Below are 113,546 nucleotides of genomic sequence, written 5' to 3'. Positions count from 1 at the left end.
CAAGATCAAAAAGGACAGCGTCTAATGTTTGGAGTGGCGGCAACTTCAATCCATACTATGAGAAAGGTGGGGGACATCGGCTAAAACTGGATAGGATCGAATCCGGAGCGTCCTCGGGCTGAGTGATTTTCTGCTTGGTGGTCCCAACGGGGTTCGAACCCGTGTCTCCGGCGTGAGAGGCCAGCGTCCTGGGCCACTAGACGATGGGACCATCGGTTAACAGAATGGCCATTATAGAGTGAAATACCCAATGAGGCAATCCCCCTGTGATGGGGAGATTTCCGATCACGATAACCTGAATCCGAATGACTCAAAAACAAAGGATATCTCATGAATGAAAAGATCGTTGATCGTTCAGTCGGGCTCTCCGGAGCCTTTATCAAAAATCTGCTCTCGGAGTTGTTTTTGGAGAAACAGGCACTTTTGTCGGTGCGCTCACCGGGAGCGGTCGCGGAACTTTTTCCGGGGGAAGCCAAAACTTTTGAGCTGGGAGACTCCTATCTCACGATTGAGCGTTCCGACTGGCATCTTCATATAGAATTTTCAAAGATTGTGTCTGTTCGCTTCAAGATGGAGCGTTCTCCAAGGGGAAGGCTTGTGCGGGCGGTTATTTTTGAAGACGAAGCCGGAGTGACTGTTGTCAGGGGGGCGTTCCGGACCGGTTATCCCCCGGGACTTTCTGATCCTGAGCAGATCATGGAGGATTTCCGGAGATGGGCAAGGGGCTTTATCGACACCCCTTTTGTCCATCTGGATTTTCTCGTCTAGTCAGCCATCCCATCGCCGGAATCAGTGAATGATATCCTCGAGAACCGTGTGGACCGCCACTTTCTTTTCTCCTTCAAGGAAAATGATCGTGGGTTCACCGGTTTCCTTCATCCGCTGCTGTCGTGAGTTCCTGTAGTTTTCCAGGATTGTTTTCAGGATCTGTCCCTTGATCCTTTTGGGAAGAGTCGCCCATTCACTGTCAACTGTTGCCTGGAAGACTTGTCCTTCATAGCGGACCTCGTGAGAGACGAAGAGATCCCTCGGGAGGTGGTCCTGGTCCTTCAGTGTCATGTTGAGTGCATGGATTTTCTCGCCCATTCTGGTGTCCAGGCTTTTCTCGGCCTTTTGAAGGGTCCCCCCTTCAAGTTTTCCTTTTGGAGAGGATGCCTGAAACTCAAGTGCCAGAACTGTTCCCAAAAAAATGAGACCGACGGAGAGAAATAAAATCTTTAGCTTTTTGCTGAGCGGTGGCGACATGAGGGTGTCCTTTCCGGTGTGTGAAGGCATTCCTGTCATTCTAAGCCCTGAAGGGATCGTTTGCCAATTTTCCTGAATGATTTTGAGGGGAGATTGACATTTCACCATAAAAAGGCTTGAGATAGAGAGAGTTTATGTTCAGGGAGACTCCTGTTTTTCATCGGGGAGGGAGGATGTCTGAAATTTCTTTTGACGGAATTCTTGAGTCATGTGTCCGGCTGTCGGGAGGGTAAAAAAGTGAAAACAGGTTTTGTGAAGATCGTCAGGAAGTTCCCGGGACGTGCTGTGTTGGCCATTCTGATGGGTGCGGTCCCTTTCCTGTGTTTTTCCCAAGTGTCCTGGGGGGGATCCCGGGAGCATCTTTTCTACCCGTCCTCATCTCCTCAATATGCTTCCCAGCTGGATATCGAATCCGTTGCGATGTCTTTCTGGGGGAATAACCTGCTCTTGTCCGATACACGCCACGAAGTGGTTTTCCTCAATATATCCGGAGAAAACATGACGGTTCCCGTTTCCGGCGGGAAAGATCTGGTGAATCAGGTGGTTCTGCCCGGACAAGCTGTCGTGGTCGCCGGCAACGGGCATTCCGCGCCGCTTCCGGAGATACGGCCCGGAAAAGCCTTTCACTTTGGAATCCTTCCGCTGGGAATGGCGGTCGACAAGGATATTGTCTTCATCGCCGATGGCAACGGAACGATTGACGCTTTGAACATTTCGATGGATCCCCGACATATTTATGTGATTCCGCCCATTGGCAATACGGGCGCGATCAGGGGGCATGTGACCCGCATGATCCAGCGGACAGGCTTGAATAATCGGATCCTGGGCGAAGCGGCACCCCTGACCCTTTTGTCCGGAAGGATCTCTGTCATCGCCGGCGGTGGAGACAAAAGGCCCGGATTAAAACCGATCGATGCCTTTTCCTGCCGGATTTCTCCTGTCGCGATTGCCAATGATGGTCACCGGATCTACGTGGTCGGGCAGACAGGGAGGGTCTACTTTTTGAATGAAGCCCGCCATGTGGTGGATATTCCGGTGAAGGAAAACGGGCAGACCAGATGGGTCCATGTTCCGACGGGGATGATCGTTCTGGTGGCCGGGGGCGGAACCAAAAATACGGATGTCGACCTTGTCCCGCTTTCAGCGGTTGAGTCTGAGATCGCCCCGACTTCCATAGCGGTCCACCACCACCACATTCTTCTTGGGGATTCGGGAGACGGTGTTCTGGAGGTCAATGTGGCCGGGGACCATCAGCAGATTCTCAAGTCAGATTCTGCTGCGAACATCCATCCGCTTGAGCCGGGAGAGATTGTGTCTGTGACCGGTTCGGGGAACCAGATGGCCGATACGAAGCCCATGGAGGCAAGCCTTGTGGATATTCATCCAAAAAGTCTTGTGGAGAGCGCTTCGGGGATCCTCTACCTTGCGGAAATGGATGAGGCATCTGACTCTGGTAAAGTGGAGGCCCTGAATGTTGGCTCTGCCGATGCTTCTGTTCCACAGGGAGGGGCTCCTCATGGTTTGACCAGACTCCCCCATGGTCAAGTGATGGTTCTTGTGGGGAACGGTTCCAAGACGCCTGTTCCGGGAATTCATCCGGACATTCCCACCCACGTCGGAATTGTTCCGGTCAATGTGGCTTTCCATAATGGACTTCTTGCGATTGCAGACCTGAATGGAAGCATCGATGTGGTCAATATCGGTGGAGTCAACAGACTTGTCCATCCCATGGGGCAGGGCAGTGCCGTTGTTCTCCCGAGGGGCAGGATCATTTCACTGATGGGGGCCCGGTCCGGGAATCGGTCAAAGGGGGAGCTTGTTCCGGAGGTTCACTCGGGACAGTAGCTTTTGGTGTATTGATCACTCGACCGTCCGGAATGGCTCTTCAAGAAGCGTGATCCGGGGGGCGGCCTTCCTGAGGGCCGAAAGGGATACCCTGACGCCCAGGGGCCATGTGGCCAGTGGTGTTCCATGTCCCGAAAGGGAACATGTCATGATCGGCACGTCCGGTATTGCTTCCCGGACAAGTTCTTCCACGGATTCCCTTGGATCATCCGGCCTCGGGGATCTTCCCAAGAAGGGTCCGAGGACCACTCCCCTGACTCCTTTCAGATACCCGGCATGAATCAGTGACCGGATCGCCCTGTCGATGGCATACATCGGTTCATCGATGTCTTCCAGAAAGAGGATCCATCCATCGTCGGAACACGTGGGCAGCCATGGAGAACCGCACAGATGCGCCAGTGTTTCCAGATTGCCGCCCATGAGAATTCCCTCTGATTGTCCTTCCCTGACGATGGCCGTATCTCCCGCGGGGAGATCCATTCCCATCCCGATCTTGCCGGAGACCATTTCCCAGAAAAGCTCAAATGTTTTGGGGTCGGACAATCCCCTCAGATGGGGGCCGTGAAAGGAGACCGCCCGATGGGTCTCATAAAGCCAGGAGTGAATGTTCGTGATATCGGATAGCCCCAGTACAAGGGGAAGGTGTCTTGTCGTCCTGGTTTTTTTAAGCCAGGGAAGAATCCTTGCCGCCCCGTAGCCGCCCCGTGCAAAAAAAATCGCATCCACATCTTCTGATTCAAGCGCATTCTGAAAAGAAAGCGCCCTGGTTTTGTCGGATGCGACAAAGGGAGAGAATCCCTCCTCCCGGATATCTTGAAAATGGATCGACAGCCCGACCGACCTCAGATTCTCGATTGCCTTGGGATGGCTGTTGGGGTCTGCCTGGAGACAGGGAGAAACGATGGCAACAGACATTCCAGGGGAAAGGGGACGGGGCATACTCCGTTCGATCATACCCCGGATTGGTCCATCTTCAGAAAATCAGACAGCTTGGTAACGAGAGCAGCCTTTGCGATGGCAAAAAGTTCCGCCCCGATCTCCCCGGTTGAAAGGGCTGGGTTGGATCCCATCCGGCCATCGGGATAAAGCATCCTGAAGCGTTCGGGACCCACTGGCCACTCTGTTTTGGGATCGGGGGCGACCCCAGGGGCGATGGGTGTTTGAGCCTGTGGGAATAGGTACCATGTGACGGCCACCTCGCCGCAGGTGGCATGAAATCCGTTTTCCGAGCCAAAAACCTCTTTTTCCCTGGCGGTGACTTCAGGCAAAAGCCACCAGGAAGCCAGCTGGATCCTGAGATTTGGGCTGTCGGTCAGAATCTGGGAGAACGCAGCACTCATGGAGCTGACATTTCCGCCGTGGCCATTGACGAAGAAAAAACGGGAAAATCCGTTTCGGGCAAATGATGAGATGATGTCGGTGGTCATCATGATGAGTGTTTCGGGGCGCAGGGAAGCTGTTCCGGGAAAAGCCAGATGATGATGGCTCATGCCATAGGCCATTGTGGGAGCGACAAGAATCCCTGTTTCATCTCCAAGGGCTTTTGCGAGTGCCCCGGCGATCAGGTGGTCCGTGCCGATGAGTCCATTGGGACCATGTTGCTCTGTGCTGCCAACGGGAATGATGATGGTTTTTTGAGAGATTCTTTTTTCGACAGCAGGCCAGGAAAGAGTGGCCAGTTCATTGTTCATCGGAATGGATCCCCTGTTTTGATATTCACCGGCTGTTTCTCCGGGAAAATGTTTGGAAGTTGGCCCGGAGGCCGATTTTTCTGATACTTGAATCCTTGCCTCCATTCTAGTCGCTTGATATCAGCGACTTCAACGAGGGTTGGACACTTTTTAAGAGTGCGGGATCCTGAAACGAGCTTCTTTTCAGATTTTCCGGTCGGTAGAATGGTAGCCCTATGGCTCTTTTTGCCTGAAAGAGTCCGCCCGGATTTGATTTTTGACCCTCCCATGGTAGCATCTTGGGGATTCTATACCGTGTGACAATCCTTTTTTCACCGATTTTGCCGGAGCTTTTACCCCCTTGGGACAGACCAAATCCTTTTCCATCAGACGATACGAAAAAGCACAATCTGCTCTTTCCAGGAGCAACTTCAGGATCGGATACCGGTTTCTGAAGGATCAATCCCGAAAAGATCTTGAAACCCTCTACGTCTTTTTCCGTGTTGTGGATGATTTTGTTGACGAGCCTTTTCCGGGAGAGGATCCCACAGGAGAACTTGCCGCCTGGACAGAGGACCTTTCCGGGGGAGCAAGATTCGACCATCCTCTCTCTGCGAGGCTTCATGACCTGATGGATCGTCGCGGGGTTCCTTCCGGGGTTCTTCTCGATGTTGTCAGGGGAATGTCGATGGATCTTGACCGGGTCCGGATTGCGGGGATGGCTGAGCTCAGGGAGTACTGCTATCTTGCAGCCGGCGCCGTCGGTCGGGCCTGCATTCCCGTCTTCGGTGGTGATCTTGTCCGACTTGCTCCTTATGCCGATGCATTGGGAGAGGCCTTCCAGCTCACGAATATCCTTCGGGATATCAAAGAGGATGCTGCCCGGGACAGGATCTATCTTCCTGCAGACCGTATGCGCCACTTCAATGTTTCGGAGACGGATGTCCTTTCAGGAGTTTGGTCGGAAGGGTTTCAAAAACTTCTGGAAGAGTTGTGGGAACTTTCCGAGCAGGACTATCAGAAGGCGCAGGGGCTTCTTGTGACTTCGGAAGACCGGAGGATCATGCGGCCGGCGCGGGCAATGGAAGCCTATTATCATGAAATCCACCGGGAGATCCGACGGAGAAACTTCGATGTGTTTTCAAGACCGGTCTCCCTTTCGAAGTTCAAGAAAGCCTCCCTTCTGCTTTTTTTTCTGACGGTCGGTCAATGGGCGAAACAACCCAAAACCGCTCGAATTCCGGGTGACACCGGCGGGAGTGCGGATTGACTGTTCCCACGGTCTATATCGTCGGCGCCGGTCTTTCCGGGATGGCCCTGGCTGAATCCCTTTCCCGCCCGGAACGGGGGAAGCCCGTCCGGATCGTACTTCTGGAGGGAAGACCGTCTCCCGGAGGAAGAGTCTCTTCCTACCGGGAGAGCCATACGGGGCAGTGGGCCGATAATGGCCAGCACCTGTTCATGGATGTCTATTCTTCCATGCTTTCCTTTCTGGACAGGCTTGGCACCAGAAATCGTGTTGTCTTTCCAACCCCATTTTCGATTGAACTTCTGGATGAGAAAAACCAATCCCATCGCTTTAGCCTTGATCCCAAACTTGGAAAGATTGGCGGTCTTTTGGGTGTTCTCTCCTTTTCCGGCCTTTCTCTTGGGTCACGGATATCCATGCTGAAGGCAGGGGCCAGAATGTCTTCCGGGGGGCTCAAAGAGGAGTCCGTCGACCATCTCGACGCAAGAACCTTCCTTCTCCAGTGCGGTGCAACGAAAGAGTCGATCGACCGCTTTTGGGAACTTCTGGTGGTCTCCGCAACGAACCTTCCTTCTTCTGATGTCAGTGCGGCGCTTCTTTTGCGGATTCTTAGGGAAACGCTACTGGGATCTGGCGGTCCGTCCCTGATCGGCTGGAGTATTGTGAGCCACAGGGATCTTGTGATCGATCCGGCACTTGCCCTCTTTGAAAGGAGGGGAGTTGACGTGAGGTTGAAAAGTGCTGTTGGCAGGATCTGTCTCGAGGGCAATCAGGTCACGTCGATTGTTGCGGGGGAGAACAAACTGGAATTGTCCCCGAATGATCATCTGGTGTTGGCCATGCCTCCATGGTCTCTCGAGAAGGTTTTCCCCATCGAGATGATGCAAGGGGAGCTTTGCCAAAACATCATGCGCCTTTCCTTTTCTTCGGGAATTGTTTCCATTCACCTCTGGTTTTCACGTCCTCTTGCCCTTCCGGCCATTGGAGGCTTTATGAACGGACCTGTTCATTGGGTTTTCAACAAGGACCTCATGGCCCGTCCGGAAAGATCGACGGAGATCTCTCCGGACGGAGCAAGTTATCTGGATATTTCCTATGAAGATGGCAGAAATCGGCTGGAGGGAACCTTTTTGTCCCTGACCATTTCAGGGGTGGACGCCAAAGACGAGAGATCCGAAGAGGAGTGGCTTCAATCCGCACTCGAGGCCGTCCGTCGCTTCTCCGGGCAGCCTGTCCTGCCTGACCTGCTGCACCACCGTGTCATTCGGGAGCGAATGTCCACTCCGATCCTCGGTCCCGGCCAATCTCTTTATCGACCGTCCAACCAGACAGGGGTGTCCAATATGTGGCTCTGTGGCGATGCAACGGACACAGGGCTTCCTGCAACGATGGAAGGCGCTGTCCGATCTGCCCATCTTCTCGGGGACCTCCTGTTCCCGAAGCTTTCCCGTGGAGAAGTCCGGTCATGATTTCCCTGACGGATTCGTTTTCCTATTGCAAACAGATGGCCGAGAGCCATTACGAAAATTTTCCTGTTGCCTCGTCTCTCCTTCCCAAGTCGACGAGACTACCGATCGCTGTCATCTATGCCTTTGCCAGGACGGCAGATGATTTTGCAGATGAGATTCCCGATACTCGCGAAGCCATGGAGAAACTGTCCAATTGGAGGGAGCTTCTTTTTCAGGCGGCTTCAGGCCCTGTGGATCATCCCGTTTTTCGGGCCCTTTCCGATGTGATCCGGGAGTTTTCCCTTCCTGTCGAATGGCTGGATCATCTGATTCGGGCCTTCGAACGGGATCGTGTGGTAACGAGACATCAATCCTTCGAAGACCTTCTGGGGTATTCGAGACTGTCCGCCAATCCGGTGGGAAGGCTCCTTTTATGGGTTCATGGGTATCGCGATGAAGCTCTCTTCAAATCTTCCGATGCGATTTGTACGGCTCTCCAGTTGGCCAACTTCTGGCAGGATATCGATGTTGACCGAAAAAAGGACCGTATCTATGTTCCCAAGGATGAGCTTGCTGCCTGTCATCTGTCCGAGAGAGAGCTCTTTGAACTCTCCGATGAACGTCACCTCATGCTTCTGAAAAGGCTTGACGGATTTACGGGAGGTCTTTTTTATCGGGGAAGGGATTTGCCCTCCAAAGTCGGATTCCGTCTCTCCCTCGAACTGCGTCTGGTTCTCTTGGGGGGTCTCGGCATTCTCAAGATGGGCTGCAATCCCGACCGGAAGATCCGGGAGAGGCCCGTTCTCCGGAAATCGGACTGGATCGGGATCTTTGGGGGAAGCCTTTTGGGGGTGGATCCATTTGGGCGATTCGACAGGATGGATCCTCTTTTTCAGAACGGAGCGGGTTACGATCCGGATCATATTCCCCTCCTCGAAGCGATCGGAAAGATCTAGTCGAAGCCGCATTCCATGACGGCGTCGTGGATTCTTGGTCGCCAGATCTTTAACAGATTTTGTGTTCTGGAAGGATGGACCCGGTTGGTCAGAAGGATGATGATCCGTCCGTTTCCGGGCTCCATCCAGATCGAAGTTCCTGTATAGCCCAGATGTCCTATGGCCTTTTCAGAGAACAGATGTCCGGACTGGGAGTCGCCTGTCGGGGTGTCCCAGCCGCAGGTCCATGAAATCTCTGGCTGTTTTCTTCTGAAATCGGCAAGGATGGCCGGATCAAAAAAAGTCCCCTTTCCCATCCATGGCAAGACAAGATTCCAGACCGACAAGGCGCTTCCAAACAGTCCGGCGTGTCCGGAAACCCCTCCCATGTATCGGGCATGCTCATCATGGACAATTCCCGTAAACGGAATCCCGGCCCCTTCGATCATTTCGGTGGATGCGATCGACTGCATCCTCAAAGGGCTTGCCTCTCCAGTTTCGATGAACCCGGTGTTGAGGATCTGAAGAGGTTCGGTGACTTTTTCCTTGAATAAACTGGCAAGACTCCTGTTTCCGTAAATCCTTTCGATGATTCTTCCCGCCAGGATATATCCGAAGTCCGAATATCTGGCCGTTGTCCCCGGAGTGTAGTCGGGGGGGAGATCCAGGATCTTCTGTTCGAGAATCTCCCTGAAGAGAGCGGGATTGTCTGGAGGGATCTCCCTATAAAGAGGGGCCCAGGAGAGAAGGCCCGATGAGTGGGAGAGAAGCCGGGAGAAAGGCTGTCTTGCGAGAAAATGTCTGCCTGGCAGGGACATCAGTTCTTCCAGTGGAGTGGAAGGGGATATGAGCCCCTCTTGTGTCGCCAGAAGGGATAGTGTGGCTGTGACCAATGGTTTGGTCAGTGAAGCCAGGTCAAAGAGCGTTTTTTCGGTAACGGGAGCTCCGGGAATATCTTTTCTCAGGACACCCGAGCAGAGGAAGGAGTATTGACCGGATGCCACTCCCCAGAGGAGGACCGCTCCCGGAAAGGCTCCGTTCTGTCGGGCCCCTTCGAGGAGGACCCTGATCCTCTCCGAAGATGGTTGATCATGGTCGGAAATGTCTGTCATTCCGGGCTCCTCCTTGATCCAGGGAACGGCGTCCCTATATAGTGGAGAGACATGTGTTTTCGGGGGCCGGCGGAATTGGACCGATCCAAGACCCTGTCCGGTCTGTTTTTTGGGGAATTTATGTTCTTGAAGTCGCTACCATTGTGCATTTGGGGGGCAAAGATGTCCATATCGAAAGGTTCCAACATGGGAAGTCAGGAATCAGGACGAGACCTGGCAGGATTTTTTGAACACCGCTTTGGGGCGTCGCCGGACGTTTTGGACTCGGTGATGAATCTGGCAGCGGGAAGCCATATCGATTTTGCCGATCTGTACTTCGAACATACTGTTTCGGAAACGATGAGCCTTGAGGAAGGAATTGTTAAAAAGGCGGGGAGCCATATTTCCCAGGGAGCGGGTGCGAGGATCATCTCAGGAGAGAAAACAGGATTTGCCCTGACGGAGGAAATCGATCCCAAGATGCTTCATCTGACGATGGCGACAGCCCGGGAGATTGCCCTTCATGGAGGGGAGGGTGCTGCAAGGTCTCCTGTCGGGAAAATGGTTCGGACACATGAGCTTTACCCGGTCACCAAAGAAGGGCTTGTTCTGCCAACGGATGTGAGGAGAGAGCTCCTCTCTGAAGCGGATCGTACCGCCAGGGCCTATGACCATCGTGTGAAACAGGTCATGGTGTCTTTGGCGACCGAAGTGAAGTCTGTCCTCACCGTCCGTGAAGATGGCCAGCTTTCAACGGATCTGAGGCCTCTTTACCGCTTCAACATTACGGTGATCGCTCAAAGTGAAAAAAATCGCCAGACCGGTTCCTACGGTTTTGGCGGCAGGGTTCCTTTTTCCGATATCCCGGACATTGAACGCATCAGGCTGGGGGCACGGGAAGCGGCCCGTCAGGCGATCGTGAATCTGGATGCCCGTGATTGTCCGTCCGGGACGATGCCGGTTGTCCTTGGACCGGGATGGCCGGGGATCCTTCTTCATGAAGCGGTTGGGCATGGACTTGAAGGAGATTTCAATCGGAAGGGAACATCGGCCTTTTCCGGAAGGATAGGTGAAAAGGTCGCATCCTCTCTCTGCACGGTGATCGACGATGGGACGATTCCGGGGAGAAGGGGATCCCTGAATGTCGATGACGAGGGAACCCCGACCTCAAGAACCGTTTTGATCGAAAAGGGGATCCTTCGGGGGTATCTGCAGGACCGTCATAATGCCCGTCTGATGGGGATGAAGGTCACGGGGAATGGCCGCAGGGAATCCTACGCCCACGTTCCGATGCCAAGAATGACGAATACCAGCATGCTCGGGGGGGATTCCGATCCGAAAGAAATCCTCGAGAGTCTCGATCGCGGGATCTATGCAGTCAATTTCGGTGGAGGACAGGTTGACATCACCTCCGGAAAGTTCGTCTTTTCGACATCAGAAGCTTATTACGTCGAGAAGGGTCGGATCCTTTATCCTGTCCGGGGGGCAACACTGATCGGCAGCGGTCCTGAAGTGTTGACGAAGGTTTCGATGGTGGGATCGGATATGTCTCTCGATTCCGGGGTGGGGACATGCGGTAAAGACGGACAGTCCGTTCCGGTCGGAGTGGGTCTGCCGACCATTATGGTGGAAGAATTGACAGTAGGAGGCACAGCATGAGCGACGATGCCGTCGAAAAAGTCGCACAGGGAGAAGATATCCTTTCATTTGTGCTGTCGGAAGCCAAAAAACTTGGCGCAACCGATGCGGATGCGCTCTATGTGACAAGCGACGATTACTCCATTTCCGTCCGGAAGGGTGATGTGGAGAAGGTCCACCGAAGCATGAGCAGGGGGATGGGAATTCGAGTCTTTCGTGGGCAATCCCAGGCGATTGTCTCCACTTCCGATCTGAACAGGGACTCCCTTTCGGATCTGGTGAGGGAAGCGGTGCGTCTCGCGGGGGAAACCGCTCCAGATGCCCATTCCGGTCTTCCCGATCCTGAGGATCTTGAATTTCGCAGGCCTTTTCCGGATCTTCTGCTTGAAGATGATGGTCGGGATGCCCCCTCAGCGAAGCTTCGGCTGGATCTGGCCCTTTCCTGCGAGAAGGCGGCCCTTTCCTACGACAGCCGAATCTCGTCTTCGGAAGGTGCGGAATTCCAGTCCAGCCGAATGACCCGACAGATGGGAAACACGAGGGGATTTCTCGGTGGAACAAGCCGGACGAACTATGCTCTGTCAGTGACCTCCATCGCAAAAGAAGGCGACTCGATGGAACGGGACTATTGGTATGACCAGCGCCCCTTTTTCAGGGACCTTGATTCTCCCGGAGCGATTGGGGCCGAGTCTTCAAGACGTGCCATTTCGAGACTGAACCCCAAAAGGCCAAAGACCGGAAATGCCCGGATCCTCTTTGATCCGGAAAATGCCCGTTCGCTCATTGGCCATTTACTGTCGGCAATATCGGGGCACGCTCTTTACAGGGACGCCACTTACCTGAAAGGTCGTGAAGGATCGAAGGTCGCTTCTTCCCTTTTGACCCTCACGGAGGACCCCTTCCTTCCGGGAGGCTTCGGGAGCCGTCCGTTTGACGGAGAGGGCGTTCGTGTCGCAAAAAAGGAAATCCTTTCCGGTGGTATTTTGAACGGGTTCCTTTTCGATAGTTATTCCGCCCGGAAAACCGGCCATAAAACAACAGGAAATGCCGTTCGTTCCCTGGGGGACGCTCCCGTCGTCGGAACCTCGAATGTCATCGTGACTCCCGGAACGGAAGATCGCTCCGGGCTTTTAAAACAGATGGGCGACGGAATCATGGTAACGGAGCTGATCGGTTTCGGAGTCAATACGGTTACCGGAGATTATTCGAGAGGGGCGTTCGGTTACGAAGTCCGGGGTGGAGAGATTCTGGGACCTCTCTCGGAGTTTACGATAGCCGGAACGCTGGACGCTCTGTTTTCGGGGATCATGGGAATCGGATCGGATGTTTCCAGTAGAAGTTCCATTGTGTGCCCGTCGATTCTTGTGGACGGACTTCGTGTTTCAGGAATCTGAGGTCATTGCCGAGATCTCTGCGGCGATGGAGTTTTTCAAGACACTTCCCGACAGACCGAAAATAACGGTTTTTGCCTCATCTTCTCTTGACCGTTCGGATTCGGCCTGGGAGATGGCAAAAGAGCTTGGAAGAGAGATTGCCGGTGCGGGGTTTATGGCTCTGACCGGGGGCCGTGAAGGTCTGATGGGAGCGGTCCTGGCCGGTTCGAATTCGGTGAGCTCCGGGAGCGGCGTGTCTCTTTATTGTCGCCCTGGATCTCCACCCGGCCGTACACTGGATGGGGATTTTTGTTTTGGGCAGTTTTTTCTCAGAAAGCAGTTTTTTTTGACACAGTCGGAAGGCTTTGTTGTCTTGCCTGGTGGGTTTGGAACACTTGACGAGCTTTTCGGCTGGCTGGCCTTTTCAAGGATCGATGGTTCATATCAGGTTCCGGCGGTTCTCCTCGACGACCGCTCCCATCCTTTCTGGACTCCTTTGTGGCAACCACTTCTGGAAAAGCTGTTCACAAGGAAGGTTGCGGCTGACACTCCTCCTTGTCCGGTCATTTCTTTTTCCGTAAGGGAGACGATTGCCTGTCTGGGGATCGATCGGCTAAAAGATGGTCGTATATCCAACCTTGACAGGGATCAGGGTAAAAGCAGAGCTTGAGAGTCCTCCCCCGGAAAAAGGGCCTCCCTGTGTTTCGTAATCGATCTCAAAATAGATACCCTGATGGCGGTTGACTCCAAAGGGAATCAGGACCCCAGGTCCAACCCGGAATCCGAACGCCATGGCGCCAACGCCTGTACCTGCGGAATCGGTTGAAACATTGAAGACGGGACCCATTGCGGCCTCAATATAGGGCACAAGCGTCAGTTTCTGGTTCCCCATGATCATGGGGAACCCTCCACCATTGTCAAAGTAATACTGTACCCCCAGAAGGACCGGTATATTGGTATCATTTGAAAATGCGTGGATGGAGATTCCCAGAGTGGCCACAAGGTTCGGGAGAATCGTATACCCGGCCTCGAGATCCACAAGGAATCCGACTCCTGTCTGGGCGTTTCCTGTTGCGCCGGAAACGGTTGGACCGACACTTGGGACAAATCCGAGTGCGGCATCGAAAAGGATCTGATTGGGCTGGGCCAGGGGATTGACGGTTGTTCCCACTCCAATGTCAGGAGTATTGGTAAATTCCGGAGAGTTGTCAGATCCTGAACCCGGGTCGGAAAAATTCGGGGTATCTTCTCCGTCTGCGGCAAGAAGGGTAGCCGGTCGTATTCCAGCGGCCAGAATGAATAGTCCCAGGAAAAGAGTGGCGAAGAGGAAGGGAGCCATGAAAAGCGATGCGATCGCTGGCTTTTCATGGTGGACTGATTCGGTTTTGCGGGGCTTGGTCCTGTTCTTTTTCCCGATCAAGAGATTCTCCATAAGGTGGATCACAGGGATGCCGAGTCCCCGATTGGGTTCGATTTCTGAAAAACATAACACAACAATGGATTCCTTCATAGGGGGCCAATTCGGCCGTATGAATGGCGGAAAGGGAAAATGAGCCGAAAAGATCAAGCGTCTTTCGTTTGTCCAGCGTGCGGATATCGATCTCCCCGGTGGATGGGATTTTGCCCAAATTGTCACGAAGCCCCGGATGGTCTGGTCGAATGGGTCGCTCCTGCAACTCGTCTTGAGGCAATTATCCAGAATGAAAAGAATGATCAGGCGCCCCGTTCTGTTCCGATCTCTGAAGTGGGTAGCCGGACGATTGAACGGATTGCGACAGGGTTTTCCGAGGTTGACCGGGTGTTGGGGGGAGGTCTTGTTCCCGGCTCGTTCGTTCTCTTGGGAGGGGACCCGGGAGTGGGGAAGTCCACACTCATCCTGCAGGCATTGTCCCGAATTGCTCGTTCCAGAAAAGTGTTGATCGCTGCCGGGGAAGAATCTCCGGAGCAGATACGGATGCGTTATGACCGTCTGGGGGAGCCATCAGGAGCGCTTCACCTGATGGCGGAGACAGACCTTGAGGCTGTTTTGGCTGAAGTTGTTCGTCTTTCTCCTGAAATCCTTGTCGTGGATTCGATCCAGACGATTACGATGCCCCAGATGGGACTTGTTTCAGGCTCCGTGGCGCTTTTAAGGGAATCGGCCACACTTCTTCTGGAGGTTGCCAAAAAATCCGGTGTAACGGTTCTTGTCATTGGCCATGTGACAAAAGATGGGCAGATTGCGGGACCCAGAGTTCTTGAACATCTGGTGGACACGGTCCTGTATCTTGAAGGGGAAAGGCATCACCCCCTGCGGATGCTCCGGTCGGTTAAAAACCGTTTCGGACCAACGGGAGAACTGGGGATTTTCGAGATGGTTCCGGAAGGGCTTCGGGAGGTCGAAAACCCCTCCTCCTTTTTCCTGGAGGGCAGGCGCCCCAATTTGTCCGGATCCATCATTGTTCCTGGAATGGAGGGATCCAGACCGATTCTGGTCGAGTTGCAGACTCTTGTGAATCCGACAGTCTTCCCGAACCCCAGGCGTGTCGCCCAAGGGGTCAGCCTCCAGAGACTTTCGCTCATGACTGCGGTATTGTCGAGGCGAACGGGGCTTGAACTTGGCGGGATGGATCTCTTTGTCAATATTGTGGGAGGTGTCGACGTGGACGAGCCGGCGATCGATCTTCCCGTTGCGTTATCCCTTGCGGGCTCCTTCAGGAACCTGGCTCTTCCTTCCGACTGGGTTGTCATGGGGGAGATCGGTCTTGGCGGAGAGGTCCGGCGTATCCCGCATCTTGCCGAACGCTTGAAAGAAGCGGAAAGACATGGATTCCGGCATGCCATCCTGCCCGGCGGGTCTGCGGATTCTTCCAAAACCAAAAAGGACCCCCTTCGTGCCGGAAAGATGGGTGGGCTCAGTTTTCATCCGGTGACGGAGCTCCGGGAGGCGATTGATTTGCTGAAAGATGTCGGGAGAAAAGGATGATCCATCTGTCTGTTGAGTGTTCCACTGGAGTTTTGGGGCTGGCCCTTCTGGATGATCAGAAATGTTTGGGAAAGGTGTCTTTGTCGGCCTCCGGGGCGGCGAGCGAAATTCTTCCCCAGTCGGTCGCTCTCCTCCTGGAGTCTTCAAAGAAAAAATCAACGGATATCCGAATGATTTCTGTTTCGAAAGGGCCTGGGAACTATAGCTCCCTTCGTGTTGCTCATTCTTTCGGAAGCGGGCTTGCGATCTCTCTGGGAGTTCCGCTGGTGAGTGTCTCTCCCTTTGATACGCTGGCTCTCCAGTGGCGTCTGGTCGATTCCGATGCTCTTCTTTTGGTCATTGATGCCAGACAGTCGGAGGTTTTGGGGGAACGAAGGGTCAGAGACCCCATCACGGGAGACTGGATCTGTGATCCGGATTGGTCTCCCATGGAAACACCTGTGGAGATTGGCGAGCTCCTTCAGCAGGTTCGGAATGTGACCGTTATTGGCCCTGGAGTGATTTATTTACCAGCTGAACCAGAACTTTTATGGCCCAGTCTTTCCTTCCCCAGAGGAACGGATCTCCCTCCTGATCCGATTTATCAGGGACGAGCTGCTGTTTTGTTTGGTGGTGACCGTTCCATTGTCTATGGTCGAAATGCGGTTTGACCATTCGGAGGAGCGAGGATTCTGATGGATTTTTCTGAACAATCCGGTTCCGGTGAAGAGGTTCACAATCGGAGAGTCGGGCCAGCTGAACTAAAGGATCCCCGTTTTGTCGATCTGTCGACGGGGCTTTGGCCTGAACTCCTTTCACGGTTCATTTCGGGCCTTCCGTCCATTGAATCCCGGATCAATGCTCTTGGACCATCTCTTGTCAGGGAGGTCACGGAACCGACACACTCTTTTCACGCCGGAATCGTTTCCCCACAAGCTGGGGGGCTTCTGGGACTGATTGGAGGATATTGCGTTCTTGACGAGGTGGAAATCCACACGTTTTTCCTTCACCCTGACTGGAGAAACAAGGGCATCGGCTCGTCTATGTTCCGGCGATTCTTGTCAGGGTGTCATCTGTCGGGGATCTCGTCTGTTTACCTTGAGGTTCGTTCAAGAAGTCCCGCAAAACAGCTGTACTTCCGTCTGGGATTCCGGCAGTCAGGGATCAGGAAGGGATACTATGGCCCCGAGTGGTCAGTGGATGAACAGTCGGATGATGCGATTGTGATGGTGTATACTACCGGGGAAATGAACGATCGGCCGAACATGGGAGAAAGGCTTATGGAGCTTTTGACGGTTGGGTTGGCCGGTCTTTAGCGGTTCGGATTGTATCTGGGAGATTCTGTTGCGGGGGTGTCTGGGTGTTTGGGATCGGGTGGCCTGACCTTATCTTCATCTTTCTTTTGATCATGCTGGTGGTCAAGCCGTCCGAATGGCCGTCCCTTGCGACCAAGACCGGGCGTTTCATCCGGCTTGCACGAACGAGGCTTGCTCCAATCCTTCTTGAGGTCAAGGATATTTCCCGGTCTATCATGGAAGAGGGCAGACCGGCGGAACCCGATGACTGGACGCCTCTTCCCCAGCCCTATCAGAAAGGTGGAGAGTTTCCCATGATTCAAAACATCAGGCTAGAAAAGGAGTAACGTCTGTCTGATGGACCGCTTGCCGTTTCTTTCCCATCTTTCAGAGCTCAGGTCCCGGGTGTTGAGAGGGGTTTTGTGGATCTCGGGATCCATGATTGTCTGTTTCCCGTTCTCGAACAGGGTTCTGGCTTGGCTTGGCTCCAAGTCAGGGACCAAGCTTGTCTTTACAACCCCCACTGAAGCGTTCTGGATCACACTGAAGGTTGCCCTGACGATGGGGCTTTTGATCTCCTACCCGCTGGTGTTGTGGGAGATTTGGAGATTTGTTGCGCCAGGGCTTTACCGGGAGGAAAAAAAACGGGTTTTTAAATGGTTATTTGGGCTGACTGTCTTTTTTTTCCTTGGGGTTGTGTTTTCGGATCTTCTTGCCCTTCCCCAGGCGCTTCATTTTTTGGTGGGCTTTGGACAGTCCGAGGGACTGTCTCCCTTCCTCTCGGTTGACCGAACCATCTCTTTTGAACTTCGGTTCCTTTTTGTTTTCGGACTGATCTTTGAGCTTCCTCTTCTCATGGCTCTCCTCACATCCATTGGCTGGGTGACGCCGGAATCTTTCCGGAAGGGACGACGGTGGGCGTTGGTCGGAAATGCCGTTGTGGCTTCGGTCCTTTCTCCCACACAGGACTTTTTCAATATGATGATCATGTATCTCCCGATGGTGTTTTTATATGAACTCGGCATTTTGTTATCGGCCATAACGATGCGACAGAAAAAACGGGGAGATCTTCAAAGACAGATGGCAGAAAGTGGCTGATGGGTCTTTTGATGTGGTGAAATCACAGACCTCCCGGAGACTTTTCTGAGCTTCGGCTCTTGTCTTTCAGGCTGTTTCATTCCATACTTCAGGAAATGGCGTTTGACCGGGGTCATTGGTGAATGGATCCTCCTGGCTCCTTTCCCTGACCTTCGACAGGCAAAAAACGACTTCTGCTCAACCCTCCGGAAAGAATGACTTTGATCGATTTAGAATCACTTGCCCGTTCCCTCGGTGTTCCATCTGACCGATTTCACCGCTTCGGGCCAGGCAGGGGAAAAATTGACCCCCGTTACTTGCCCTCTCCATCTCTGGGGCTTTCTCCTGATGACTCAAAAGTTTCTTCCGCACTTTATGTCCTTGTGACGGGAATGACTCCCACTCCGCTTGGAGAAGGAAAAACCACCACTTCCATCGGCCTCTCGATGGCCTTGAACCGTCTTGGCTTAAGGACAGTTGTCACGATTCGACAGCCTTCAATGGGGCCTGTTTTTGGAATCAAGGGGGGTGGTGCAGGAGGAGGAAGGTCGACCATTGAACCGATGGATGTCCTGAACCTCCACCTGACAGGGGATATTCATGCCGTTTCATCGGCACACAATCTTCTGGCATCGGCCATCGACAATGAATTCTCCCACAGCAATCCCCTTCGGATTGACCCTCTCTCCATCAACTACCCCCGGGTAGTGGATCTGAATGATCGTCCTCTCCGGAAGGTGGTGATCGGCCTGGGGGGACGTGCGAACGGGATTCCCCGGGAAACGGAATTTTCGATTGCGGTGAGTTCGGAAGTGATGGCGATTCTGGCTTTGGCAAAAGACTATTCCGACCTTTCGGGGAGACTATCTAAAATTACGGTTGGAGCGAATGTCGATGGCACCCCTGTTACGGCAAGGGATCTGGGTGTCGACGGGGCGATGGCGGCACTTCTTCGTGAGGCCTTCTGGCCGAATCTTATGGCGACTTGCGAGGGCACGCCTGCGATTGTTCACGGATCGCCTTTTGCGAATATTGCCCATGGAAACTCTTCCGTCATCGGAGACTGGGTTGCCCTTTCAGGGGCCCAATGTGTTGTGACGGAGGCCGGTTTCGGGGCTGATCTTGGCGGGGAGAAATTTTTTGACATAAAATCCCCCATTCTCGGAAGGGGGCCGAATGTGGCCGTTCTGGTCGCTACGGCAAAGAGCCTCCGGATGCACGGGGGGCTTGCGGAGACCACGGCGGGCAAACCTATTCCGGAAATTCTGGATTCGCCCCATCCAGAGTCGGTTGACAGGGGATGCGCGAATCTTCGTCGCCAAATCGAAAATATCCGCTCTTTCGGAGTTCCGGTCGTTGTGGCGATCAACTCCCATCCCCAGGATTCACAAGAAGAGTGGGACATTATTCGCCGGCACGCAATCGATGCAGGTGCTTCCGATGCGGTGGTCTGTTCACATTTCAGGGACGGTAGCGAAGGAGCGCTTGCCCTTGCGCGGGTCGTCATGGAAACGGCTAAACACCATAATGGTCAGGTGACTCCCCTTTATCGCCGGGAAGATTCCCTGGAAGATAAAGTGACTCGCATTGTGACAACCATGTATGGTGCAAAAATGGCTTCGTGGTCGGACAGGGCCAGAAAAAGTCTGGTTGTCGCCAAATCTCTCGGGGCAGAGACGATGCCGGTCTGCATTGCCAAGACATGGGCTTCGCTTTCACATGATCCGGCTTTGAAAGGGGATCCCCGTGGCTATGTTTTTCCAGTGACGGATGTCAGGGCGTTTACAGGGGCCGGTTTTGTCACTGTTTATGCAGGGGATGTCCAGACGATGCCCGGCTTGCCTTCAAGACCTGCTTTCCGGAAGATTGATCTCTCTCCGGATGGAATAACCAGAGGCATGACATGATGGCATTCTTGAGGGGATTTTGTTGTTTTTCGTTAATCTCCTTTTTCCTTCTTGCGGACGTTTCCTTCTGCGGACCTCTGCTCCCCAACGCTGTTGCCGCCTCTCCGTCGAGCACTCCCCTGGACGCTCCACTGGTCAGGACCAGGGATGTTGTCAGGGTCCTGTCCTCCTATTTTCCTGAGGTTTATGGAAATATCACTTCCGTTGACGGTTCGACCGTTTCCCTGGACAAGGGCGCCTCTTCCGGAATCACCGAGGGGATGGTTTTGACCGTTGTGAGGAGGGGGCAACCTTTCAGGGATCCCTATACGGATGAAGTGATCGGTTTCCGGGAGGAAAAGCTTGGGCGCCTTTCAGTGGAGTCGGTCGCAGACCAGACCAGCTCGGGTTTCTTTTCGAGGGATACATCCGGAGAAAGCCCTGCCGTTGGAGATCGTGTACGACTTTCCGGGGCACCCATACCGTTGGCGGTGATTCCCCAATCGAACTATGCAGACATCAGGGTCATGGCTCATCTTGAGCAGCGCCTTGACCACTCGGAGCGATTCCGGGTTCTCGACCCATTCAAGGTGGAAGCAACTCTTGGAAGCCTTGGCAGGGTTTCCAGGGAGGACCCTGCGGTTCTGAAAAGGCTTTCCATTCTTCTCGGTGTGGACTACCTCTTTTTGGTGGATACAACGATTGTCGGCCAGAGGGCCCTGATGACGATTTCCATAGTGTCAGGCGCGACCGGACAGCCGATGGCTCATATTTCCGCAATGATGAAGGGCATTTCTCCCCTCATGGCCGAGGTCGGAAAAGGAGAGCACCGCGTTGGGGGATTCATCACCACGAGCTTGCCGCCGCTTTCAAAGCCGTCGTCCGTGCTTTCGGTCTCCTTTATTCCCAAATTCATAGTGCCCATCGGGAAAAGTATCAGCGGTCGTCCTCTGTTTGCTTTTTCCGACGGGAAGAAGGTTCTCCTGGGAGAGTTTTCCCCCGACGGGTTCAGGGTGAGGTATTCTGAATCCAATCCCGGAGTGATCAGAAATCTCCACATATTCGTTTCTGCAGGACATCTTATGGATGACCACCCTGCATCCGACAAGGATCCATCCGGCTGGAAAAGCCATTACCAGATCGCTGTCAGCAGTATTGTCGAAGGAACACCCGACTCCTATGTTCTTGATGTTTCAGGAGGAAAGCTCCGGCGCATCTGGAAGCATGTTCGTCTCTATCTGAGGATTGTCCATCTTCCGGGAGGACATGATCGGCTTCTGGCTCAAAAAATGGGTGTGAACAGGCCATTTCTGGGAAAGATCTACCAGATGGACTGGGTGCGTGATCACTTCGAAAAGGGACGGACGCTTGATTGGCCCGCAAGAGTCAGACTGTTCGGATCGCTGCCGATCACGATTTCCGGTAAGACCCGCTTCCTTCAGCTCTCGAAGGACAACCATCTGACCTATCTTGGTGCGAATGGGGATCTTCGCTTCAAAAGTCCTTTCTTTCTCGGCGGGTATGATGATCATTACGTTTTTGGCCGTCCCCATGCGCTTCTCCCCGTCAGGACAAGAATGGTCCATTTGAAAGGACGTATCCTGACCATTTCTTCGACCAAAGGACAGAATCGTCCTATCGTGATTGTCTATAAAAATGTTCCGGTCTCTTCTCCCGTGGCGAGATTTCAGGGCTACCAGTATGGACAGGTGTATTTTTACCGTTGGACTGGAGTCAACTGGACTTTATTGGGTCGCTTGACCCGGGTCAGGGATTTTATTACCGATATCGCGATCGGAACGGATCCTGCCACTTTGAAACCGAGGCTTCTTGTGGCTACGGAGCCGGTTTTCAATTTCATGAATATCCAGAACCTCTATGAAAATGAAGGGAAAATCCAGATATTCCCATTGCCGGGAAAGGTTCTGAAGGCTCTCGGTCAGGGTGGATCTCCACCATCTCTCATCAACCGTCCATCCTCGGGATCCCATCCATGAAGCACACCATCAACGCCGAGTCTCCGGACAGCGAAAAAGTCGACCTTTCCTGGCTCTCGAATCCTCCCCGTCATGTCGCGGTCATTATGGACGGAAATGGCAGGTGGGCGACGAAAAGGCATCTGCCAAGGGTGATGGGCCATCGCGCAGGTGCCGAGAGCGTCAGGCGGGTTGTGACAGCCTCAAGGCAATGGAATATCCCGTATTTGACCCTCTATGCATTTTCGTGGGAAAATTGGACCAGACCACGTCTTGAAGTCAACGCATTGATGGCTCTCCTGGAGGAGTTTATTGATCAGGAGATACAGACAATGCTGAACAATTCCATCCGTTTTTCGGTTGTTGGAGCACGCGAGCGGCTCCCTGAGTCGGTTTTTAAAAAAATACGGATGGCGGAAGATCGTACTTCGGCCTGTGATCGTATGGTGTTAACGCTTGCGTTGTCTTATTCCGGGAGAGAAGAGATCGTAAAAGCGGCGACTGCATTTGCGAGGGATGTCCAGAAGGGGATTCTCTCTCCAGAAGATCTGTCAGCGGAACGTTTTTCAGATTATCTGGATTCCAGGGATCTCCCCCCGCCGGATCTTCTGATTCGGACGAGCGGTGAGGTCCGGGTCAGCAACTTCCTTTTGTGGCAGATCGCTTATACGGAACTGCATTTTACCAGGACCTTGTGGCCGGATTTCTCGGAAGAAGATTACCGTCGGGCATTGATGGATTATCAGGAAAGGGTTCGCCGTTTTGGCAGGACCGGGGCAACGCCTGATGAAGGCGCCATTTGAAGAACCTTTTTCAGCGGGTTGCTGTTGGATTGGTTCTTGTTCCGCTCCTTGTCCTTCTATTGCTGAAGGGCTCCAGCTGGGCGCTGCTTGTCCTGATCCTCCTCGTCATGTTCCTGGCTTTTTCCGAGTATTTGTCGATGATGTTGCCGCGTGGAGTCTCCCCTGTCCTCCCTTGGGTGGCCCGCATCTGCGGAATTTTTCTGATCCTCGATTTTTACCTCTCCTCCCAGGGAGCGGCTTCGGAGATTTCCCCTGGGGATCTTCTGGCGCTTTTGTTTCTGGCGATTCTGATGGTGTCGATTTCCGGGCGTTCCCGACGGGAAGGTGACCTTCTTCCTGATGTTCCGGCAATGCTCCCCATTCTTGCCGGACTGGTCTACATCCCGTATCTTCTGGGGTATGTCCTCCTTCTCAGGGCCCTTCCGGAGGGAGGGAAGCTTGTCCTGTTCGTTCTGGGATTCACTTGGGCGGTGGACATCTTTGCCTATGCTGTCGGAAAAACCATGGGAAAGGTCAAATTGTCGCCTGCCTTGTCTCCTTCTAAAACGAAGGAAGGGGCGGTGGGTGGTCTTGCCGGAGGTGTCATCTGGACCCTTCTTTTTCATCGGATGCTCATTCCGGGGGTTGCTTTGGGAGATCTGTTGGCGATCTCGCTTCTCATGGGTGGTGTCGGTCAGCTGGGGGATCTTTGCGAGTCGGCATTCAAACGATACGCCGGAGTGAAGGATTCCGGGGGGCTGATTCCCGGACATGGCGGTTTTCTGGACAAGATTGACAGTCTTCTCTTCAATGCGCCGGTTTTTTATTTGTTTTTGGTGTATTGGGAGGGGTTTTCGTTAAAAATCTGGACGTGATTCCCCGTTTTCTTCGGGGCTCCCCATATCGTTTTTTTATGAGGTCTTGATAATGAGTAGAACCAGCCTGTCCGTTCTGGGCTCAACCGGCTCGATCGGCCGTTCGGCTCTTGATATCGTATTGAAGCATCCGGATCGTTTTAAGGTCCTTGGAATGGCTGCCGGAAAGAATCTTGAAGTGACTCTTGAGCAGGCCCGTCTCTTTGAACCCGAGATTCTCTCTGTGGCCGAAGAGGTGTATTCCTCCTGCAAGGAGTCTCTTTTTGGTTCAGGAATCAAGGTTTTGTCCGGTGAGGAGGGAGCCGTTGCTGTTGCAGCCTATCCTGGTGCCGAAGTTCTCCTGTCGGCAATCGTTGGTGACGCGGGTCTCCCCCCCACATGGGAGGGGATTCTCCCCGGAAGGACCATTGCCCTGGCCAACAAGGAAACCCTTGTTGCCGGCGGAAGTGCCGTTATGGGGCGTATTCGGGAGAAAGGAGCCAGACTGGTTCCTGTCGATTCGGAACACAGTGCGATCTACCAGGCAATGAAGGGGCATGACTGGAAAAGTGTCAGACGGGTTATTCTCACCGCTTCCGGTGGACCAATGTTCGGGAAAACAAAAGAAGAAATGGCCCATGTGACTGTCGAGGAGGCGCTGAACCATCCGACATGGAGGATGGGACCCAAAATCACCATCGATTCGGCGACCCTGATGAACAAGGGGCTAGAGGTGATTGAAGCGCGCTGGCTTTTCGATCTTCCCTCCGAGAAGATAGAGGTTGTTGTCCACAGGCAAAGCATCATCCATTCGCTTGTCGAGCTGGTGGATGGTTCGGTCCTTGCCCAGATGGGTGTTCCCGACATGAGGGGACCGATAAGCTATGCGATATCCGGGGATGAGCGGCTGGTTCTTGATGTCAAGAGTCTTGACCTGGTCTTGTTGGGGCAGATGACTTTCCATCACCCTGACCATGAGGCTTTTCCCTCGATTCGGCACGCATACAGGGCCCTTGAGCGTGGAGGACAATCCTGTCTCTGGCTGAATGCGGCCAATGAAGTGGCTGTGGCTCATTTTCTGGAAGGAAAGATTCCCTTCAGTCTGATCGCCCGGATTCAGGGAGAAGTTCTTGAGCAGGCCCCGGTTTTTGAGGCTCGAACCCTTGATGAGATACGAAAATCAGGGAAAGCTGCCCGTAACAAAGCACAGGAACTTGCTGAGAAATATGCCGGAACGGAAGAGATTCCGGGCAATCCCAATCATAATGGCCAGATGGCGGCACCTGTTCCAGGTGGCGCCAGGAGGAATTAAATGGAAGCTCTCCTGTCTTTTATCCTGGTCGTGGGTGTCCTGATCGTCATCCACGAGTCGGGGCACTTTCTGGTGGCCAAGCGTTTTGGAGTCAAGATTGAAAAGTTCTCCATCGGTTTTGGCCCAAAGATTTTTTCCAAAACCGTTGGAGAAACTGAATACAGGCTTGCATGGATTCCACTCGGCGGATACGTAAAGATGCTCGGGGAAACGGATCCCGAGTCCGTAAGCCCGGAAGACCAGGCCCGATCGTTTGGAGCTCTTCCGGTCTGGAAACGGATCTCGATCGCCGCGGCCGGCCCGGTTGCCAACTTCATTCTCGCTTTTTTTCTGTTCACCGTGGTGTTCTGGGCGGGAATTCCTGCCCTTTTGCCGGTTGTGGGGAAGGTCATGGCCGGTTCACCGGCAGCAAAGGTCGGACTCCTTCCCGGAGACCGGATCCTGTCAGTAGATGGCCATTCGCTCTCCACATGGGACGACCTTCGAGGACTTGTGGAAAACCGTATCGGAAAGCCCATCACTCTCGTTGTCGGGAGAAATGGGAAGGACCTTTCCATTTCTCTGTCTCCTGAAAGCATGATGGGTCAGAACATATACGGGCAACGCGTTCCTCAGGGAAAGATCGGTGTGGCTCCGGGGGGTGAGACAACAACTTTGCGATATGGTTTGTTCGCCGGGTTGGGGCGAGGTTTTCTCAAGACCGTCCATGTCACCAAGATCACCGTTATTTCACTCGGGAAGATTGTAACAGGGGAGATTTCTTCAAAAAATCTGGGGGGGCCGATCCTGATCGCCCAGATGTCTGCCAGAGCGGCCCAGTCCGGCATTGTGAACCTTCTGGTTTTTATGGGGTTCATCAGTGTAACTCTTGGTGTGATGAACCTGGTTCCTGTTCCCGTTCTTGATGGCGGGCATATCCTTTTTCTGGCTGCGGAGGGACTTCTCCGGAGGCCCCTGTCAGTCAGGGTTAGGGAGATATCGATGCAGGTGGGTTTTGTTCTTTTGCTTTCGATCATGGTTTTTGCTTTTTACAATGACTTGATGAGGGTTTTTGGTTCCCATTGATATGAGCCGCTTTCCGGTTTGAATGTTCTGAAACTTAATTGGAAGAAAAAGGACGAAAATATGAAAATCAATCGTAAAAAAACACGCAGGATCAATGTTGGTTCCGTTCCGATCGGGGATGGTGCACCGGTCGCAATCCAGTCCATGACAACGACCGATACGAGAGACATCGAGGCCACCGTTTCCCAAATCGAATCCCTGGCCACGGTCGGATGTGAAATTATCCGCCTTGCCGTCGTCGACATGGAGGCTGCCGAGGCGGTCGGCAAGATTCGTCTCAGGTCCCCGATTCCGATCGTTGCCGATATTCATTTTGACTATCACCTTGCGCTCAAGGTTCTCGACGGAGCGATTGATGCCGTCCGGATCAACCCTGGAAACATCGGCAATCAGAACAAGGTCCGTGCCATTGTTGACAGATGCCGTGACCGGGGAATCCCCATCCGAATCGGAGTCAACGCCGGAAGTCTCGAGAATGATCTCCTTGAACGATACGGTCATCCAACACCAGAGGCCATGGTTGAGTCGGCTCTTGGACATGTCCATTTGCTGGAAAAGGAAAACTTTCACGATATCAAGATTTCCCTGAAAGCGTCGAATGTTCCCGATACCATTGATGCGTATACCCTGATGTCAGAGCGCTGTGATTATCCTCTTCATATCGGTGTGTCAGAGGCGGGCCCCCTGCTTTCGGGGACGGTCAAGTCATCTGTCGGACTGGGATACCTTCTTGCGAACGGCATTGGCGATACCATCAGGGTCTCTCTTGCGGCCGATCCTGCTGAAGAGGTCAAAGTCGCCTGGGGGATTCTCAAATCACTTGGTCTCCGTTCCAGAGGAGTCAATATCATTGCCTGTCCAACCTGCGGCCGCCTTGAAATCGATGTAGTCGGGATTGCCCAGCGTGTTGAGGAGAGATTGGCTCATATTTCGGAAACGATGGATGTCTCCATCCTTGGCTGTGTGGTCAACGGTATCGGCGAAGGGAAGGAAGCGGATCTCGGAATCGCCGGTGGGCAGGGAGTGGGCATCTATTTTGAAAATGGAGAGGTCGTCAAGAAAATCAAGGACGTCGAGATCGAGGAGTTTATTATTGCCAAGGTCGAAGAAAGGGTCGAGAAGATGCGGAAAGAGGGTATCGATCCCAATGCGAATCCGCTGAAAAACGGTTTGCCAATGCATCCTGCCATGGGAGGGGCCCGTTGAGATCCCTCTCGGATCCTTTTTTGACGTTGCATGAAGACCCGTCGGATGCAGAGGTCGCAAGTCACAAGCTGATGCTTCGTGCGGGCTTCATTCACAAGCTGGCGGGGGGAATCTATACATACCTGCCTTCGGCTGTGCGAGTCCTTCGAAAGATCGAGTCCATTGTCAGGAAGGAGATGAACCGGGCAGGGGGGCTTGAGATCCTGATGCCATCTCTGCAGCCTGCCGATCTCTGGGAGTCAACAGGTCGTTGGGAAAAGTATGGAAAAGAGCTTTTTCGCCTTTCGGATCGCCATGAACGCTCTTTTGCCCTGGGTCCGACACATGAGGAGGTTGTTACCAGCCTGATTGGAGGGCTAGTTGGCTCCTATCGTCAACTTCCTGTTCTTGTCTATCAGATCCAGACAAAATTCAGGGATGAGATCCGCCCTCGCTTTGGCCTTTTGCGTGGTCGGGAATTTATCATGAAGGATGCCTATTCCTTTTCAACAAGCGAAGAAGATGCGAAGGCCATTTACCAAAAAATGCAGGAGGCCTACAAGGAAATTTTCCGCAAACTTGGTCTTCGTGCCCGAATGGTCGAAGCCGACTCCGGTCTGATAGGAGGCAATCTCTCCCATGAGTTCATGATCATGGCTCCGTCAGGTGAAGATACCGTTATTTCCTGTTCCAGCTGTGACTGGGCCGCCAACATTGAAAAAGCGGAAGGAATCACCACCTGCCCTGTTTGTCAGGCTGATGTTTCCCGGGTAACGGCTATTGAAGTTGGCCACGTCTTCTACCTTGGTCACAAATACAGTTTGCCCATGAACGGCCTTTTTTCGGACCAGGATGGGCAGGAAAAGCCCTTCGTCATGGGATGTTATGGAATCGGAATGTCACGTCTTCTGGCGTGTGCTATCGAGCAATCCCATGATGAAAAAGGAATCATCTGGCCCGTTTCCATGGCCCCTTTTCAGATATCAGTCCTTCCTCTGGGCCCGGTGGCGAGCGAGAATCCGTCGGTGATCTCGATGATCGAAGATCTCGAAAGCCGATTTCCGGACGAGGTCTATATTGATGACAGGGATCTTCGTGCAGGGGTGAAATTTGGTGATGCGGACCTAAAGGGATTTCCGGTGCAGGTGATTTGCGGAGAGAAGAATCTGGCTGCCGGGAAAGTGGAGATCAAGGTGCGCAAAACAGGAGAGCGTGAAATCCTTGGCTTTGCGGATGTCCCTACCCGGATTTCAGAGATTTTGAAAACCCTTGCCGGCTGAAGACGGGATCTTTTGAAACACATTGCAAATGTCCAACCTTTGACCATTCAGAAAAGAAGGCTTGACACATGTCTGATCGGCCGATAGAATCCGATGTTCCTCTTTACCGGGCACATCTTGACCAAATTCCTGATGAGCGTAAAGGTGGAGAGCTAACCCTATCGGGTGAAATCCTTGCGTCGAAGCTCTGGGGCGAAGAGTTTTCCGGATCCGAAGTGTTTTTCTCCGCAGGCCTTTTTAGACAAGGAACGGATGTTCTAGTCAGGTCGGAGATTCGCTACAAGGTCAACATTGAGTGTGTCCGTTGCCTTGCGATCTTTCCCGTGTCGGGAGAATTGACCGAGCGGAGCCTTTTTATCCATAGAAAAAAAGGTGGTCCAACCTATCCGGAAAACGAGCAGTATGAGAATGATGGGTGGATCGATCTTTTTCCATGGATTCGTGAGTTGATCCTGGTCAGTCTGCCGGAATACCCGCTATGCAGAGAAGATTGCCTCGGATTGTGTGAGGTCTGCCGAAAAAGTCTGAACGACGGAGGTTGTATCTGTCCCTCATAGGGAGAGGCTACCCTTCAGGAATTTTCATCGGCGCATTGATTGGCCGCAAATGACGAAATCTGCCAGTTTCCCTATTCTGGTTGATTCCGAGGGAATGGATGTTCCCGCCAAATTGAAAGAAGAATTCGCTTTTTTCTTTTTGTTCGATTAATGATAGACAGATGACAAGGAGTTTTTGACCATGGCACATCCAAAAACCAAAATCTCGAGAACCCGCAGGGACAAGAGAAGAACACATAAAAAACTGACCATCGGAGCCCATGTGCTCTGTCCGTCCTGTGGTATGACAAAACGCCCCCACTATGTTTGTCTCGCCTGCGGGACTTACAAGAACAGGGCTGTTATCCGGGTCAAGAACGGCTAAATCATCCCCTTGATGAAGATTGCCATTGATGCGATGGGAGGGGATCTTGGCCCTCCGCCCCTGGTTTCGGGAGCCGCAATGGCATACCGGAGTTTAGGGGTTTTGCCTGTTTTGGTCGGCAATCGTCCGGACCTTGAGAAGACTATCGCTACTCTGGGATTGAAAGATATTCCCTTTACCATTGCTGACGCCTCCGATACGATCCTGATGTCTGATGGTGCCACAGATGTTCGAAGGCGAAAGGAATCTTCCATCTGGGTTGCGACTTCGCTTTTGAAGGACGGAGCTGTGGAGGCGGTCATTTCTGCAGGCCATTCCGGAGCATCGATGGCGACGGCGCTTTTTGTTCTGGGAAGAATCAAGGGCATAGACCGTCCTGCCATTGCAACGATCCTTCCTCACCGCAAGGGAGCATTTGTTCTCCTTGATGCGGGTGCCAATGTTGACTGCAAGCCCCATCACCTTCTTCAGTTCGCAAGAATGGGCCATGAGTACGCCCGGATGGCCCTCAACATTGACAAGCCGAGGGTTGCCCTTTTGTCAAACGGAGAAGAGGATGGCAAGGGAAATGAGCTTGTGCGGGAAACCGCCGAGCTGATGCGGACAACAGGCTTTCCGTTTGCGGGAAATATCGAGGGGCGGGAACTCTTTGAAGGTGGGGCGGATGTGGTTGTGACCGACGGATTTGTCGGGAATGTTGTCCTCAAGACCGCGGAAGGACTGGCGGATAGTCTGATGACCATGGTTCGTGAGGCGGTCCTCTCCTCTCCCCTGGCACGTGTCGGAGGACTTCTGATTCGCCCGGCCCTTTCCCGTATGAAGAAGAGAATTGACTATGCAGAATACGGCGGTGCTCCTCTACTCGGTGTGAACGGTCCCTTTTTCATCTGTCACGGAAAGTCTTCGGATCTGGCGATCTTTAACGCATTTCGGGTTGCGAAATCGGTGGCTTCGGGGGATCTTGTCTCCCGCCTTTCGAAAATTCAGGAAAGTCTGTGATGGATCCTCTGGTATCGATTGTTTCAGGAACAGGATCCTATGCTCCTGACCGGATCATGACGAATTTTGATCTTGAGTCGATTGTCGAGACATCCGATTCCTGGATCAGGGAGCGAACCGGCATCGGTGAAAGGCGAATTGCGGCACCTGGCCAGGCTACATCTGATCTGGCGGTTCTTGCCGGAAAAAAGGCTTTGGAAATGGCGGGAATTTCCGGGGCGGATCTTGACGGAATCATTGTTGCGACGACGACTCCGGACATGCCCTTTCCTTCCACCGCATGTCTTGTCCAGAGGGATCTCGGCGCGGGGAAGGCCTTTGCTTTCGACCTGAATGCCGTGTGTTCCGGTTTTGTCTATGCCCTTAAAGTTGCCGACTCAATGATCAAAAGCGGTTCTGCCCAAAAAATCCTTGTGATTGGTGCAGAGGTGATGTCCCGATATCTGGACTGGGAGGACCGGACAACGTGTGTGCTTTTTGGTGATGGGGCCGGAGCATTGGTGTTGTCCGCATCATCAGATCCCCGATCCCGTGGAGTGGGCAAAATGGCTCTTCACGCCGACGGGGCAGGATGGGAGATGATCTATGTTCCAGGTGGTGGATCCCGATTGCCAGCTTCCAGCGAGGTGGTCGCCCAGAATCTGACCAAGATACGGATGAAAGGGGCTGAAACCTTCAAGATGGCGGTTCGGACGATCGAATCTTCCATCAGGGAGGTGCTGGCACTGGAAGGACTCACTCCTTCGGATATTGACTGGGTGATCCCCCATCAGGCAAACGGAAGGATTCTGGGTGCAGTGGGTCAACGTCTTGGAATTTCGGAAGACCGTTTCTGCCTGAATATCGAACGTTATGGAAATACTTCAGCCGCCTCTATTCCGGTTGCCCTTGATGAAGCCGTCAGAAGCGGACGGATTGCAAAAGGAGATCGGGTTGTGGTAACGGCATTCGGTGCGGGTGTGACATGGGGATCCGGGTTGTTGACATGGGAGATGGATCGTTTTTCTCCGGAGGACAGCAAGTGAAAGCATGGATATTCCCGGGACAGGGTTCCCAGTACGTCAACATGGCGGCCTCTTTTGACCGGCCTGCCGAACGGGATCTGATCCGTCGGTCAGGGGAGTTGCTGAATGTTGACATGGAGGCGATTCTCTCCGGAAAGGACAACCTTCTTGATCAGACCCAATGGACCCAACCGGCACTTCTGCTCCTCTCAACACTGTATTCCGGCCGGGTGAGCGAGACACTGAAGGTCTTTCCGGATCTTGTCCTTGGACATTCTTTGGGGGAATATTCTGCTTTGGTTCTGGCCGGGGCGTTGTCCTTTGAGGAGACACTCATTGCCGTTCACAAGCGTGGTTCTTTTATGCAGGAGGCCGTTCCACAAGGTGAAGGTCTGATGGCGGCGGTTCTTGGAATGGAACGATCCGCACTCGTGGATATTCTGGAGGAGATCCGAAAGGCCTCTTCTCCTTCGGCCGGCTTTATCGGAGCGGCCAACTTCAACAGTCCTGGCCAGATTGTGATTGCCGGAACCCGGTCTCTGGTCGAAGACTCCTTTGAGACATTAAGAAAGGCAGGCGCCAGAAAAATCGTTCCCTTGTCGGTTTCGGTCCCTTCCCATACTCCGCTTATGGATGGTGCAGCCAAAAAAATGGAAGAGGTTTTGGACCGGATGACATGGAAGGCTCCCCGATGTCCCGTGATTTCAAACCAGACGGCAACGGCCTCTTCTGATCCGTCCGAGCTGAAGATCCGCCTGGTCGAACAGATTCGAAAACCGGTACTTTGGGAGGACTGCGTCAGGGAGGCCATAAGACTTGGTGCGACATCCTTCCTTGAGGTTGGCCCTGGATCCGTTTTAACAGGACTTGGAAAAAAGATCGCGAAAGAGGCCGAGTGGCTTTCGTCAGATCGACCGGGGTCCTTATGAGGAGTCCCTTTGATCTGAGCGGTAAGGTTTCACTGGTGACCGGAGCTGCCCGGGGAATCGGTCTCTCAACGGCATTGGCCCTTCATGCCGCCGGGGCTCATGTCTATTTCGGTGTTCGCTCCGAAAACGTTGAGCTTGCGGAAATGATAAAAGGTCTTTCCGGAAGGGGAGAGCAACTGCTTATGGATGTATCGGATCCCGATTCGATCAGCCATGGAGTTGAGACTCTCTTGAATCGTTCCGGGCGCATTGATATTCTTGTGAACAATGCCGGGATCGTCAGGGATGGTCTGATGGTCCGGATGAAAGACGAGGATTTCCTTTCCGTGATCGAGACCAACCTCGTCGGCCCTTTCCGGTTGATGAGGCAGGTTCTTCGCCCCATGATGAAGGAGAGATTCGGACGGATCATCTCCATTTCTTCCGTTGTTGGAACGACAGGCAATCCGGGACAGGCCAATTATGCCGCGTCTAAGGGCGGGCTTGTGGCCATGTCGAAAAGTGTCGCTCTGGAGGTTGCATCTCGTGGAATTACGGTGAATGTGGTGGCACCGGGGTTTACCGAGACGGACATGACCAGGGAACTCCCGGACAAGGTTCGTGAGGGTGCTCTCTCGCGGATTCCCGCAGGGAGATTTGGATTGTCATCGGAAGTGGCTGCTGCCGTTGTGTATCTCGCCAGCGCGGAAGCCGGTTATGTGACAGGACAGACGATTCATGTCAATGGCGGAATCGCTCTCGTCTGATCGCCGGGATGCGGCCCTACCGGCACCCCTTTGGGGTCGCAGGGCCGAGGAAACAGTTTGAATTGTTGGCGAAAGGATCGCCCTAAAGGAGTGTTTAGGTATGGCTATTGATGAGCGCGTAAAAAAAATTATCTCGGAGCAACTTGGTGTCGAGATGAGTGAAGTTCAGCCGGAATCCCATTTTGTCGAGGATCTGGGTGCCGATTCCCTCGATACTGTTGAGTTGGTCATGGCTCTTGAGGAAGAGTTCGGAATTGAAATTCCTGATGAGGATGCGGAAAAGATTGCAACTGTCCAGAGTGCAGTCGACTATATCAGCGAGCGGGTTTGATGTCAGGCTCCGGGCACCGGCGGGTCGTTGTCACCGGGATGGGAATGCTGTCTCCTCTGGGCAATTCTGTTTCCGAGACATGGAAAAACCTTCTGGCCGGGCGCTCGGGGATCGGTCCGATCACCCGGTTTGACAGCACCGGTTTTCCGGTGACCTTTGCCGGGGAGGTTCGGGGCTTTGAACCATCGGACTGGACCGATCGAAAAGAAGTCAAGAAAATGGATCTCTTTATTCTCTATGCCCTTGCTGCCGCAAAGATGGCCTTTAACGATTCCGGTCTTGTGGTTACAGATCAAAATCGGGATCGGATGGGTGTCTATGTTGGTTCCGGCATCGGAGGTCTTTCGGGTATCGAGCATTATCACTCGGCTCTTCTGGAAGGTGGTCCAAGGAAAGTCTCTCCATTTTTTATTCCCATGGTCATTATCAATCTGGCCTCGGGCCAGATCGGTATCCATTTGAATCTTGCTGGTCCGAATTCCTGTGCGGTCAGCGCCTGTGCAACCGGAACGCATTGCATTGGCGACGCGATGCATATTATCCGCAGGGGAGATGCCGATGTCATGCTGGCAGGCGGGACCGAATCAGCGATATGTGATTTGACGATTGCAGGATTTGCCTCATCAAAAGCCCTTTCCACCCGAAATGATGATCCTGCGACCGCTTCCAGGCCTTTTGACAGGGACAGGGACGGATTTGTTCTCTCTGAAGGGGCCGGTGTGGTGGTCCTTGAGGAGTACGAGCATGCCCGCAAGAGGGGTGCCCGTATTTACGGTGAAATTCTGGGCTACGGTCTGACCGGAGATGCCTACCATATCACCTCACCGCCGGAAGATGCCAATGGAGCTGTCCGTTGTATGGAGATGGCCCTCAATATGGCAGGGATACCCAAAGATCAGGTGACCCACATCAATGCCCATGCAACATCCACCTTCGCCGACAAACTGGAAACTTTTGCCATCAAGAAAGTTTTTGGGGACCATAGCAGGAAGCTGACAGTCAGCGCCACAAAGTCGATGACTGGCCATCTTTTGGGGGGTGCCGGCGGGATCGAGAGCATTTTTTGTCTGATGGCGATCAATGAAAAAGTTGTTCCCCCCACTATGAACATTGTGAACCAGGATCCGGATTGCGATCTGGATTATGTCGCCAATGAAGCCAGACAGATGCCAGTCCGTTATGCATTGAAAAACTCTTTTGGGTTTGGCGGGACAAATGCGGCGCTGGTTTTTGGCAGTGTCGATTCATAGGAGGTCACCTCTCCGGAAGGGTAAAGCCTTTGACTCCCCGATACTCAACCCAGAGAAGTCTCAATGAGCTTGAGTCCGCACTCAACTATCGTTTCGGGAAGATTGATCTTCTGCAGGATGCTCTTACCCACAAGTCGTATATGGCGGATCCACGCCAGGGTCGTCAATCCAATAACGAACGTCTCGAGTTTTTAGGGGATACTGTCCTCGGGTTGGTCATAGCGGAACATCTCATGTCCACCCACCCGGACTATCCTGAGGGAACCCTTTCAAAGTTCAAGGGCCGCATCGTCTCGGAACCGTCACTGGCGGAGATTTCCCGTACTCTGGATATCGGATCCTACCTGCGTGTCGGAAAAGGGGAGGAACTGACTCAGGGGCGAGAAAAAAGCTCGATTCTTGCCGATGCACTGGAAGCCGTTATTGCCGCAATCTATCTCGACGGGGGACTGGCTGCGGCAAGGGCATTTATCCTGACCCACTTCAAGAAGGCGATCGAGACGACGGTATCAGTTGCCTCCATTCTGGATTACAAGACGGACCTTCAGGAGTATTGCCAAAGGGAGCTTGAAATCCTTCCCCAATACGAGATCGTCGCCCAGCGTGGTCCCGACCATCAGAAGGAGTTTGATGTGCAGGTCCTGATTCGGGGCAGGTCTTATGGGGAGGGAAGCGGCAGGTCCAAAAAGGAGGCTGAGCAAAAAGCGGCTCAGGCGGCCTTGGCCCGTCTTGCTCGAACTACCCGGGACCTTTAGTCCTTCTCAGAGTTTTCCGGTTCATCCTTCGACCTTCTTACTTATCTTCCCTCGCTGTTCTGGAAAACCCCCTTTCGGAAAATCCGCATTGCGGAGCGGAACCACCCGTTTCGAATGTAGAACTTTTTTGCTCCGAGGTTCCGGTCATCTGCAGAAAGTTGCATCCTGAGGGCTCCGTGTTCGATGGCCCAGGCTTGGCATTGTGCAAGTAGCTCAGTTCCAATCCCCATTCTTCTGGAATCAGGAAGAACCACGACATCTTCGATCTGGGCCGACAGCCCGCCTTCAGAGGTCGATATCAGAAGTTGAACCGTTGCCATTGCGAGAATCCGGTTGATCTTCTCTTCCCGGCAAAGAAAAACCACCGAATGGTCCGAATCGATCAGGAGGTGCAGTCCTGCCGCTTGTCTTTCGGGATCGTATCGGAACTCATTTTCAATTTCAAAGAGGATCTTGAGAAGCTCCAAGAGGTCAGGAATGTCGCTTTTTGCGGCTTGTTCGAACGAAAGTGACTGTTTCATTTTTGATCTTTCCGATGGGCCAAATGTGGATTGGATTCCGATTCCATCAGGTGAGGGTGGGAGGGGTGTAAAATCCTTGGGTGAACCGGACAGGAACTCTCTGACTCACCCAAGGTTCGAATGGTTGTTCAAAAACGTTTTGATCTGTTACATCCAGCCAAAGGCCACCTGAAGCGAAATTATATGATCTGGGCTCTGTCCCGGAACGACTCCGGCCTCTTCGGTGTAGTAGGTGGCATTGACCTCTACGGCCCAGAGGTCGACTCCGACTCCCACGGTGGGATATCCCTGGTACATTCCGGCGGAAAGAGTGAGAATCTCGGGAAACTGGTACTGGATTCCCATATGGGTATGAAGCCAGAGGGAGTCTCCTGTGTAGTAAAGATAGTTTCCCACATCATCATAGTCGATGTCGAAGAGAAGCCTTCCGAATCCGATATCAGGATCGAGGCCGACTCCGGCATTGATGATTTCGGGGATGTTTCCTCCGGCTCCGAAATCCGCCGATCCGATGTTCTGGATGGTTGCGCCGATGGTCGGATTCAGGGGAAGGTCGAAGTGATAGATCGCTCCGAGATTGGCATCAAGTCCAAATCCGTTGGTCATGTTTTTGGTCAGGATGCTGCTGCCGCTGGAAGAGGCCTGGGCGGCTGAAAGCTCGGGAATGTCCAGGAAGTACTGCTCAAGTCCCATGAGCGTTCCACCAATCTGGAGATGATGGTCCATGAATCCATAGGCTCCGGAGACGACCACTCCTGTGTCGGAAAGGGTTGCGATCGAGGCCAGGTTGTTTGTCGTGACGACAGGGTTGGCACTTGCCATGACCTGGTTGTTCGTGAGAAGGCCGATGGAAAAATCATGGGTTGTATAGTTTGAGTAGTCTCCCACACGGGCATAGAGAGATTGGCCGGCATAGGTGTTGAACGTGTTGATGAATGCCGCGGTCTGTGCTGTTCCGGAGAGGTTCGTATCACTTTTAAAGGAATTGTACATATTCAGAAAATCGGGATAGGTCATGTCAGCGGTTATGTTGATCAGCTTGAAAGAGGATGTCTGGATATTGTCGAGGCCGGCCGGGTTATAGAAAACGGCATTTTCATCATCGGCGACGGCCGTGAATGCTCCGCCCATTCCGAGCGGGATCGTTCCCTGGTAGAGGAAGGGGTTTTGCTCGAACAGTGCGGTTCCCGCAAGACCGCTGGGTGCCGCCCAAGCGGAAGTGACCCCGAAGGCTCCCAGCATGAACGCTCCGATGATTCCGGGAAGCGAGAGGAGCCATTTTTTTGGGCTGATAAGAGTGTTTTTCATTGTTCCATCCTGTCTTGTTGGGTCTTTTCGATTGTCCCCGAGAAAACTGTTGATAGTTCTTTTGTCGGTCGAATGTCTCATATGGGTGAGATTTCCTTTAAATCTGGGCCATGTAGTTTGAAACGATTGCTAAAATATTGGAAGAAGATGGAGCCGTTGTGGGGGCTGTTTCCTGGGTGCTGGATGGGCAGCTACCTCCGACTGTCCAGGAACAACTGAGAAGCGTGTTTAAAAACTCATAGGCGGAATTGGTGACTGTTTGCCCTGCGGATGTTGCACCTAGGGAGCTTAGAATCGTTGGAAGAACTTCGACAAGACCCGGAGGGGCGATCGTGGTGTAGGAGGCTGAAATCGATCCGGAGAGTGTTCCGCATGGATCTGTGATGGAGGATGTTGCTCCATTATAAAGAAGATTGCAGATATCATCGACGATCGCGGGATTATTTACGAGATCGGTGTTTAATGTGGATGCCGAAAGATTTTGTGTACAGCTTGCTGTTCCGGCTGTTCCGGACTGGAGTGTGGCGTTGGCGGTGCACAGCTCGAAGACCGGAGTGGGCAGTGCTGTGTTGTAGGTCAGTCCGCTCTGGTACGAGATGGCGGTCATGATATAGGCAGAGACATCGATCATGTACATGGAAGCCAGTCCGGCATCACAGGTTGAGGAAGCTCCCGACTGGCAGTTCGCCTCGGTGAGACCCGCGTTGACGAGAAGTTCGATCGCGGCCTGGAGGTTTTTTACCCCATCCATGGTACAAGTGTTGTTTGTGGCGCAGGATATCGCCTGGGAGATGGATGTGAGTGTCTGGTTGGCGGTGGGGTTGCCTGTGGCATCGGCGATCAGTGTTGCCAGAATCTGATTCGAGTCTTCTCCCGAAAGGCTGGCTGAAGCGATCTGGTTCAGCCCGGTCTGGGTGGTCGACGATGTCTGGACCGCCGCTACGGTCGTGACGTTGGATGATGTTCCTGTTGCAAGGTAGGCGTCTGAAAGAATGATTGTGGATGTCGTGTCGGGACAGGTGTTCTGCGGGCAATAAGGCTGAAGCGCAGAAATGGCGGCGGAGTAATTGCTGTTCTTGATGTCTGTTGAGGCAATCGATTCCGCTCCGGCGAGTGTTCCTGTTCCATTTCCGGAAACGCCATTGAACATGTTGCCGTTACCGCAGGCAGATGAAGACAGAAAAATCGCAGCAGCCAGAAGCATGGCCGGGATAGATGATTTTTGGTGCAGACATTTCTGGGGGGTTGGGCGGGGTTCCATTACGGTCTCTCCTTGGTTGACGCTCGTTGTACCAATAAACAATGTCAGAAAATAGTAAGAATTCGTTATGATTGCCGACTTTTCATACGATTTCGCTCGGCAGTCATCATACCATCAGGTCAAAGCGTTGTCATTGTATAGTATTTATAATAATATATTTTTATGGTTTGTGGTTCTCTGGAGGACTGACCTGCGGTGTTGCCGGTGGCGTTTTCCATGGACCATCTCTTTTGCAGGGCCAGGCTATTTGAACTTCCAGAAGACTTTGGTTATTGTTGAAAGGTTTTCTTAAGTGTTTTTCACCTCTCTTTCCGGATTGTTGTCAAAGGGATTTTGACGGATATTTTTTCTTCTAAAAACATATCGGTTGTCTTGAGCATTATGAGGAGGGGTTTTGGGCGAAAAAAGCGGGGAAGAGCATTATGAGAAGGCCGGCGTATCGATCGATCGGGGAAATAAGTGGGTTGATGCGATAAAACCATTGGCTGCCTCGACAAACCGAAAGGGGGTTGTGTCGGGTGTTGGCGGTTTTGCGGGGCTTTTCAGACCTGACTGGAAGCAGTATGAGGATCCCATCCTGCTCTCGGGAACCGATGGTGTCGGTACGAAACTCAAGGTTGCCGAGTGGGCAAATCGCCATGATTCGATCGGGATAGATCTGGTCGCCATGTGTGTTAATGATATCGTCGTCATGGGAGCCGAGCCGCTCTATTTTCTGGACTATTATGCTTCAGGAAGGCTCGATCTCTCTTCGGGAAAGGCTATCCTTGAAGGAATTGCGGAAGGATGCCGGCAGGCAGGTGCTGCTCTTCTGGGTGGGGAAACCGCCGAGATGCCAGGTGTTTATCCGCCGGGTGGATATGACCTTGCTGGTTTTGCCGTGGGAATTGCAGACCGAAAGAAAATCGTCGATGGAAAAAAGCTTGAGCCTGGACACGCTGTTTATGGCATCGCATCGACCGGTGTGCACTCCAACGGGTTTTCTCTTGTCCGCAAGATTCTGATCGAGGATGGGGGCATCAGGCCCCAGGACCGGGTTCCGTTTGATCCGGAGAAGACCTGGGCAGATCTTCTTTTGGCCCCGACCCGTATTTATGTTTCTCTGGTTCTCGAGCTCCTTCGCCGTTTTTCTGTTACAGGTCTCGTCCATGTGACGGGCGGCGGAATTACGGAAAATGTTCCCCGAATTCTTCCAGCGACGATGTCTGCAAGAATCAATCCCCGAGCCTGGCCTCGTCCGGCACTTTTCTCCGATCTGCAGGAGCGGGGGGCGGTCACTTCACGGGAGATGTTTCGGGTTTTCAACATGGGAATCGGTCTTGTCATCATGATCCCTCCCTCGGAAAAAGAATTGTTTGAGAAATACCTCTCGGAGAAGGGGGAGTCCTGGTATTTGCTTGGTGAAATCATTCCTGGCGGGGGAGAAGTGGTTTATGACCGATCCTTCTGATCAGAGGGGAAAAGACAGTTTGGGAGCGTCCAGAAAACTTCGTCTGGCTCTTTTTGCCTCCGGTTCGGGAACGAATGCTGAAGCGATCATCAAGGCCTGCCAAAAAGGAGAACTTGGACCACTTCCGCTGGTCGATCCTGTCGTTATTGTCTGCGACAAGCCTGGTGCTCGTGTTCTTGACCGGGCGAGGGAGCTTGGTGTTCCGGCACTCCTCTTTCCATCGAAGGATTTTTCTTCTCGAGAGAGCCATGAAAAGGCCATTCTGACAGAGCTCTCCAGGCTGGATGTCGAGGCGATTGCTCTTGCAGGCTATATGCGCATTATCGGGAAAGCTCTTATTGAAGCTTTTCCCGGAAAGATCCTCAATATCCATCCATCCCTTCTTCCAAGCTTTCCGGGAATGGCGGCACATCGGCAGGCCATCGACTACGGTGTCCGTTTTACGGGGGTTACCGTACACATTGTGGATGAGGGAATGGACACTGGTCCCATTATTCTTCAAAAGGTGGCACCGATCCTGGAAGGAGATACCGAGGAAATCCTTTCGGAGAGGATGAGACCCCTGGAGCATCAGGCCTATATTGAAGCGATTTCCCATTTATCGAAAGGGACAATGCGTATTGTTGGACGGAAGGTAATTCTGGGGGAATCTCAATCGGGGGGATGAATGCAAGATTATTGATCTTTTTTGTTTCCATTTCCAAAATGCGCTTGCCCCGGGTTTGGGCATCTGCTATCCTGCATGAATGATTCCGGGGGGTTAGCTCAGTTGGGAGAGCGTCAGGATCGCACCCTGAAGGCCACGAGTTCGACTCTCGTACCCTCCACCAATGATATCAATGGCTTAGACGACTCCCTCCCGAACATCGGTTTTTGACTTGTCCCCTTTAATTACCCCTTTTGAAATTCGATTGATCGCTTCATTCAGATGCCCCCCCCGAGAGGTGGGAATACCGCATCGTCATGGTGAGGGTTTTATGACCCATAATCATCTGTACCGTCCGGATATCAACCTAGGCTATGACGAGAGGGGATGCACAGGTATGACGGAGGGTATGTCAGACGACCCCTTTGATTTCAGCCGATTCGAGAGCGGGAAAATAGATCCTCTTGTAAAAATTCTGTGCATCGATTGGGTGGTCTGGTTATGTGGAGGGAAGCACCACGGGCTCATGAGGGCCATCTCCACATGGATCGCCTTCAATATCTCAATGGCTTCATAGGAAAGAGGGACATGGCGCGTGTCCCCATGTTTGGAGCGCGGGATGGTCAAGACCTTGTTCTTCAGATCGATATTTGACCATTCGAGGGAGAATTGTTCCTCGCGTCGGAGACCTGAGGATGGCGAACCGGACAAGTCGAAAATGAGCGGGGAGAATCACTCCCTTAAGACGCATCTCTTCTCCTTCGGTCAGGAACCTGCGGAGGATTCGTTTTTCTCGGATCGGGAATAAGGCGATCAGGCTTCCAGCGTCTGAGGTCGAACGACTCATCGAAGCCGGAATGACCGAGGTTATTTCTGGCAGGGGTCTCTTGAAAAAAGAAAAGCCCTCGGGACGGGGGGCTTGGAGAAAATGTGATGTCTGATAATGCCACATTTTTCGACCCGCCGGTAATGCCTGACGGGACAATAGATTTTTCAGGTACATTGCTATTCTTGTTGTGTACTCCATACCATATAACCCACTTTCAGCACTTCTTGTTGAAGACGTGATCTATTTTAAGACCCGATGTCTTTTTAAAAGACATCGGGTCAGGGAACGCCGTAGATCGCTTTCACCTCCGGGGAGAAGAAGGAGATGATCTTTTTCTGCACCTCCTTCATCCAGATCGCCCCGGCGGGATCCCCTCTGGAGGGCATCCAGTTTATGCCCTCCACCAACTGGAAGATCCAGCGCATCGTGGGGCGACTGGTCGGCTTCTTCTTCTGATCCGGAACAGACCCCTTCAGGGTCTTGAGGGTTCGGCGCAGCTCCTCTTCGGCCAGGGAGTAGATCAAGAGGGCGATCCCCATGACCACCGTCAGGGCCATGATGCGCTTCTCGCTCTTAAGGAAGAACGCGTCCGCAAAGAAGAGCGGATCTTTGTAGAAGCGGAACCCCGGTTCAATCGAGGTTCCCTGGGACTTGTAGAGCGCGATCATCTCCGGGGCGGGCAGGGCCTTGTCATCCAGATGGTTTGAGGCAATGACAAAGAACCCTTTGCGATGGAGCTCCCGATCGATCCCTTCGGGATCCGGCTCAAAGGATCCCGAGATCCGGTACCCCTGAATCTCCGGTTTCGCGTCCTTTTTGGGACGTCCGGAACGGACATGGCCCGTTTCCTCGGACACGACGCATTCGGAGGCCCGGTGGTACCGGGCTTTTCCAAAGATCTCCTCCCAGGCGGTCCTGGCATCCTCCGAACAGGAGAAGACCGTCTGGGACAGAGCGCGCAGGGAGGCCTCTAGCGCTTTCTTTTCCCGGGACACCGCTCGAGACAGCGTCTTCTCCTCCCGCTCCCGGGACGTCTGGGAGTAGACCAGGATCCATCGCTGAGGAATGCCTCCGAAGGTGGTTCCCACCTCGCAGAATCGGATCCCCGGAAGATCCTCTCCTCCCGGACGGAAGGCCTCGAGAGGAACCTCCGACAGCAGGTGGCGGACTAGACCAACCGTCTCGGGTACCCGCGTGACCCACTGGATCTTGCCTGACAGCTCTCCGATCGTCTTCTTGGTGTAGAGGGCGCTGTCGGCTACGAAGAGCATGGGAGTCTCCGCTCCCTGGACCTGCTGCAGGAAGGACTGGATCGTCCGGGAGAAGCTGGTCTTGTCGACGGTGTTCCCATCCAGGGCTTCCACCCAGATCGGGATCCGGCTCTTGTGCAGGGTGATCATATTGAGCACGAACTGCTTCAGATCCGGACGGTGATCCTTCGAGAACCCATGGGTGATCCGAATCACGGCCGGTTCCCCCTCATCCTCCGCCTCTTCGTCCTCCCGGGCTTCGCTCTGCGGATACCGTCCGGAGAGCGTGAAAGAGGTCGAATCGAGGTGGAAGAAGGTGGTTCCTCTCTCCGACAACCCCACGGCGGAACTGGCCAGGTGCAGGAAGAGCGCGGAGAGCCCCGCTTCGTGCAGATCATCCAAAGCCCGGCCCAGGGTGAACTCGTTGAGGTCTTCTTCCGTCAGTCCCGAACGAATCAGCGTTCCCACCGGCTTCGTCTCGAAGTAGGCCGGAGTCAGATAGAGAGGACGACTGACGAAGCCTAGGCCGTTCAACACCAGGGCCAGGACCGCCTCTCCTGCTGTCACACCCCGCTGGGGAGCCGGCGGAATCATCCGGTCGATGATCTCCACCAGACGGATCTTCCGAGCCACACCCGAGACGATCCCCAGATGGTCGATCCGGCGAACCTGCGATAAGAGTCTATTTTCTTCCACCCATGCCTCCCGATTACACTCTGTCGAGAGGCATTAAATCGCACTCAGATATGAAAAATCAAGTAAAATTTCTCGTAAGAAAATATCGTTAAAGGAAAATCACTTACTAATCTCCAAAAACTTCACGAGAGAACTGCTGGATGTGGGCATCAAGATGGTTCAGGTCTGAGCTGTTTGTGCCGGCTGTTGCTTCAAGCTTTTGTGCCTGATCGCGAAAGTGTTCGGCACGACTTGCACGGTCTCCGCTAAGGGAGGCACAGGCGCCGAGAGACATGCTGATGAACAGGATTCCTGCCGAGATAGAAGTCTTCAATAATTTATTTTTGTTGAGATTTTCCATTTTGAACTCCATTTATTCAGGATTGATTAGAATGTGAGATGAAGCTCGTTTCATAAGAAAAATAAGATTATGCTTTTATTAACATATAAGTTATTTTTTATAGTATCTCATGTTTAGACAGGCACTGCAAATTATGAGCGTATCAAGGGTTGAAAAGAAGAGTTCTGATTGGTGTTATCGGTTGGCCTGTTTCAAAATGTCTCGGTGAAGCTAGCCAGCATTATCAGGTTTGATGAAAGATCCGATGAGCTTGATAGCGTTATGCCAGGGTTTTGGAATCCAAAACGATGAAAAAGAGAGAGGTGGAATTTTGTGAACCTTTTTCACGTTCCAAGATGATTGATGACTCCATTGTTTTTCAATGATTGCAGGATATCCTCTATTTCTGTCGTTCGGATCAAAGGTCAAGAACGGTTGTTATGGAATGTCCATCTTTTTAAATCGGAGTGTTTGATGAAAGAATTGAAAAAATTCCTAACATTGCAAGTAGCGGGAGCTTTTTTCCTTGCAGTCCTTTTGGTCCCGGCCACGACGGGAAAAGCAAGCGCTGAATCCGAACAATGGTCGGTGCCTGTGGCTCCAGGGGGGCCTTTTGATCGAGTCTACTATCCCCAGAATGCTCCTGTCGGTCCGGATACCCATTTTGGTCCCAGAAGTTGGACACAGATGAATCTGGGCCCAAAACACAACGCTGCCGTTGATATTTCCGAAAAATCCCCCGAATGGTTTCATCGGGGAGTTTTCTGGCGCTATGCCGAAGCACGTGCATGGCCCCTTTCCAGGAAAATAGCTTTTGGAGCCAAAACCTATGGTGAGGTTGAAGCAGGGGCAGTTCAGACACAGTTTTACGGGAACGCACTTGGAGTCAGCGAAGTCGACGGGGTTGTTTACGCAGAAAGCGATGACATGTTCGCTTATGCCCTCAATGCCCGGACCGGGCAACTGATCTGGAGAACGAGCCCGGTTGGAAACCACCTGATGGGCAATCCTCTGGTCAAGGGTCACTTTGTCTATCTCGCTTCGGGAGGTGTGGGTTTCAATTTTGCAAACGTTGTCCGGTTTTCCAAAAAAGGGCGAGCTGTTCGGGGTATGGATGTGAGCTATAACGGGATCTATGCCTTGGATCGGACAGATGGCCATTTGATCTGGCATCGAGGGTCCGTTGGTGAGGCGATGCCCACACCCGCCATTGATGGAAACGTTCTGTATTTTGCAACAGGCTCAGGGTCTGTTCATGCTCTGGACCGGAGAACCGGACGACCTCTTTGGACAACTCACCTCAAAGGGAACGACAATATGTCGAGTCCGGCGATCGATCATGGGCAACTTTTTTTGGCCATGGCGACTCCACCGAGGCTCTATAGCCTTTCAGCCAAAACCGGGAAGCTCCTCTGGAGCCGGACGATCAAGGGAGCGGCCAATACTGGAATGGGCGATGTCAGCCCTGCCGTCGGCAATGGGATTGTCATCATGGACACCGTCACCAATCCGGCGATGATTCATGGAAAGCCCACACTCGATCCTGTGGTTGAGGCATTTGATGCCAAAACGGGAAAGTCGCTATGGGTCCGTTCCCTCGGTCGTGGTCCCAAGCCGCCTGCTTTTAAGGGAGGTGTTCCGATGATCCATGAAAACACGGTTTATGTGGGCTCTCCGGTGAACGGAGCTTATGAGGCACTGGATCTTGCGACCGGGAAGCTTCTCTGGAGATGGAGCCGGATCAAGGCTGCCCGGGGTGCTCCGACATTTTATAAAAACAGACTGTTTATTTCGGGGGAAGATATCCTTTACATGCTTGATCCCCGTACGGGAAAAGAAACGGGCTCAGTGAAAATCGGTGGTCGCATGGGGATTGTCAGTCCGACCATTGTCGGGGGAACAGCCTATCTGGCGAATACCTGGGACTGGATTGTCGCTGTGCCTGTCGGAAAATTTGTCAATCCATAAAAGACAGTGTTTTAGTGTGAAACGGCCTCTTTTCGAGCAAAAAACAGATAGAAAAAGAGGAAGAGAGGGGGAAGCAGCGAGGGCCAGATGTCCCTTGCTGCAAATCCCGAAAACCCCCACTTGGAAATCATCGCTCCGGCGGTAAAGCTTCCCAATACTCCCCCCAGAACAACCGCAAGATCGATATAGCCGACAAACTGGTTGAACATCTGATTCTCTCCAACCCTTTCCCGTGCCCAGATCAGACTTGTCATGGCAAACAGTCCAGCGCCCCATCCGTCGAGAATGGCAATTGCGAGAATGGCCCATGGGGAGTGGGCGTTGGCCAATGCCAAAAGTCTCAGTGGCTGGGCCAGAAACCCGGCCAGGATCACTTTGGTGATGGGAAGTCTTGAAAGCCATCTGGCATAAACCAAAGACATGATGACCATGGTCAGCTCGGCAAGTGCCGAGACCAATGGGATAAAACTGCTGTTTTTTGTGATTCCCCTGAGAAACAGTTCTGTAAAAGGAAGAAGGGGGGCATTGACAAAATGAAAGGAGAAAAAGGCCAGCAGCATCCATATCTCGGCTTTGCCAGGGAAAAGGATCCGGGGAGATTGGGTTTTGGGGGAGATCCTGTCCGGTGCTGGCGTATGGGTTGATACGATCCAAATATTCAGGAGAAGGGTCAAAACTCCAACGGCTTCAAGGGCCGAAGAGATGGAAAAAAAATAAAGGGCCACTCCCGCAAAAAGACCTACTATGCCCAGAATGAAATGCTGTACAAGAACGAAGGAGTTCAATGCCTTTCGTGTGGCGGGTGCGGCATCCTTTCGATCAAATAATGCCAATGAAAGAGGAAGATAGGGAAGTCGCCCAACCCATAAAAGAAGGGCAAGTACAACGCCGTAAAAGGCATCATGAACAGATGTAAAGGCGATGAGAAGAAGAGGGAGGGGGAGCAGAAAAAGAAGGAGCAAAAATCGGGATGGGGAAGCAATCCGGTCAAGGACATATCCGAGGGGAACCCTGAAAATCAGGGGAAGGAGGTTCCCGAACCCAAGGACAAGTCCAATGCTTGAGTCCTGAAGTCCATTTCCCTGGAGGATGATGCTGATGAATGGCCATACAAACTCTCCCATCAATCCGTTGGCAAAAAGCGGAATCCAGACAATTCCCGGCCATATTTTGGGAGCGATTTCTTTTTTTGAAAATTCCATAAAAATTTTACTCCTTTAATTGTCTAATTTTTATGATCATGCCATAAAAATTGACAATGAAATGCCTTCCCCTTTTTGTAAGAAGTGCTGGACGTTTTTTTCTAATGTCCGATTTTGTTTTTTAATCGTTTCTTGAGCCTCCTGTTACCCTGTAGGGGTAGGTTTATGATCAGGGATGGGTCAGTGTTGGTGTTCCCGTGGAAAAGGAGGTCTGTCTGGCAAAAATCCTGGTATTATATGCCTCTATCGGAAGTGGCCATAAAAAGGCGGCCGAAGCGATTGTGACCTCTCTTCGATCCGAAGGGGGAGTCGAGGATGTTTTTGGGATCGATGTATTGTCCCTGATGAATCCACTGTACCGGAATCTGGTTCCCCGGGGCTATATCTGGCTGGCCAAGTATTTTCCTTCGCTCCTTGGGTTTTTATACCGTATTTCGGATCAACCCTTTTCTCTTCTTCCTCCTGTCTTTTTTCTCCGATCGTTGCTTTCGCGGGCATTCTCTTCCGGATTTTCAAAATTCATCAGAGACGCATCTCCCGATATCATTCTATGTACCCACTTTCTTCCCATGGAGCTTTTGACTCAGGATCTGATGAATGAGCTCTCTCCCCTTCTGTTTGTTTCGGTAACGGATATCATTCCCCACGCTTTTTGGGTTGCACCTGGGGTTGATCGGTATTTTGTCGCTTCCCGGGAATCGCTCAACAGACTGAACGAGTTGGGCGTTCAAGGTGAGAAGGTCTGTGTGTCGGGGATCCCCGTTCACCCCATGTTCCATGGAGAGGCTACGGACAGGATCTTGGATCGATATCCGGAGAATCTATTGAATCTCCTTGTGGTGGGCGGTGGGGCGGGGGTTGCTCCCATTGAAAAACTTCTAGTGGAATTGTCCAAAAGCCTGTATCCCGTCTCTGTCACGGTTGTGACCGGTAGCAACCGTGCCCTTTTTCGACGGCTCTTTTTAAAGAGAGGGGATTTCCCATTTCCTATTGTTGTCAGGGGGTATACGAAAAAGATGAGCCAGTTTATGGAAAAGGCAGATCTTGTCGCGACCAAGCCAGGCGGACTGACTACGGCTGAATGCCTTGCCATGGGTAGGCCAATGCTTCTTTTTGCTCCGATTCCTGGCCAGGAGGAAGACAATAGGGATGTTCTCGAAGCATGGGGAGTTGCCAGATCCCTTTCGAATCTTCATGAAGCCTCATCTCTTTTGGAGTCTTTGATAATGGATCGGAAAATCTTCTTTTCCCTGCAGGAAAGGGCAAAGGAGCGCGGGCGTTCGGACGCCTCCAGTATTGTTTGCCAGGAAGTTCTTTGCTCCCTTCATAAAAAAACCAGGAGAAAAGAAGATGGGAGGTCTCTCTCTGGAAAGATTTCCAAATTTGGACGAATGGCATTTTCAAAATGGTTCTGACTGTATCGGGAGGATCTGATGGCGCGATATCGATCAATCTGGATCTCTGATATTCACTTGGGGACGAAGGGGTGCCAGGCCAACAAACTGCTGGACTTCCTTCGATGCACGGATTCGGAGTACCTGTACCTTGTTGGGGACATTATTGATTTTTGGAGTCTCAGGCGAAGCTGGTTCTGGCCAGAAACACACAATACTGTTATTCAGAAGATCCTGCGAAAATCCCGTTCAGGAACAAAGGTCTTTTATATTCAGGGGAACCATGATCCCATGGCGGACTGGATGGTCTCGATACTGAACTCTGGACATGCTGGTTTTGGTCCCATCAGCCTCTCCAGGGAAGCCGTCCATGTTGCCGCGGACGGGAAGATCTTTCTGGTGCTGCACGGGGACCAGTTTGATTCCTGCATGCAATATGCGCCATGGCTTGCCAAACTGGGAGATCGGGGGTACTCCCTTCTTTTGGGGGCGAATCGAATCCTTTTTCGCATTGTTCGATTGTTGGGGATCCATTCCAGATGGTCTTTGGCCGGGTATGTCAAACGGTCGATGAAAACAGCCGTTTCCTTTATCAGCGACTTTGAGGAAATTGTTGCAAGGTCTGTGAGGAAAAACGAGGCTCATGGAGTGATCTGCGGACACATCCATCATGCAAGCATCCGTCAGATTGACGGGATTTCTTACATGAATGACGGAGACTGGATGGAGAGCTGCTCAGCTCTTTGCGAGCATGAAGACGGACGATTCGAGATTCTCAGATGGGATGAGATGGTTCTGGCAGAGAACTTTGAACATATTGATGATATTTATCAGGAAGAGTGTTCAGAAACGGAAGTTTCCAGATTGTGACCGGATCTCTTGCCAGAAAGGGATTCGGGAGGGGATGTCCGGCGGTTTTCATGTTGATGCCGCCGGAACTCCATGTGGGGGGGGACTTCTAGGCGGGCTGCCTGACATTGAAGGCAGTGCTTGGCAGGCGTGTCGGCTGGATTTGTCCAGCCGGGCGGGACGATTTCCCTGCGGTCAGTATAGGTTCTATACGGATCTTCAGCGCTTCCATTCGCTCTATCCGGCTGAGTTTCTTGGCAGGTGAGGAGATCTCGATCCGATCTTCATCCCCGGATGGGGCGATCTGTCGAAGCTTGTCACCGGAGATGCTGACACACTCCCCCGGGGAGAGCTTTGTCACATCGGGCGAGAGCTGTTTTTCCATGATGACCATAACGCCCTGTTCAGGATGATAGACGACCGATGGGTCCACCACGACATCAACCATTTTCCCTTCCGAGGAGTGAATGCATCCGGGGTGATTGGCCAGTCCGTCCTGGGAAGATCGTATCTCCATGTTTGTGATGCCGGATTTTCCGGTTTTCATCTCAATAATCACTCCGGTAATATTTTCAGGGCTGTTTTTGGACAGGGCATATTCCGTGTGGCCCGCGGCACGCTGTTCCGCCGCTTCCGCGGACTGTGCGTTATTTCCTTCCCAGAGGATGGAAAGAAAGACCGCACCGGCAAGGATCGTCCTGAAAAATCCTGTATCTGAAGCATATTGGCCAAAACTGGCTTGATTGGATTGTCTCTTCATATTTGATCTGTCGTTTTTCATCTCAGCCTCGTTTGTCCTGATGGTTCATAAGGAGCAGACTCCAAGTCATCGTTTCATCTCATGTAAAGCAACATCCATGCCATTTTTTTAATAGGATATTTTTTAAGGACTTACCTTTTTTAATGATACTCGATAGTTACATTAATGTAAACATGTCAACAAATCGAGGATCCATCGATATAGATGAAAAATTATTCAATCGATAGAGTCAGATCCCTTCCAAGGAAAGAATGATGTCGGATCGTTCCATTTTCTGATATTGCACGGAGACAAAGTCTCAAGCCACCTTTTGCCGTCTTTTTTCTTCTGTGAGGACAGAATAAGATCCGGCAAATCGTTCCCCCAATTGGGACTCTTGTTTGTTTTGGATAATCAGGAAAAGGAAAAGAAGTGAATGTCGAAAGTGGTTTTCTGAGAATGTTCTTAAAGACCAGATCTCCGGTTTTTTCCCGAGTTATTGAGCAGATGCGTCTTCTGGCTCCGCATGACATACCGGTCGTGGTTGAGGGAGAGACGGGAACAGGAAAGGAGCTTTTTGTTCAGTGCCTTCATGAGCTTTCTCCCAGGAATCGCGGGAATCTGGTTCCCGTGAATATGGGAGGAATCCCCCAGGGGCTTTTTGAAGAAATTTTTTTTGGCCATGTCCGTGGAGCCTTTACGGGCGCTGATATGGCCAAGGAAGGCCTGTTTGCGGCCGCCAATGGCGGAACCCTTTTCCTCGACGAGTTTAATGCAATGCTTCCCGAGCATCAGCCAAAACTTCTTCGTGTTCTTGAAACGTCAACCTATCTTTCTGTGGGTGGTCTTGAAACGAAGAAGACATCCGCCAGAGTTGTTGTTGCGAGCAATGATTCCCTGAGTGATTTGAAGGAGGCCGGGGATTTGAGGGAGGATCTGTTTTTTCGGCTTTCGACGTTCAGGGTGATCCTTCCTCCATTGAGAGAGCGCCGGGAGGATATTGTTCCCCTGTTTCAATATTTTCTGGCTCAATATTCCGATCGGTTCAAAAAGTCTCCCCCTTCTTATTCCAGAACTCTCCTTGACCGTATTGAGTCCCATGAATGGAAAGGGAATATTCGTGAGCTTTCCAGAAAAACCGAGCGTGCAGCCCTTTTTTGTGGCGCTGGACCTATTGAATGGCACCATTTTGGTGTCTCGGCAGAGGAAGAGGATGTTTTTCCGCTTTTTGGCGTTGCGCTTGAAGGGTTTGAGCGGGGGTACATTCAGGATGCGATCAGGAAGTCCGGTGGCAATGTCCGGTTGGGAAGCGAGTTGACTGGTCTTTCAAGTACCACTTACAAGCGGAAAGTTCGACAGCATTCCCCGGGGAAGTAGCTTTGTTTCGGCTGGTATGGAGCCATCAAAATGCTGCGAATAACATGGCGGCTTCCTTGATTATTTTGGCAAAATTCCCTATCTTTGAGAGTGTGTGTGCAGGATTTTTGGTGAACTCGTACGAAGGGCCGGGGTGATTTTTTTGCTCGGCAAGGGAGATATGGCGCATGAAATACATTAAGTTTTTTAATGAGATAAGACTGACAGATCTTCCATCGGTTGGTGGCAAAAATGCCTCTTTGGGAGAAGCCTATCAGGAACTGGTGCCCGCAGGCGTCAAGGTTCCGAACGGGTTTGCCATTACGGCAGATGCCTACTGGCATATTCTGGAAGCTGCCGGAATCCTTGCCAAGCTCAAGGAGACACTGACCGGACTTGACCGGGACAATATGGATGATCTCGCCCGCCGTGGAAAGAAGGCCCGCGATCTGATCCTTGGAGCCGTCATTCCCGAAGACCTTTGGTCGGAGATTGTTCTCGCCTATGAAAAGCTGGCCAAGGAATATGGGGAAAATCCCGATGTCGCGGTTCGAAGCTCGGCGACAGCGGAGGATCTTCCCACCGCTTCCTTTGCCGGACAGCAGGATACCTACCTGAATATCCGGGGTCTTCAGCAGCTTCGGGAAGCTTGTCTCAAGTGTTTTGCCTCCCTTTTTACCGACAGGGCGATTTCTTATCGCGTGGACAAGGGCTTTACCCATTTTGATGTGGGCCTTTCCATTTGTGTGATGAAAATGGTTCGTTCAGACAAGGCTTCATCCGGCGTCATGTTTTCCATCGATACCGAGACAGGTTTCCGGGATGTTGTCTTTATCACAGGGGCCTACGGACTCGGTGAGAATGTTGTCCAGGGAAATGTGGATCCCGATGAGTTTTATGTTTTCAAGGAAACCTTCAAGCAGGGGAAAAAGGCAATCATTCGGAAGAACCTTGGCCAGAAGCAGTTCCGCATGGTTTATTCCGAAGGTGTTACGAAGGATACGGTTCATAACGAGAGGGTTTCGGGAGAGGATGCCCGAAAATTCTGTCTGACGAACGAAGAGATCCTGGTCCTTGCCGACTATGCGGTCAAGGTTGAGGATCACTACTCTAAGCATGCTGGCGAACATCGTCCGATGGATATGGAATGGGCGAAGGACGGTGTGTCAGGTGAGATATTTCTTGTCCAGGCAAGACCTGAGACAGTTGAGTCCCAGAAGAAAAAAGGAGATTACCTCGAGGCCTTCACCCTTGATGAGAAGAGCAAGGTGCTGGTTCGAGGAAAGTCCGTTGGACAGCGCATCGCTGCCGGCAAGGTTCATGTCATCCGCGATCTTGCCCAGATCAGGGATTTCAAGCCTGGAGAGGTTTTGGTTGCAGAAACGACGACTCCGGACTGGGAGCCGGTCATGAAAACGGCTGCGGCCATCATTACCAACCGCGGTGGCAGGACTTGCCATGCCGCAATCGTTAGCCGGGAGCTTGGCATCCCCGCTGTTGTCGGTGCAGAGGGGGCGACCGATCATCTGGAAAGTGGCCAGGAGGTCACTGTCTCTTGCGCCCAGGGTGATACGGGAATGGTTCTCGAGGGGATATTGAAGTTTCATGTCGACAGGACAAAGCTCGATAATCTGGAGCGCCCGAAAACGAAGATCATGATGAATCTTGGTGATCCGGACCAGGCTTTCGGACATTCCTTTATTCCGAATGATGGTGTCGGTCTCGCCAGAATGGAATTTATCGTCAACGGTTTCATCAAGATTCACCCCATGGCTCTGGTCCATCCTGAAAAGGTTACGGATCAGAAGGTGATCGCCCAAATTGACAGTCTGACTCTCGGATATCCTGACAAGAAAGAATATTTTGTAGAAAAGCTGGCGTTTGGAATCGGAACCATTGGCGCAGCATTTTATCCGAAACCGGTCACTGTCCGGATGAGCGATTTCAAGTCGAATGAATATGCAAGCCTGATTGGGGGAACCTACTTTGAGCCTCATGAAGAAAATCCGATGCTGGGTTTTCGTGGCGCTTCACGCTATGTGAGCCCGCGCTATCGTGAAGGTTTTGCACTCGAATGCCAGGCCATCAAAAGGGTTCGAAATGAAATGGGACTTACCAATGTCCGGATCATGATCCCGTTTTGCCGTACCGTCAAGGAAGCCGAGGGGGTCATTGAAGTTCTTCGGGAAAATGGCCTTGTACGGGGAGAAAATGGTCTCGAGGTTTATGTCATGTGCGAAATCCCCAATAACATCATTCAGATCGATGCTTTTGCAAAGCATTTTGACGGATTCTCCATCGGATCGAATGATCTGACTCAGTTGACGCTGGGTGTGGACCGGGATTCTGAAATCCTGGCAGAGTCCTTTGACGAGAGGGATCCTGGTGTTTTGGAGCTGATTCGCCTCGCTGTTGAGGGAACCAAACGGAACAAGGTCCACTCCGGAATCTGCGGACAGGCACCAAGTGATTATCCTGAGGTAGCGGAAGCCCTGGTTCGCATGGGAATTGAGTCGATGTCACTCAATCCGGACACTGTGATCAAAACGACCCTCAAGATTCTTGAAGTTGAAAAATCCATGCGCGAGAAAAAATAGGCAACTATTGATTGTGATAGGGCCATGATGGGAAAGGGGCCACCTCCGAATGGGGGTGGCCCCTTTTTGATTGGAAACCTTATGGACTGTCAGGACGGGTTTTTCAGAGTTTTGTCTGTCAATTTTCTTCGTCGCGTCCCTCATTTTTGGATTGGACCCGGATGGAGAATGGGACACCGGTAAACGGATAGGTTTCCCGGATTTTTCGCGAGATGAACTGGCGATATTGCATGGAGATCCCTTCCGGCCGGTTTGCAAACATGACAAAGACTGAAGGGGCCACCTGAATCTGGGTCGTGTAGAAAACCCTGACAGGGTAGTTTTTCAGTCTTGGAGGGGGTGTCATCGCCATCAATGGACCAATAATCGCATTCAGTTTGGCGGTGGGAATCCGCTCATAGTACCACTTCCGGACCAGGTCAATTTGGGTAAAAAGCTTTTGGATATGAAGTCCTGTCAGCCCGGAGCAGGAAGACATGGGTGCAAATGCGAGAAAAGGGTATTTTTCCCGAATCTCCGCAAATCCCTTGGCTTTTCCTTCCGTTTGCCCACCTTTCAGGAGATCCCACTTGTTCCATGCGAGGATCAGCCCGCGGCGCTTGTCGATGACCTCCCTGATGATCCTGAGATCTCCATCCGTGAGCCCGTCTTCCGCAGACAGGAGTACGATCGATATTTCGGAGTTGATGATGGCCTGTTCGGTCCTGATCTGGGCATAAAGCTCCGATGCTTCTGCAACCTTGCCCCTTTTTCTGAGTCCTGCGGTATCGATCAGGTGATAATCCTTTTCTCCCCAGTGGACAAGCGTGTCGATTGCATCTCTGGTTGTTCCGGGGATAGGGCTGGTGACGAGTCGCTCCGAACCCAGGATGCGGTTGACCAGTGTGGATTTTCCAACATTTGGTCGCCCGACGATTGCAACTCTGGCAGGAGCCAGCTGCCGTCTGGCGATCCATTTTCTGGCATCTTCTCCCTCTTCTTCCGTGAAGCGGATGGGAACATCGAGGGTTTCTTCCGCTTCTTCCGTCATGAGGGGGATGAAAGGGGTCAGGACTTCATTGATGTTGCGTCCATGGGCTGCAGAGATCCCGATGAGCGGGGAGACTCCATGCTGGTAAAAATCCATCAGCCTGGCTTCTGCGTTGACTCCGTCGATTTTGTTCACGACAAAAACCGCAGGTTTCCCGCTGGCTCTTACAAAATCGATGACATCCTGATCGATGGGGTTGTAGCCTTCAATGCCGTCCATTGTGTAGATCAGGGCATCGGCTTCTTCCAGCGCGAAAAGGGCCTGTTTCTGGATAGCTGCACCAAGGGGATGGTCATCGCGAAAGACGATTCCACCAGTGTCAACAAGGCGAAAGTGATATCGGCCGTGTGTGCCTCGTCCGTAATGACGGTCGCGGGTCACTCCGGGACGGTCTTCGACAATGGCTTCCCGGTTTCCCAGAAGTCGGTTGAACAGAGTGGACTTTCCGACATTGGGGCGTCCCAATATCGCTATGAGCGGTGGCAGGGCCAACGAAACCTCCTAAACAGGTGGGCATGGATATTCACAGCGGCCAAAAGGAAAAACGAGAATTCCCTCTTTGATCATGGCTGTGCCGGGAGTTCTGGATCCGGGTTTTATCCACAAGATGGAAAAAGAATCCTTCCCGGAAGGATCAATCCTTTTTGAAAAGGCGAGGTTTTTCGGTATATACGGGAGGAGGCTCTTTTCGAATGAATCGCTGGTAGATCCATTGGAAAAAAATAACAAGAATTCCCCCGGCCATGACGACCAGAAGGCCGTAGACCAGAAAGACACTCATATGGGAGAGGCGATTGTATTCTTCTTGTCCTGACATGGGTCCTTTCCTTCGCACTGATTCTCCCTTAAACTATCACTGTGGCTACTAGATTGCAATCAAAAGAGAGACTGACGGCAGGAGGATCATCTTGACACTCCCGCCATCCAAAGGCTCCTCTGGGCTGTCTGACGGGTCCGCTCCGGAGGGCCGTTTGGGATTTATGGACAATTTCTGGAACTGGTTTGGGGATTCGGCCAACGCATCGAGCTGGTACTTTGGTGGTCTTCTGGCTCTTTCCGGGCTACCGTTCCTTCTGGGGAACGTGTTTCTCCTGACCCCCCTCATCATTCTTCCCTGGGCGGCGCTAGCCTATATCTCAAGAAAAACCGGGGCATCGACGGTCATGCTTGCACGTCCGGTACTGGGGGTTGAAGGCTCCCGGATGTTCATGGGCCCCATGGAAACGATTGTCCAGCTGGGATGGACCACCGTGACGACCTATATGGGGGCAACATCCATTCTCGCCCTTTTGGGTCTGCATGGATTTTGGGCCACAGTCTCGAGCCTTCTTTTCATTTCCTTTCTTCAGGGGGTGGTCGTGGCCTTTGGCCTTCCGGCCATTCGTCTCCTCAAGTGGATTTCCTCGATTGGCCTCCTTTTTTTCGCGGGTTGGGAATCATGGGTTGTTTTAGAAAAATGGGGATTGGCCCACTGGCCCCATTTTCCCCCTCCATCCTCAGCACTTTCTGTCTCCACCTTGATTGATATCAGTTTCATCAATATCTGGACTTGGCTTCAGGTAGGGGACTTTGCACGCCATGCGACATCCCGGAAAGCCGCCACCATGGGAGCTTTCTGGGGGCTCTGGACAGGTCAGACATGGTTTGTTGGGGTCGGTGCGATATCGATGCTCTCGCTTGCGATCGCAAAGGGACATTTTGATATGGCCGATTCGGATCCGAGCAAGATGCTTTCAGGAATGGGTCTCGGTTTTGTGGCTCTTCTGGTGATTCTCCTGTCATCGATCAGTGTGAGTTCATCCAATCTTTATGGCGCGGGAATGGGTCTCTCTTCTCTTTTCCCTGGTCGGAATCCGGACAATCCGGGAAGGGCGCTTCGCGCTGTTTCCATCCTTCAGGGTCTCACAGCCCTTCTTCCGCTTCTTTTTTCCTCATTTATCGATTACTTCACGACTTTTTTGACGACAATCGGAGGTATATTCATTCCTCTTTGGTCGATTGTCCTGACCGATTATTTTTTTTGCCGGAAAGGTCAGCTCTCACGGGAGGACTTCTCCCGTGTGGATGAGGGTTCTTCTCTCTGGGGGGGGAAGGGTGGAGTCAATCCAGGAGGTTTTTTTGCTCTTGGGACAGGGGTCGCCTTCTTTTATGGGGCCCGTCATTTATGGCCAGGTGTGGGTTCCTTTGCAGGTTTTGTTCTTCCCACAATTCTTTTGTCATCGTTCTGTTATGTCCTGATTGTTCGAATGAGGGGAATGGTGGTCTGCAAACGATGAAACGATTGGTCCGTATAACGGATTGATGCGACTAACTTTTTTGGAGAAGAAAATGAGCGAGAATTTGGAAAAAACGACATCGAATGGAGCTGGAGATGCGATGCTTCAAAATGTCGGAGTCAAAAAAGAGCCCGATCCTGCTGTGCAGCCACACCGGATCCTTGTTCTGGGTTCAGGTTTCGGGGGGTTGTATACAGCCGTTTATCTGGATCGCTACCTGAAGGGGCTTCCGGATGTCCGGATCACCGTGATCGACAAGCACAATTTTTTTCTCTTTACCCCGATGTTGCATGCGGCGGCCACAGGTGGACTTGAACCGCGTTATATTGCCCATTCCATTCGGAAAATCTTTCGAAAGACACGGATTCACGCTCATATCGGTGAGGTCTTGTCGATCGATCTTGAGAAAAAGACTGTTTCGACCCAGCATCGGACGATGGCGTATGACGATCTGGTGATTTCTTTAGGTTCCCGGACCAATTTCATGAATCTTGAGGATCGTCTGGAAGGTGTTTTTACCCTCAAATCCCTGAAGGATGCCGCGGTGATCAATAACCATGTGATCCGGATGTTCGAAAAAGCTTACTGGGAGGACGATCCGGAAATCCGGAAGTCTTACCTGACCTTTGTGGTGGTGGGGGGAGGTCCGACTGGAGTCGAGCTTGCCGGAGAGCTCCATGAATATGCGACCCGCGAGCTTCTTCGGGACTTTGGCCGCAGGATCGACAAGAGCGAGATCCGGGTCATCCTTGTCGAGGCTACATCCAGAATCCTTCCAATGCTTCCTCCCAATCTCTCCCTGGAGGCGCTGGAACGCCTCCGTTCGATCGGGATCGATGTCCTTCTCGAGACAAGGCTTGAAGGGTATCAAAATCAGAAGGTGCAGCTGGTGGGGGGAGATGAAATTCCTTCAACGACGCTTGTCTGGGCTGCGGGGGTCAAGACGAATCCGCTGGTTGCCGCGCTGGATCTGGAGAAGGACGGGATTGGACGAATCAAGGTCAACGGAACACTTGAGTCGACCAAAAAGCCTCATGTCTGGGTGGTGGGGGACAATGCCCATTCCATGAATCCCCACTCCGGGATGCCGTATCCTCCGACGGCACAGACAGCTGTCAGACAAGCGAAAGTGTGCGCCCACAACATTGTTGCGAGGCTGAGAAAACGTCCGGAAAAACTGTTTTCCCATGAACATGTGGGAGGGTTTGTTTCGATCGGAGACAATTATGCATTGCTCTCGGCAAAGCAGCTGACTCTGACAGGCATGGTCGGATGGTTCTTGTGGAATCTTGTCTACATCCACAAACTCCCCATTATCCGTTACCGGCTTTTATCGACCTTCAGCCTGTTCCTGAAGGTGTTTTTCGAGCGTGCAACAACAGAGATCGACCTGACCCCGGACCCGGTGGAAAACCCGAGCCCGGAATATCAGCGTGCCCTTCAGGAGGATTACTGAGAAGCGGCCTCCTCCGATGGAGGGGAGGATTTGGTTTCGGATACGATGAAGGGGGATTCGCCCCGGAGCCTGGCTTTCGGTGTCGGGCTCCTTCCGGATCCGTCGAACAACCGGAATGTCCAAAGGGAAACGGTGTTCGATGACCGGTCGACGGCGTTGACCACCGCCCGGACCATGGCGGAGTTTGTGTCGTTGATGACAAGCGTATCCACCTTGAGCTTCTTGATGTGGAAATTCAGAACGGGGCCAACCGCCCGGCCCTTTGCCAGAACGGTATCCATGATGACATCCTCTTCGAGCCCGATGGCCTGACAGAGGTCCAGCGTGTGTTTTGCGACCGCTTCTTCCTGTTGCATGTTCGCGGTCATGGGAAGGGTCAACGGAACCTCTATCACGGTAATCACCACGACCTGGGCCCTGTCAGCCCGGGCAACCTTGCAGACATCCCTCAGGATGGGGGAAGGTCTTGTGGGGCTTGTGGCCACCATGAACACCTTGTGAGGAGGTTGTGGTTCCGGTCGGTCGGGGAGGTTTGTGATCTTGACCCTCTCCATGACCGGAAAGGCTTCATGCCGTCGGAACCAGAGATAGTAGGTAATGCCCGCCGCCATCCAGATTGTTCCGAACACCCTGCCATATTTATGGAACAACAGGACCATGACAAAGACGCTTCCTGTGCCGAATAGACCGAAAAGGGTGGGGAGGGGGACCTCCCATCCCCTGAAGCGGATGGAGAACGGCACCCTGAAAGGTCTTTCGAGTTCCGGCTCTTTCTTCCTCAGCATGATCAGTGCGGCATGGGTCATGGTAAAGGAGAGCATGGCACCATAGTTGTAAAGGTCCGCGAGGATGTCGAGAAACGGAAAGAAGGCCACGATCATGGCGGCGACGACACCGAATGTGACGAGGGAAAAGGCCGGGGTTTTCCATCGGTCGGTCGTGCGGTGGAAGATCGGGTGGATCAGGAAATTGTTGGACATGGAGTAGGCGAGCCGGGACACCCCGATCAGACCGGCATTCGCTGCGACGGTCAGGATCGTCGCTCCAAGAAGCGCAACCCAGGGTCCCAGGATGCTATTGACGTGAGGAATGAAGTGGGCGATGCCGGCAATAGGATCGTTGACATAGGTTGTGGACAGGATCTTGGGGGACATGGCGGAAAGGGCGACCATGGAGATGCCGGCATAGAAAAAGACGGTGGTGAACATCGTCATGAACATTGCCCTGGGGACAGATTTTCCCGGATCCCTGGCTTCGGCGGCCATCTGGCTGATGGCCTCGATCCCGGTATAGGCGACCATGGCGATGGAGATTCCATAAAGAAAATGCGGCCAGGTGGGGGTTTGCCCCATGGTGAACTGGTTCCAGATCTTGTTGAAGTTGAAGAGAAAGAAGACGCCGAGTCCCATCAGGGATAACTGGGTCAGGATGTCGAATCCCGTCAGCATGAGGGAAAACCAGGAGGACTCCTTCAGTCCGAAGATATTGATGGCGACAAGCATCGCGATCAACAGGGCGGTGAAGGTGACATTGACCTGCGGGTTGTCCTTGAAGATCGGAAAGAAGTAGGACAGATAGGGACCAACGGAAAACGCACTGATCGCAAGGGTCAGTATGTAGTCCAGAAGGAGCGCCCATCCGGCGAAAAAAGCCCATCCGTCACCAAAGGCCCTTTGCGCGAAGAGAGAGGATCCTCCCGCTTCCGGAATGGCGCTTGAAAGCTCCGCGTAACTTAAAACCGTAGCGACAAAAAAGAGACCTGCAACCAGAATGGCAAGAAAGGAGGCTCCCTGGGCATAGACGGTTGTGATTCCGAGGGCATAGTAGATGGAGGATCCCACATCGCCATAACCGGTTGAGTACAGGGCACCGATGCCGACGACTCGTCTCAGGACCGATTCCTGGAATCTTGCGACGGTGGTTCGGGTATTGTGATAGATCTGGAACAACGCCATGAAGACCCCTTCATCTTTGTCTGGGAGGACGGTTGTTATGCGGGGGACCATCCGCTTAAGCCGTGTGCCCAATCATGTGATGCGATACCTGTCCGGATCGTTGGCCCAAAGGATGCGCTTGTGATCAGCGTCTTTTGGGAGTTTCCCAATGATCCTAGCGTTTGCAACCCGGAAATTCAAGGAAAAAACGAATTTTGAGCAAGTCTTGACTCAATTGGCGATGATCATGCTGTAGGGAATGGTCCTTTGATTGTTCAGGGCGTCGTAGACCGTGATGTTGTAGGTGAATGTCACCGCCTTGCAGGGGCTGTTGACCGGTGCGAACACATAAAAGGAGACATTGGAGGTCGTCCGGTTCACAACCGTCGAGTAGGCCGATATCGCCTGGGAGACCGGCGCGGTCTCCTGCACTTGTATTCTGCTTGGCCCCGATCCGGTGTCGACCATCTGTCCGGTGACCTGGACCGAATAGTTTGTACTGCCGCAGATGTCGTAGCTGGTCGCCGAGATCGGGGAGAGGTTCTGAAGCGTCGGGGCGGTATTGTCGATCGAGAGGGAGATGGTCTGGGTGGAGACGGTTCCCGCAAGATTTTCGGCGGAGAAAACGGTGGTCAATGGGCCGTCCGGGATTCCGAGAATGTCGACGCCTGTCTGGATCGAGGTCGATCCGGGAGGGTTCACCGGAAGGGGGAGTGTCGTCGATGTGACGCTAAAAAGTCCGATTCCCAGGGCATCGGAAGCTGTGGCGACAAGGGGCAGGGTATTGTTGTAGTAGGCGTTGTTGACGGGAGAGGAGACGGTGATCAGGGGAGACCCCGGATCGGGAAGGGTGGGAAGGGGGTTCCCCGGAAACAGGCTCGAGGAGTCAAGGGCAAGGGCATTCACCGATCCGCTAACATCAATGGGGGCCAGTCCGGATTGGTTCCGGTCTCCCCACAAAAACTCCAGGGTTGAATCGGCGATGTCTTTTCGGAGGGTATCGGCTGTCAGCGTGTAGGTATAGTAGGTCAGGGGATTGGGATCTCCCGGCTTCAGTCCGTCGAGAACGCCATCGGAAATGTCCGAATTCAGGACAGACAGGAGACCAAGGGTGTTTGATGTTCCTGGAGAAAGGTGATCGTTGACTCCGATGGCCATGGCCATCTGGGAAAATCCGGCGAGGATCAGTCCATAGATGGCGGGATATCCCATCGACTCGGGTCCAGCTGTCGGATCTGTGACCGGTGTGGTGGTCGGATCAAATCCCAACAGTCCGCTCCAGAGCCCCAGGGCATTCTGGAAGGAGGCCAGAGGAGCCGCTCCCCTGTTGATCATTCCCTGCGCCTGGTTAGCCATCAGGGTGGTCATGATCGTGATCGTGACCGGCGAGGAGAGAAGAGTTTTTCCTGTGACGATCGTTGAAAGGGAGTCGAGAGATGACAGTGAGATGGAGTATCCGGAGGCAAAATCGATGCTGCTCCCGCCGGTGAGGGTCAGCTGGTAGAGTGCGGCAGAATCGATGGGCGTCGTCTGGATGCTGAATCTGCCGGATGTATCGGTGGTCGCCGATCCCAGAACGGCCGCTCCCGGTGGAAAAGTGGAAAGAACCACCTCTCCCTGGTCAATGAATCCGTCCACGGCCGTTCCGCTTACGGTTGCCGTCTGGGTGGGGGCCGATGTCAGCGCTCCCGCCTGTCCATTGCTCGAGAGGTCAAGGTTCGAAGCCTTGCAGGAGGCCATCAGAAGGGAGGCAGACAAAATGACCATCGGGAAAAGATGCAAGCGGAAGGAAAAACGTCCTGGTGTGTTCTTGAAACGAGTCTGATCAGAATGCATATGCGAGCCCCAGGGATAATCGGTAAGCGTTTAAGGCGGAAGAGCTGTTTCCGGCCAGTCCTCCTCCTTTGACAAAGATCCATCGGTTGTCGATGTCGAGACCGAAGTGGTGGTTGAGCCAGATAACCGCGCCAAGTCCGATATCGAAGACCGGCAGGTCGGCATGGGCGGAGATGGGAGAGGAGAGAGAGAAGGCACCGATTCCCCCGCCCATGAGGGTATAAAGGCTCAGTTTCGACAAGGGGTTGATCCAGTAGAAAAGACTTCCTGTCAGTGTGGTCTCTGAAAGGCTGCAGTTGCCGCAGTTGTTGGGGTCCCAGAATCCCTCGATTTCCAGTCCGAAGTTGGGGACCGCAAAGAAGCGAAGATCTGCTCCAAAACCGAGTGTTTCGTTTTCCCATCCGGACTCGGGAACAATCATGATGCTGTCAGCGGCCAAAGCGGGATGAGCGTCCAAAAGACATAGACAAAACAGCATCATTCCCCAAAAGATGATGGCGAATCGCTTCCGGCGATAATGTGCGAGGGTGGATCGATCCTCCAAGAGGCTGTCTCCTTTATGTTCTGGACAGAAATCGCCCAGGATTCTTGAGTGCATTTGTTCTGCAAAAGCCAGATGACCGATGGCCATTTGCATCCGTTCCGGGACGGACGCATCTATGAGCAATTGTTGTGCTAGTTTTTAAGCTGTTTTTGAATATGTGAAAAATAAAAATCTGCACGACGAAAGGATCCGATTGGATCAATAAAATGGAGACTATCCAAACAGTGAAAAATAAAATCCTTTTTTATGAATGTGTTGCGAAAAGGAAGCCCCGGATTTTTTAAACTGAATGAGAATGCTTATCGGTATCGTTTCAGGAGAGGGAAGAGAATAAGGGATCCAAAATGAGTAGAGAGAGTCCGGAAGACAGGAATCGGGGGGGAGAAAGGGTGCCAGTTGGCACCCTTTCGAGAGAGGAAAGTCGGTCAGTGATCGTTTTGGGGCAGAGGGATGATATTCCCCGAGAAATAGATCGATCCTGCGGTATCGCCGGAAACACAGGATGATGTCAGGGTACAGCTTGAAGGAGTTTGTGCGTAGGTTGTCACAAAGGCCTCATCGGCGCCCAGAACATAAAACATGGTGTTGGTTGAGGATCTTCCGATGGTGATGGCCCCTGACGTGATGAACGGGTCATTTGTCTGTGGGTTGAGGGTTGCAGCGATCGCCGATGGGGTATTGCTGTGGTTGTATTCATCATGATTTTCCCCCTCACCCTGGCTATTGGAAATATTGGTCAGGCTGAGAGTGCTGCTGTTTGCGGTCAGGCAGACGGGAAAGACAGGAACGGACTGCGATGAAGGAATGGTGACACGGAGCTTGAATCCGCCATTTTGGCAGGTGATATTTTCCTGCCCGTCGATCGGGGCGAAAGAGCTCCATTGTGGGGAGTCCGTTCCGCTATAGAGAACGGCGTTGATGTTTGAAAGCGTATCGTTCGATCCATTGTTGTCGGACCCTCCTCCCTGAAACTCAAAAGCCTGTGTGGGCGCGGTGTGCCATGTGGCGGGGAGAAGCTTGAGGGTTCCCTTCAGTGTGTATGTTGTGGCGCCCTCCGTCAGGATGAGTGTGAGAACCTGTCCGCTCAGAGCCGATCCGCTTGAAATGGAAAGGGAGTTTGTTGAGTTCGGCGGGTTGGAAACGGTTCCGTCGGCGGCCACGGCCAGAGAGATGGTGAAGGCTGTGATCGAAGGTGTTTGTGGTGTTGGTGTTTGACTGGAGTCGGAAAGACCGGTTCCTTCGATCAGCCCCTGGAGAGAATAGGTTCCCGCAGGAATATTCAGGGACGAAACAGGGGTGTCCCCTCCGGTCAGCTCGGCGTCCCAGTCTCCTGATGCTGTGAGCATGTTCATATAGCTGGTGAGGGAGGTACAGGTGATGGCACCGGATACCTGTAGGTAATCGGTAGTGTTTGAAGGTGGATTCTGGGCGACGAGGCTGTTGACGAAGCTTAAGGTATTCTCTCCAGACGGAAGAGCTGTTCCTCCATCGACCTGGCACATGATTTCGCTTGCAAGTTCGATAAGCTGCGTCTGGTCCGCGGTCAGTGTCGCCTGATATCCGCTGATCTGATAGTTCTGTCCTCCGTTTGAGGCCAGCGCCACGGCGGCGGTGGTGACCTGGCTCACCGCGAGATCCGGATCATTGCCCTCTCCGAGATCCGACCCTGCGGCGGCGAGAGCTTGCCCCTGACCAAGATAGGCGGTCAGCAGGATGTCGGGATTTTCCTGTCCATAGACGGCTCCTCCTTGCGAGCTTGCGTAAATGGGGGCGCTGGTTTCGGGGATGGGAATCCCCGACAGGCTGTATTTTCCGTATTGGTCCGCGGTTGTCGTTCCCAGGGTCACAGCGCCGGCCTGTCCCATCGGGGCATTTTGGGTTATGGTGATCGTCGCACCGGTAACGGGAGCATCGATCACGGCTCCGTTCAGACTGGTCGCGGAAACCGAGGCGCCGGAGCCACCCCCTCCTTCGCTGCAGGATGCGAGTGAGGCAAGGATCAGGAAAAATGGAATCGATGTTTTGACGGTGTTGACAAAAAAAGCGGAAAAATCTCTGGAATTGTCCATGGGGTTTCCTTTAAAAAATGTTTTTATTTTGCAATGCGTTGCTCACCTGTCAGAGAAATTTCGACAGGGCATATCATTGTCTTGAAAGTTTCTTGTGGGGTCAATCAATGTGGAATGGATGTGACGGAAATCACGTTGTTGAAGGCGATGTTCGATGAGTCGATTTTGGAGTGACGGGGAAGAGATCAATGCATGGAAAGTCAGGTGAAGATCTTAATAGGCCACGCAGGATGTAATCGGAGAGATCTGGGCACCGCTGGGGTTTGAGGAAAGAGACCAGATCTGTTGGGGCGATCCGATCGATCCGGATGTCGATACCGAGGCGGAATAGACCGATCCGTTTGATGTGGGGGTATAGAGCGTCTGTCCGAGAGGATCGAGGCAGGGATTGGAAAACGGGACATTTCCGTAGGAAACATTCGACGCGTATTGTGAAGTTGACGTCAAGGGGGTGACTCCGGAGACGTTGTAGACGCTGCTGTTGTTCGATGCCGTCACGAGCGTGTAGAAATAGGATGTTTCGTTATCGAAGATCGCGGAAGAGGCCGGTGGTGTCAGGGCGGAGAGTGTTGTCGGAGGTGTTGAAGGTGGACTTCCTTCTGTCCAGGAAAGAACCTCGGGTGTCGTGGGCACAACGGAAGAGGAGGATGTTGACAGGGTCAGGAAGATCTGGCACGGATTTCCGAGCTGGAGACATTCGACGGCGACGGATGTGGGGTAGGGAGAAGTAATCGTTGTCGGTGTGCATGTGTATCCGGAAGCCAGATCGATGATGTAAAGCATTCCGTTTGCCCTACTTGTGGCCAACAGGTATTTCCCGTCAGGGGTGACCGAAAGGGATCTGATGGAAGAGACGGAGCAAGCGGAAGAAGGGGTTATCGTCTGTCCCGTGGAGGAGGGAATCCCTCCTGTCATGGCATAGGCGGAGAGGGTCGAGCCGTTGGTGGTCACAAGCATCTCCCCGTTGATCGGGAAGGAGGCGTTTTCAACAGCGACCATGGCGTAGATCTCTCCGGAAATGATCGGGGTGGTCGAGGTCAGGGTGCTAGATCCGTTACTGGAAAAAGAGATGTTGAAGAGCCCCTGTGTTGTGCCGAGGAGGATTCCGTGGCCGGTCGCCTGTGAGACATCGGGACCTCCACCGCAAGCTGACAGAAGGATCAGAAGGGCGAAAGAGAGGAACAGCTTTATTTTCGGGAAAATGGACACCACCGGCGTCCACCTTCCTGCAGGCCGTTCTGGGGAGATATTGTTTCCGGATGTTGTTTTGGAAGCGATCATATTCCGGTCATCCTACTCTATCGGAGATCCTTCTTCAAGTCTTCCCTCCATCAGTTCAGGGTTTGAATGGACCATTCCCGGGGAGCCCATGAGCCGCCTCGCTCCATGAAAACCAAGCCCCAGAGCGAGCCATCCCAGCAGCAGAAAGAGCGTTTTTCCCGATCCGGAGGCCAAAAGGACCAGGTCCATGGCAATGGAGCCGATGGGAAGCCAGGGGAAGAAGGGGCATCGGAAGGGGACCTCCCGGTCCGGATGGATCTTTCGAAAGCGGATGAGCGCCAGGGAAACAAAAATAAAGGAGAGGATCGTCCCCGAGGAGGTAAGTTTCGCAATGGCGTGGATGGGGAAGATCATGGCGGGGATCACGACAAGGATCATCATGATCGAAAGTGTCCTGACAGGGGTTCTTCTTGTTGGATGGACACACGCCATCCAAGGGGGCATCAAACCGTCGCGGGCCATAATGACAAGAATCCGGCTCTGGGCAAAAAGAAGAACCAGCAGAACGCTTGTGAGTCCCACAAGCGCCCCTCCGGAAATCAGCGTCTCTCCGAAGCGGATCCCGTTTTCAAGAAGCGCATTGGCGACGGGAGCGGCATTGTTGAGTCTCGACGAGGGCTCCATTCCGGTCAGGACGATACTGACAAGAATATAGAGGATCGAAGAGGCCACCAAAGCGAAGATAATCCCGAAGGGGATATCTTTTTTGGGGGTTTTGGCTTCCTCTGCGGCGGTAGTGATCGCATCGAAGCCGACATAGGCGAAGAAAATGGTCATTGTTCCCGCGATGACTCCTGAGGCTCCATGCAGAAAAAACGGATGCCAGTTCGCCGGATGGATATGGCCCATTCCCAGAACCAGAAAGAGTCCTATAATCCCGAGTTTCACAAAGACCATCAGATTGTTAAAAGAGGCGGAATTTCTGGTTCCCAGCATCAGGATGGCAAGAATGAACAGGAGGATCATCCCTGCGGGAAGGTTCAGATACCCTCCGTCGAAGGGATTCCGGGTCAGGGAGACGGGAAGCCAGGGGATGGAGAGTCCTCGAAGGAAGGAGTCCACGTAGCTTGCCCATCCGATGGCCACCGCCATGGCGCCGACTCCGTAAGTCAGGATCAGTGTCCATCCTGTCACAAAGGCCGGAATCTCTCCAAAGGCGAGTGATACATATAGGTAGGCCGATCCTGTGACCGGAACAGATGAGGCAAATTCGGCATAGATAAAAGCCGCCATGGTGGCGATCACCGCCCCCAGCAGGAAGGAGATGGCCACCGATGGCCCTGCATTGGTGGCCGCAGCAATCCCCGTCAGGACAAAAACTCCCACACCGATGACTCCACCGATCCCCAGAAGGACAAGGTCCCATCGTCCAAGGGATGGCTTCAGGCGATGGTGGTCGGAGGTGCTTTCCTGAAGGACATGGTCAGGATGGCGATGGGTCAGGAGGAGCTCTTTCAGCCGGATCGGTTTCATCAGGATCCCGAAGAGGGAAAACGATCAGAGCCCTGACAGGGTTCTTCTGTTTTGCCGCTCTTTCTTTGAAGGTTTTCGTGGATTGCCTTTTTTGGAAGGCCGCTGTGGATAATCGTCCCGGTCGGAGTCTTCGTGGTGAATCATCTGCCCGGGAGGTGTCCGGGGCTTTATTCGCCCTGCCATTCGATCCAGAAACTCCCTGCAGCCCACGACCCTGGCCCCCGCCATGCGCGAACGGTCAATGACCTCCCGGTCGGACGAGATGACTATGGCCTGCTCCCGATGTCTGAGGGCCAGTCGTATGATGACAGCGTCGGCTGTGCCTTCTTCTTCTGAAAACAGGACGACAACCGATCCCGCTGTTCCGTAACTGCCCTCGCGCTCGGTCGGAAAGCCGTCAAACACAACGGTGATCCTTGCTGGCTCAGGCAATGAGGAGGCATAGACGGAGAGGGACTTCTTCAGCCGGTCCCGTTCGCCCAGAAGAATCTCCCGATCTTTTCTGAAGCGTCCCTGTGCTCCGATGAGGTTGTACCCATCCACCAGGATTTCCCGCATTGATCCTTCTCCAGATATCACCCGCCAGATAGTCGGTCGTCCCCGGGGCGACCCTGCTCTCTTCATTGTACCGAAAAGATCCGTCAAAGAAAAAAGATCCGCTCCCGGGTCTCTTGAGCCGTTCAGGGGATTTTGAAGAGGTCTTTCGTATTTTTGAGGATCGTTCGGGAGACAAGGTCTCCGGGAAGAGCGGTTTTTTCAACCAGAACGGAAAGCGTATCGGGGATAAAGGCCGGTTCATTGGTCTTTCCCCTGTGAGGAACCGGGGCCAGATAGGGGCAATCGGTTTCGACCAGAATGCGATCGATGGGAACGCTAGCGATTACATCTCTCAGCTCTCCGGCGTTTTTAAAAGTGATGATGCCGGAAAAGGATAGGTAAAACCCCAGATCCAGTGCCTTCTTTGCAGCGTCAAGGTCACCGGTGAAACAGTGAAAGACTCCGGGCCGGGAAGGAAGCGGGGAGTTCTTTAATATCCGGAAAAGATCCGTGAACGCATCCCTTGCGTGAATCACAAGCGGCAGGTCATGTTTGACGGCAATCCTGATCTGCCCGGAAAGGGCCTCTAATTGGATCTCCCTTGAGGGTTCCGGCCAGGCGAAGTCCAGCCCTGTTTCCCCAATCGCCACGACTTTTTCGGATGAGGCCAGACGATCCAGCTCCGTTTCCAGCTCATCCGACCAATGATGTGCTTCTCCCGGGTGGAGTCCAACGGTTGCGAAGACATTCCCGAACTTCCGTGCGAGCTCGATCGATTCCCTTGACCTCTCGATATCGGTTCCGACATTGACAAGTGCCTCAAGACCTAGATCCATGGCCCTTAAGAGGGTCTTGTCAGATTCGTACCCTTCGGGTAGCAGGTTCAGGTGCGCATGGCTGTCGATAAAGGAAAAAGCGGTCGCATTTGTCATCGGATCTGCGCTCCCGGAGAAACCTCCCTGTCGAAGGTCAAAACGGAGACCCCATCACCGGACTGTGCGGCGAGAATCATTCCTTGGGATTCGACTCCCATGAGCTTTGCCGGCTTGAGATTGGCAAGAATCGCCACGGTTTTTCCAACCAACGATTCCGGAGTGTAGGAGCCGGCGATTCCGGCAACGATCGTTCTTTCTTCTTGTCCGATGGTCACCCTGAGTTTTAACAGTTTCGTGGATTTTGGAACCGGTTCCGCCGCCAGGACGAGGGCCGGGAGGATCTGGACTTTTTTGAACTCATCCAGGGAAATGGCTTCCATAATAGCAGACTCGGATGGTTGGGAAGATGGTGGAGTTGGTTCCTTGTCAGCGGAAGCCCCTGCGGACGGAGGTCTTTTTTCCCGTTTTGGCGCAGAAGAGTCTTCTTTCGGGAGAAGGGAACCGTCCGGCAGCCTTTTTTCGAAGAGAGGCGGAATCGTCCGGACGTGTACCGTGTGAGGGAGCCCTCCCCATTGTCCTTCTTTTTCATAGGTCAGAGCCGAGATGCTGTCGGATGCCCCGATCGCTCCGAAAAGAGTGGAGGCCGTTAACGGCATGAAAGGGGTGAGATAGACAGCCGTGAGCCTGAGTCCTTCAAGAAGATCGTGAAGGGTCAGGTCGAGCTCCTCTTTTCTGGTCGGATCCTTTGCGATGACCCATGGAGCTTTGCTGTCGACATGGCGATTCAGCTCTCCTATGAAATTCCAGAGCTGAATCAATGCCTTGTTGAATTCGAAGGCTCCGGTCAGCGTCGGAATCTGGGAAAGCTTGCCCGCTGCAAGGAGAAGGTCCGGGTGGCTTTCAAGGTTCGGACGGACAAGACCATCGGGTGAGAATTTCTGGACCATCGCAATGACTCTCGATAAAAGATTGCCCAGATCATTGGCGAGATCGGCATTGATGCGACCGATAAGGGCTGTGTCGGAGAAATCGGCATCCTGTCCGAATTGTCCTTCCCGGAGGAGAAAGTAGCGGAGGGATTCCGAGCCAAATTTTTGGGCATAGGCGACAGGATCGATGGCATTCCCGCGGCTTTTGGACATTTTTTCTCCATTGACGGTCCACCAGCCGTGGGCAAAGAGAAGTTTTGCAGGGTCAAGACCCAGGGCATTGAGGATGGCAGGCCAATAGACCGCATGGGTGGTCAGGATATCTTTTCCCACGACATGGGTCGCAGGCCAGAACTTTTCGATCCTGTTTTCAGAAAATGGATCCGATTGCAAAACAGTGATGTAATTCATCAGGGCATCGAACCAGACATAGGTCACATAGTCCGGGGCGAAGGGAAGAGGAATGCCCCAGGGCATGCGTGAGACGGGTCTTGAAATGCAGAGGTCACCGAGGGGCTTTTCCAGAAAGCCCATGATTTCATTGTAGCGGCCTTCGGGCCGGATTGCTTCAGGATGGGACTTGTACCAGTCCAGAAGCCAGGATTGACGGGAGCCCATCCGGAAAAAATAGTTCATTTCGGAAACCCTGTCGACAGGCCGCCTGCATTCGGGGCAGAGGCCGTCGACGACATCCTTGTCTGTCCAGAAGCGTTCGTCGGGGGTGCAATACCATCCTTCGTAGGGGCCTTCGTAAATCTCCCCTTTTTCCCAGAGAACCCTGAGGGCTTCGGAAACGCCTTTCTGGTGTCTGGGTTCGGTCGTCCGGATAAAATCATCGTTTGAGATGGTCAGTGTTTTCCAGAGGTCCTGAAATCTTCCCACAATCCGGTCGACATAGTTTTGAGGGGAAAGATTGACGCGAGTGGCGGACTGCCAGACTTTCTGACCATGTTCATCACTCCCGGTCAGGAAAAAGACCTCTTTCCCTTCCATGCGTTTTGTCCTGGCAACGCTGTCGCAGGCAATCGTCGTATAGGCATGGCCAATATGGGGAATATCATTGACGTAATAGATCGGGGTCGTAATCATGAATCCCTGTCGGGAGTGGGTATTCTTGTTCATTTGTTCCATGGGGTCCTCGGAAATGGAGTGAATGGTTCAATGATTGGGGTGATGGTTCCCGGGTCAGGGGGAAAAAGCAAAAGGGATGGTGTCATGCGCTCCGGCGGGTCGCCGAAAGAGGAAAGACTTTTTCTTTCGGATTTTTCCGGCCCATGGGGTCATTGTCGACGGTGACCCAGTCACCGGAAAGCTTGTCATTCGGATCAAAGGAGAGACAGCATTTCAGCCGCCCGCACATCCCGGTTGTTTTCATGGGAGAAAGGTCCGGATCGATCTCCTTGGCCTGTCTCGTCGTGACGGATTTGAACTCGGAAATGAAGCTGCTGCAGCACAGGCCTTGCCCACAGGGACCGACTCCGCCCAAAAGGCCGGCGTGTTCCCTCGGACTGATCTGCCGAAGCTCATGGCGGCCCCGGAAGCGTCCATGGATATCCTTGACCAGCTCCCGAAAGTCCACCCGGCCTTCCGCGGTGTAATAGATGATGAACTCTGTTGCGGAAAGATTGCCGGTGACATCGACGACTTTCATCCCAAGATTCCGGGCATTCGAGCGTTCCCGGACGAAAAGAAGCAGATTGGTCTCCCTTGCGCGCAAGGTGACAATCCTGGAGTGGTCTTCAAATGTTGCCTTCCTGAGGACTTTATAAGCGGGAAGTTGAAGAGAAAGATCTTCGCTCAGGATGCGGGGACTTTCGACGATTGTCATGGGAGTGATCCCCATTGAGAACTCTCCGATGACAATATCGTTCAGCTTGTAGGGGTTTCCTGGCTCAAACTCCGCCCAGAGTGTGATCCCGGGACCAAGATTCTTGATCTTTGAAGTCATGACCCAATATTTTTTGGGATCCTTCTCAGGATTCTGGATTTCAGGCTCCGAAGATTTCTCGAAACTCAAGAAGTACCTCCTCGGCATTCATTGCCCGATGGATATTGTAAGCAGACATGGTCCTTATCTCAAGAAGCTTATCATGAAGCATCTCTCTCTTGATAGGGTCGATTGTGAAAGGCCGATTTTCAGGATCTTTTCCTTCTTGGCGGTATAAATCCAGAAGGTATCGTTCGAGACTGTTCAGGAAGAAGTCCTCATCCGGATCCTCAAGCATGACCGAAAGTTCGGAAAAAAGAGAGGTTGCCGGCTTTTTGATCGCGGAAAAAAGCCGCTTTGAAGCTTCAAGTGAACGGGTCCTTGATGGAAGGCACTGGGATTCAGCCTGTCCGGGCGCACCCGATGCCAGGTGGTACAGGTCCTCCGGCGCCATTTCGGTCTTCAGGCCGATCTGTTCGAGAACGGCCTTGAACTCTGGGAGGGAAAGCGGGGCAAAGGAAACATTCAGGCAGCGGGAGCGTATGGTTTGGGGAAGATGGTCCGGAAGATGTGTGACCAGGACGATCATTGTCGCAGGAGGAGGCTCCTCCAGTGTTTTCAGGAGACTGTTCGCTGCCTGGGTCGTCAATAGATGAGCCGAATCGACAATTGCTACACGCCGGTTGGAAACAAGCGGTGCGTTCGAGAGTTCGACCATAAAGGCTCGGGCTTTGTCGATCTTGATGGTCGAGGATTCTTCCTCCTCTTTCAAGGATCTTCTGGAGCCGGATTGTCCCTCTGAGGATGTGGAAAGGATGATCAGGTCAGGATGATTTTGCGTTTCCGCATGAAAAATGCGGCAGGACTCGCATGGTTTTTGGTTACAATTCCCACCGAGACACAGGATCTTTTTGGCCCACTCCCGGGCCAAAAGCATCTTTCCAACCCCTTCGGGACCAGAGAACAGGAATGTCGCCGCGATCTCGGGCCGTTCGATGAGGCCGTCCAGCCGGCTCCGGATCTTTTCATGGCCGATGATCAAGACATTTTTCCTTTCAGGCTCCGCTCCTGTCCCATGCCGGCTTCGAGAGATTGAAGGTCTGCAAGGATGATTCCGGCAATTTCGTCCTGGGGCAGAAGGGCATCAATCACCCTGAAACGTCCGGGGTGGTCTTCGGCCGTCTGGAGATAGCCGTTCCGGACGCGCTGAAAAAATTCCTCTGACCGGTTCTCGACCGAGGTTTTGGGGTCTCCCCTCCGGGATATCCGATCCCTGGCGTTTTGGGGATCGATGTCGAAAAGAAATGTCCGGTCGGGGAGCAACCCTTCCAGAATCCTTTGGTGAATGGAGGCGATCAGCTCGAGCGGGTGGCCGAGGCCAAAGCCCTGATAGGCGACTGTTGCGTCTATAAAACGGTCCACGATGACGATGGAGCCATCTTCGAGATGGGGGCGGATGAGTGTCTGGACATGTTGGGCCCGATCGGCCAGAAAAAGGAGCAGTTCAGCCTTTGGATCGATCTTCAGATCGGGATCGAGGAGCATGGATCTGAGTGTTTTCCCGACAGGGGTTCCACCCGGTTCCTTGGTCAGGATGGCTCGACCCGGGCCAATTGCCGCTGCAAGGCGGGAAGCCTGAGTCGTTTTTCCGGACCCGTCAATTCCTTCGAATGTGATCAAGAGGCCTTTGGGGGACAAGAAGACTCCATATTTCTGAATGAAGGGTTACAAGGGGGTTGGGAAAAAGAAAAAGCCCCGGAAAAATCCGGGGCCGGAATGGTGAATCTCATCACGGATCAGCATGATAACAATAGGACAACTTGCCAGTAGTAAGACAATCCGACATGAGGACGAAGTGTTCAGTGTTCCTTGATCTTGTTGGCGACGATCAGACTTACCACCACGACAGCGCCAATCAGGATAGAAACCATCCATTGATTACCCATCTCAGCCCACCTAGCCCTTTCTTGCAGACGCAAAAGCGTCATCCATAACGGTTCATCCCTCCAAAACGGAGGCCATCATCCTAGATGAAAAAGGATACATCGAACATTCTAGTCGTCCAGAAAAAGAAATCAAGGGGACCAGATGTCCTTTAGCATGTTTTCGCTCAGGAGTTTGGGGCGACCCTCTTGACAATTAGTACTAACTAGTACTAATTTGAAATAGGAAGGGGGGAGGTGCATTGATGAAAAACAAGGGTGAGCAAGCTTCCGGATCGTCCGGACGAGCCTCATCTCTTCGGATCATCCGGCCACTGGTTGAGGCGTATCTCGGTTTTGTGAGGGAATCCGACCGCAATATCCGTTTGATGGGGTTGACTCCCGGCCAGTTCGATGTGATCGCGACGCTTGGCGATACCGATGGAATGTCCTGTCGTGAGCTTTCAAGGAAGACGCTTGTGACAAAAGGAACACTGACAGGTCTGCTTGATCGTCTCCTTTCAAAAGGTCTGATTAGCGAGGAGGTTTCCCCGACAGACAGGAGAAGCCGGATCATCCGGCTCTCAGAGAAAGGTGACGAGATTTTCAGGAGAACCTTTGATGCCCAGATCCATTATCTGGATCCTTTTTTCGAACGGGCATTGAAGGAGGAAGAGATGGAGCTCCTCCGGACACTCCTTTTGAAGATCCGGGATGAGTTTTCGAAGAAAGGGAGCAATGGCGGGGGTAAGGAACAGACACGTGAATGATAATCAGGGAGAAAAAGATGAAATCCTTTTTTGATACAAGACCAACATGGTCAGCGATGGTCCTTCGGTTGGGATTGGCCGGGGTGATCCTTCCCCACGGGTTCGGAAAACTTCTCGGATGGTTTGGCGGTTTTGGGTTTTCCGGGACGATGGGTTTTTTTACACATAAAATGCATATCCCGGCCCCATTGGCTTTTCTCGTCATCATTGGGGAGTCACTTGGAAGCGTTGCTTTGCTGCTGGGGTTCTTGACCCGATTTGTAGCGGTTTCCTTTGTCATGATCATGCTTGGTGCAATCTTTCTTGTTCACATCCAGAACGGTTTCTTCATGAACTGGTATGGAACGAAGGCTGGAGAGGGGTACGAGTATCATCTTCTCGTCATTGCGATGTCCATCTCCCTTCTTTTTAGCGGGGGAGGCAAGGCATCTGTTGATGGAATCATCGCGGAAAAACTGGATTGATAGGGGAAAATCCCCGTCAAGACTTGCCGGAATGTCCGGCAAGTACCAATTGTTCGTTGTCTATAACATGTTTGTAAGGAGGCATTGATGTCAGGAAAATCCCCCATTGTCAGGGATGAGGCTGCTGGAACCTATTATTGGTGTGCATGCGGTAAAACCGGTAGCGAACTTTTTTGTGACGGAAGCCATAGCCGTCTTCATACAGGGAAAACTCCGATGGAAGTCACAATTGCGTCAGACAGAAAAGTTGCCTGGTGTACCTGCAAAAAGTCGGGGAACGCCCCTTTCTGTGACGGGACCCATTCGAAACTCTGAGCGTTGGAATATGCTGTGTTAGGGCTTTAAGGCGGGAAGGATGGATTGGCTGATTGGCCACATCCTTCCCTTGATGACTGTGTTGTTTGTTGAATCTGATCCGAGGTGAATCCGATGTCTGAGCTTTTTCATCCAGTTTCTTTGGCCTCCATCACATTTCCTCATCGTATTTTCCTCTCTCCGATGTGCCAATATCAGGCCAAGGAAGGATATGTGACTCCCTGGCACTTTGTTCATCTCGGTGCACGAGCACAGGGCGGTGCGGCTCTTGTCATGCTCGAAGCTTCTTCCGTTAGTCCAGAAGGACGACTTTCCATGGGGGATATGGGGATATGGGAAGATAGTCAGGGGAAGGCGCTTGTCCCCCTTGTCGATCTTGTCCATTCACTGGGGGCCAAAATTGGAATCCAGCTCGCACATGGAGGAAGAAAAGCGTCTTGTCACCGACCATGGGAAGATGGAGGCAGTCCTCTTCAGGGCTCTGAAGGTGGTTGGCCCATTATCGCTCCTTCTCCGATCCCTTTTTCCGAAACCCATCAAGTTCCGGGGGAGATGAACTCTTCCGAGATGGAAAGGGTCGCGGAGGCTTTTGTCCAGTCCGCCATTCGGGCGAAGGAAGCAGGGTTTGATGTTCTTGAGCTTCATCTTGCCCATGGATATCTTCTTCACGAGTTTCTCTCTCCTTTATCGAATATGCGAACCGATCAATGGGGAGGAAACATCGAAGGGAGGATGCGTTATCCTCTTGAGATTGTCCGAAGGGTTCGGGGTGTTTGGCCATCAGAGTTACCACTTTTTGTCAGGATCTCGGCAACGGACTGGGTCCAGGGAGGGTGGTCGGTAGAAGACTCTGTCACGCTTTCTAAAAAGCTCAAGTTGTTGGGCGTTGATCTCGTTGATGTGTCAAGCGGAGGGATCGTTCCCCATGCGGTTATTCCGGTCGGACCTCTCTTCCAGGTCCCGCTTTCAGAGAGAATTCGCAAAGAGGCGAATATTTCCACAGGAGCGGTTGGTCTTGTTAGCGACCCCGAAGAGGCCGAATCGATTGTTGTTTCAGGGAAGGGAGATGTGGTTTTCATCGGGAGAGCGATGCTTCGGAATTCAAACTGGCCGCTTGAAGCCTCGTTAAAGTTGAACGGTTCCATTTCCCCACCGGACTCCTATCTGAGAGGATGGCCGGCGCGAAGGGGTTGATCTGGCTCTCATGATCCCTGTGATGGAGGTCATGGCTTTCGATAGGACGCCCCGCTAACCTATGGCCATTGTTTCTGAGGTCAATCGTTAAGGGGGAGCGGTCATGATGAAAAAAATGAGATTACCAAGGTTCGATGATCTTCATATGATGGTATGGACAAGTCTTGTTCTGGCGGGGGTAACAACCATTTCACTGGTGGTCGCCGTGATCAGTGGAATGAGTCTTCTCGAGTAAACAGGAAAGTCTGGGACAGCAGAGCTTCAGTAATCGAAGGTGATGCCGATATCCGGTCCCCACCAGAATGTTTGTGAGTTTGGTTCCTGTATATAGGTCGTGGAATTGGGAATATGGTAAACACCACTCTGGGAGAAGTTCCATGCGCTGAACCGGAAGTCGGTATAGAGCGCCAGTCTGGGAATAAAGTAGTACCTGAGTCCAAGCAATCCATGGACATTGCTTGCTCCCCCCAGACTCAGTGTGGGGTCGTTGTAGGCACCCACGTTCACGGAGGGGGAGAACGCCTCTCTAAACCCCAACTCTGAAAACAGGACCAGACCTCCATCAGTCAGTGGAGAGATTTCTTCGATCGTTCCTCCCCAATAGGGGATATCGTAGTTTTCCGTATAACCATAAGGCCCTGGCGTCATCCATATCTGCTGATGGTTTCCGACCGAGCCCCAAAGATTGAATCGAGTTCCCCACAGGACAAAGGTCGTGCCGATATGGCCCGCTTCCTGATCCATATTTTCTGCCATTTTGCTGGAGTAAGGCGTGTTGTTCCCGTTCCCTCCCTGAAGATACCCGTTATACGAGCCACTGATCGAAGGTTCGTAGGAGAGGTCCAGTCCCAGTAGAAAATGGGTCCAGTACCACATCGCCCTGCCCCTGACGGGTATCATGGTGGCGTTGTCCGAATCTCCGATCGATTCGGAGTAACTCCAATAGTGAAGTCCGGTTCCGAGATCAATTTCGTTCGGAGGGGCCGCTGATGGATCAAAAAGGGATGAGGGAGCTTCCGAACGGGCAAACTCCGGAAAAAAACCAAGGGCAAACATCAATGCAACCAGAAAAAAGAGAGCCGACAAGCCTGATTGCTTTTTTTCTCCAGAACGAGTTGGTTGTTTTGTCAAATCCTGTGTACGTCGGATATCAGTTTCTCCTGTCTTCAATGATCTTCTGATGCTTGGCCTGATCGTCCGATAGCCAACCTTCAATGACCTCTTTTAACACAACGGCATTATTCTCCCCAAGATTCCTCGATGCAAACAGCAACAGGATCTTTGGGAGAACAAGCTTTGAGAGGAATTCCTTTATTTCCTGTTTCTTGTCCTGAAGCTCTTCGCTGTAGGACTGGCGGAATTGTGAGAAATCAATCTTGCCGTCGTGAAAGAGTTGCCGAAGCCCCGGAGAGGGTGCCCAGTCCTTGCCCCAAAGATCTATCGGGAGATTTTCCTTTCTGATGCCTCTTGGCCAAAGCCTGTCGACCAATATCGCATAAATTCCCGCCTCCTTTGAGTGAAAATCATGGACTCGCCCAAGTCCGATCGTTTTTTTCATGACGGGATCATTCCGAAAGAAAATGAATCCGCGAATGTGTTCCGTCGCAAAACGGCTTGTTTTTGGATCCTCCGCAACGGCAGAGATAATAGGCTTCCTGCTCGGGGGTGCTGACAACCTTGCCGTTTCCATCTGTGATGACAGGTTTCCCCAAAACCTCAAAAGGACCATTTTTCATGCAGTTGATTTTGATCTCGCCCATGGCGAACCTCCTCTGACGGATTTTCCTGTGTTTGGTCAAGGCCATAAACCCAGAACCCAATACCTTGAACTATATCACTGATCGATGTTTAATCAATGGTATTTCTGATGGTTTGCAATTCTTCCTGCGGCTAGTCGGTTTGCGCTCGATGATGGAGGCACATGATGGAAGAAGAGGTTCTGGGTTTTTTTAGGCGCGTAGGTCTTGTTGCTGAGGGTACGCTGTTTTTCCAGATTGAGCTTCCGAAGGGTGCCATGGGGAATTTTCGGGCGGGACAATACTGCTACATCGAATGGCCAGATAAGGATTTGCTCGACGAGAAGGGCAACGGGAGAAACTTTTCGATCACATCGCCTCCTTCAGAGCTTCCCGTTTTATCCTTTGCCACGAGGCTCACAGGTTCGGCCTTCAAAAACGCCCTGGCCTCAAGACCCGATGGTTCCCCGATTCGCGTCAGCGGTCCTTACGGTGAGTTCTGCCTTTCGGACTGCTCAACGCTGTCCCGGACAAATGCCTGGGATAAACCGGTTGTTTTTGTGGCCGGCGGTATTGGCGTGACACCCTTTCGAAGCATGCTGATGGAAGACCTTTCTGTCTGTCAAAGCGTCCCTTTTTTTCTTTTTACCGTCAATCACTCTCTTGAATCCTCCGTTTTTCGGGAAGAATTCGAAAAGATGGCGCGAGAGAACCGGAATCTTTACCTCGACCAAATGATTTCAAGAGCCGGGAATACTCCCCTTCCGCCGGGCATCGATGTCGGTGCATTGACTCCCGGGCGTCTGTTCGACTTCATAGGAGTCAATGCCAGAAAAGGAGAATATTTTATTGCCGGTACTCCTTCCATGGTGGGCAGTTTTAAATCAGCCCTTTTGAGAGAAGGCGTCCCTCAGGAACGGATTCATGCCGATCCTTTCATGGGATACCGGTAGGGAGAAAGTCTCCAGAGAATTTTTGATGTTCGGTCTTTTTGTTTCAATTTCCGGAAGGTTGCCATATTCTGTAGGCAGGTCTGGCCAAAGTGCCGAAGACCGACATGTTGTTGTCAGGGTTTTTTTTCAGGGGGCTTGTATGGATTGGCTTCAGAAAGAGAAGGAGCGTATCAGCGCTTCGATCAAGACAAAGTTCGTAACCGGGCTTGTCATTTTTTTGCCAGCAGCCCTTTCCCTCTATATTCTCTATCGCATTTTTGACTTTCTGGACTCATTTCTGGACCCATTTATTGTATCCAGAACGGGTTATTCCATTCCGGGAATGGGGGTTCTCCTTCTGGTCCTTCTGATCCTGGCGGTCGGTACGGTCGCAACCAATGTCCTTGGCCACAGGTTGGTGCTCTTTCTTGAAAATGTGATGGCTAAAATCCCGATTTTCAAGAAGTTCTACACCACGCTGAAAACGGTGATGGAATCCTTTTCTCCCAATGGGCAAAAGGGTTTCCGGAAGGTCGTTCTTGCGGAGTACCCCCAGAATGGTGTCTGGACGATGGGTTTTTTTACCGGATCGGTGCGGTTCGGAAAGGATGGCCCGGTTCTGCAGTCGGTTTTTTTCCCCAGCAATAATATTTATATTGGTATACAGGCTTTCCTTCCGGCAGATAAAGTCATGGAGACGACGTTTTCAGTGGAAGAAGGCATGAAGCTCATTCTGTCAGGCGGGATCACGCTACCTGACCATATTTCCCTCTTTCCCCTCGGACATCCGCCCTCGACCAATCCTCCGGGTGATCTTCTTTCCGGAAATCTCCAGAATGGAGTCTCCTCCGAATCCAATCCCTCTTTACGTCCATGAGATATTTTTTTTGATCAAAACGACCATGAAAGGAGACAAGATGAGTGATTTTCGGCTGGAGGCTGCGATTCTGGCTGCGGGTTTCGGGACCAGAATGTTTTCTCCAATTCCCAAGATGCTGTCAAAAATTCTTGGAGACCCACTGGTTCGCTACCCATTTGAGGCCCTTTCGGCTATGTCCTCGCCTCCGGGGAAAACCTATGCGGTTGCGGGTAGAGACTCGATCGCACATGCCCTTCCCGAGTCCGTTGTATGGATTCAGCAGAAACAGATGGATGGAACGCTCGGTGCTGTGGAGGCGGTGGTATTAAGTCCGGACTGGATATCGGGTGATGCGACCCATCTATTGGTAGTCAACGGAGATGCTCCACTTCTGAGCGGAGACCTTCTCGACGATTTTCTGGGAAAGTCAATGGCATCAGGCGTGGATATGGCCATAGGGACATCCACACTGGACGAGCCTGGCCGATATGGTCGAGTGATCCGGGATCGTTCGGGTGTCTCAATGATCAAGGAGTATGTCGATCTTTCCCTGGAAGAGAAGGCGATTCAGGAGATCAACGCCGGGATTTACCTTTTTTCCAGGGAGGTCCTGAAGACTTTTTTGCCGAAGGTTCTGCCCCATCCCGAGAAAAAGGAACGCTTCCTGACCACTGTGGTTGAACTCGTCCGCGAAGCTGGGGGAGAAGTCGGTGGTATCGTCTTGAGCCCGGATGTTGTTCTTGGGGTGAATACCCAAGAAGAGCTTTCTTATGCGTCAGGACTCCTGAAAAACCGTATCAACAAAAAACACATGGCGTCCGGGGTCACCTTCTGGGACCCCGCATCAACTTATGTCGGACCCCGGGTCAGGATAGGGCCAGGAACGATTCTTTTTCCGGGTGTAATCCTGGAAGGGGATGTGGTCCTGTCCGAACGAACTCATGTCGGTGCAGGCAGCCATCTGACAGATGTGCACTCTGGGCCGGATGTCACGATTCGCGACTATTGCGTGATTTCTGGTTCCCGGATTGAAGCGGCTGCCATTATTGGACCATTTGCCCATATCCGTCCGGATTCCCATGTAGGGCCGACAGCGCATGTCGGCAACTTTGTGGAGCTGAAAAAAACTTCTCTCGGAGAAGGGGCGAAAGCCAATCACCTTGCATATCTTGGAGATGCGGAAATCGGAGCCGGCTCGAATATCGGAGCCGGTACCATAACCTGCAACTACGATGGAGTCGGCAAGCACAAGACCGTTCTCGGGAAAAATGTGTTTGTGGGAAGTGACACTCAGTTTGTGGCTCCGCTCAAGGTGGGTGATGGGGCGGTGATCGCCGCGGGGTCAACGATTACAGAAGATGTTCCCCCTGACAGTCTGGCTCTTTCAAGAACAAGCCAGGAAAATCGGGACGGGGCGGCCATCCGTTACCGGGAAAGACTTCTTGCGGCGAAGCGTGAACACCAAGTGGCCCCGGGAGGTCAAGGGGGTTAAAATCGGCGCTTTGCTCTGCTAGTATTATTGATTGGGTTACACAAGGTTTTTGTTTCTGTGTTTCATAATGGCTGGAGGGGCACCAAATGGCTGTAAAGTCGGCTGTAAAGGTTGAAACACGAAAACTGATCCCTGGAAAGGTGGAACTTCTGGTTCCGTCTTTCTCTCCTGACGGGACCATGATTTCTTATGTGCAACTCACAGATCCGGATGCCATGAATGAGCGTCGGGACTTGGGATGCCTCACGGTTGTATCGGCTGACAGTGGAGAGGAGATCCTTGATATCAGGGGAGATCTCGTCGCGCTGAACTATCGGGAGCGGGGAAGGGGCTACATAGATCTCTTGCCGGTATGGTCCCCTGACAGCCGCTACCTTTACTTTCATTTTGATGATCCCCAGTGGGAGTCTATCGGGCCGAGGTGGAGCCTTTTCCGGGCGGACCTCAAGACAAAGGAGGTTTTTCAGCTTCCGTTTTCCATTGATCAGTATCGGGTCAATACGGTGGATGTCTCCCCTTCTGGAGAGTTTCTGGCCCTTCATACCCGGCAGAGATGGAAGGATTACACCGAGCGATTTTTCTGGAAGAAAAAAGTCCGCAAGATCCTTGCCGATCAGCTTGTTGTTTCGGGATATTCCGGGGAAAATCCGGTCAATATCATCGACTGGCCGGAAGATCGACTGCACCATCAAGAAGAGCTTGGCGACTTTCACTGGTCTCCGTCGTCTGACCTTTTGGGCGTGATTGTCCGTTTCAAGGAGGGCCGGGGGCGCGAAGAGTGCTTCCTCTATCTTTATGATCCCAAAAGTCAGGAACGCCGTGAGCTTTTCCGGACCAGGGAGCATCTGGATCACTTTACCTGGTCTCCGGATGGAAAGTGGATCTTTTTTCATACGAAGGATCCACAGATACAGACTCCATCGAAACGTTATTCCGTCTACCGGGTTGATGTCGGGTCAGGTCAGGCAGAACGTTTGACCGAGCATCAGGAGTTTTTCTATCCGATTGCTCCCCGCGAAGGCTCTGTCATTCTTCTTGAAACGCACCTTGAAGGTGGTGGAAGGGGAATTTCACTGCTGGACCAGTCAAGCGGAGAAATTGCCACTGTCGTGAAGAGCGGCTTCAACCTTTATCCCACATGGGCTCCCTCAGGGAATGCGTTTGTCTATCTGAGAACCAAACCTGACGGAAAACCGTTCTGGACCTGGCCAACAGAGCCGACGCTCCAGATGGTCGGGGGCGGGCCACCTGTAAGACTTGCTCCGGTGGATGCCTCATCCCGGCTGATGAGCTGCAAACCTTCCTTTTCACCGGATAGCCGTGAGATCCTCTTTGTAGCTCAGGACGAAAGCGAGGAAGCGAATGCCAGATTCCCCGGAATCTGGAGATCAACCATCATGGAAGCGGATTCGGAGTGAATTCTGAAGACCTGAACCCCGAGCAGAGGGAAGCGGTCCTTCACGAAGGAGGAGCGCTTCTGGTTCTTGCCCCTGCCGGCTCGGGAAAGACGCGAGTTGTCATCTCCCGTCTGCTTCATCTCTTGGAGAAGTATGATCTTCCAGAGGACCGGATCATGGCGGTTACCTTTACACGAAAAGCTGCAGGGGAGCTGGTTTCCCGTATTCGCGAGGCAAGACCCGGAGCGAGGCTTCCATGGGTCGGGACGTTTCATGCGATTTCTGCCCGATTTTTAAGGGAGAATGCCGACAGGGCGGGGCTGCCTTCCTCCTTCACCGTCATGGATGGCCATGATCAAAGGTTTCTCGCGAGAAATCTTCTGAAACTTTCGGGGGTCAGTGAAGATGAAATCGATCCCAAACAGCTTTTAACAAAAATCAGCCAGTGGAAGATGAGAGAAGAAACTCCGGAGAAGCTCGAGTCTTCGGCACTTTTTGGTCCGCTTCGCCAAATGGCGGTTCTGTATGCAGCTTATGAAAAACGGCTCGCCGAGAACCAGGTTCTCGACTACGATGACCTTCTGATCAGATGTATGATGTTGCTTTCTTCGGACCCTCTCCTGCGTTCTGTTTGTCAAAGTCATTTTGCCTATATTCTGGTCGATGAGTATCAGGACACGAATCCTGTTCAGGAAAAGCTTCTGCGACTTTTTTCGAGAGACTTGTCCAATATAACGGTTGTCGGGGATGATGATCAGTCCATCTACCGCTTTCGGGGTGCCGATGTTGGTCATATCCATTCCTTTCCAAAGGAATACAGGAATGTGAAAAGAGTCGTTCTGAGAACAAATTATCGATCAACCGACTCGATCGTCCAGGTTTCCGCCGCACTGATTTCAAAAGCACCCAAGCGTTTTGAGAAGGATGTCGTCTCAACAGGGATAAAGGGTGAGCCGGTAGAACTGGTGCGTTTTTCAGATGAACGCGATGAGGCGGAATCCATCGCCAAGCGCATTCGGGATCATGTCGCCTCGGGGGGGCGCTTTTCGGATCACGCTGTGCTTTTCAGGATGAATGCCCAGTCTGGCCCTCTTGAAAAAGCGTTTTCCGAGTACTCCATCCCCCATAAGGTGGGGTCATCCGGTGCCAGCTTTTTTGATCGCCGGGAGATCCGCGATCTGATGGCCTACTTCCGGATCCTTGTGAATCCGCATGATCGTCTTTCCCTCGTCCGTATCCTGAATGTTCCCAGCAGAGGTCTTGGGGAAAAGGCCCAGGAGCGACTGGCCACCATTTTGCCTGGAGAGAACCCCACGGTCCCCCAGCTTCTGAAAAATTTCGCATACGAGTCCAATCCGAGACAGGCTCCCAAGATTGTCGAACTCGCCCAGATTCTTGAGTCCGGAATCTCCCGGGTTCAGGAAAGGTGTTCTCTCGAGTTGACCTTTTCCCGACTGATCGCTGAAATCGGATACCGGGAATATCTTGAAGGCCTTTCCGAGGGAAGTGATGGGGGAGTCGGGCGGACGGCTCTTCTCGACGAGCTTCTCTCTTTGGCCGGAAGGTTTGACCAATGGGCCAAAACCGAGGGCGTTCTCGACGTTGCCTCCCGTTTTCTCGAAGAAACAGCCCTTTCCCAGGATGATTCCCTTGCAGGGGATGCATCGGGGGTTTCAGACAGGGTCAGCCTTCTGACCATTCACCAGTCAAAGGGGCTTGAGTTCCCTCATGTTGTCGTTTGCGGGATGGAGGAGGGAATTCTCCCGATCCGGGGAAGGGATGTGACGGATGTGGAGGAAGAACGTCGTTTGTTTTATGTTGCGATGACACGTGCATCGAAGACCTTGTCCCTGACCTGGTGCTTGTCGCGGCAGCTTTTTGGTCGAACCCAATCGGCCCGTCCCTCCCGTTTCCTGTTTGATCTTCCCGCATTCGGGATATGTGGAGACATTCCAAAACGGCAGGATCAGATCGGGACCCCGATGCGGCAAGCTTCCTACACGGCCGGGTCGGGACCATTTTCTCAAAAAACCGTTTTGAAAAAAGCCCCGAACGCGTCCTATCCATCGCCAGCCAAAGAAAAATCGGAACAGGTCGGATCTTCTTTTCCGACGGAAAATCGACACCATGAAAAAGTGGGTTTCCGGATTCGTCACGCTCGTTTTGGGGAGGGAACGATTGTCTCTGTTTCGGGATCGGGAGCGGATCGGGAGCTGTCAATTTCTTTTGGTCCTGGGAATATCAAGAAAATGCTTGAGCGCTATGCCAATATTGAATGGCTCGAGTCAAAAGGTGCCGGATAGTCCGGATTTGTCGTCCGGTCCGTCATCCTTTATAATCGAAAAATCCCCTGTCTGTCAGGGGAAGAGGGGGAGCGAAGTGAAAATCACTAAAGAACAGGTCTTGCATGTGGCAAGGCTTTCGAGCCTGAGCCTTGATTCCGGGGAAGAGGAGCGCGTCGCCCTTGAGCTTTCGCGCATACTCGATTATGTGGAAGGCCTGGCTTCTGTCCAATTGCCCCCCCCGGGTATTATTGCGAAGGAAGAGACGGATGGATTGACTGTAATGGCCGGGGATATTCCCGCCAGCTCCCTTCCACCATCCACTGTTTTTTTGAATGCACCGGATAGCCATGGAGGATTCTTTAGAGTCCCCCGTATTGTTGAGGAAGGTCGTTAACCCATGTTGAGAGTCATGTTGCGTTCCAAAATTCATAGAGCCACCGTCACCCAGGCGGATCTGGAATACGAGGGAAGTTTGACCCTCGATGAAGATCTGATGGATGCTGCCGGGCTCATTCCTTTCGAGCAGGTCGTTATGAGTAACCTGAATAATGGTGAACGCTTTGCAACCTATGTCATTCCCGGAGAGAGAAAAAGTGGGGTTGTCTGCCTGAATGGTCCCACCGCCAGGAAAGGTGCTGTTGGAGACCGGGTCATTATTTTTTGCTATGCACACTATTCCGATGAGGATCTCAAAAGCTATCGGCCGGTGATCGTCAAGGTTCATCCCGATAACCAGATCCGCTCAAGAGAGTACGGATTCTGATGGGGAAAACACAGGATATCGGAAAGCTTTTATCTTCAGTTGCGGACTTTGCAAGAGCAAGGGATGAAGGTTCTGTCACGATAGAAGAGGTCACGGAGTTTTGTCTTTCGAGAATCGACTCCCGCGATGGCAAGCTCGGGGCCTTTTTGACCATTAATCCCAACGCGAAAAACCGGGCCCGCCAGCTCGACAACCGGCGCTCCGAACTGAGCAAAAGATCATTGTTTTATGGTTATCCCATTGCGATCAAGGACAATCTGAATATAGAGGGTCTCCCCACGACCTGTGCATCCAGAATTCTTGCAAACCACCGTTCCATCTATACGGCAACAGCTGTGTCGAGGCTTCTGTCGGCCGGTGCCGTGGTGCTTGGAAAGACCAATATGGACGAGTTTGCAATGGGATCTTCCACGGAAAACTCGGCAATGGGTATTACCAGAAACCCATGGGATCATGACAGGGTTCCCGGGGGCTCTTCTGGCGGGTCGGCTGTGGCTGTTTCCGGAGGAATGGCTCCCATGTCCCTCGGTTCCGATACCGGTGGTTCCATTCGTCAGCCGGCCGCTTTTTGTGGAGTCCTTGGCCTTAAGCCCACATACGGAAGAATTTCCCGTCAGGGACTGGTGGCATTTTCCTCTTCGCTCGACCAGATTGGTCCATTTGCTCAGAATCCACTGGATGCGCTCCATGTGACGGTTCTATTGTCAGGACATGATCCACTGGACATGACCTCCTCGACGAGGGATCCGCTGGAGATGGTCCATGATTATGAAAAACCGTTGAAAGGAAAAGTTGTTGGAATCCCCGAGGAGTTCTGGGGCGAGGGGATGGATCCCCAGGTTCGGGAATCCCTCGAGAAGTCCAGGGAGCTTCTGGTAAAGGCGGGAATGGTTCTGAAGCCGGTCCGTCTACCTTCGACCCAATATGCGGTCAATGTTTATTACCTGATTGCCACAAGCGAGGCCGCTTCCAATCTTTCCCGATTCGACGGTATCCGCTATGGGGAGAGAAAGACTGGTGCCAGGGATCTGAAAGAGCTTTATGAAAAAAGTCGGGGAGAAGGATTTGGTCCAGAGGTCAAAAGACGCATTCTTCTTGGAACATTCGCCCTGTCAGCCGGTTATCAGGATCAATACTACAGAAAGGCCCAGAAGGTTCAGGCCCTTATCAGGGAAGAGTTCATGAGGTCATTCTCAGAATGTGATCTGCTTTTTGCGCCGGTGACACCGACTCCTGCATTCCGGTTCGGGGAAAAGATCTCTGATCCGCTTTCCATGTACCTTTCCGACATCTTTACGATTTCGGCCAATCTTGCCGGGTTGCCGGCCCTCTCGACACCTTCTTTCCCAACATCGAACGGGCTTCCGGTGGGCGCGCAACTGATCGGTCCCCATTGGTCGGAGGGGGTTCTCCTGAAAGCGGCGTCTGTTCTCCATGAAGGTGTCCATCCCGGGCTTGCTCCCTGGAAAGGGGGTTCCTGATGAGCGATGATTCCATCGATCCGACCAGCACCTTGTCTCAGTCAAAGTACGAGATGGTTGTCGGGCTTGAGGTTCATTCCCAGCTTTTGACAAAAACGAAGATGTTTTGCCGGTGTGAAAACCGGTTCGGCGCTGAACCGAACACCCTGACGTGTCCGGTTTGTCTGGGTTACCCTGGCGTTCTGCCGGTGATGAACGAGAGAGCCCTCCGTCTGGGAATCCGTCTTGGTCTGGCATTGGGATGCTCGATTCATCGAAAAAGTTTTTTTGACCGGAAACATTATTTTTATCCGGACCTTCCCAAAGGCTATCAGATCTCACAGTTCGATCATCCTCTGTTGACCGGAGGATCGATTTCCCTTCTTGGTCCGGATGCGGGAAAAACGATCCGGATCCATCGGATTCATATGGAAGAGGACGCTGGGAAAAACCTTCATGCGGGACTTGCGGATTCAAGCCATGTGGACCTCAATCGGGCGGGTGTTCCCCTTCTGGAGATCGTTTCCGAGCCCGATATCCGCTCCCCATCGGAGGCTGTTTCCTATTTGAAGCAACTTCGCCAGATCCTTCGCGCCAGTGGCGTCTCCGATGGAAACATGGAGGAAGGATCCTTTCGTTGCGATGCAAACGTCTCCCTTCGCCTGAGGGGTGAGAGCCGTTTCGGGGTGAAGGTCGAGGTCAAGAACATGAATTCTTTCCGATTTGTCCAGAAGGCTCTCGTCTATGAGTTTTCTCGCCAATCGGAGCTTTTGGATCGGGGAGAGAGGATTCGAAGCGAAACAAGGCTTTTTGATACGGGTAATGGCCGTACACTGCCCATGCGTTCGAAAGAGGAGGCTCTCGATTACCGCTTTTTCCCGGAGCCGGATATTCCCATGGTCTTTTTTCCGGAAGAATGGATTGATGAAGAGCGGAAGAATTTGCCTGAGCTTCCTGAAGAAAAAGCCATCCGGCTTGCACGGGAGTTGGGCATTGATCCGTCCGATGCCAGAACTCTTGTTTTTGAGGAAGAGCTGGTGGTCTTTTTTGAGGAAGCGCTTTCCCATTTCGAACCGATGTCAAAGGTCAGGGGTTTTGAGCTCTCCAAAGGTCGTTCAAGACTGCTCCATTTTGTCCTTTCGGAGGTCTTGAGGGAATGGAACCGAAGAGGAGATGCCGCACTGTCTTCAGGTGGGGCGGCGCAGGGTCTTGCTCATATTCTGGCGGGCGTGATGGATGAAAGTCTCTCTCTCAACCAGGCCAAGGAAGTCTATCTTCTTTCTCTTGACCTCGAGCAGCACCCTTCAGAGGTGATCAAGGAAAAAGGTTTTGCACAAGTTTCAGGGGAGGGAGCACTGTCCGCCTGGATTGACGAGATGATTTCTGAAAATCCGAAGGAAGTCTCTGATTTTTGTTCTGGAAAAGACCGGTTGCTGGGATTTCTGGTGGGGCAGGTGATGAAGAAATCCGCAGGGAAAGCGAATCCGCAAAAAGTCAATGAATTGATTCGCCAAAAGCTTATGCCTTCATCGACATGACAAGACCAGGGAGTCGAACTCTTTCCCTTTTCAAGATGCTTTGTCTGCCGATGCTGGCTGTCCTCTGCCTTTTTCAGACACGCGCTTTGGCGGCTGAGGTCCGGTATTTTCCCGTTGGGGCCATGACGAGAGTCTATTCCGGTCTTGGGAATAATGTCCGTATCAAGGAAATTCAAAAACCCCTGGGAATGAAGGATGGCCGGATAGTCATCGAGATCTCGAGAGAGATCTCCTACGTAAACTTTCCCAAGAGAAAAATTGTAGCCACTTATGGTGTCAATCCCAAGACTGGCCGGGTGGTTCAGCTGACTTCGAGCTCGGCGTTTGGTGACCACGTCTGGACATTTCATCCCCCTCTTCTGATCTATCGCCTTCCTTTCAAAAAGGGAGAATCCTGGGATGTGCAGGATGGACAGAACCGTTCTCACAGCAAGGTCTGGGGGAAGGTGAGGGTGGTCCTTCCGTTCGGGACCATGACCTGCTGGGTAGTGGAAAAGGTGATCACCTATGATCTGATTCGCAGAAAAAGCCCCCAGATTCTCTATGACTACTATGAGCCTTCTCTTGGGTGGGTTGCTGAAGGAGCATGGGCCTCCGATGGGAAGTGGCATTGGTCCAGAAAACTTCTTTCGGTGAAACGCCCTTCGTAAAAACCATTGAGTTTTCCTGAGGGAGATTGAGTTGGGAAAAGGTGAGCTGGTTCTGCAGTGGGCTTTTGTCTGCCTGATGCTTCTGGTCCTTGGTGGGGGCTTGTCTTTGGGGGGACACCTTCTTGAGGAAAAACGGGAGTTTTGTCTGACCTGTCATGAAATGAAACCTCTTGGTGATGGCTATTATGCTTCGGGAGCGAGCCGTCATCATCAGAATTGCATCATCTGCCATTCTGGCCCCGGTGTGATCGGTGCTCTTGGCGCCCAGATGACAGGAGTGAAGGAACTGCTGGTCCATGCGATGGGAACTCCTCATCCTGCAGTCTCCTATGTGGGTGGAGTTGTGCCGAATGAAAATTGCCTGAAGTGTCATACTCGCGGCTATGACCGGGCTGCCCATGAAGGGTTTCCTGCAAAAGAGAAATCCTGTGCCCTGTGTCATAACCATTACAAGGATGCAAGCTTCGGTGGAGAGATTCCTCTGGGAACCTTCCCATCCTCGGATCTGTTGCCAGGGGGGAATGTCAGAAAGTTCCTGAAGGCCATTTCCTATCAGGACTCTCCAGACCATGCGTTTTTTGCGAGAAATGGCTACACCTTAAAATAGCCCTTTTGTTTTGGGCTTGCAGGGATGGTCCCTGCAGTATTGATTCAATCAACGATTGGTTTATGGAGGAGTGACGATGAGCGAGATTTCTGAGATCCTGGCGAGGGAAGTGTTGGATTCCCGTGGAAATCCCACTGTGATGGTGGATGTTCTGCTGGAAAGCGGCGCCCAGGGTTCCGCAATGGTTCCCTCGGGAGCCTCCACCGGATCACGGGAAGCTCTCGAACTTCGCGATCAGGACCCATCCCGCTATCGGGGAAAGGGTTGCCTGAAAGCGATCGCTCATGTTCAGGGAGTGATCCGGGAAACATTGGTTGGCCTTCCCGCCGACGAGCAGTCCCTTATCGATGAAACCATGTGCGCCATTGATGGAACCGAAAACAAGGGCCATCTTGGGGCCAATGCCATCTTGGGAGTTTCAATGGCAGTTGCCCGTGCAGCTTCTATGGATCACGATCTTCCTCTGTATCGCTATATCGGTGGCAGCCTTTCCAGAATCCTTCCGACGCCGTTCATGAACGTGATCAATGGAGGTGCCCACGCCGACAACAATCTGGATTTTCAGGAGTTCATGATTGTTCCCCATGGTGCAGAAAGTTACGGGGAAGCCCTCAGAATGGGTTCGGAGGTTTTCTGGACACTGAAGAAGGTGCTCTCCGACAGGGGGCTAACCACCCTGGTCGGTGACGAAGGTGGTTTTGCCCCGAGCCTCGCATCTCATTCCCAGGCTCTGGAGCTTTTGCTGGAAGCGATCCGGGAAGCAGGCTATGAGCCGGGACAGGATGTTTCCCTGGCGCTCGATGCTGCGGCAACGGAATTTTTCAAAAATGGTGTCTATACCCTCTCCGGGGAAAATCGGACGCTCACTACCGCCAGCCTGATCGACTATTATGAGGAACTGATTTCCAAATATCCGATCGTTTCCATTGAGGACGGCCTTTCTGAGGACGATTGGGAGGGATGGGTCGAAATGACACGCCGGATCGGTGGCGCTGTCCAGCTTGTGGGCGATGACCTCTTTGTCACGAATACACGATATCTGGTCGAGGGAATTGAGCGAAGGGCGGCTTCTGCCATTTTGGTCAAGCTAAACCAGGTGGGGACTGTGACGGAAACGGTCGATGCGACAACGATGGCCCTTCAGAATCGCATGGGTGCAATGATCTCGCACCGATCCGGAGAGACCGAGGACACCTTCATCGCGGATCTCGCAGTCGCTCTCGGGACAGGTCAGATCAAGACCGGTTCCCTTTCCCGGGGAGAGCGTCTGGCCAAATACAATCGCCTCCTTCAGATTGAGGAAGAGTTGGGGGACCAGGCCATTTATCTGGGTCTTGAGAATCTTCGCCGGAAGATGAACTGATGTCCTCCCAGCCGGCCCGTCCAGAGCAGCAGGGAAATGACCGGAGGCTTTTTATCTGGCTTTTTCTGATCGCCGGTACTTTTTTGCTGATCTATTCCGCTCGAGCGCTTTTTTCATCGGAAACAGGGCTTTATGCCCTGTTTCATTATCAGTTTGCCAGGAGAGACTTGAGGTCCGAGAAAAGCTCTCTTGAAAAACATGTTCTGGATGAAACAAAGGAAGTCCGCGATTTGAGGCTGGACCCATTTGCACTGGAAAAGGTTGCAAGGGAACGGCAGCACAGAGTACGCCCCGGAGAAATCCTTGTCCTTCCCAAGAGCCAAAACCTCCTTTCCCGAGACTAAATCGCTTTTCCCTTTCGCTTGTAACCATTGCCCGATTTGATCTAGGATGCTCTATACTACCTTTCAGAAGGTAGATCTTTCCATCTCCTATGGGTATTCTGTTGATCGGTGTGATCGGTGGATGATGTTGAGGGTTGGAAAAGGGTGATTAATATGATTGATTGTTATGTGTGGTAACAGATGATCCCAGTAAGAAAAGTTTATGGCGCCAAAGGAACTTTTCTTCTTGAGATTGTTGTTTGGGCTGTTCTTGTTTTTTTACCCGTTCTCGAGATGTCCCATGATGATAATTCCCTTGGCCGGATTGACCACCGGATTGCTCGTCTTTCCCCGATCGAGAACGATCTGACGGGGCTCTTGCGTGTTCTCCACTCTTCCCTTCTTTCCCGTCTGACCCACCAGGGAGCGATCCAGAGCGTTCAAAAACATTATATCGATGGCTTGTTTATCCAGTCCGATTCATTGTTGGCCGATATCCAATCGAAAAAGTCCCTTCTCGATACCGAAGAGAAATCTCTCCTGACAGAACTTGAAACCCGTGTGGAGGCCTTGCACCGGGAGCTTTTGCTCCCGACCGCAGTGGGAGACCTGCCGAGGGAAGCCATGAATGTGGATCTCTTTTCCATGCGTTTTTCCTATGCGTTGACCGATACGGTCAAACGCCTCGTCCATCAGCGAAAGGCGTTATTGGGAAAGAAACATTATTGGCAAATTCTGGAGCTCTTGACCTTTTCCCTGATCCTTGCCCGTGTCCTGTTTTCATTCCTTTCGAGAAGGCGGGAAGAGGAGCTCTATCTGAGATGGGCATCTGAACGGACAAGCGATCTGGTGATCATCTTGTCTCCCGAGGGGAAGATCCGGTATGTCAACCCTTCTCTTGCGAGTTATCTTGGGTCGGGTGAAAAAGGATCCTCTCCCAAAAAACAGGCAAGAAAATTGGAGACATCTCTGTCCGGAAAATCCATCTTTCCTCTCGCGGGGAGTTTCCCTCTTTTTTCCAGAATCGCAGGACAATGGAAATCCTTGCTGAGAGACGGCCATGTCAACAGTCTTGATTTTCCTTTTACGGGAGGGGACTCGGAGTTAAGATGGTTTTCACTCAGAATGACAGAGATCTCCGATGACCTTCTCGGAGTGTGTGGGTACGAATGCCGATTTGTCGACATTACCTCCCTCAAGAAAAGTGAGGGAGAGCTGGCGAGCCAGAAAGAGTGGCTTCGGATCACCATGAATTCCATCGGGGACGGGGTTGTTGCGATGGATCTTTCTGGCCGGATCACCTTCATTAACCGGGTTGCGGCCTTTTTGATGGGGATCAATGAGGAATCTGCGATGGGTCAGGATATTTCCCAGGTACTGTTTATGGTTCATGAGGAGAAAAATGAGCAGATTGAGCTTCCGCTTTCAAGAATCCTCCGGGAAGATGTGATCGCCACGATTCCGGGGCCGGTTGCTATCCGGACCTCTTCCGGTGAATTGATTCCGATAACGGATTCCCTCGCTCCCATCCATAATCACCTTGGGGAGATCGTCGGGTCGATTTTTGTTTTTCAGGAAAGTACGGAACGGAGACAGGCTCAGGAAGCCCTGTGGAACATGAAATATCACGATCAGCTGACAGGTCTTCCAAACGACAGGCTTTTTCGGGAACGGCTGATTTCTTTTATTGCCCTATATCCTGAAACAGGGAAGGGATTGTGTGTGTTTGCCGTGGGAATCGATCATTTCAAAAAGATCAATGACACCTATGGCCATGGACTGGGAAATGAATTTCTTCAGCAATTTGCGGCCAGACTTTCAGAGACGATCCCTTCGGGAGACTCTCTGGCACGTCTGGGTGGAGATGAGTTTCTTGTTCTGATCTCAGATTTTCTGGATGCGGAGAGAATGGCTGAAAAAGCCAGGCAGATCTTGATGCAGATGAGAAAGCCTTTCTTATTGGGTGAGCATAAGGTGTCCATGACCGTTTCCATCGGTATCTCCGTTTTTCCCGATGATGGTCAAACAGAGGACCTTCTGATCCGAAACGCGGATATCGCACTCAATTCGGTGAAGGACAGGGGGAGAAATGACTTTTGTTTTTATTCTCCCCTGATGAATCCGAACTCACAAGAGGAAATTGAGCTTCGTGCAGATCTTCAGGATGCGATCAGGGAAGATTCCCTGGAGCTTCATTACCAGCCGAAAGTCAATGCCAAAACAGGTGAAATCGTCGGAGTTGAAGCTCTCATCCGATGGGATCATCCACAAAAGGGAATGCTCCGTCCCCATCAGTTTATCAAGATGGCAGAAGAGCAGGGATTGATTGTCAGTCTGGGGGAGTGGGTCCTGAAAAGAGCGACCCGAGATGCAAAAATCCTGTGTGAACGATGGAGCAGGGTCAGCGTTTCGGTCAATGTTTCCGTTCGTCAGCTGGTTGAGCCGGATTTTTACGAATACGTTCGCAGGGCTCTTTTGATATCAGGGCTGGACCCTTCCCTATTGGTTCTTGAGGTAACGGAGTCGATCTTTGCAAAAGAAATTGCCGAGATAGAGATGAACGTTCAAAAGGTCAAGGAGATGGGCGTAAAATTATCCCTGGATGATTTTGGAACAGGATTTTCCTCACTGGGGAATCTGACCCGCTTTTCACCGGATGAGATCAAGGTGGACAAAAGCTTTGTCGACCAGATGATGTCGGGAGGAAAAGAGCTTGAGCTGATCCGGACCATGCTTTCCATCGGATTGACAATGCGGATCAACGTTGTGATAGAAGGTGTTGAAACCCTTGAGCAGAGGGACTATCTTTTCAAAAGGGGCGCAAATGTCTTTCAGGGATATTTCTATAGCCCCCCTGTTCCCTATAAGGAGCTTTTAGGCCTTATGTCGGCCGGTTTTGCTCCTGCAGGAAGTGAACGGATTGACCCGAGCCTTTCCCTGGACTGTTAGCCGGGGGCCATCGCGTATAGATACCGCCATGTTGCCTGTTCTTTGGGATCAGGGATCTGAAAGAGCAGTGGCAAAACCTCGTTTTTGGAATTCTGCACCTCAATCACGACAAGATTCCCCTGTATCATATGAACGCGCGCCCTGTTCAGGACTTTCCAGTGCATACCCCGTGCGATATCCTGGGGGATTTTGTCTGACCAGTCAGGAACAGCTAGGACTGCGGTGATAAGATCAAGCTGGTATGTTCCCGTATCTTCTCCCTCAGATGCGACAAGATTGGTGGAAAGCTGCTTCTGGGACTTGGCGGTCTTGTTGATTGTCAGATTGTCGATTTTGCTTTGGAGGTCGGCAATCCGCATGCTTTGGTAGGTCAGAATGGAAACAGATGTGAAAAAGAGAAGGACAATGGATCCTATCGCCACTTTTCTTTCAGAAATCAACGCCCGCCTCCATGATTATCAAAATACCATGTACATCCTATAAAATCAGAACGACCCGCCAGGATCTTTCCCGGCAGGCCGCCCATTGGGTTACTTCTTCTTGTGACGAGATGCCCTGCGGAGCTTCTTGTACTTGTGCTTCCGGATTTTCTTCCGGCGCTTTTTGATGACACTGGACATCGTTTGTCCTCTTTCCTGTAGACTGGTGAAACCCGCTGTCTTTGTTTGAAAATCAACGGGCGGCCATGAATCCATGGCCTGACGCTCCGGCAGTTCCCGGTTCTAAAACAGAAAGTTATATCCTAGCGGGTACCGAATAAAAATTCAACTTGTTTGCCTTCAGGCCTTCAGGGTTTGATCTCCTGTCCGGTCACCCCACTCATTTTGGAAAGAGGTCCTGCTATAACTGTGGTCAGGCTGGAAGTGTGAATAAGTGTTTGTGCGGCACTCTTGACGGAATCAGGCGTGACCTCGCTGATCTTTTGGGGGTAATCCGTAAAGTAATCGATCCCCAGAGAATAGTTTTCAATGAAGAGCAAGAGGGATGCGATACGATCATCCGAGTCCATTCTGAACGGAAAGGAGCCCAGAAGATTTTTCTTGACCGCGGTAACCTCCTTTGAATCGGGAGTGGATCGGGCGCTTTTTTGAAGCTGAATGCGTGTTTCCTTGATGACTTTTGCCGTATTTTCCGCATGGGTCTGGAAACTCACGAAAAATGGGCCACGATGGCGTTCCGCGTCAAGCCCGGAATAAATATAATAAACCAGTCCCATCTTTTGCCGGATCACATGGTTCAGTCTGGATGTGGTTGTTCCACCAACCAGCTGGTTCATGACGAGGGCATTGTAGAAGAGGGGATCTTTCCGGGAGATGCCTGGAAGGCCCATCAGGACTGTTGTCTGGGCAAGATCCTCACGGTCGATCAGATAAGTTTTTCCTCCATTGCCCCAATGCGTTTTATTCATTGATCTGGTTTGGTTTGAGCCTTCCCGGTTTTTCCAGGATCCAAACTCCCGTTTGACAAGAGCCAGAGCTTTTTCATTGGAGATATCTCCGGAAAAGGTAATGATCGTGCGATCCGGGGTATACCATTTCCGGTAGAAAGACAATATGTCTGAACGCTTCAGCTTGGATACGGTTCTTATTGTTCCTGACTCGGGATGGCCATAGGGTCCTTTGCCCATCATCTTTTTGTAAAGGAGTGTTCTGGCGACCGGTCCTGGGTGATCTTTTTCATCGGTCAGTTCTGCAAGAGCCATTTGCTGGTTTTTTTGGAAATCCTCTTCGGGGAAAGTTGGAGTCTGTACCATTTCGGCAGCAAGGGAGAATAATGGCTCCAGATCCTCAGTCAGAACCTTTCCGGAAACGGTGGTCAGATCTCTCCCCGACTGGGCATCGAGCCCTCCCCCCGAGCTATCGATGGCCCGGAAGATGGAAAGGGCATCATGCTTCTGTGTTCCCCTGTCAAGAAGGGATGCGGTGAGATCGGAAAGACCGTATTGGCCTTCCGGGTCCTGGGAGGAGCCTGCACGGATTCCGATCCGGAAAGAGACAACCGGAACCACCGGACGGGGAATCACGAGGACTGTGATTCCATTTGGAAGGACCGTTCTGGTGACGGAGGTGTGGAGAATGTCGACATTGCGTGTTTGGGACACATCCGCCTGTGTTGTCCGGGAAACGGCTCCGGTGGAGGTGTGTGCGCATGCCGCGAGGGAAATGGTGGTCGTGAAGATCAAGATCCTGGACAGTGCCGTCTTTGTCATGAATCGCTCCTTTTTCAACGTACGAGGCTTCCAGGTTTTCTGAAGACCGGTCTCTTCGGTTTGCCTGATGGATAAAGGTAGCCGATCGTTTCGGAATGGCTGTTAAGATATTTTTGGGCAACCCGGGTGATCTCCGAGGGGGTGACCGCCTGAATGTTTTTGACGTAGTCATCAAGATAGGTCATGGGAACACCAAGGGTCGCCATTTCTCCAAGGAGCATACCCATTCCGAAGGTGGACTCCTGACTCATCAGGAATTCGGAGACCAGTCCCTTTTTTGCACGGTCGAGAGCCGATTGGGAGACCGGGTGTGTTTTCAGGGAGTTAATGACAGAGGTCAATTCCTTTTTCAGAAATGGGGGCGTTGTTTTGGGCATTCCCTGTGCATAGAAGTAAAAGAGGGAAGGTCCCTGCGTAAGTGGGTCGTACGAGCCTTCGGCATCAACTGCTACTGGATGTTCGTAAACCATTTTTCTGTACAGAATGGAGGATCGGCCACCGGACAGGAGCGCCGAGAGCACAGTCAGTGGGTATTGATCCGGATTCTTGAAGTTCGGAGCGTGAAAAGCCAGCATTGTCACTGGAAGCATTGCCGGCTTGTGCAAAATCACAACCTGTAACTTTTTCTGTGGTCGGTCAAGATGAATATGCCGCCGGGGAAGGGTTCCACGGGGAATGGATCCAAAGGCATCCCCCACCTGACGGACCATGTCGGATGCTTTCACGGGTCCGACGATGACGATGGTGGAGTTGTTGGGCATATAGTTTTGATGATAGTAGTTTCGCAGGTCTTTCTGGGTGATTCGTTTGATGTCATCTTCCCAGCCGATGACAGGATTGTGATACGGGTGAACGACAAAGGCCCGCGCATAGACCCGCTCAACGAGAAGCTGGGTCGGGTCGTCGTAATCATTCCGTCTTTCTTCCAGAACGATTTTTCGTTCCCGTTCGATCTGGGATTTCTTGAGGGATAGGTTCTTCATCCTGTCCGACTCGATAGCGAAGGAGAGCGGCAAGTTCCCCGGGGGAAGATTTTCAAAGAAAGCGGTAAAGTCGTAGTTGGTAAAAGCGTTGGATTGCCCTCCAACGTCGTTGACTTTCTGGTCCAGAACCCCATGAGGAAATTTTGGTGTTCCTGTGAACATCATGTGTTCCAAAAAGTGGGAAATTCCGGTTTTGGGCTGATGCTCATCGATGGAGCCCACCTTGTACCAGATCTGGAACGTAACGATGGGGGAGTAAGGATTTTCGACGGTAATGAGCCTGAGACCATTCGGAAAAACATGTATCTTTGGTTTTGGCGTGTAAGGTTGATCAGCCTCTGCAGAAAATGGCGCAACAATAAGAACCCACAGGGCCAAAATCCCCAGAAACAAAGATCTGGTTCCCATGATTCCGGCATTTCTGACGGGCTTTCTTTTTATGAAAAGACAATCCTTGAGGATGGACTTCTTTGACATTCAGAACTCCCAGTTTTTTAGGTGATGGAAAAAACGGATATGAGGATAATAGGTCTCCCAAGACTCATACCGTGAGAATTCTTTTTTCTTCAAGGTCGATGAGTCGGGTCCATGTGCGGATATCTGTTCTTGAAGGATCAATCGCATCCCTTGTGGCGATGAAATATTGCCACTTTTCCGGGGTGTCAGGAGAAAGTGCTTCATAGGAAAGATTGAATGAACTGACCTTTTCAGGATTCCTGGCATTGGGACATTTATCGAGGACAGCGGCCAATACTTCGTCATCGGAGTGGGTGGATGCGACAATTCGGGCAAAGGACTCATGGTCCATTTCCAGAAATGTCAGACAGAAGGCGTCAAGCGGACAGTTATAGATATATTCTCCCAAAGTTCCGGCGTTTTTTGCCCTGGCCTTGTCTATCAGCCGCTTCAGATGATCGATTCCTCCAAGCCGGTCAAAAGGACTTCTTGGAAATTCCTTTGTCAGATCCATCAAAGCCTCCTTTTTTAGATTGCCTCCCCCCGCCGAAACATGAGGAGACTGTGAGGGTGTCTCCTGAAGCTTGTCCGGGAGGCCACCTTGTGCAAGCGGTTTGTTCTTTGGATGTGAACAGAATCGATATCAGGTCATTCATTCGATTCTATAGGCATAAGGATACTCAAGACAAGGTGCCGGTGGGCATTATGGGGAGAGCTCCTGGGTATGGCAGGGAACCAGAACCCCAGGACGATCCTGATCCTTTGCCCTGGCCAGTCCGGAGATCCCCGAGTCTCCGCCGATATTGATCCAGTCCAGCTTGGAAAACATCTGAAAAACAAGATGCGTCATCATGACGGAGAGGTATTTCATTTGAGGATCCCTGCACTCCAGAAAACAGATGGCTGAATGTTCTGACTCTGAAAAGGCAAGCCATTGCCAGGCGACTTCCTCTCCCTGTATCGAAAGAATGACTCCTGTCAAATTGAGAATGTTCCAGTTGGTTTCTGCGATTCTGTGGGCCCGTTCAAGGTCTTCCACCATCAGCCACTCCAGTTCATTGAGTGCCTTGTCGCGTCTCATCTTGAAAAATCGGTTTTTGATTTCCTCCATTCGGGTGGAAGGAGCCGGTTCCGACCATCGGCGAATTCCCGGAGAGGGATCGGTTCTTCGTAGGCGATTAAGTTCCCAACGGTGGGTTTTGTAATGATCCCCAGCAGCGCGAAGGGTGGATTCCCTCAGAAGAATCCGGTCGGTATCCTGCCGGATGGGGGGAGGGCAGGAAGAACGTTTTCCAGAAACACCGATTGGCAGGTTGTCGATGCGTCCGTCTCGTCCGCCGTTAAGGCAGAAGAGCCACTCCGGGAGCTCATCCAAAAAGGTGTCGGACAGAAACTGATTGTCAAGGATCCATTCAGGTGGCAGGGGAAGCCAGTGGTATCCTTCGGATTTTGCGAGAAGAAATGGTCGATTGTCCCAACAGGCCATTTCGAACTCGACTCCACGAGCATTCAGAAAATAAGAGACGGGATGGCAGCCTGAAAACAGCATTTTTCTGGTTTCCGAAGTGAACTGGGAAAGAATCCTGTATCGTTCCTTTTTGTTGGTTGTCAGGCTTGTAATCGGTCCGAAGCGGGACATGGCGGCGGGCTAGTCTTCAAGAGACAGGATGGGGACAACACCGTCGACGCCCTCTTTTTCCAGATGGACGATCAGGGCGGACTTGGCTGGTGCGGGGATCCTTGCCCAATCGGTGCTCTTGATGGCAGCGGCTTTCTGTTGGAGGATCTCTCTTGAAATATGAAGGGAAAATGGGCAGTTTGTGTCGATTCCCAGCCAAGGTGATCCCTCATGAAGGATCAGGACAAGAGGATAGATCTTGCAGTCAAGCGGGTGGTTTGGCCAACTGCTGCAGTTCCATGATGATGGATCAAGAAGCGAGCATTGCCAGAGATCGAACTCATCAATCCGGACAAGAGTCAAGTCGGGATCTGTTTTTCCCCGGAAGACGTCCGGAAGGATGGGCCGAAGTCCTGGACGGGAAGAAAATGGTGTCTGCCGGTCCGGCTCAATAAATCGGCAACATAGTCGACATTCCTGACAGAAGGCATGGGGGATGGCGAGAAGGTCTTCTGTCATGGAACCGGAGCCATTGCGACATGATCCGGAGGGTCGGAGAGCCGTTTGAAAAACAGTCTCTCTTCCATCTGTCCAAGCAATCCCCTCAGAGTATCCGGATGGGTTGCAGAGATGAGGATCGCTTCAGGGAAGAGGAGGGAAAGGGATTCTTTTTTTTCATCGTCGAGAAGGTCGGCCTTATTGATGACAAGAAGCTTTGGCTTTTCCCCTATCTCCATCTCCGTCAACAGGGAATCCACTTGTTTGATCTGGGCTTCGATGCTGGGATGGGAGCCATCCGCAACGTGGATCAGCAGATGGGCATCCTTTAATTCGTCAAAGGTGGAGAGAAAGGCTCTTTTCAGGTCCGCGGGAAGATTCCGGATAAAGCCCACCGTGTCGGTCAGGATGATTTCCCTTTCACGGGGGAACCTTAGCCGTCTGGATGTCGGGTCAAGGGTGGCAAAGAGCTTGTTTTCCGTGAGAACTTCCGACCCTGTCAGCTGATTTAAAAGTGTGGATTTCCCGACATTCGTGTACCCGACGAGCGAGACGATCGGAAGTCCGTTTTCCTGTCGGCGTTCTTTCCTTTGTCGTCTCTCGTCCCCAAGTTTCGAGAGCTTTTCCGTAAGTGAGGTAATCCTGTCCCGGACACGACGTCTGTCTTCTTCAAGTCTGGTCTCTCCCGGACCTCTTCCGCCAATACCCCCGGTCAGCCTTGACAACGCTGTCGATCGTTGCTCAAGCCGGGGAAGAAGATATTTGAGCTGGGCCACTTCCACCTGGAGCTTTCCGTCGCTTGAATGGGCCCTTCTCGCAAAAATATCCAGAATGAGCTGTGTCCGGTCGATGATCTTGAGGTCCGTCAGGGCGGCGATATTCTTGACCTGGGCAGGTGTCAGGTTCTGTTCGAAGATGATGATCGTCGCGCCCACCTGAAGGGCGTGAATAATCAGGACTTTCAGCCTGTCCGCGCTCAAAAGGGTGCTTGGATGGACGGTTCTGAGTTTCTGGATCTCTTCCCCGAGAACCTGAACGCCCGCACTTTCTGCCAGTTCCCTTAACTCCTCCATGCCATCTTTCTGGAAGAGGAGACTCTCTTTTGATGCGGAGACGAGGATCGCCCGTTCCTGCCCGGATGTCTGGTGGCGAGAGCTTCCCTTGGATTCGGAAAGGGCTTCTTCGATCTCAAGGACCGTATCCGCAACTTCGAGCCGTTCAGCGGAAAAAGGAACGGATTCGTTGACCAGCCATGGTGTCTCGCCCTTTTTGTCAGGGTTGATCAATGCCTGGGAGAATCGCCGGATCCTTGGAGCACTTTCATCGATATGGAGGACGATTTGCGCATCGAGCCTCAGGAGCGCCAGATCGTTCAGGTCATCCTGGTTGATGGGCTCCGTACGAAGGTGCGTATGGACAAGCCTTATTCCCCGGAGAAGATGGTCTCCTCCACGGGAGGGGGGCAGGGATTCAATATAGAGTTCCTTGGGACCGCCCACGATCACATCGAGGACGGCTCCTTCCCTGGAGATGAAAACCCCGACTTGCCTACCGATTTCAAAACTGATCTCTCCCATGACCCCGGCCAACTCCGTCGTCACCCACATAAGCGGCGGGACCTTTCTCCGGTAAAGGCGACCGAGAGCTTCAAGCTGATTTTTCTTCAGACCACGAATATTGCCTTTTATCTCTGGAATAAGATGCCTCCTGGTCCTTTGATGACTTTGACGAGCCCCATGTAATAGGCGCATCGATCATCGTTTAAATCATTATTGAATGTTCTCTCCTGGCCGTCCTCAAAAAGAATCCGGACATAGGCAGCCCCTCCCGGAAGAGTGGAGGTTGAGAGATGGACGACCTTGCCTTCACCCCATTCGGGGTGGTCCCTATGAGAGGCCCGGTCGGAGAAGCGGAGAAAAACTCTTGTTGTGATCTCTGGATCGTCTATCATCATTCACCCTGGTTTCAACCGCGGGGCTTTTCGGTAATGGCCCGTTGGCGATAAATGGGGTTGCCCGGACACATGGAGGCTGCGCGGTCAATCATGATTCTTCCCTGGCGGGGGTGATGGTTGGCCAAAAGGGCGAGACCAACCCATGAGATGTAACGGGGGTTTGTGGGAGATCCTGCCAGGGCCTTCTGGAAATGCTCCAGCGCTTTTTTTTTGGATCCTCCGACAAACCAGGGTTTAAAATAGTCTTCCATTCCGCGAGTGAAATGGGCGAGGGAGTTCGTCGGAGAGAGCGCCAGAGCTCTGGTGATTTCCTTTCGGGATCTTGAAGCATAGCGCATTCCCCCTGGAAATCCCTGATACTGGGTGTGAATGAGATCGATCTGTCCCAAAAGGTCCCATATCTCAGGGTCCTTCGAATGGTCTTTCTTGAGAGTATCGGCGATTACCCGGGCTTCTTTCAATGCGAGAAGCCCCTCCTTGTGGCTTTTTGGAGTTTTACGATCCCTGTCCAGACGGGCTTTCAGAATCAGGAGCCTTGCCTTGTGGATGGGAAAATCGGGAGAGAGCCGGGAAAGGGACAGGTCAACCTCCTTTAGGCTTCCTTTGCAGTCGTGGGTGTCTTTAAAGTCTTCAGTCACCGGAGAGGCAAGGAGCAAGTCAGGAAAACCCCACAAAAGAGCCAGGATGAACAGAAGAAGTCTGCAGGGGGGCAAGGCGTTGCGGACCATTTTTATTACCCTTTTTCCAAAATTCTGTTGAGACCGTCGACGAGATTGGAGCGGGTGATCAGAGTGTGCAGTCCAGCTTTTTTCCCTCTGTCGAGAGAGGCCTCATCGGTGTGGAAAGCCAGCCCGACAAGAGAGGTTGCCGGATAAGCGTTCTTGAGTGTTCCGATCATTTCCGGGAGATCATCGCCGGTTGCCGCGATATCAAAAAGGACAAGCCGGGGTCCCGGAGAAATCTCTTTGAGTGCCTCCTGTTTGTCGAATCTCAGGAAAGTGAGGGAATGGTTTCTCGCCACCCCTTCAACTCTCGACCCGATCATAAAATCTTTTCCGAAGAAGACAAGGCTTTTGAGGGATTCCTTTGGCGATGAGTCAGTCATTTTAGACCTTTCTTCCGGGAGGAGATCTCTGTGATCCCTCCCATATAGGGCACAAGGACTTCCGGAATCCGAACGGTTCCGTCGAGCTGCTGGCCATTTTCAAGAATTGCGGCAACCGCCCTTCCAATTGCCAGACCGGATCCATTGAGAGTATGAACGAAACGGGTTTTTTTTGTTTTGGGATCCCGGAACCGGATCTGGGCCCGGCGGGCTTGAAACTCCTCAAAGTTTGAGCAGGAGGAGATTTCCCGATAGGTTTTCTGTGAGGGCATCCAGACCTCAAGGTCGTAGGTCTTTGCGGAAGAAAATCCAAGGTCTCCCGTGCACAGGGCAATGACCCTGTAGGGGAGTCCGAGCCCTGAAAGAACCCTTTCGGCGTCGGCGGTCAATCTTTCGTGATCGGTTGCGGATGTTTCCGGGTTCGTAATCCAGACCAGTTCGACCTTTTGAAACTGGTGCTGGCGGATGAGCCCCCTTGAGTCTCTTCCTGCCGCTCCGGCTTCCCTTCTGAAACAGGCCGTCTGTGCGACCATCCGGATCGGAAGCTCGGATGAGTCCAGTATCGTCTCCCTGTACAGGTTGGTTAGGGGGACTTCAGCTGTAGGGATCAGGTAGAGCTCGTCTTCGGGGCAGCTAAAAAGTTCCTCTTGGAACTTTGGGAGCTGGCCTGTTCCCATGAGAGCCTCTTTCCGGACCAGAAAAGGAACGGAGTGTTCGATATAGACACCTCCCGGATTGTTCTCGGGAAGGGTATGCAGGTCCAGCATGTAGTTTGCCAGGGCACGCTCAAGTCGGGCGCCAGCTCCGGTGAGGGTCGAGAAACGGCTTCCGCTGACAAGAGATGTATGCTCAACATCCATAATCCCTAATTCGGCACCGAGCTCCCAGTGCGGTTTGGGTTCAAAGGAAAAGGATTTTGGTGTGCCAACGGTTCGGATGGTGACATTGTCCGCTTCGGATGCTCCCTTGGGGACATCCTCTCTGGGAATATTCGGAATCACCCAAAGCATTTCGTCGAGTCTGTTCTCAAGAGATGCAAGAAGCCCCTCGTCTTTGGAAATGAGCTCGTTAACGGTTCGGGATTCGTCCATGAGATCTTCCGTCGGCTGACCATTGCGTTTCCTGATTCCAATGTCCTGCGCGAGACGATTGCGTTTTTCCCGAAGGGCTTCCCATGTCTGTTTCAGCTGGCTGATTTCACGGTCGAGGTCCTTGATGGGGGAAAAGTCGAAATCCTGGCCTCTCGATGCAAGGGCTTTCCGAATGGTTTCCTCTTCGTGTAGGATGCGTTTTTTATCGAGCATGAATTCTCCTGGTTCCGGGTTTAGAAAGGTCCACCAATACCCCTATTGTAGACTTGTTGTCTTTGCAGGAACAATGGGGAACTCTACTGGATGGGGCCTCAGGGTCGGGTGTGTCGGGATTCTTTTGGGAGTGGGCCGGATTGTTTGAAGGGAGTGGCGATGGGGAATGAACCTTTGTTTCTTGGTAAACCCGTGAGGCCTTTGGTACTGGGCGGTGGTTCATGGGGGACGGCCCTTGCGTTCCACCTGGCATCAAAGGGGTTGCCGGTTACCTTGTGGGTCAGGGACGAGACGTTGTGTGCAATGATTTCTTCAGACAGGGAGAACCGGGTCTATCTTCCCGGGGCCATTTTCCCCAAGAGTCTGGACGTCACTTCAAACATCGAGAAATCACTCAGCGAGGCAAGTTTTATCGTGTTGGCCATCCCTTGCCAGGGTGTCCGGGAGACGATGAAAACCCTTTCGTCTCTGGGGGCTCCCCGGTTACCCATTGTCAGCGGCACAAAGGGAATTGAGCAGAAATCCCTTCGGATGGTCTCGGAAATTGTCTCGGAGTGCTATTTGTCCGATCCGGATCAATATGCGGTCCTCTCCGGCCCCTCCTTTGCGAAGGAAGTCGTCAGGAACTCTCCAACGGCTGTGGTTGTGGCAAGCCGTTCCCAAGTTATGGCGAAAGAGACACAATCCTTATTCAATACAAACTATTTCAAGGTTTATACCAGGGCGGACGTAAAGGGGCTGGAAATCTGCGGTGCCCTGAAAAACGTCATCGCTCTCGCCGCTGGCATTTCCGATGGAATGGGGCTTGGAGCGAACTCAAGGGCGGCCTTGCTGACGAGAGGTCTTGCTGAAATGACACGATTGGGGGTGGCTCTTGGAGCGAATGCCACCACTTTTTCCGGTTTGGGAGGTGTTGGGGATCTTTATTTGACCGCAACGGGTGAGCAAAGTCGAAACCGGACGGTCGGTGTCCGCTTGGGACGGGGAGAGAAACTTGAGGATATCCTTCGGGACCTGGGGCAGGTCGCGGAAGGCGTGACCACCGCCCAGTCTGCCCACATGCTTGCATTGGGACATGGAGTTGACCTTCCGGTGACGCGGGCTGTTTATCGCCTTTTGTATGAAGAGGCCAGCCTCGTGGAAGTTTTGCGGGATGTGATGGATCGCCCGATGAAAGACGAGGAGGAGTTCTGATGGCAAAAATTCTGGTTTTATTCTATAGCACATGGGGCCATGTCCAGACATTGGCGGAAGAGGTGGCTTTTGGCGCAGGGGAGAGGGGAGAAAGCGAGGTCTTTGTCAAAAGGGTTCCCGAAACAATGGCGGAGGAAACGCTTGTCAGAATCGGCGGTCTTGTAAACTCTCCTTATGATGTGGCATCCCCGGGAGAGCTTTCAGAATATGACGCCATTATTTTTGGAACTCCCACCCGATTCGGAAATATGTCATCCCAGATGAGGACGTTCCTGGACCAGACAGGTGAGATCTGGTCAAATGGGGGACTGATCGGAAAAATCGGAAGTGTTTTTGTCAGCACGGCAAGCCAGCATGGAGGCCATGAAACGACAATCATATCCTTTCACACAACACTATTGCATCATGGAATGCTGATTGCCGGCGTTCCGTACAGCTGTCCGGAACTTTCCGGCGCATCTGAAGTGACGGGAGGGTCTCCCTATGGTGCCGGAACAATCGCCGGTGGTGACGGGGCAAGGCTTCCAAGTGCGAGGGAAAGGGCTATCGCAAGATTCCAGGGCCAGCATGTCGCTTCTTTAGCGGTTCGACTTTTTGGATAGTTCCTTGAGGATCGTCGATGTTTGGCCGTACAATGGATAAACAGAAGGAGAATTCAAAATGAAACCTGTTCCCAAAGAGGTCATGCCCCATGGGGGAAATTCCGTAAGGATCCTGTGGCAAGATGAACATGAAAGTATCTACACGAATGTATATTTGAGGGAAAGTTGCCAGTGTGCGGAATGCATCCATGAATGGACGGGGGAGAAGCTGATTCCTCCGGGGAAGATTTCCCCTGACGTCAGGCCTATATCGGTGACCTCAGTTGGCAATTATGCTGTTTCCATCCATTTCAGCGATGGCCACCAGACCGGGGTCTATTCCTTTGACCTTCTCAGGAAAATCTGTCCATGCTCTCTTTGCCAGGCCGCCTGATCCCGATCAGGCGCTCCCGGAGAGTTTTTTGATCACGGTCTTAAATGATGTGAAGATGGATTCCTGTCGTTTGACTGCAATGTCGATCAGTCGCTTCAGGATGGATCCTCCCATCGACTCCTTCATTTTATGAATCTGCTTCTCGATCATCTCTCCAAACTCCTGGATGTCTCCCATTCTCCCATTTAAGGCGGTCATGTTTTCTGTTACGGTCTGAAGTTCGAGACGAATGGAGCCTATGGTCCGGTCGATTTCCTCAACAGATTTTCGTGTCCTGTCGGAAAGCTTCTTGATTTCTTCAGCGACGACCGCAAAACCCCGCCCGGCTTCCTTTGCATGGGCAGCCTCAATGGCAGCATTGATCGACAAGAGATTCACCTGTGTGGAGATTTCCTTGATCTCCCGACCGATTCCTGAAATGTTCCCCAGCACGTTCCGGAATTTGTGAAGGTTTTCCAGAACCGCTTTCCCTTCAGAGACGATCTCTTCCGTATCGACCTTTTCCTGATACTCTTCAAGAACGGAGGCAAGAGCCGAAATGTTGGCGTCGTTGAGACTCTTGACCTCTTCGAACTGTGTAATATAGTTCCTCAAAAAAGCCATGTTTGTCATGGATTCACCCAAGGAGTTCACTACGGAATCGGCATTTTCCTGGGTAAGGCTGAGTGATTTGTCAGTATTTCGTGGAGCCATCTTATCCCCCTCAGAGGTCCATTACGTCAAAACCGCATCGGATTCCAGAGATCCAGTCAAAAAATTTTCCGACCATTTCTTCCTTGAAAATGGAACCGTGTTGGGGCGCAACCATCTTGATCGGGAGCTTCCGGACTTTTTGAAGCCAGATGGCGATGGCCTTGTTTGTCCCGATATATCGGGCGTGAAAGCCTTCCATATAGGTGACATGCTCTGCGAAATTTTCCACAAATAATGGCGTTTTCCCTTTTGGATAGACAGCGGCTCCAATATCTCCCGTGAAGAGAATTCCTGATTCATGGTCAAAAAGGTGAAAATTTCCGGGGGAGTGAAGAAAGTGAGCGGGGATGAATTCCACCGTTCGTCCGGAGGAGAGGGTGAGTGATCCTCCTCTATCGGCAATTCCCTTGAAGCGGGTGATGTCGTTGACTCCAAAATGAATCAGGAATCGAATCCACAGCTCAGAGACATGAACGACGGCCGGGGTCATCTCAAACCATGATGCCAGACCCCCTCCCACATCGGGATCCTGATGGCAAAGAAAAATATCCTTGATGTCTGCCGGATCCAGAATCTGTGAGATATTCACCAGAACCCGGGCAAAAACGCCAAACCCGCCCGGATCGATTAAAAGACCTTTCCCGCCATCAATAATCAGGTACTGATTGGATTGCACTCCTTCTTCCAGACCCGATTCATCCTTTCCAAGCCACAGAAACTTGTGATTTGCCGATTGGTAAAGAGTTTCAAAGGCCATTGGGCTTTCTCCGATCCAGTTATGTCATGTGACGCGGGCAATGTGAAAATCATTCTCTTTTCGACCGGATAATGGCTGAGATAGAGAATGATGTCAATGGATTGAATGTTTTTATAACAGAAGGAGCCCTGAGCCGGCTCCTTCTTCCATGATGTTCTATCGGTTGAATGGAGGGGAGAGTTTAAGAAGGGAGGGGTGCTTCGTTGAGCGCAATTCCATATTCGGCTGCAACGCCTTCGAAGATTCTTCTGGCAACCTTGATCGCTTCCGGGTTTTCAAGACGATAAGCACAGTGCTCGATTTCCGGTTCAGAAAGCACCATATCCGAGAACCCCCTGTCCATTTCCAGAAAAACCGCTTTTCATCAATCTTGCCGAACAGGAAAACGCTCAAAAAAATGTGCGGCTACACTTTGATAGGTCGTCTGGTTGTTGAGAACCCACTGATCGATGTAATTGGGAGAGCACTGGGAGTTTGCAGGGGAGTACCTTCCCGCCTTCCAGGCTTCCTTAAGGATCTTCTCGTCGGAGAATGGTTCGGATTGGGTGATGATGGTTTTTGGAGCCTCTTTTTTCAGAAAGGAAAAGAACCCCATCTGTCCCTCCTTTTTGAATGGTTTTGTCTGAAATGCGCTGACTAAATTAAGATGTATTTTATATGAATTTTTTATGAAGTCAAATCGTCATCGGGGAGATCGAAGTGCTCTTTTCATCGGTAGATCGGACATGGGAAAGGAGGTGTCAGGCGAATGGATCGTTCTTTCCATAAAGCACCCGGATGAGGGAAAGCCCTTCCGGCGGGGCGGGACGAAGGCATTTGACCGGGACCGGCGAGTCAGACTGAAGAAGTTTTTCGAGTTCTTCTAGTGTTCTTTTCCCGTTGGCTACTTCAACGATCGTTCCGATGATAAAACGGATCATCATGTGCAGGAACCCTTTCCCCGTAATCCAGACCTGATAGTCAGCACCATCCCGTTCCCAGAAGATATGATCTATGGTTCTTTGCGTTTTTGGAGGGAGAGATTTTTTGACGGTGAAATGGGTGAAGTCATGGTTTCCCAGAAAGAGCAAGGAGGAGCTTTTGAGAAGTGATAAATCCACAGGAGCAAAAAAAACTCCGGTAAAAGGATTGTCCAGAGGAGAGCGGACTTGTTTCTGGGGAACAATCCTGAGCCTGTAGCGGTAGATTTTGCGCTCGACATCGTGTCTTGCATGGAAGGTTTGGGCTGTGTGTGTGGCGGACAGGATTCGGATCCGCTGAGGAAGAAAGTGATTCACTCCTTTCAAGAGTGATTCAGGCGTCCATGGCCTGTTTCCCCTGATTGGAATATCAAGATGAAACACCTGCCCATGAGCGCTGACACCGGCATCTGTTCTTCCGGAACCTGTGATGTTGAGCGGCATTCCGGTCAGTTTGTGCAGAGCTTCTTCAATGGTCCCCTGAATGGATTGATCTGAGCCTTGCCGTTGCCATCCATGAAATTCCCGACCGTCATAGGAAGTGATGAAAGCCATGCGTTGGCTCTTGGGAGTTTCCTGGCCAGGATCTGATGGTTGGTCTCGTAAAATGGAACTTCCCTCCGGCAATAATGGAGCTTCGTTGTTGAATCAGGACATCTCCTCTTAAGACTATAGGAAGTGTAGCGAAAAATAAGGGGATCAACAATTTAACCGTTTAAAAGGTCGGGTTTATCTTCAAGGAGTTTTTTGAGGTCAGAGAGAATGGACCAGTTTGGTGCAAGCCAGGGAAGATCCTGGATTTCGTCCGGGTTAAGCCAGCGGATTTCTTCGTGAACGGCAATTTGTGGGGTGTTTTCAACAATACGGCAGATAAACGGGAAGAGCTGCAGGTAAAGATGGGGGTACCGATAGAGGACTGTTGGCATGGGGAGGAGGATCTCCACACGAATATTCAGTTCCTCATACAGTTCCCTGATAACGGCTTGAGAGGGGGATTCTCCTGTTTCAACCTTCCCACCGGGAAATTCCCAGAGATCATCCCATGATCCTGGAAGTCTTTTCGCACAGAGGATTTTTCCGTTCTTGAGTATGATCCCGCAGGAAACCTTCAGAGGGTGTTCATCTCCTGAGGTTTCCTGAGAGGAGGGATCTGGTGGTTCCAAATCAGAAATTCATTTTTCTGGGGTCTTCCGAGTGCAAGGATTCCCATGCTTCCCTCAGATCGACCCAAAGATCCATTTCCGTGTTGATCGCAGCTTGCCAACGGTCCCAGTCTTCCCTGGAACCCATCGTGTCCACTCCGCCTGAGCCGATTGCGGAGCGCGAAGCCATATCAGAGAGCATCCTGGCTTTTTTCCACTCCAGAATGGCCAGATCATATGCTGCCACACGGGCAACTTTAGCAGGGTTCATTGGGGAGTCTCCTGCCGTTTCTGTCCATGACCGGTTTTCATCCGCCAAAGTTTCCGATCTGGATGGGGATGGCTCCTGCATTCGATATGGAAATCGCAGAGGCCAGTTTTCCTGCGATGTCCCGGTAAGACTGTGTCAATGGACTTTCGGGATAGGCAACTGCGATGGGATGGCCCGAGTCTCCGCCTTCCCGTATGGATAAATCGATCGGGATCCGTCCCAAAAATGGAACATGAAGTTCGTGAGCGGCCTTTTCCCCGCCGCCCTTTGAGAAGATGTCGGTTTCTTCATGGCAGTGTGGGCAGACAAAAGAACTCATATTTTCAACGATTCCCAGAATAGGAACATTGACTTTCTGGAACATTGCCAATCCTCTCCTTGAATCAGAAAGGGCGACCTCCTGGGGAGTTGTGACAATGATAGCTCCTGACAAGGGAACCAACTGAGCCAGGGAGAGCTGGGCATCTCCTGTTCCCGGAGGCATGTCGACCACCAGATAGTCAAGGTCTCCCCATGCAATATCCTGGCAGAACTGCTGGATAATCCCGTGGAGCATCGGCCCTCTCCAGATCAGCGGGGTTCCGGGCGGGACCATGAATGCCATTGACATGACTGTAATTCCATGTCCAGACGGGGGAAAAAGTTTTTTGTCGACCTGTCGCGGGGTGTCCGTTATCCCCAGCATCATGGGAATGTTGGGACCGTAAACATCAGCATCCATGATCCCAACCTTGGCACCCATCTGTGAAAGGGCAATGGCCAGATTAACCGAAGTCGTTGATTTTCCAACTCCGCCTTTGCCACTGGAAACGGCAATGACATTCTTGACTCCCGGGATCGGTGTCTTTCCGGTGAAACTTCCACCCGTTGTTCTGGCGGTAAAGGAGATTTCGGTATTTGTGATTCCGGGAACCGAAGCCAGCGAGGCAAGGCAGGCATTTTTCATTTCGTCCTTGAGGGGACAGGCAGGAGTTGTCAAAACGATTGTAAAAGAAAGATTCCCACCATCAATTTTTAAATTTTCGATCATCTTAAGGGTCACGAGATCTTTTTTGAAATCAGGCTCGATGACTCGGCCCAATGCGCTCCATACCAGTTCTTCTGAAACGGTTGACATATGCTGAAACCTTTCTTTTGCCCGAAGAAGTTATTCTTCCGGGTCATTATTCCTGAAACAAAATCAACATTTGCTGAAGGAGGGTTTTAGACTCCCTCAATATTTTTTATTGTTCCTTGGTCTGTTCTGAAAGTGCCGTAAAAAAATCCGGGAATTCCTTTTGAGAGCATGTTCCCATTGTACCATCTTCCCTGATCAGGCGAGAGCCTTTTTCGGTTTCTTCAATCATCATGTAGAGACGGCCTGAGTGATCCCTGTGTGTGGGATCGAAGATGACCCACTTTTCCATGACCCCCGGATCCGGGGTGACTTCCTCCAAGTACTGGAGGAAGGTTTCCTTATCGAGGGAGCTTTCTCCTTGTCTAGCCACAAGAAAGTCCTCATAAGTCGTGCGTAATCCCTTTGCATTTTTGAGCCTTGCGACAAGGGCCCGATCATCGAGATCCCTGGTCGGGATACGAGTGCGGACGGAGAGGAGCCTGCCTTGGGGAGTCAGTCCCTGTCCTGCCATTCCTCAAGCCAAGCCATCTGAATAGATTCAAGGATTTTTTCATTGGAAGTCTTGGGATCCCCTTCGAATCCAGGAAGCTCAGTCACCCATTTGTGAAGATCTGTGAACCTGACTGTCAGAGGATCAACGTCCGGATGTTGGTTCAACAGTTCAAATCCGATTTCGTACGGGTCACTCCAATTCATTCCGATGCTCTCCTTTAATGCTCATGGCCGCCTTTTGAGCAGAACGGGATGGTAACGACAAGATCACCAAGAACCTTTGCCTGGCAGGCCAGTCTGGATTTAAGTGTAAGTCCTTCTGCTTCCTCGATCTGGTCTTCCTCATCTTCCTCCATGGGAGAAAGATTTCCGAATCCTTCTGTAACGATCACATGACAGGTGGCGCAGGCACAGACACCACCGCAGTTATGTTCCAGATGGATCCCATTTTTGGTGGCAGCATCGAGAATGGAAACGCCTTCCTTGACTGTAACTTTTTTGTTTTCAGGAAGAAAAAGTATCTCGGGCAATCAAGCCTCCCTTTCTGTCACCGGGAGGGCTTTCCCTCCGAGTGCATCCTGAACGGATGTGTTCATCAGCCGTTCGGCAAGTGGACGAGTCACCTGATCAAGGGCAGAAGTTTCATCCCGTATCAGCTTGGCATCATCTCCTTTGACCGCTTTTTCAAGAGTATCGAGCTGCTTATTGATAACCAGTCTTTCCTCATCTGGAAGGATATCCGATCCGAGTTTTTCGAGGGCCCTTCTTGTGGCATTGATTACAGTAGTCGCTTCTGTCCTGGAGTCTATCAGCATTCGTGTCTGGAAATCTTCCTGCGCATGCTGGAAGGACTCCTTGATCATCTCCCGGACAGTGTCTTTCGAAATGCCATAGGATGGATGAACAACCACGCCCTGTGAATGTCCTGTTCTCTGGTCTAGAGCCCGAACATCAAGGATCCCGTTCGCATCGATCGTAAAGGTGACCTCAATCCTTGCTGCTCCGGCGGTCATGGGGGTAATGTCGGTGAGGGAAAATCGTGCGAGGCTCCGATTGTCCTTGGCCATCTCCCTCTCACCTTGCAGGACATGGATGTCCACTTTGACCTGGCCATCCAGAAAAGTGGTAAAGAGCTCTTTGGCCTGGGTGGGGATTGTTGTGTT

116 protein-coding genes and 2 tRNA genes (2 of these 118 running past the window's edge) are annotated in these 113,546 nt (G+C 52.2%); 62 read left to right on the top strand and 56 right to left on the bottom strand.

The annotated features are described in order from the left end of the window. Together LFE_RS13250 and LFE_RS10130 are read right to left on the bottom strand one after the other, a co-directional pair. Positions 1-43, bottom strand: partial view of an HAD family hydrolase gene (locus tag LFE_RS13250; RefSeq protein WP_014450130.1) — the 5' portion only. 626 nt of this gene lie to the left of the window's left edge; the window shows 43 of its 669 coding nt (coding positions 1-43); the start codon lies at positions 41-43; its stop codon lies off the left edge, out of view. Between the two features lie 92 nt (positions 44-135). After that, positions 136-211, bottom strand: a tRNA-Glu gene (locus LFE_RS10130). Between the two features lie 119 nt (positions 212-330). Here LFE_RS10130 and LFE_RS10125 point away from each other — a divergent pair. Beyond that, the gene (locus tag LFE_RS10125; RefSeq protein WP_014450129.1) at positions 331-768 is read left to right on the top strand and encodes a hypothetical protein; all 438 of its coding nucleotides are present in this window, start codon (positions 331-333) and stop codon (positions 766-768) included. A 21-nt stretch (positions 769-789) separates the two neighbouring features. Here the strand turns inward: LFE_RS10125 and LFE_RS10120 are convergent, their stop codons facing one another. Beyond that, positions 790-1,245 (bottom strand): hypothetical protein, encoded by a 456-nt coding sequence (locus LFE_RS10120; protein WP_014450128.1) that lies wholly within the window; start codon positions 1,243-1,245, stop codon positions 790-792. Positions 1,246-1,482: 237 nt separating this feature from the next. Here LFE_RS10120 and LFE_RS10115 point away from each other — a divergent pair, with 237 nt between their 5' ends. Beyond that, positions 1,483-3,090 (top strand): hypothetical protein, encoded by a 1,608-nt coding sequence (locus tag LFE_RS10115; protein ID WP_014450127.1) that lies wholly within the window; start codon positions 1,483-1,485, stop codon positions 3,088-3,090. Positions 3,091-3,105: 15 nt separating this feature from the next. Here the strand turns inward: LFE_RS10115 and LFE_RS13245 are convergent, their stop codons facing one another. Together LFE_RS13245 and LFE_RS10105 are read right to left on the bottom strand one after the other, a co-directional pair. Next, the gene (locus tag LFE_RS13245; protein WP_014450126.1) at positions 3,106-4,044 is read right to left on the bottom strand and encodes a S66 peptidase family protein; all 939 of its coding nucleotides are present in this window, start codon (positions 4,042-4,044) and stop codon (positions 3,106-3,108) included. Next, positions 4,041-4,781 (bottom strand): creatininase family protein, encoded by a 741-nt coding sequence (locus LFE_RS10105; RefSeq protein WP_014450125.1) that lies wholly within the window; start codon positions 4,779-4,781, stop codon positions 4,041-4,043. Before LFE_RS10105 ends, LFE_RS13245 begins: the two co-directional genes overlap by 4 nt. Positions 4,782-5,121: 340 nt before the next feature. Between LFE_RS10105 and LFE_RS10095 the strand changes: the two genes are divergently transcribed. Genes LFE_RS10095 through hpnC form a run of 3 tightly spaced genes read left to right on the top strand, consistent with a single transcriptional unit; the run spans position 5,122 to position 8,413 of the window. Next, positions 5,122-6,030, top strand: a complete 909-nt coding sequence (locus LFE_RS10095) for a phytoene/squalene synthase family protein (protein ID WP_014450123.1) — start codon at positions 5,122-5,124, stop codon at positions 6,028-6,030. Further along, positions 6,027-7,478, top strand: coding sequence for a hydroxysqualene dehydroxylase (locus tag LFE_RS10090; RefSeq protein ID WP_014450122.1), 1,452 nt, complete (start codon positions 6,027-6,029; stop codon positions 7,476-7,478). Before LFE_RS10095 ends, LFE_RS10090 begins: the two co-directional genes overlap by 4 nt. Then, positions 7,475-8,413, top strand: coding sequence for a squalene synthase HpnC (gene hpnC / locus LFE_RS10085; RefSeq protein ID WP_014450121.1), 939 nt, complete (start codon positions 7,475-7,477; stop codon positions 8,411-8,413). Before LFE_RS10090 ends, hpnC begins: the two co-directional genes overlap by 4 nt. Here the strand turns inward: hpnC and LFE_RS10080 are convergent. Next, positions 8,410-9,504 (bottom strand): serine hydrolase domain-containing protein, encoded by a 1,095-nt coding sequence (locus LFE_RS10080; protein WP_014450120.1) that lies wholly within the window; start codon positions 9,502-9,504, stop codon positions 8,410-8,412. The genes hpnC and LFE_RS10080 overlap by 4 nt on opposite strands. Before the next feature lie 186 nt (positions 9,505-9,690). On the opposite strand from LFE_RS10080, the gene tldD reads away from it, so the two are divergent. The 3 genes from tldD to LFE_RS13240 are packed head-to-tail and all read left to right on the top strand — an operon-like array spanning position 9,691 to position 13,164. Next, a complete protein-coding gene (tldD, locus tag LFE_RS10075) occupies positions 9,691-11,142 on the top strand; it encodes a metalloprotease TldD (protein WP_050989567.1) in 1,452 nt (483 codons plus the stop codon). Beyond that, positions 11,139-12,515 carry a TldD/PmbA family protein gene (locus LFE_RS10070; RefSeq protein WP_014450118.1) on the top strand — a complete coding sequence of 459 codons (1,377 nt, stop codon included), beginning with the start codon at positions 11,139-11,141 and terminating at the stop codon, positions 12,513-12,515. The genes tldD and LFE_RS10070 overlap by 4 nt, the downstream gene beginning before the upstream one ends. Then, positions 12,499-13,164, top strand: coding sequence for an LOG family protein (locus LFE_RS13240; protein WP_014450117.1), 666 nt, complete (start codon positions 12,499-12,501; stop codon positions 13,162-13,164). The genes LFE_RS10070 and LFE_RS13240 overlap by 17 nt, the downstream gene beginning before the upstream one ends. On the opposite strand, the gene LFE_RS10060 is transcribed toward LFE_RS13240, so the two are convergent. Next, positions 13,108-13,914 (bottom strand): hypothetical protein, encoded by an 807-nt coding sequence (locus LFE_RS10060; protein WP_014450116.1) that lies wholly within the window; start codon positions 13,912-13,914, stop codon positions 13,108-13,110. The genes LFE_RS13240 and LFE_RS10060 overlap by 57 nt on opposite strands. Positions 13,915-14,043: 129 nt before the next feature. Between LFE_RS10060 and radA the strand changes: the two genes are divergently transcribed. The 22 genes from radA (at position 14,044) to rnc (ending at position 35,085) form a co-directional block, all read left to right on the top strand. Then, positions 14,044-15,459: a DNA repair protein RadA gene (radA, locus tag LFE_RS10055; RefSeq protein ID WP_041774357.1), complete on the top strand. Its 1,416-nt coding sequence runs from the start codon at positions 14,044-14,046 to the stop codon at positions 15,457-15,459. Further along, positions 15,456-16,109 (top strand): tRNA (adenosine(37)-N6)-threonylcarbamoyltransferase complex dimerization subunit type 1 TsaB, encoded by a 654-nt coding sequence (tsaB, locus tag LFE_RS13235; RefSeq protein ID WP_014450114.1) that lies wholly within the window; start codon positions 15,456-15,458, stop codon positions 16,107-16,109. The genes radA and tsaB overlap by 4 nt, the downstream gene beginning before the upstream one ends. A gap of 24 nt (positions 16,110-16,133) precedes the next feature. After that, positions 16,134-16,754 (top strand): GNAT family N-acetyltransferase, encoded by a 621-nt coding sequence (locus LFE_RS13230; RefSeq protein WP_014450113.1) that lies wholly within the window; start codon positions 16,134-16,136, stop codon positions 16,752-16,754. Between the two features lie 44 nt (positions 16,755-16,798). Then, a complete protein-coding gene (locus LFE_RS10040) occupies positions 16,799-17,080 on the top strand; it encodes a Sec-independent protein translocase subunit TatA/TatB (protein ID WP_014450112.1) in 282 nt (93 codons plus the stop codon). Between the two features lie 10 nt (positions 17,081-17,090). Next, positions 17,091-17,831, top strand: a complete 741-nt coding sequence (gene tatC / locus LFE_RS10035; protein ID WP_014450111.1) for a twin-arginine translocase subunit TatC — start codon at positions 17,091-17,093, stop codon at positions 17,829-17,831. Between the two features lie 194 nt (positions 17,832-18,025). Continuing rightward, positions 18,026-19,717 carry a formate--tetrahydrofolate ligase gene (locus LFE_RS10030; protein WP_014450110.1) on the top strand — a complete coding sequence of 564 codons (1,692 nt, stop codon included), beginning with the start codon at positions 18,026-18,028 and terminating at the stop codon, positions 19,715-19,717. Continuing rightward, positions 19,714-21,693, top strand: a complete 1,980-nt coding sequence (locus LFE_RS10025) for a hypothetical protein (RefSeq protein WP_014450109.1) — start codon at positions 19,714-19,716, stop codon at positions 21,691-21,693. The genes LFE_RS10030 and LFE_RS10025 overlap by 4 nt, the downstream gene beginning before the upstream one ends. Then, positions 21,690-22,475 (top strand): isoprenyl transferase, encoded by a 786-nt coding sequence (locus LFE_RS10020; protein WP_014450108.1) that lies wholly within the window; start codon positions 21,690-21,692, stop codon positions 22,473-22,475. The genes LFE_RS10025 and LFE_RS10020 overlap by 4 nt, the downstream gene beginning before the upstream one ends. Beyond that, a complete protein-coding gene (locus LFE_RS13225; RefSeq protein WP_014450107.1) occupies positions 22,472-23,329 on the top strand; it encodes a phosphatidate cytidylyltransferase in 858 nt (285 codons plus the stop codon). Before LFE_RS10020 ends, LFE_RS13225 begins: the two co-directional genes overlap by 4 nt. A gap of 52 nt (positions 23,330-23,381) precedes the next feature. After that, complete coding sequence (gene dxr / locus LFE_RS10010) at positions 23,382-24,620, top strand: 1-deoxy-D-xylulose-5-phosphate reductoisomerase (protein ID WP_014450106.1); 1,239 nt, start codon at positions 23,382-23,384, stop codon at positions 24,618-24,620. Then, complete coding sequence (gene rseP / locus LFE_RS10005; RefSeq protein WP_014450105.1) at positions 24,621-25,685, top strand: RIP metalloprotease RseP; 1,065 nt, start codon at positions 24,621-24,623, stop codon at positions 25,683-25,685. Positions 25,686-25,745: 60 nt separating this feature from the next. Continuing rightward, a complete protein-coding gene (gene ispG, locus LFE_RS10000) occupies positions 25,746-26,891 on the top strand; it encodes a flavodoxin-dependent (E)-4-hydroxy-3-methylbut-2-enyl-diphosphate synthase (RefSeq protein ID WP_014450104.1) in 1,146 nt (381 codons plus the stop codon). Then, positions 26,888-28,150: a proline--tRNA ligase gene (gene proS, locus LFE_RS09995; RefSeq protein ID WP_014450103.1), complete on the top strand. Its 1,263-nt coding sequence runs from the start codon at positions 26,888-26,890 to the stop codon at positions 28,148-28,150. Before ispG ends, proS begins: the two co-directional genes overlap by 4 nt. A gap of 68 nt (positions 28,151-28,218) precedes the next feature. Beyond that, positions 28,219-28,707, top strand: a complete 489-nt coding sequence (locus LFE_RS13220; RefSeq protein WP_014450102.1) for a YceD family protein — start codon at positions 28,219-28,221, stop codon at positions 28,705-28,707. A 181-nt stretch (positions 28,708-28,888) separates the two neighbouring features. Further along, positions 28,889-29,071: a 50S ribosomal protein L32 gene (gene rpmF, locus LFE_RS09985; RefSeq protein WP_014450101.1), complete on the top strand. Its 183-nt coding sequence runs from the start codon at positions 28,889-28,891 to the stop codon at positions 29,069-29,071. 12 nt (positions 29,072-29,083) lie between these two features. Then, a complete protein-coding gene (gene plsX / locus LFE_RS09980) occupies positions 29,084-30,070 on the top strand; it encodes a phosphate acyltransferase PlsX (protein ID WP_041774352.1) in 987 nt (328 codons plus the stop codon). After that, complete coding sequence (locus tag LFE_RS09975; protein WP_014450099.1) at positions 30,070-31,095, top strand: beta-ketoacyl-ACP synthase III; 1,026 nt, start codon at positions 30,070-30,072, stop codon at positions 31,093-31,095. Before plsX ends, LFE_RS09975 begins: the two co-directional genes overlap by 1 nt. Beyond that, positions 31,092-32,003, top strand: coding sequence for an ACP S-malonyltransferase (gene fabD, locus LFE_RS09970; protein WP_014450098.1), 912 nt, complete (start codon positions 31,092-31,094; stop codon positions 32,001-32,003). The genes LFE_RS09975 and fabD overlap by 4 nt, the downstream gene beginning before the upstream one ends. Then, positions 31,970-32,749: a 3-oxoacyl-[acyl-carrier-protein] reductase gene (fabG, locus tag LFE_RS09965; protein ID WP_014450097.1), complete on the top strand. Its 780-nt coding sequence runs from the start codon at positions 31,970-31,972 to the stop codon at positions 32,747-32,749. Before fabD ends, fabG begins: the two co-directional genes overlap by 34 nt. Positions 32,750-32,849: 100 nt before the next feature. Beyond that, positions 32,850-33,080 (top strand): acyl carrier protein, encoded by a 231-nt coding sequence (acpP, locus tag LFE_RS09960; RefSeq protein ID WP_014450096.1) that lies wholly within the window; start codon positions 32,850-32,852, stop codon positions 33,078-33,080. Next, on the top strand, positions 33,080-34,330 hold the full coding sequence (gene fabF / locus LFE_RS09955; protein WP_014450095.1) for a beta-ketoacyl-ACP synthase II: 1,251 nt from the start codon (positions 33,080-33,082) through the stop codon (positions 34,328-34,330). The genes acpP and fabF overlap by 1 nt, the downstream gene beginning before the upstream one ends. Positions 34,331-34,359: 29 nt before the next feature. Beyond that, a complete protein-coding gene (gene rnc, locus LFE_RS09950) occupies positions 34,360-35,085 on the top strand; it encodes a ribonuclease III (protein WP_014450094.1) in 726 nt (241 codons plus the stop codon). Between the two features lie 41 nt (positions 35,086-35,126). Here rnc and LFE_RS09945 read toward each other — a convergent pair whose 3' ends face one another. The 3 genes from LFE_RS09945 to LFE_RS09935 form a co-directional block, all read right to left on the bottom strand. Further along, the gene (locus LFE_RS09945) at positions 35,127-35,606 is read right to left on the bottom strand and encodes a GNAT family N-acetyltransferase (RefSeq protein ID WP_014450093.1); all 480 of its coding nucleotides are present in this window, start codon (positions 35,604-35,606) and stop codon (positions 35,127-35,129) included. Positions 35,607-35,753: 147 nt separating this feature from the next. Further along, positions 35,754-36,914: a PorV/PorQ family protein gene (locus LFE_RS09940; RefSeq protein ID WP_014450092.1), complete on the bottom strand. Its 1,161-nt coding sequence runs from the start codon at positions 36,912-36,914 to the stop codon at positions 35,754-35,756. Positions 36,915-37,011: 97 nt separating this feature from the next. Continuing rightward, entirely contained in the window at positions 37,012-38,175 is a 1,164-nt protein-coding gene (locus tag LFE_RS09935) for a hypothetical protein (RefSeq protein WP_014450091.1), read from the bottom strand. A 394-nt stretch (positions 38,176-38,569) separates the two neighbouring features. Between LFE_RS09935 and purM the strand changes: the two genes are divergently transcribed. The 3 genes from purM to LFE_RS09920 all read left to right on the top strand — a co-directional run bounded on the left by purM (position 38,570) and on the right by LFE_RS09920 (position 40,455). Then, positions 38,570-39,625 (top strand): phosphoribosylformylglycinamidine cyclo-ligase, encoded by a 1,056-nt coding sequence (gene purM / locus LFE_RS09930; RefSeq protein ID WP_014450090.1) that lies wholly within the window; start codon positions 38,570-38,572, stop codon positions 39,623-39,625. Further along, on the top strand, positions 39,609-40,292 hold the full coding sequence (purN, locus tag LFE_RS09925) for a phosphoribosylglycinamide formyltransferase (protein ID WP_014450089.1): 684 nt from the start codon (positions 39,609-39,611) through the stop codon (positions 40,290-40,292). Before purM ends, purN begins: the two co-directional genes overlap by 17 nt. Before the next feature lie 87 nt (positions 40,293-40,379). Further along, a tRNA-Ala gene (locus tag LFE_RS09920) sits at positions 40,380-40,455 on the top strand. Positions 40,456-40,643: 188 nt separating this feature from the next. Here LFE_RS09920 and LFE_RS14745 read toward each other — a convergent pair. The 3 genes from LFE_RS14745 to LFE_RS09900 form a co-directional block, all read right to left on the bottom strand. Continuing rightward, positions 40,644-40,982, bottom strand: a complete 339-nt coding sequence (locus LFE_RS14745) for a tyrosine-type recombinase/integrase (RefSeq protein ID WP_158310266.1) — start codon at positions 40,980-40,982, stop codon at positions 40,644-40,646. Between the two features lie 396 nt (positions 40,983-41,378). Beyond that, a complete protein-coding gene (locus tag LFE_RS09905; protein ID WP_014450087.1) occupies positions 41,379-43,046 on the bottom strand; it encodes an IS1634 family transposase in 1,668 nt (555 codons plus the stop codon). A 106-nt stretch (positions 43,047-43,152) separates the two neighbouring features. After that, a complete protein-coding gene (locus LFE_RS09900) occupies positions 43,153-43,386 on the bottom strand; it encodes a hypothetical protein (RefSeq protein WP_014450086.1) in 234 nt (77 codons plus the stop codon). 453 nt (positions 43,387-43,839) lie between these two features. Here LFE_RS09900 and LFE_RS09895 point away from each other — a divergent pair, with 453 nt between their 5' ends. Then, complete coding sequence (locus LFE_RS09895) at positions 43,840-45,333, top strand: outer membrane protein assembly factor BamB family protein (RefSeq protein ID WP_014450085.1); 1,494 nt, start codon at positions 43,840-43,842, stop codon at positions 45,331-45,333. Between the two features lie 11 nt (positions 45,334-45,344). Here LFE_RS09895 and LFE_RS09890 read toward each other — a convergent pair whose 3' ends face one another. Beyond that, positions 45,345-46,535 (bottom strand): MFS transporter, encoded by a 1,191-nt coding sequence (locus LFE_RS09890; RefSeq protein ID WP_014450084.1) that lies wholly within the window; start codon positions 46,533-46,535, stop codon positions 45,345-45,347. A 197-nt stretch (positions 46,536-46,732) separates the two neighbouring features. Here LFE_RS09890 and LFE_RS09885 point away from each other — a divergent pair, with 197 nt between their 5' ends. Both LFE_RS09885 and LFE_RS09880 read left to right on the top strand, forming a co-directional pair. After that, positions 46,733-47,950, top strand: a complete 1,218-nt coding sequence (locus LFE_RS09885) for an MGDG synthase family glycosyltransferase (protein ID WP_014450083.1) — start codon at positions 46,733-46,735, stop codon at positions 47,948-47,950. 18 nt (positions 47,951-47,968) lie between these two features. Then, complete coding sequence (locus tag LFE_RS09880; RefSeq protein ID WP_014450082.1) at positions 47,969-48,799, top strand: UDP-2,3-diacylglucosamine diphosphatase; 831 nt, start codon at positions 47,969-47,971, stop codon at positions 48,797-48,799. An 88-nt stretch (positions 48,800-48,887) separates the two neighbouring features. Here the strand turns inward: LFE_RS09880 and LFE_RS09875 are convergent, their stop codons facing one another. Beyond that, on the bottom strand, positions 48,888-49,559 hold the full coding sequence (locus LFE_RS09875; RefSeq protein ID WP_014450081.1) for a hypothetical protein: 672 nt from the start codon (positions 49,557-49,559) through the stop codon (positions 48,888-48,890). Positions 49,560-49,949: 390 nt separating this feature from the next. Between LFE_RS09875 and LFE_RS09870 the strand changes: the two genes are divergently transcribed. Both LFE_RS09870 and ppsA read left to right on the top strand, forming a co-directional pair. Further along, entirely contained in the window at positions 49,950-50,894 is a 945-nt protein-coding gene (locus LFE_RS09870) for a sigma 54-interacting transcriptional regulator (protein WP_014450080.1), read from the top strand. Between the two features lie 167 nt (positions 50,895-51,061). Next, positions 51,062-53,470, top strand: coding sequence for a phosphoenolpyruvate synthase (gene ppsA / locus LFE_RS09865; RefSeq protein WP_014450078.1), 2,409 nt, complete (start codon positions 51,062-51,064; stop codon positions 53,468-53,470). Between the two features lie 118 nt (positions 53,471-53,588). Here the strand turns inward: ppsA and der are convergent, their stop codons facing one another. Together der and LFE_RS13755 are read right to left on the bottom strand one after the other, a co-directional pair. After that, positions 53,589-54,992, bottom strand: a complete 1,404-nt coding sequence (der, locus tag LFE_RS09860) for a ribosome biogenesis GTPase Der (protein ID WP_014450077.1) — start codon at positions 54,990-54,992, stop codon at positions 53,589-53,591. Between the two features lie 142 nt (positions 54,993-55,134). Continuing rightward, positions 55,135-55,317, bottom strand: coding sequence for a hypothetical protein (locus LFE_RS13755; RefSeq protein WP_014450076.1), 183 nt, complete (start codon positions 55,315-55,317; stop codon positions 55,135-55,137). A gap of 91 nt (positions 55,318-55,408) precedes the next feature. Between LFE_RS13755 and LFE_RS09850 the strand changes: the two genes are divergently transcribed. Then, entirely contained in the window at positions 55,409-56,776 is a 1,368-nt protein-coding gene (locus LFE_RS09850) for a cytosine permease (RefSeq protein WP_014450075.1), read from the top strand. Between the two features lie 52 nt (positions 56,777-56,828). Next, on the top strand, positions 56,829-58,232 hold the full coding sequence (locus LFE_RS09845; protein WP_014450074.1) for an NAD(P)/FAD-dependent oxidoreductase: 1,404 nt from the start codon (positions 56,829-56,831) through the stop codon (positions 58,230-58,232). On the opposite strand, the gene LFE_RS09840 is transcribed toward LFE_RS09845, so the two are convergent. The 12 genes from LFE_RS09840 to tmk all read right to left on the bottom strand — a co-directional run bounded on the left by LFE_RS09840 (position 58,226) and on the right by tmk (position 73,335). Beyond that, positions 58,226-60,187, bottom strand: a complete 1,962-nt coding sequence (locus tag LFE_RS09840) for an amino acid permease (protein ID WP_014450073.1) — start codon at positions 60,185-60,187, stop codon at positions 58,226-58,228. The genes LFE_RS09845 and LFE_RS09840 overlap by 7 nt on opposite strands. 210 nt (positions 60,188-60,397) lie before the next feature. Further along, a complete protein-coding gene (locus LFE_RS09835; protein WP_041774339.1) occupies positions 60,398-62,002 on the bottom strand; it encodes a hypothetical protein in 1,605 nt (534 codons plus the stop codon). Beyond that, entirely contained in the window at positions 61,992-62,546 is a 555-nt protein-coding gene (locus tag LFE_RS09830) for a hypothetical protein (protein ID WP_014450070.1), read from the bottom strand. The genes LFE_RS09835 and LFE_RS09830 overlap by 11 nt, the downstream gene beginning before the upstream one ends. 425 nt (positions 62,547-62,971) lie before the next feature. Further along, positions 62,972-64,615 carry a hypothetical protein gene (locus LFE_RS09825; protein WP_014450069.1) on the bottom strand — a complete coding sequence of 548 codons (1,644 nt, stop codon included), beginning with the start codon at positions 64,613-64,615 and terminating at the stop codon, positions 62,972-62,974. Between the two features lie 213 nt (positions 64,616-64,828). Then, complete coding sequence (locus LFE_RS09820) at positions 64,829-65,896, bottom strand: hypothetical protein (RefSeq protein ID WP_041774337.1); 1,068 nt, start codon at positions 65,894-65,896, stop codon at positions 64,829-64,831. A gap of 12 nt (positions 65,897-65,908) precedes the next feature. Then, entirely contained in the window at positions 65,909-67,369 is a 1,461-nt protein-coding gene (locus LFE_RS09815) for an amino acid permease (protein WP_014450067.1), read from the bottom strand. 24 nt (positions 67,370-67,393) lie between these two features. After that, positions 67,394-67,927: an NYN domain-containing protein gene (locus tag LFE_RS13215; protein ID WP_014450066.1), complete on the bottom strand. Its 534-nt coding sequence runs from the start codon at positions 67,925-67,927 to the stop codon at positions 67,394-67,396. A 122-nt stretch (positions 67,928-68,049) separates the two neighbouring features. Beyond that, a complete protein-coding gene (locus tag LFE_RS09805; protein ID WP_014450065.1) occupies positions 68,050-68,838 on the bottom strand; it encodes a TatD family hydrolase in 789 nt (262 codons plus the stop codon). Continuing rightward, complete coding sequence (gene metG, locus LFE_RS09800) at positions 68,835-70,841, bottom strand: methionine--tRNA ligase (protein ID WP_014450064.1); 2,007 nt, start codon at positions 70,839-70,841, stop codon at positions 68,835-68,837. Before metG ends, LFE_RS09805 begins: the two co-directional genes overlap by 4 nt. 82 nt (positions 70,842-70,923) lie before the next feature. Next, positions 70,924-71,727, bottom strand: coding sequence for a regulatory iron-sulfur-containing complex subunit RicT (gene ricT / locus LFE_RS09795; protein WP_014450063.1), 804 nt, complete (start codon positions 71,725-71,727; stop codon positions 70,924-70,926). Further along, positions 71,699-72,679 carry a DNA polymerase III subunit delta' gene (locus tag LFE_RS09790; protein ID WP_014450062.1) on the bottom strand — a complete coding sequence of 327 codons (981 nt, stop codon included), beginning with the start codon at positions 72,677-72,679 and terminating at the stop codon, positions 71,699-71,701. Before LFE_RS09790 ends, ricT begins: the two co-directional genes overlap by 29 nt. Further along, the gene (gene tmk, locus LFE_RS09785; RefSeq protein ID WP_014450061.1) at positions 72,676-73,335 is read right to left on the bottom strand and encodes a dTMP kinase; all 660 of its coding nucleotides are present in this window, start codon (positions 73,333-73,335) and stop codon (positions 72,676-72,678) included. The genes LFE_RS09790 and tmk overlap by 4 nt, the downstream gene beginning before the upstream one ends. A 490-nt stretch (positions 73,336-73,825) precedes the next feature. Between tmk and LFE_RS09780 the strand changes: the two genes are divergently transcribed. From LFE_RS09780 to LFE_RS14565, 5 genes are all read left to right on the top strand, one after another. Next, positions 73,826-74,329, top strand: coding sequence for a MarR family winged helix-turn-helix transcriptional regulator (locus tag LFE_RS09780; protein WP_041775008.1), 504 nt, complete (start codon positions 73,826-73,828; stop codon positions 74,327-74,329). Positions 74,330-74,346: 17 nt separating this feature from the next. Beyond that, positions 74,347-74,793 (top strand): DoxX family protein, encoded by a 447-nt coding sequence (locus LFE_RS09775; protein ID WP_014450059.1) that lies wholly within the window; start codon positions 74,347-74,349, stop codon positions 74,791-74,793. An 87-nt stretch (positions 74,794-74,880) separates the two neighbouring features. After that, positions 74,881-75,108, top strand: coding sequence for a CDGSH iron-sulfur domain-containing protein (locus tag LFE_RS09770; RefSeq protein WP_014450058.1), 228 nt, complete (start codon positions 74,881-74,883; stop codon positions 75,106-75,108). 114 nt (positions 75,109-75,222) lie between these two features. Then, positions 75,223-76,302: an NADH:flavin oxidoreductase/NADH oxidase gene (locus LFE_RS09765; protein ID WP_041774335.1), complete on the top strand. Its 1,080-nt coding sequence runs from the start codon at positions 75,223-75,225 to the stop codon at positions 76,300-76,302. A gap of 106 nt (positions 76,303-76,408) precedes the next feature. Continuing rightward, positions 76,409-76,537 (top strand): hypothetical protein, encoded by a 129-nt coding sequence (locus LFE_RS14565; protein WP_269763942.1) that lies wholly within the window; start codon positions 76,409-76,411, stop codon positions 76,535-76,537. Between the two features lie 26 nt (positions 76,538-76,563). Here the strand turns inward: LFE_RS14565 and LFE_RS09760 are convergent, their stop codons facing one another. The 3 genes from LFE_RS09760 to LFE_RS09750 form a co-directional block, all read right to left on the bottom strand. Next, positions 76,564-77,388, bottom strand: a complete 825-nt coding sequence (locus LFE_RS09760) for a hypothetical protein (protein WP_014450055.1) — start codon at positions 77,386-77,388, stop codon at positions 76,564-76,566. 64 nt (positions 77,389-77,452) lie between these two features. After that, positions 77,453-77,860 (bottom strand): DUF488 domain-containing protein, encoded by a 408-nt coding sequence (locus LFE_RS09755; protein ID WP_014450054.1) that lies wholly within the window; start codon positions 77,858-77,860, stop codon positions 77,453-77,455. Between the two features lie 7 nt (positions 77,861-77,867). After that, entirely contained in the window at positions 77,868-78,062 is a 195-nt protein-coding gene (locus LFE_RS09750; protein WP_014450053.1) for a CDGSH iron-sulfur domain-containing protein, read from the bottom strand. Positions 78,063-78,226: 164 nt separating this feature from the next. Here LFE_RS09750 and LFE_RS09745 point away from each other — a divergent pair, with 164 nt between their 5' ends. The 14 genes from LFE_RS09745 to LFE_RS09680 all read left to right on the top strand — a co-directional run bounded on the left by LFE_RS09745 (position 78,227) and on the right by LFE_RS09680 (position 94,656). Next, positions 78,227-78,991: an FAD-dependent oxidoreductase gene (locus LFE_RS09745; RefSeq protein WP_014450052.1), complete on the top strand. Its 765-nt coding sequence runs from the start codon at positions 78,227-78,229 to the stop codon at positions 78,989-78,991. Between the two features lie 139 nt (positions 78,992-79,130). Next, entirely contained in the window at positions 79,131-79,847 is a 717-nt protein-coding gene (locus tag LFE_RS09740; RefSeq protein ID WP_014450051.1) for a DUF502 domain-containing protein, read from the top strand. Positions 79,848-79,887: 40 nt separating this feature from the next. Then, positions 79,888-81,321 carry a bifunctional UDP-N-acetylglucosamine diphosphorylase/glucosamine-1-phosphate N-acetyltransferase GlmU gene (glmU, locus tag LFE_RS09735; RefSeq protein ID WP_014450050.1) on the top strand — a complete coding sequence of 478 codons (1,434 nt, stop codon included), beginning with the start codon at positions 79,888-79,890 and terminating at the stop codon, positions 81,319-81,321. Positions 81,322-81,407: 86 nt separating this feature from the next. Continuing rightward, positions 81,408-82,739 carry a PD40 domain-containing protein gene (locus LFE_RS09730; RefSeq protein ID WP_014450049.1) on the top strand — a complete coding sequence of 444 codons (1,332 nt, stop codon included), beginning with the start codon at positions 81,408-81,410 and terminating at the stop codon, positions 82,737-82,739. Continuing rightward, positions 82,736-85,021: an ATP-dependent helicase gene (locus LFE_RS09725; protein WP_014450048.1), complete on the top strand. Its 2,286-nt coding sequence runs from the start codon at positions 82,736-82,738 to the stop codon at positions 85,019-85,021. The genes LFE_RS09730 and LFE_RS09725 overlap by 4 nt, the downstream gene beginning before the upstream one ends. Before the next feature lie 76 nt (positions 85,022-85,097). Beyond that, positions 85,098-85,397 carry an Asp-tRNA(Asn)/Glu-tRNA(Gln) amidotransferase subunit GatC gene (gene gatC / locus LFE_RS14165; protein WP_014450047.1) on the top strand — a complete coding sequence of 100 codons (300 nt, stop codon included), beginning with the start codon at positions 85,098-85,100 and terminating at the stop codon, positions 85,395-85,397. A gap of 3 nt (positions 85,398-85,400) precedes the next feature. Beyond that, a complete protein-coding gene (gene panD, locus LFE_RS09715; protein WP_014450046.1) occupies positions 85,401-85,766 on the top strand; it encodes an aspartate 1-decarboxylase in 366 nt (121 codons plus the stop codon). Then, on the top strand, positions 85,766-87,247 hold the full coding sequence (gene gatA / locus LFE_RS09710) for an Asp-tRNA(Asn)/Glu-tRNA(Gln) amidotransferase subunit GatA (RefSeq protein WP_014450045.1): 1,482 nt from the start codon (positions 85,766-85,768) through the stop codon (positions 87,245-87,247). The genes panD and gatA overlap by 1 nt, the downstream gene beginning before the upstream one ends. Next, a complete protein-coding gene (gatB, locus tag LFE_RS09705) occupies positions 87,247-88,764 on the top strand; it encodes an Asp-tRNA(Asn)/Glu-tRNA(Gln) amidotransferase subunit GatB (RefSeq protein ID WP_014450044.1) in 1,518 nt (505 codons plus the stop codon). Before gatA ends, gatB begins: the two co-directional genes overlap by 1 nt. Before the next feature lie 50 nt (positions 88,765-88,814). Continuing rightward, positions 88,815-89,414 carry a hypothetical protein gene (locus LFE_RS09700; protein WP_014450043.1) on the top strand — a complete coding sequence of 200 codons (600 nt, stop codon included), beginning with the start codon at positions 88,815-88,817 and terminating at the stop codon, positions 89,412-89,414. A gap of 31 nt (positions 89,415-89,445) precedes the next feature. Then, positions 89,446-90,021 (top strand): NapC/NirT family cytochrome c, encoded by a 576-nt coding sequence (locus LFE_RS09695; protein ID WP_014450042.1) that lies wholly within the window; start codon positions 89,446-89,448, stop codon positions 90,019-90,021. Between the two features lie 76 nt (positions 90,022-90,097). After that, complete coding sequence (eno, locus tag LFE_RS09690) at positions 90,098-91,384, top strand: phosphopyruvate hydratase (RefSeq protein ID WP_014450041.1); 1,287 nt, start codon at positions 90,098-90,100, stop codon at positions 91,382-91,384. Next, a complete protein-coding gene (locus tag LFE_RS09685) occupies positions 91,384-91,728 on the top strand; it encodes an FtsB family cell division protein (protein ID WP_014450040.1) in 345 nt (114 codons plus the stop codon). The genes eno and LFE_RS09685 overlap by 1 nt, the downstream gene beginning before the upstream one ends. 180 nt (positions 91,729-91,908) lie before the next feature. Next, on the top strand, positions 91,909-94,656 hold the full coding sequence (locus tag LFE_RS09680; protein ID WP_014450039.1) for a sensor domain-containing protein: 2,748 nt from the start codon (positions 91,909-91,911) through the stop codon (positions 94,654-94,656). Here LFE_RS09680 and LFE_RS09675 read toward each other — a convergent pair. The 12 genes from LFE_RS09675 to serS all read right to left on the bottom strand — a co-directional run bounded on the left by LFE_RS09675 (position 94,653) and on the right by serS (position 104,783). Next, the gene (locus LFE_RS09675) at positions 94,653-95,096 is read right to left on the bottom strand and encodes a hypothetical protein (RefSeq protein ID WP_014450038.1); all 444 of its coding nucleotides are present in this window, start codon (positions 95,094-95,096) and stop codon (positions 94,653-94,655) included. The genes LFE_RS09680 and LFE_RS09675 overlap by 4 nt on opposite strands. 90 nt (positions 95,097-95,186) lie before the next feature. Further along, the gene (locus LFE_RS13750) at positions 95,187-95,276 is read right to left on the bottom strand and encodes an AURKAIP1/COX24 domain-containing protein (RefSeq protein WP_077303632.1); all 90 of its coding nucleotides are present in this window, start codon (positions 95,274-95,276) and stop codon (positions 95,187-95,189) included. Between the two features lie 167 nt (positions 95,277-95,443). Continuing rightward, positions 95,444-96,865 carry a M16 family metallopeptidase gene (locus LFE_RS09670; protein WP_014450037.1) on the bottom strand — a complete coding sequence of 474 codons (1,422 nt, stop codon included), beginning with the start codon at positions 96,863-96,865 and terminating at the stop codon, positions 95,444-95,446. A 14-nt stretch (positions 96,866-96,879) separates the two neighbouring features. Next, a complete protein-coding gene (locus LFE_RS09665) occupies positions 96,880-98,325 on the bottom strand; it encodes a M16 family metallopeptidase (protein WP_014450036.1) in 1,446 nt (481 codons plus the stop codon). A 64-nt stretch (positions 98,326-98,389) separates the two neighbouring features. Then, complete coding sequence (locus tag LFE_RS09660) at positions 98,390-98,818, bottom strand: DUF5069 domain-containing protein (protein ID WP_014450035.1); 429 nt, start codon at positions 98,816-98,818, stop codon at positions 98,390-98,392. A 189-nt stretch (positions 98,819-99,007) separates the two neighbouring features. Then, on the bottom strand, positions 99,008-99,943 hold the full coding sequence (locus tag LFE_RS09655; RefSeq protein WP_014450034.1) for a hypothetical protein: 936 nt from the start codon (positions 99,941-99,943) through the stop codon (positions 99,008-99,010). Positions 99,944-99,952: 9 nt separating this feature from the next. Beyond that, positions 99,953-100,441 carry a YkgJ family cysteine cluster protein gene (locus LFE_RS09650; RefSeq protein WP_041774331.1) on the bottom strand — a complete coding sequence of 163 codons (489 nt, stop codon included), beginning with the start codon at positions 100,439-100,441 and terminating at the stop codon, positions 99,953-99,955. Continuing rightward, positions 100,438-102,027: a GTPase HflX gene (gene hflX / locus LFE_RS09645; protein WP_014450032.1), complete on the bottom strand. Its 1,590-nt coding sequence runs from the start codon at positions 102,025-102,027 to the stop codon at positions 100,438-100,440. Before hflX ends, LFE_RS09650 begins: the two co-directional genes overlap by 4 nt. 77 nt (positions 102,028-102,104) lie before the next feature. After that, positions 102,105-102,371 carry a hypothetical protein gene (locus tag LFE_RS09640; RefSeq protein WP_014450031.1) on the bottom strand — a complete coding sequence of 89 codons (267 nt, stop codon included), beginning with the start codon at positions 102,369-102,371 and terminating at the stop codon, positions 102,105-102,107. 14 nt (positions 102,372-102,385) lie between these two features. Then, positions 102,386-103,102: a tetratricopeptide repeat protein gene (locus LFE_RS09635; protein WP_014450030.1), complete on the bottom strand. Its 717-nt coding sequence runs from the start codon at positions 103,100-103,102 to the stop codon at positions 102,386-102,388. A 5-nt stretch (positions 103,103-103,107) separates the two neighbouring features. Continuing rightward, a complete protein-coding gene (locus LFE_RS09630) occupies positions 103,108-103,479 on the bottom strand; it encodes a hypothetical protein (protein ID WP_014450029.1) in 372 nt (123 codons plus the stop codon). Beyond that, the gene (serS, locus tag LFE_RS09625; protein ID WP_014450028.1) at positions 103,476-104,783 is read right to left on the bottom strand and encodes a serine--tRNA ligase; all 1,308 of its coding nucleotides are present in this window, start codon (positions 104,781-104,783) and stop codon (positions 103,476-103,478) included. The genes LFE_RS09630 and serS overlap by 4 nt, the downstream gene beginning before the upstream one ends. 159 nt (positions 104,784-104,942) lie before the next feature. Between serS and LFE_RS09620 the strand changes: the two genes are divergently transcribed. From LFE_RS09620 to LFE_RS09610, 3 genes are read left to right on the top strand one after another with little or no spacing between them, the layout of a single operon-like run. Continuing rightward, entirely contained in the window at positions 104,943-105,977 is a 1,035-nt protein-coding gene (locus LFE_RS09620; RefSeq protein WP_014450027.1) for an NAD(P)H-dependent glycerol-3-phosphate dehydrogenase, read from the top strand. Beyond that, on the top strand, positions 105,977-106,579 hold the full coding sequence (gene wrbA, locus LFE_RS09615) for an NAD(P)H:quinone oxidoreductase (RefSeq protein ID WP_014450026.1): 603 nt from the start codon (positions 105,977-105,979) through the stop codon (positions 106,577-106,579). The genes LFE_RS09620 and wrbA overlap by 1 nt, the downstream gene beginning before the upstream one ends. Positions 106,580-106,637: 58 nt before the next feature. After that, positions 106,638-106,952 (top strand): DUF971 domain-containing protein, encoded by a 315-nt coding sequence (locus LFE_RS09610; RefSeq protein ID WP_014450025.1) that lies wholly within the window; start codon positions 106,638-106,640, stop codon positions 106,950-106,952. A 6-nt stretch (positions 106,953-106,958) separates the two neighbouring features. Here the strand turns inward: LFE_RS09610 and LFE_RS09605 are convergent, their stop codons facing one another. From LFE_RS09605 to hscA, 12 genes are all read right to left on the bottom strand, one after another. Next, positions 106,959-107,645, bottom strand: coding sequence for a methyl-accepting chemotaxis protein (locus tag LFE_RS09605; RefSeq protein WP_014450024.1), 687 nt, complete (start codon positions 107,643-107,645; stop codon positions 106,959-106,961). 10 nt (positions 107,646-107,655) lie between these two features. Continuing rightward, positions 107,656-108,402 carry an oxygen-binding di-iron domain-containing protein gene (locus LFE_RS09600; RefSeq protein ID WP_014450023.1) on the bottom strand — a complete coding sequence of 249 codons (747 nt, stop codon included), beginning with the start codon at positions 108,400-108,402 and terminating at the stop codon, positions 107,656-107,658. Between the two features lie 181 nt (positions 108,403-108,583). Further along, positions 108,584-108,724: a hypothetical protein gene (locus LFE_RS14160; protein WP_014450022.1), complete on the bottom strand. Its 141-nt coding sequence runs from the start codon at positions 108,722-108,724 to the stop codon at positions 108,584-108,586. Positions 108,725-108,766: 42 nt separating this feature from the next. Continuing rightward, positions 108,767-108,997, bottom strand: a complete 231-nt coding sequence (locus tag LFE_RS09595) for a hypothetical protein (protein WP_014450021.1) — start codon at positions 108,995-108,997, stop codon at positions 108,767-108,769. A gap of 145 nt (positions 108,998-109,142) precedes the next feature. Continuing rightward, positions 109,143-109,916 carry a tRNA pseudouridine(38-40) synthase TruA gene (gene truA / locus LFE_RS09590; protein WP_014450020.1) on the bottom strand — a complete coding sequence of 258 codons (774 nt, stop codon included), beginning with the start codon at positions 109,914-109,916 and terminating at the stop codon, positions 109,143-109,145. A gap of 152 nt (positions 109,917-110,068) precedes the next feature. After that, positions 110,069-110,524, bottom strand: a complete 456-nt coding sequence (locus LFE_RS09585; protein ID WP_014450019.1) for a (deoxy)nucleoside triphosphate pyrophosphohydrolase — start codon at positions 110,522-110,524, stop codon at positions 110,069-110,071. Position 110,525: 1 nt separating this feature from the next. Beyond that, entirely contained in the window at positions 110,526-110,774 is a 249-nt protein-coding gene (locus tag LFE_RS09580; protein WP_014450018.1) for a hypothetical protein, read from the bottom strand. 37 nt (positions 110,775-110,811) lie between these two features. Then, the gene (locus LFE_RS09575; protein WP_014450017.1) at positions 110,812-111,891 is read right to left on the bottom strand and encodes an Mrp/NBP35 family ATP-binding protein; all 1,080 of its coding nucleotides are present in this window, start codon (positions 111,889-111,891) and stop codon (positions 110,812-110,814) included. 106 nt (positions 111,892-111,997) lie between these two features. After that, positions 111,998-112,402, bottom strand: a complete 405-nt coding sequence (locus LFE_RS09570; protein WP_014450016.1) for a hypothetical protein — start codon at positions 112,400-112,402, stop codon at positions 111,998-112,000. After that, a complete protein-coding gene (gene iscX / locus LFE_RS09565; protein WP_014450015.1) occupies positions 112,384-112,587 on the bottom strand; it encodes a Fe-S cluster assembly protein IscX in 204 nt (67 codons plus the stop codon). Before iscX ends, LFE_RS09570 begins: the two co-directional genes overlap by 19 nt. Before the next feature lie 14 nt (positions 112,588-112,601). Then, positions 112,602-112,913 carry a 2Fe-2S iron-sulfur cluster-binding protein gene (locus LFE_RS09560; protein WP_014450014.1) on the bottom strand — a complete coding sequence of 104 codons (312 nt, stop codon included), beginning with the start codon at positions 112,911-112,913 and terminating at the stop codon, positions 112,602-112,604. After that, positions 112,914-113,546: the 3' end of a Fe-S protein assembly chaperone HscA gene (hscA, locus tag LFE_RS09555; protein ID WP_014450013.1), read on the bottom strand. 1,191 nt of this gene lie beyond the right edge of the window; 633 of the gene's 1,824 nt are visible here — the last part of the coding sequence; the start codon falls outside the window, past its right edge; the stop codon is at positions 112,914-112,916. It lies immediately after the preceding gene.

The organism is Leptospirillum ferrooxidans C2-3 (genome assembly GCF_000284315.1).
Taxonomy (GTDB): domain Bacteria; phylum Nitrospirota; class Leptospirillia; order Leptospirillales; family Leptospirillaceae; genus Leptospirillum; species Leptospirillum ferrooxidans.
The sequence above is the reverse complement of the archived record's forward strand: the minus strand, read 5'-3'. Positions and strand labels throughout refer to the sequence as shown.

Excerpts from the sequence above, each read along its gene's own strand:
- LFE_RS10125 (WP_014450129.1), top strand. The coding sequence starts at position 331 with ATGAATGAAAAGATCGTTGATCGTTCAGTCGGGCTCTCCGGAGCCTTT.
- LFE_RS10120 (WP_014450128.1), bottom strand. The coding sequence starts at position 1,245 with ATGTCGCCACCGCTCAGCAAAAAGCTAAAGATTTTATTTCTCTCCGTC.
- LFE_RS13245 (WP_014450126.1), bottom strand. The coding sequence starts at position 4,044 with ATGATCGAACGGAGTATGCCCCGTCCCCTTTCCCCTGGAATGTCTGTT.
- LFE_RS10105 (WP_014450125.1), bottom strand. The coding sequence starts at position 4,781 with ATGAACAATGAACTGGCCACTCTTTCCTGGCCTGCTGTCGAAAAAAGA.
- hpnC (WP_014450121.1), top strand. The coding sequence starts at position 7,475 with ATGATTTCCCTGACGGATTCGTTTTCCTATTGCAAACAGATGGCCGAG.
- LFE_RS10080 (WP_014450120.1), bottom strand. The coding sequence starts at position 9,504 with ATGACAGACATTTCCGACCATGATCAACCATCTTCGGAGAGGATCAGG.
- tldD (WP_050989567.1), top strand. The coding sequence starts at position 9,691 with ATGGGAAGTCAGGAATCAGGACGAGACCTGGCAGGATTTTTTGAACAC.
- LFE_RS10070 (WP_014450118.1), top strand. The coding sequence starts at position 11,139 with ATGAGCGACGATGCCGTCGAAAAAGTCGCACAGGGAGAAGATATCCTT.
- radA (WP_041774357.1), top strand. The coding sequence starts at position 14,044 with ATGAGCCGAAAAGATCAAGCGTCTTTCGTTTGTCCAGCGTGCGGATAT.
- tsaB (WP_014450114.1), top strand. The coding sequence starts at position 15,456 with ATGATCCATCTGTCTGTTGAGTGTTCCACTGGAGTTTTGGGGCTGGCC.
- LFE_RS13230 (WP_014450113.1), top strand. The coding sequence starts at position 16,134 with ATGGATTTTTCTGAACAATCCGGTTCCGGTGAAGAGGTTCACAATCGG.
- tatC (WP_014450111.1), top strand. The coding sequence starts at position 17,091 with ATGGACCGCTTGCCGTTTCTTTCCCATCTTTCAGAGCTCAGGTCCCGG.
- LFE_RS10030 (WP_014450110.1), top strand. The coding sequence starts at position 18,026 with ATGACTTTGATCGATTTAGAATCACTTGCCCGTTCCCTCGGTGTTCCA.
- LFE_RS10025 (WP_014450109.1), top strand. The coding sequence starts at position 19,714 with ATGATGGCATTCTTGAGGGGATTTTGTTGTTTTTCGTTAATCTCCTTT.
- LFE_RS10020 (WP_014450108.1), top strand. The coding sequence starts at position 21,690 with ATGAAGCACACCATCAACGCCGAGTCTCCGGACAGCGAAAAAGTCGAC.
- dxr (WP_014450106.1), top strand. The coding sequence starts at position 23,382 with ATGAGTAGAACCAGCCTGTCCGTTCTGGGCTCAACCGGCTCGATCGGC.
- rseP (WP_014450105.1), top strand. The coding sequence starts at position 24,621 with ATGGAAGCTCTCCTGTCTTTTATCCTGGTCGTGGGTGTCCTGATCGTC.
- ispG (WP_014450104.1), top strand. The coding sequence starts at position 25,746 with ATGAAAATCAATCGTAAAAAAACACGCAGGATCAATGTTGGTTCCGTT.
- LFE_RS13220 (WP_014450102.1), top strand. The coding sequence starts at position 28,219 with ATGTCTGATCGGCCGATAGAATCCGATGTTCCTCTTTACCGGGCACAT.
- rpmF (WP_014450101.1), top strand. The coding sequence starts at position 28,889 with ATGGCACATCCAAAAACCAAAATCTCGAGAACCCGCAGGGACAAGAGA.
- plsX (WP_041774352.1), top strand. The coding sequence starts at position 29,084 with ATGAAGATTGCCATTGATGCGATGGGAGGGGATCTTGGCCCTCCGCCC.
- LFE_RS09975 (WP_014450099.1), top strand. The coding sequence starts at position 30,070 with ATGGATCCTCTGGTATCGATTGTTTCAGGAACAGGATCCTATGCTCCT.
- acpP (WP_014450096.1), top strand. The coding sequence starts at position 32,850 with ATGGCTATTGATGAGCGCGTAAAAAAAATTATCTCGGAGCAACTTGGT.
- fabF (WP_014450095.1), top strand. The coding sequence starts at position 33,080 with ATGTCAGGCTCCGGGCACCGGCGGGTCGTTGTCACCGGGATGGGAATG.
- LFE_RS09945 (WP_014450093.1), bottom strand. The coding sequence starts at position 35,606 with ATGAAACAGTCACTTTCGTTCGAACAAGCCGCAAAAAGCGACATTCCT.
- LFE_RS09940 (WP_014450092.1), bottom strand. The coding sequence starts at position 36,914 with ATGAAAAACACTCTTATCAGCCCAAAAAAATGGCTCCTCTCGCTTCCC.
- LFE_RS09935 (WP_014450091.1), bottom strand. The coding sequence starts at position 38,175 with ATGGAACCCCGCCCAACCCCCCAGAAATGTCTGCACCAAAAATCATCT.
- purN (WP_014450089.1), top strand. The coding sequence starts at position 39,609 with ATGACCGATCCTTCTGATCAGAGGGGAAAAGACAGTTTGGGAGCGTCC.
- LFE_RS09900 (WP_014450086.1), bottom strand. The coding sequence starts at position 43,386 with ATGGAAAATCTCAACAAAAATAAATTATTGAAGACTTCTATCTCGGCA.
- LFE_RS09895 (WP_014450085.1), top strand. The coding sequence starts at position 43,840 with ATGAAAGAATTGAAAAAATTCCTAACATTGCAAGTAGCGGGAGCTTTT.
- LFE_RS09890 (WP_014450084.1), bottom strand. The coding sequence starts at position 46,535 with ATGGAATTTTCAAAAAAAGAAATCGCTCCCAAAATATGGCCGGGAATT.
- LFE_RS09880 (WP_014450082.1), top strand. The coding sequence starts at position 47,969 with ATGGCGCGATATCGATCAATCTGGATCTCTGATATTCACTTGGGGACG.
- LFE_RS09875 (WP_014450081.1), bottom strand. The coding sequence starts at position 49,559 with ATGAAAAACGACAGATCAAATATGAAGAGACAATCCAATCAAGCCAGT.
- ppsA (WP_014450078.1), top strand. The coding sequence starts at position 51,062 with ATGAAATACATTAAGTTTTTTAATGAGATAAGACTGACAGATCTTCCA.
- LFE_RS13755 (WP_014450076.1), bottom strand. The coding sequence starts at position 55,317 with ATGTCAGGACAAGAAGAATACAATCGCCTCTCCCATATGAGTGTCTTT.
- LFE_RS09845 (WP_014450074.1), top strand. The coding sequence starts at position 56,829 with ATGAGCGAGAATTTGGAAAAAACGACATCGAATGGAGCTGGAGATGCG.
- LFE_RS09840 (WP_014450073.1), bottom strand. The coding sequence starts at position 60,187 with ATGGCGTTGTTCCAGATCTATCACAATACCCGAACCACCGTCGCAAGA.
- LFE_RS09835 (WP_041774339.1), bottom strand. The coding sequence starts at position 62,002 with ATGCATTCTGATCAGACTCGTTTCAAGAACACACCAGGACGTTTTTCC.
- LFE_RS09825 (WP_014450069.1), bottom strand. The coding sequence starts at position 64,615 with ATGGACAATTCCAGAGATTTTTCCGCTTTTTTTGTCAACACCGTCAAA.
- LFE_RS09820 (WP_041774337.1), bottom strand. The coding sequence starts at position 65,896 with ATGATCGCTTCCAAAACAACATCCGGAAACAATATCTCCCCAGAACGG.
- LFE_RS09815 (WP_014450067.1), bottom strand. The coding sequence starts at position 67,369 with ATGAAACCGATCCGGCTGAAAGAGCTCCTCCTGACCCATCGCCATCCT.
- LFE_RS13215 (WP_014450066.1), bottom strand. The coding sequence starts at position 67,927 with ATGCGGGAAATCCTGGTGGATGGGTACAACCTCATCGGAGCACAGGGA.
- LFE_RS09805 (WP_014450065.1), bottom strand. The coding sequence starts at position 68,838 with ATGACAAATGCGACCGCTTTTTCCTTTATCGACAGCCATGCGCACCTG.
- metG (WP_014450064.1), bottom strand. The coding sequence starts at position 70,841 with ATGGAACAAATGAACAAGAATACCCACTCCCGACAGGGATTCATGATT.
- LFE_RS09780 (WP_041775008.1), top strand. The coding sequence starts at position 73,826 with ATGAAAAACAAGGGTGAGCAAGCTTCCGGATCGTCCGGACGAGCCTCA.
- LFE_RS09775 (WP_014450059.1), top strand. The coding sequence starts at position 74,347 with ATGAAATCCTTTTTTGATACAAGACCAACATGGTCAGCGATGGTCCTT.
- LFE_RS09770 (WP_014450058.1), top strand. The coding sequence starts at position 74,881 with ATGTCAGGAAAATCCCCCATTGTCAGGGATGAGGCTGCTGGAACCTAT.
- LFE_RS09765 (WP_041774335.1), top strand. The coding sequence starts at position 75,223 with ATGTCTGAGCTTTTTCATCCAGTTTCTTTGGCCTCCATCACATTTCCT.
- LFE_RS14565 (WP_269763942.1), top strand. The coding sequence starts at position 76,409 with ATGAAAAAAATGAGATTACCAAGGTTCGATGATCTTCATATGATGGTA.
- LFE_RS09755 (WP_014450054.1), bottom strand. The coding sequence starts at position 77,860 with ATGAAAAAAACGATCGGACTTGGGCGAGTCCATGATTTTCACTCAAAG.
- LFE_RS09750 (WP_014450053.1), bottom strand. The coding sequence starts at position 78,062 with ATGGGCGAGATCAAAATCAACTGCATGAAAAATGGTCCTTTTGAGGTT.
- LFE_RS09745 (WP_014450052.1), top strand. The coding sequence starts at position 78,227 with ATGGAAGAAGAGGTTCTGGGTTTTTTTAGGCGCGTAGGTCTTGTTGCT.
- LFE_RS09740 (WP_014450051.1), top strand. The coding sequence starts at position 79,131 with ATGGATTGGCTTCAGAAAGAGAAGGAGCGTATCAGCGCTTCGATCAAG.
- glmU (WP_014450050.1), top strand. The coding sequence starts at position 79,888 with ATGAGTGATTTTCGGCTGGAGGCTGCGATTCTGGCTGCGGGTTTCGGG.
- LFE_RS09730 (WP_014450049.1), top strand. The coding sequence starts at position 81,408 with ATGGCTGTAAAGTCGGCTGTAAAGGTTGAAACACGAAAACTGATCCCT.
- panD (WP_014450046.1), top strand. The coding sequence starts at position 85,401 with ATGTTGAGAGTCATGTTGCGTTCCAAAATTCATAGAGCCACCGTCACC.
- gatA (WP_014450045.1), top strand. The coding sequence starts at position 85,766 with ATGGGGAAAACACAGGATATCGGAAAGCTTTTATCTTCAGTTGCGGAC.
- gatB (WP_014450044.1), top strand. The coding sequence starts at position 87,247 with ATGAGCGATGATTCCATCGATCCGACCAGCACCTTGTCTCAGTCAAAG.
- LFE_RS09700 (WP_014450043.1), top strand. The coding sequence starts at position 88,815 with ATGCTGGCTGTCCTCTGCCTTTTTCAGACACGCGCTTTGGCGGCTGAG.
- eno (WP_014450041.1), top strand. The coding sequence starts at position 90,098 with ATGAGCGAGATTTCTGAGATCCTGGCGAGGGAAGTGTTGGATTCCCGT.
- LFE_RS09685 (WP_014450040.1), top strand. The coding sequence starts at position 91,384 with ATGTCCTCCCAGCCGGCCCGTCCAGAGCAGCAGGGAAATGACCGGAGG.
- LFE_RS09680 (WP_014450039.1), top strand. The coding sequence starts at position 91,909 with ATGATCCCAGTAAGAAAAGTTTATGGCGCCAAAGGAACTTTTCTTCTT.
- LFE_RS13750 (WP_077303632.1), bottom strand. The coding sequence starts at position 95,276 with ATGTCCAGTGTCATCAAAAAGCGCCGGAAGAAAATCCGGAAGCACAAG.
- LFE_RS09670 (WP_014450037.1), bottom strand. The coding sequence starts at position 96,865 with ATGACAAAGACGGCACTGTCCAGGATCTTGATCTTCACGACCACCATT.
- LFE_RS09665 (WP_014450036.1), bottom strand. The coding sequence starts at position 98,325 with ATGTCAAAGAAGTCCATCCTCAAGGATTGTCTTTTCATAAAAAGAAAG.
- LFE_RS09660 (WP_014450035.1), bottom strand. The coding sequence starts at position 98,818 with ATGGATCTGACAAAGGAATTTCCAAGAAGTCCTTTTGACCGGCTTGGA.
- LFE_RS09655 (WP_014450034.1), bottom strand. The coding sequence starts at position 99,943 with ATGTCCCGCTTCGGACCGATTACAAGCCTGACAACCAACAAAAAGGAA.
- LFE_RS09650 (WP_041774331.1), bottom strand. The coding sequence starts at position 100,441 with ATGACAGAAGACCTTCTCGCCATCCCCCATGCCTTCTGTCAGGAATGT.
- hflX (WP_014450032.1), bottom strand. The coding sequence starts at position 102,027 with ATGTGGGTGACGACGGAGTTGGCCGGGGTCATGGGAGAGATCAGTTTT.
- LFE_RS09640 (WP_014450031.1), bottom strand. The coding sequence starts at position 102,371 with ATGATAGACGATCCAGAGATCACAACAAGAGTTTTTCTCCGCTTCTCC.
- LFE_RS09635 (WP_014450030.1), bottom strand. The coding sequence starts at position 103,102 with ATGGTCCGCAACGCCTTGCCCCCCTGCAGACTTCTTCTGTTCATCCTG.
- LFE_RS09630 (WP_014450029.1), bottom strand. The coding sequence starts at position 103,479 with ATGACTGACTCATCGCCAAAGGAATCCCTCAAAAGCCTTGTCTTCTTC.
- serS (WP_014450028.1), bottom strand. The coding sequence starts at position 104,783 with ATGCTCGATAAAAAACGCATCCTACACGAAGAGGAAACCATTCGGAAA.
- LFE_RS09620 (WP_014450027.1), top strand. The coding sequence starts at position 104,943 with ATGGGGAATGAACCTTTGTTTCTTGGTAAACCCGTGAGGCCTTTGGTA.
- wrbA (WP_014450026.1), top strand. The coding sequence starts at position 105,977 with ATGGCAAAAATTCTGGTTTTATTCTATAGCACATGGGGCCATGTCCAG.
- LFE_RS09610 (WP_014450025.1), top strand. The coding sequence starts at position 106,638 with ATGAAACCTGTTCCCAAAGAGGTCATGCCCCATGGGGGAAATTCCGTA.
- LFE_RS09605 (WP_014450024.1), bottom strand. The coding sequence starts at position 107,645 with ATGGCTCCACGAAATACTGACAAATCACTCAGCCTTACCCAGGAAAAT.
- LFE_RS09600 (WP_014450023.1), bottom strand. The coding sequence starts at position 108,402 with ATGGCCTTTGAAACTCTTTACCAATCGGCAAATCACAAGTTTCTGTGG.
- LFE_RS14160 (WP_014450022.1), bottom strand. The coding sequence starts at position 108,724 with ATGGTGCTTTCTGAACCGGAAATCGAGCACTGTGCTTATCGTCTTGAA.
- LFE_RS09595 (WP_014450021.1), bottom strand. The coding sequence starts at position 108,997 with ATGGGGTTCTTTTCCTTTCTGAAAAAAGAGGCTCCAAAAACCATCATC.
- truA (WP_014450020.1), bottom strand. The coding sequence starts at position 109,916 with ATGGCTTTCATCACTTCCTATGACGGTCGGGAATTTCATGGATGGCAA.
- LFE_RS09580 (WP_014450018.1), bottom strand. The coding sequence starts at position 110,774 with ATGAACCCTGCTAAAGTTGCCCGTGTGGCAGCATATGATCTGGCCATT.
- LFE_RS09575 (WP_014450017.1), bottom strand. The coding sequence starts at position 111,891 with ATGTCAACCGTTTCAGAAGAACTGGTATGGAGCGCATTGGGCCGAGTC.
- LFE_RS09570 (WP_014450016.1), bottom strand. The coding sequence starts at position 112,402 with ATGGCAGGACAGGGACTGACTCCCCAAGGCAGGCTCCTCTCCGTCCGC.
- iscX (WP_014450015.1), bottom strand. The coding sequence starts at position 112,587 with ATGAATTGGAGTGACCCGTACGAAATCGGATTTGAACTGTTGAACCAA.